Genomic DNA, 115343 nt, shown 5'->3' with positions numbered 1-115343 from the left:
TCCAAATCGAGAAGAAATTCAATTTTCTTCTGTCTTATATGCACTTAGCGATCAAATTCGTTTACAAATTGTAAATATGTTACTAGAGAAAAACGAACAATCTTGTGGCGCTTTAAACATTCCTATTGCGAAATCAACTTTATCTCACCATTTCAAAGTTTTACGTGAGTCAGGTGTTATGTACACGCGCCTTGAAGGAACACAACGTTTCATTTCAATTCGTGTAGAAGATTTAAATGCTAGATTCCCAGGTTTGTTACAAGTTGTATTACATGCGACAGAGCCATATTAAAAAACATCTCATATGAATATGAGATGTTTTTTAATATGGCTATTCTTTTAATAAATCTATTAATCCATTTCCTTCAGATGTACGTTCGTACCCTAAAGGTACAGTTCTTTTAATGAGTTGTGCATATATTTCCGGCTCCGATAACTTTCGACCATATTCTTTCTCACACTGTTTAATGAGCAAGGCGAGCGCTCCAGCAACATGCGGCGTCGCCATGGAAGTTCCACTTAACACAGCATATTTCCCATCTGGATACGTAGATAATATTTCATCACCTGGCGCTACTAGATCAATTTCTTGATTTGAATTACTAAAACATGTAATCTTCCGCTCTAAATTAACAGCACCAACTTCAATTACCTCAGAATAAGCACCTGGGAAATCTAATTCCTCTGTTTCATCATCGCAATCTCCATTATTTCCAGCAGCACATACAACGAGAACATCCTGATTTACCGCATTTTGAATTGCTTCATGTAATTCTGGAACATCTTGCGGACCACCAAGTGACATTGAAATAATTCTCACTTTCTCTTGATTCGGCCCTCTCCAATTTACAGCATAATGAATTGCCTCAATAATTTGCTCATAACTTCCAGAACCATCTCCCGCTAAAACTTTTAATACTAACATTTTAGCAAGTGGTGCAACTCCCAATACACCGACACCATTTTCAGTCGCGGCAATCGTGCCCGCTACATGAGTACCATGTCCGTTATTATCAAGATACACATTTGGATCAGCTTCATAATCTTTTGTGAAATTTCTTCCGCCGATAATACGATCCTTTAAATCTATATGATTGGTATCACACCCTGTATCTAATACGGCAACGACTACATCTTGCCCCTTCACACTCTTTTCCCATACTTGTGGAGCGTGAATCAGTTGTACACCTGGTGGAATTTCATTTACTTGCTCTACCACCTTATTTACGGTAAACGGAATCAATTGTATACCTTTTTGCTTATTCACTGTACTACTCATCGTAATCCCTCCTGAAAATGTATTATTTTCATTTCAGACCACTTTTGAATACTTGTAAATGTAACATTCGTTTTATTCTTTTTGTTTTCCTTCTTTTCAAATATTTCTCAACATCATTAACTAACTCTATACTACTTTTTTATTTCCCCTATGATTTGTAGGAAGTAACAGCCCGTGTCGTTCAACTAATAACCAAAATAAGAGGACCAATTAATGGTCCTCTTACAGTCTTTTAAAAAAATGATATGTAATTTGAAAAATAATATAAATTAAGACTAAACCTCACTCTTGTTTAAAAACTTTTCTATTTCTTTTACTAAATATTCCGCTCCCTCTATCCCAACAGTAATATTTCCATTTGCTAATGATATGTTCTGTTCTGAAACATCACCTGTGATTTGGCAAGCATTGTAAGGTTGATATTTTTGCAAAATGATTTTATCTGCTTCTACAAAAATTTCAAGCGGTGATTTGATTTGTATTCCCAATACATCGCGTAATTCTTTAGGGATAACAATTCGTCCTAATTCGTCTACTTTTCGAATAACTCCTGTTGCTTTCATAGTTCTCCCCCCTTACTCTCTATTAATTTTTCCACCTCGCTTTTTCCATTTTATCACTTTTTGACAATACTTGCCTCTTTTTAGAAAATTTTGTACTCGAGTTAAAAAAACACATTTAATGCATACGTAATCTCTCTTTCAATTGTTTTACATAACGGGATCTTATAAGTAAGAAGTATACAACTTGAATACCTATGAAAATACTTAATACAACTGTATTTTCTTTAAACAATGAGTACTCAAACATTTGCCCTAACGCCGTTAAGGCTACTGCCCCATGTAATGTTGCAACACCAATTGGAACGAAGAATAAAAGCGCCAATCGAATTGTAACTACCTTCGATAATTCCCCACTCGTCAATCCAACTTTTCGAATCATTTCGAACAAGCGAACATCATCCTCCAAATCGGAGAATAAACGGAAGTAAAGGAAACTTCCTGCGCAAACGAAAAATACTATACCAATAAAGAAACCTACAAATAAAATCGGTCCTGCAATTTGTAAACTTTGGTTTTGTTCGTACTCTTCCGCACTAAACGTTGAATGTTCTTGATGCGGTTTAATTTGATGCGTAAGCTCTTTACCAATTTCAATCTCATCTTTCATTCTTTCAGTTTTATACATATAATCTTTTGTCTCTATAAATCCATCTTGTAATGAATCATATTGATTATTAGAGATTACATAAACATTTCCTCTTAATATTTTCCCCAATGAAGATGAAGTAACTTTTTTCACCTTTAAATGTTCATTCATATTGGGTAAAGTAATTTCTTTTCTTTCTTTCATCGCCGGCCCTGGTATATTAGCTGACAAAAATACAACCTCTTTATTTGCTACAGTATTAAATGGTTCTCCTGTTAACTTTGCATATTCCTTATAGTCTGATTCTTTTATAAAAGTGGCGCTTCTTAACGACTGTTCCTCCGTTTTCTTTGTCGAAATATTAGTTTTTGAAGCTGCTATATTATGTTTCTTTAATCCTTTGTCAATCATTTGTATATGTTGTGATTCGTTACTATTCCCTTGCTTAGAATGGTAATGAAACGCAATTGGTCTCTCCATTATCCCTTTCGTCATGGATGCGAAGCCAACTAATGTCCCTATTGCTGAAAATGCTACAGTAGAAATAATGGTTACAATAAAGAACATTCTTGCGTTATCTCTCATGCGATACGCTAAATCTGATAACGTAATAATATTAGTCTGTGTCCAATAGAAACGTTTACTTTTTTTACATAATCGAATAATAAAGACACTCAGCTGCTTGTACAACAAATACGTCCCAATAGTAACTACCGTTGTAACAGGAATCATCATAATAAATACCATTGCGCCATGCGATAGAAGAGCTCCTACATAGCCAGCACTAAGCAACACTACTGCTAATATTGAAGAAATGATTGATGCTTTCGGTTCCGGTTTTGCCTCTGCTGATCCTCTAAACAACTTCATAATTTTATTTTTACGAATCATTCCTGCACTAAACAATGATATGATCATAAATAATATGAAAAACATAATACTCGTTACAACAATTGCTTTCATCGGTATGTAATAGGATAAGGAGATATCTAGTTTTAATATCATCGGGGCGGCAAATATTAATACCCCTGAAAATAACATACCTGAAAGAATACCAAAAATAATTGCCCCTATTCCAATCATAATATTTTCAAAAAAGATAAGACGCTTTAATTGATATTTCGTCATACCTAGCATCATTAAAATTCCTAGCTCACGCTTTCTCGTTTTTAAAAACATTCCCATCGAATATAAAATAAAGAAGAATGTAAATAAGTAAATAATAGACTGTGCAAAAGACATACTTACGAATACGTACTGCCCCAATTCTCCTGCACTTAATGCCGGATGAAACGCAAAAAATGAATACACAAAAAAGGCCATAATTGCAAATGCACTACTTAAAAAATAGGCTGAGTATGTCCGTCTATTTCGCGTTACATTCCGATATGCGAGTTCTCTAATGTTCATATTACTTCTCCGCCCTTCTTTCTACTAACTATGTTTTTATATTAGTAAAGTACGGAAATACCTTCCATCGATTCAAATGACAAAAACCTTACAGTTTTGAAAGGTTTAAAAAAATTGATTATGCGTAGTACTTTATTTATAATGACTACATTCATATTCATACACACATCCTATTGTATATTCGTTAGTTTTGCGAAATAATAAAGGATAGAAGTATGTACCAATATAATACATAATTTTTTTACCGCTTTAATATGAATAGGAGGAAAACATAATGACATTACAAGAACAGATTATGAAAGCATTACATGTTCAGCCTGTAATTGATCCAAAAGTTGAAATTCGTAAACGAGTTGATTTCTTAAAAGATTATGTAAAAAAAACAGGTGCAAAAGGATTTGTACTTGGGATTAGCGGCGGCCAAGACTCTACATTAGCAGGACGCTTAGCACAACTTGCAGTTGAAGAAATTCGTAACGAAGGTGGTAACGCAACGTTTATCGCTGTACGTCTTCCTTATAAAGTACAAAAGGATGAAGATGACGCACAATTAGCGTTACAATTTATTCAAGCTGATCAATCAACTGCATTTGATATCGCTTCAACCGTTGATGCTTTTTCAAATCAATACGAGAACTTATTAGGTGAATCATTAACTGATTTCAATAAAGGTAACGTGAAAGCTCGTATCCGTATGGTTACACAATATGCAATTGGTGGACAAAAAGGGCTACTTGTTATCGGAACAGATCACGCTGCAGAAGCTGTAACAGGGTTCTTTACAAAATTCGGAGATGGTGGTGCAGATTTATTACCATTAACGGGATTAACGAAGCGCCAGGGACGTGCATTATTACAAGAGTTAGGTGCAGACGAGCGACTGTACTTAAAAATGCCAACAGCTGATTTATTAGATGAAAAACCGGGTCAAGCTGATGAAACAGAGTTAGGTATTACTTATGATCAATTAGATGATTATTTAGAAGGTAAAGCAGTTCCAGCTGACGTTGCAGAGAAAATTGAAAAACGTTACACAGTAAGTGAGCATAAAAGACAAGTACCAGCGTCAATGTTTGATGATTGGTGGAAATAGAACATAAAAAAGAAGCTAATCTTTTAGCTTCTTTTTTTATGTTAGCGATATACCCCTACTCTTTTCTCCAATAAATCTTGCAAGCAATCTTCATGTTGTTTACAAAATAACGGTGGCATGTCGTCTAACGGGAAAAACTTCAAATCTAACGTTTCATCACCATCTACTTTTTTGTCGCCTCCAACTATTGAGCATGAAAAACACATCACAATTGACTGTGCCTTATCTCCATTTGGATATGATTGAAAATATTTTGTATACACTCCAATAAGCTCATTTATTTCTACATCATACCCGGTTTCTTCTTTTATTTCTCGAATCGCAGTTTCCGCAGCCGATTCTCCTATCTCCATTGCGCCACCTGGAAATCCCCAAGCGTTAAAGTCTCCTCTTTTTTGCAATAATACTTCTCCCTCTTTATTAAATACACAACCACCGGCAAAATTTAAGAAAACATAATCATGCCCTACTTTTTCACGTAATTCTTTTATATAGTTGGCCATTCTCTTTCCCCTTTTCATACTTCTATCGCTATTTCTTATCTTTTTCAAGCAACTCAATAATTCGATCTAGCTTCTGGTTCATATTAATTACATAGTGTTTCTTTGCAGCGCTGCTTTGTAATACTCTTCTAATAAACAAAGTAAATGATATGAAAAACAAAACGATAAGTCTGATTACTAAACAAGTATATATCAATGTAAATATATTACTTTCGAACAAGTTCATTCAGCATTCACATCTTCTCCTTTTTATTTTATCACATAATTAACAATTTTTTAAATTAAACAACAAATATAAAAAGAGCATCTTTTACAGATGCTCTTTCTCATTACTTAATACGTAAATGTAATTGTCGCTAATGAATAACCGGCCATTGCACTATATGGTGCTACTTGATAAGACACACGCTTTGCACCTTTTGGCCAATTTATTTCATTTAATACTTTCTTTATATCTTGCATCGCTCCATCCATGGACTGCTTATATCGTACTTCTACTTTTTCTGGTTTGGCTGCAAACTGTTGCTGTAACTTTTTCTTAAATTCATTATAATTTTCTGCTCCGTATTCCGCAGATAAGTATTGTAAATTTGTTTCTTTTAACATTTGCTCATATACGACAGTTTTTGAGCTACCAGCTTTTATTTTATTTGTTAATTCACCAAAATAACTTGTAGTTGCTGCTGGGTATTTACTACGATCCCAGTCGTGATCTTTACTTAACTGTTCGTCAGACATATTAAAATATGAGTAAGTTACACGCCCTGCTTTATCTGGTACTGGATCATCAAATGTAGTATCTAGGTGATACCATTTGTTTTCAATGTTTACTAAATTCCACGCGTGAGCTTGTCCGTTTCCTGTGCCTGTTACAATATGATTTTGAATACCTGCCTCTTTTAACAACTCATACGTTAATAGTGTATATCCTTGGCAAACGGCAGAACGATTCGCTAATGCTTCATATGCCGTATACGCTTGATAAGACGTATCATAAGACACATGCTTAACAACGTAATCGTGAATAGCTTTTACTTTCTCATGCTCATCCATCCCTGGTTTTACAATTGATCCAACAATTGCTTTCGCCTGAGCTTTTACATATTGAGTTTGTTCTTTTGATTCACGGTATTTTACTTGCAGTGTAAACGTATAGTCCCCTGGCATTCCTTTAATAGAATATCTAGTAGACGCTACATTATATTTTACATACTCATCAGCATCTACAATTTTATTAAACTCACCATACAATTGATCCATAATATTTCTAGCATTTCTATCTTTTGTTTTATATGTGATTGTAATATTTTCTTCTCGATTATCAATCTGTTTTTTTAATTCTTTTCTGAAATCATCTAATAACTTTACATCTGATTGTGCTGTCACTGTAGTCGGATTTGTAGCTGCATAAGATACAGATGACGCTTGTAAGCCTCCCATTACTATAGTTGAACAAAGTGCGGCAGCTGTCACATACTTACTTGTCTTTCCCATCTTGTCACTCCTTATATTCTATAACTATACGAAAAAGTATCGTATAGTTTCAGAGTATACAATACTTTTTCGTATAGGTCATATGAGATTATGCATATTAACTAATTCACATAAAAAGGTTGTTCTTTTAAAAAGAACAACCTTTTTTCATTAGCAAGTTTGTAATACGCAGCATGTATTTTCAAAACGTCGATTTTTCAAATCTTCATTACTAATGCAGAAATATAGCATTCCTAGTTCTCCCCAAACCATATTACAATTTTTATGATCTGAATCAATTTGGAATAAAAGAGTCATTTGCTGCGGGTCTACTCCCATATATTCTCCTGTCTCATATAACACTTCTTCTTGTACAGAGAATGGCTCACCAAACATTTGATGGTTATCGTAGTTATCCGGAATTAGCTCTTCAAGTAATTGCAAGAAATGATCTGAATCAGCCTCATCTTCAATGAAAAGTTCTGGTAATTTGTATGTCAGTTCAAAAGTAATTGCACACTGGTTATATTTCGCTTGTATTTGATTTTCTCTTCGTAATTGCTCTACAGGAATATCATAATAAAGTACATGCCCAGCTTCTGTTAGGTTCACATTTTCTTCAAAATAATTTTCAATGCAAAAGAAATACAGCATCCCCGTTTTAGGAAGATTGTGATCCATACCAACATTTTGTATATCACTTAAGTTAAATTGCGCGATAAATTGTAGTGGATTTCCTTTATGCTTTGGATATTCAAATAAAGCTGGTAAATCTGGAAATCCCCCCATTTTCGAACTACCTATCGCAACAGTTTCCTGCTGCTTTGGCACAACTTTTATACAAGGAAATATAGTATTAATAAGTTCCTCTTTCAAGTGTGTTAGTTCATATTTATCAATTAATACTTCAATTTTTTTATTCATAAATTCTCCTTACATTTACATACTTATTTGTATCTTAGTACAAAGATTATACTTCATTCTTTACAAAATCAACAAGCCTCCAAAAAACGGGCTTATCCTTCGTACGCGAACAAGTTTAAATAAGCATACTATACATTGTTCCTACAAACACGATAATTCTTTAGTTCTTCCAGTACATTTTCCCCTCGTTCATTTTTAAATATAAGGAGGAATTCCACATGGGTTACGGATATAGTTGCTGTGGTTACGGATACGGTGGTGGCGGCGGTTGTGGTTACGGAGGTTTCGCTTTATTAATCGTTTTATTTATCCTTCTAATCATCATCGGAGCTAGTTGTTGGGGCGGCTTTGTAGGCTGCTAGTAAACTTAAAAACTATTGCAAAAAAAGCACGTACAATACGTGCTTTTTTGCCATTTCCAAATCTTTTATTCGAAAGGAAGTATGTTTAATGAAGATTGATGGTGTTTTTGAAGGAGGCGGTGTGCGCGGTATTGCGCATGTTGGGGCAATTTGCGCGTTAGCCGAAAAAGGTTATGAATGGGAACGTGTAGCTGGTACATCGGCTGGTTCGATTATTGCAGCGCTCCTAGCGGCAGGATATTCTTGTTCAGAGTTAAAAACGATTATAACTGATATTGATTATAATAAATTTATGAAAAGAACTTTTATTGATAGAATTCCTTTTATCGGTAAGGGACTAAGTGCATGGACTACTCTAGGTATATACTCTAATGTATTTATAGAAGAATGGATTGAAGAATTACTTCGGAAAAAAGGTGTTCATTTATTTACTGATTTACCAGATCTAAACAAACTCAAAATCATCGCCTCTGATATTAGTAATGGTAAAATGGTTGTCTTTCCTGACGACTTACCAAACTACGGATTTTTAAATTATCGCTTCTCTATTGCTAAAGCGGTAAGAATGAGTAGTACAATCCCCTTCTTCTTTGAACCCGTAAAATGGAGAACTCCAAAATGGAAGCAGCCTTGTTATATGGTTGATGGAGGAATTCTAAGTAATTATCCAATTTGGATCTTCGATTCACCTACCGCTCCTCGCTGGCCGACTTTCGGATTTCATTTTGTAAAGGATGAAATTCAAGCTGACCCTGCTCGCTATAACGAGCCTATTTCCATGTTCAAAGGACTATTTAAAACAATGATGCAAGCCCATGATTTACGTCATTTAGATAAGGAATCAAAAGCAAGAACCATTACAATTCCAACAGGAACGATTACAAGTACTAATTTTGAACTGACAAAGGAAGAAAAAGAATGGCTTTACAATTCTGGTTATAACTCTGCTAATAAATTTTTACAAGCTTGGAACTTTAGGCAATATATTGATGAATATAGAAAAGGGAATCAAGACCGAAAGACAAATCGATTTTTCCGTCAACTTGACTCATAATATTATTACTTTGCATATAAATACGAGAACGTTTAACAACCTAATAGTAAATAAGCCTAGTAATTTCTTATATTACTAGGCTTATTTACTTCCTATATAATCTCGTACATTGTTTAAGGATACGTTAACCCTTCGGCTTCTTCTGCAGTAATAACTATGTAACGATTTCCCGTTCTTAATCCTAACAGTTCTGCTTTTTCAATCGCCTCTTGCTTCGTCTCCGCATAAGCAGCTAAGTATTTATGTCCACCAATCATTTGGCAAATTACATATTGTTTCATGACTTTCTCCTCTTACTTTTTCATTAGTTGTGCAAGTTTTTTTATACCTATTTCAATTTCTTCTAACGTTGCATATGAATATGATAGGCGCAAAAATTGATTTGCACTTCTATCATACAAAGTACCTGGGTTTAATAAAACCTTTTCTCGCAGAGCTTTATCAAATAAACTACGATATGAAATGGGTACTTTTATATGTACCCATATATAAAACCCACCTGTTGGTTCATGCCAAGTTGCTATTTCACGAAGATATTTATCTAACATTAGTAACATAAAATCTCTTCGTTTTTTCAATTCACTTCTTACAAATCGTAAATGCTCATCATATAGACCATTTGTAAACCACTCTGCTGCAATTTGCTGGGATATAGAGCTTGAACCATAATCTGTTTGCATTTTTATGTCTGACAATCTTTGAATTACTGGCTCGGGTCCAACAATCCATCCAATTCTTAAACCTGGACTAATTACTTTGGACATGCTTCCAATATGTAATACGATTCCATTTTTATCATAGGCTTTTAAAGGTTTTGAACAAGGTGCATCAAACCATAAGTCTTGATACACTGCGTCCTCTATAATAGGTAATCCAATTTCATTACATACTTCCATTATTTCTTTTCGCCTCTTAGTATCCATACTAAAATTCGTCGGATTATGAAAAGACGGAATTGTATATAAAATAGAGGCATTAAATTGCTTCTTATATTTCTCAATAAATAATGGATGTAAGCCACTCTCATCCATTGGGATTCCAATTAAACGTATTCCTGCTGATTGAAAAACATTAAGTGAATATAAATAAGATGGTTTCTCTAATAAGATTGATGCCCCTTTCGAAAGAAGCCCCATAGAAATAAGTTGCAGCGCTTGAATTGCTCCCGAAACAATTAATATAGAGTCAGGAGATACATATACACCATGCCCCTTTAAGTATTCGGAAATCTTTTCCCTTAAATAAAGATTTCCTTTCGGCTCTTCATACCCAAGCGTCACATTTGACTTTAAAAGCTTATTCATAATTTCTTTCATCTTTGTCTCAGGTAAGAGACTCGGCGCGAGCTCACCTGTTCCTAACCGAATTACATGTGGATAAAATTCAGCTTGATTAATCTCTTGAATAGCTGGGAGATTCGGATAATGAACTCCTGTTTCTACATAAGACTGCCAATTAGGCGGGGGTGCGTAAGTTGAAGCATTCTCATTATTATTTACAACAATTGTTCCTTTCCTGCCATTCCCTTCAATATATCCCTTCGCAACTAGTTCATCGAAAGCCATTACAATTGTGCTTCGATTCACACCAAATGTATGGGCCAAATCTCTTTGTGAAGGTAATTTTGTTCCAACGGTCCATTCTCCATTAACGATCCTTTCTTTTATATACGTTTCTATTTGTTTATACAGCGGCGTCGCTAGAGACATATTCGGTTTCCAAACGAATCTTTCCATCATATCACCTTATATTCTTTTTGGTTGGTAACCTCCCCAACCATATGGATGGATACAAATTTTCATTTCTTCTATACAATATACACTATCATAATGAATTAAAATAGGAGGTAATATGATGAGTGAAGCAATTATTCATGGTATCATTCTTGCATTTGGACTTATCATTCCATTAGGTGTACAAAATGTTTTTGTCTTTAACCAAGGTGCAAGCCAACCAAACATTTGGAGGGCAGCCCCTGTAGTATTAACTGCCTCTATATGTGATACGTTACTCATATTGATTGCGGTGCAAGGTGTCTCCCTTGTACTCCTTACTTTTTCTTGGCTAACTAACTCGTTATATATAATTGGATTTTTCTTTCTCCTATATATGGGCTTTGTTATTTGGAGAAGTAACCCTTCCAACGATGTAAAACAAGAAAAAAGTATGCCCTTAAAAAAGCAAATCCTTTTCGCAGCATCAGTCTCATTATTAAATCCACATGCAATTTTAGACACAATCGGTGTAATTGGAACAAATTCTATTCAATACATAGGAAGTGAAAAATGGGCTTTCACACTTGCAACTATTATCGTTTCTTGGATTTGGTTTATAAGCTTAGCTTTAGCGGGGAAATTTCTAAAAAGACTAGACTCAACCGGAAAGGCAATCTTATTATTAAATAAATTTTCTGGTCTCATCATATGGGGTGTCGCGCTTTATATGTTAAAACAAGTTATTTATTCTTAATGAACGTAAGAGAATTGCATGTTACTGAAAACATCATGCAATTCTCTTATAAATTATGAAGTAGGTTCCGGTTTCTGTTTTACCGTCTTTTCATCTTTTGCTGGTTTAATCCAAATGATTGCTATAACAGCACCAATGGCAGCAAAAATACTTGTCAAATAAAACACTTCATGGTCCGCCCCTTTCATAAAAAAAGAATATAAAGGTGGTCCAGCTGCTACACCGATAAATCGCATTGAACTATAAAATGACGTAACCGTTCCCCTTTGCTCCTTTTCAATTCCTTGTGTAATGAGGGCATCTAAACATGGGAGTGCCATACCAATTCCTATCCCCATAATAACAAGACAAAGAAGTAGTAAATAAATCCCTTTTATAAATAAAGGAATGATGACTGATGCAGCTGCCATTAAAAAACCAATATAAATACACTTCTTCATAACATTTTGATTATCTCCAATTTTTTTACCGGCCATATATGAACTAAGTGACAGTACAAGTAACGGGATAGCAAGCACACACCCTTTCCATATACCATGAATGTCATACTTTGATTCCAGTATAGTCGACAAATAAAAGAGAATTCCGAATAAAATAAGCATAATAATTGCACCTAATGCAAAAATGGCAATTAACCATCTTCCCTTTTCTCGAAACGTAGAGATAATAGATTGAATAAACTCTTTTAGTGGTGGTACTTCCCCTTCTTGTTTTTTTGCCTTTACTAATACCAGCAATAAAACAATTGATACGACACATAAAACTGGAATCGCCCAAAATGGTAAGAACCATACAATGGCAGCAAGAGCAGATCCTAAAATAGGGCTCAGCACTTTTCCAAATGTATTGGATGTCTCAATGATTCCCAAACCTGTACTAACTTGTTTTTCATCTTTGTATAAATCACCAACACACGGTATAACAACCGGCATTGCACCAGCAGCACCAATACCTTGAATCGCTCTACCCATTAGTATCCAAATGTAGGGATTATCAACTTTCCAAGATACCCAACCAGTTATCGCTCCTCCTATAGCCGCAATCAGCAAACTCGGAACCATTACCATCTTTCGTCCCCATCTATCTGATAAATAACCAGCAATCGGTATAAGTAAAATGGCTACGATAGAGTAAATTGTAATAATCATGGATACTTGAAACGATGAAATATGTAATTTCTTTTCAATTGTCGGCAAGATTGGAATAAGCATTGAATTCCCTAATGTCATGACAAGTGGAACTGATGCAAGCGCAATTAAACAACAGTTTTCTTTTTTTAACATGTTGATTTCGGAACCTTTCATCATATATTTCTTACCATATAATAGCCCTGCTGGAACATAATTTTCATTCCACCAGGGCTATTACATCTTTAATACTTCCCATTCACAACAAAAGAAATTGGGTAAAATATAGTATTACTTCTATTCTTTGAATTCTGTTCGCTATATATCCATACCAATTAATTGAAAAAAAAAGAAAGGAAGAATCCTTCCTTTCTCCTATAACCTTCTACATTTAGCGAGTATATCCGCCACCAAGCTGTTGTTCTGCCATCGCTACTAGGCGTTTTGTGATTTCACCGCCTACAGAACCGTTTGCACGTGAAGAAGTATCAGCTCCCAGTTGTACACCGAACTCTTGTGCAATTTCATACTTCATTTGATCTAAAGCCGCTTGTGCTCCATGTGATGCTAATTGATTAGAATTACGATTTCTAGCCATTACCAATCACCTCCTTATTTATATATAAATTGTGTAAAATTCAAATTAAAATACATGGAAATTTTTGGTTATTATTTCACGATAAAAAAAGAGCCTCTAAACGAGACTCTCACATCATTTCACATTATGAAGTTACTACTTCTAAATTTCTACTTATTAATACTTTCATTTCTTCTTTTAATATCTCCTTTGAGTTATGTCCAAACCATTCTAAGGAAGCAAAAAGATTCGTATCCCTCACTTCCTGAATAATCTCATCATAATTTACAATACCTTCAAATAACGGAACCATACCAATACGACTTCCTGCTGCAGCATATACATTATTAGGTTCAAACACATGCAAATAATTCGCTGAAGATATATTCTTAAAATGGTAATGTAATGTCCACGGCTTTAATTGATGGAAACTGTCTATTGGATCTGCGCCAGACTCCCATATATGAAGAAAATCAAGATTTATTTTTAAATTCGGATGATTTACTTCTTCTAATAGTTCTATAGTAGCAGGCAATGTGTCCGTTAGTGTATTGGGATGTGTTTCTAACAGCACATACATATTGTGCTGAGCAAACACATCACAAATCTTATGTATTCGCTTCACATACTCTTTTCTCTCTTGTTCCGAGAAGTCCTCGCTCCCTTTTTGCCCAGCAAACGTGCGAATTTTATTCGTATTAAACCAATTAGCTAGTACTACAAGTTGTTCACTTTTCTCTATCGTTTTTTCAAAATCTGCTGATAATGATATATCTAAGTAATCACTTATCATCGTAATTTCTAAGTTTTTATCCTTTAGAAAATTCAATTCTCGTTCTGTCGTTTCACGTTCTTGCATGTACAAATTTTGTGCATGCGTCCCCCATAATTCAATTCCTTCAAAACCGTTTTCATATGCAAATTGAACAATGTCAGTAAATGAAATTAATTGATGACGAAATGAAATGGTACATAGCGAATATTTCATAGCATTAAACTCCCCTATCTTAAATTCAGTTAGCTTATTAAAGAGTTACGACAGACTGATTTGTTTTCATACCTTTCCATGATAGAAACTGTCTCTCTAATTCCTTCTTAATTTGCAGTTCAATTGCATTCATTTCATCCAGTTTTTCAATAATCGATACTAGCATACCTTTATTATTCGTCATTGCCATTTTAATTGCACGATACTGTACATTTGTAAATCCTTGTACAATATCCTCTACCCGATCACACCAATAATCAAATTCTTGCTCCGAATATTGCAACGTTTCACGGAAGTATGCAAAGGCATGCTCATAACTATATTTACGAATTGCAAGTACTGGTATTTGTTTTACTGCTGCTACAAGTCCAGAAAGCGTATACCCTTCTTCCTCATTTGCCATTTTTACAATTACATTTTTTAGTTCCATAGTCAGTTCATTGTCGTTCTTTTTGAATGTTTCTGTGAAATAACTAGCTACTGTTTCTTGCGTTGGCTCCCCAATTCTTTCTATATCAATGAAATACCCTCCACCAAATGGGTTATCTTGAACAGAGTGAAGTACTTTTTCTCTTTCCATATTCCCTTCCCAACGAAAATCAGGATCTAGCATGAACCACTCTTCTTCTTTCTCTGTTTTTGATATCATTAAATAATGCGGAAACGGTTTTTGATGAAATTTATTTTCCCTCTCTGGCAATAAAGACATATCAACCATTACAATGATATAACGATTTTCCGGCTTGTTTTCTACTAATTCTAAAAACATTTCTACATTGCTATCTTTATCTTTTGCATGATCATACCATTCGTTTACTTTAATACCGTACAATTTTTCAAACCAAAGTAAATAATGATCATGGTTAATGTTTTCAGAGTGATATGAAATAATTCCGCCTTCTGTTATATCAAAATCTCCATCCCATAGTCCAAAATAAAATGGACGAAAATCAATGTCGCTACGCCTTTTTATAATTTCACAAAAACAACTCACTAAACAGTGCACTTTAATTGAAGTCATACTCTCATCCACTTTCCTAAAGGTTAGTTATTCACATTTACTTCCTGTAACGGCTGTAACTCCTCCATAAAATCAAGCAAAGATCCTACAGTAAGAAATGCTTTTGGATCTACCTCATCCTCTGGAACGCATAGCTTTAAATCCATTTCTATGTATACAATAAGCTGTAACATCATTACCGAATCTATATATAAATCTTGATTTAAGCGCATCGTTTCTTCTAAATGCGTTACATTTTTCAGTTCCATTTTTTCTATCATAATTTTTAACACGGCATTCTTTAACGCTTCCCGTCTCATGTTGTAACCTCTCCCATCTCTAGTAACTTTCTACTTACTTTTCCCGTTTTATTTTTAGGAATTTCATTTACACTTTCAATTTCATGCGGAACTTTATAAGAAGGTAAGTGCTGAATACACCATTCTCTTATTTGCACTGGATCAACATGAGAGATCACTTTCGCTTTAACTATTTCGCCCATCACAGGATGTTTCCCTCGATATACAATTGCCTCTTGAACACCTTCCAATCGAAGCATTGTTTCTTCTACCTCTATAGGAAAGACTTTTAATCCTGAAACGTTAATTACATCATCCATACGCCCCATAAAATGAATGCCACGCTCAGATTTATACCCTAAATCTTTCGTGAAAATTTCCTTATCGTTCATTTTCACGACGATTTCTTCCGGTGCATTTTCATCTGAACCTATGCTTATACTCGCATGAGGTAGAGGGTTCCCTAAATCTAAATGGCTTGTCATATCATGACATATACTAATACAACCTGCTTCAGAACAACCATATTGCTGCATCATAAATGTTGTCATTTCTTTTAGTTTATAAAATAGTGCTTCTGGCAAAGGCGATCCGGATGTCATAATTTTATGAAACCGAAACGTTCCTAATGGAAAACTCCCCATAATGTGTAACATAAGTGGCACTGCATATATGATATGTTTTTCTGTATTACGAACTATATTTAATGCGAATTTAGGATTTTTGTTCGTAATGATTACAGGCTTGCTCCCCCTCTTAATTGCTGATAACGTACCACATATTAGTCCGTATGAATGTGAAACAGGAGCCATAACGATTGGCACTTCATCTACTCCACAGTTTAAAGCTTCATTATAAGCGGTAATTTCCGTATCAACTTCTGTCCATGCTCTACGAATCAATTTCGGTTCCCCTGTAGTTCCAGAACTATATTGCAATAAAGAAGGCTCTTCTAGTAAAAAGTTCCCTACTTCTAATTTTGTAAAATCCCCATATTCTCCATATAAAATTCCTACACAATTTGCACGCTTTGCCATTTCAATAGCTGTTTCTTTTGGCGTATCTTCATGTATAAGTAATACTGATGATTTCTTTTCTTTTAAGAAAAACACAAGCGTAATAATATCGAATGGATCTTTCAGACAAAGTGCAAATCTATTTCCTTCTGCTTTTTGAAATTGTTCCATTTCCGCATAAACTTGTAATCTCAATTCAAAATCACTTTTGCTATACTCTTGTTTATTAACGATTAGCATAATTTCCCCCTGTAACAACTGATTTTTGTTTCATAAGTTGTCTTACTCTATACAATGGATTTGGAACTTCATGAACAAGCGATTCCACATCCATATATAATCGACGTTTCGTTAATTGTTCAGCATAGAATGTAGGTGCATATAATTGAATATTTTCAAATCTACCTTTCAAATGTGGATATATTCTTAAATGATTTTCAATTTCTTCAACAACCATTATCCAAAAACGTTCTTCTTTCAATCCATATTCATCCGCAAGTACGAACGCTAATTCTCCTAAATTAAACAGGAAAAGTGCATCTAATACCATCTCTTGCAAACATTCGATGCGATCCATTTCAAAGAAATCATTCATTTTTCCATTCGCATATGTTCTATGCATTTTAGTAAAGTCGGGACATTTATCAACTTCTTTCAAATATGGACGATAAAACTCAAGCCCTTCATGAAAATCCTTTAACGCAATACGAACAGGCACCCCTTCTTTATGGACTAGAATCATATTTTGTCCATGTGATTCCAGTGCGATGCCATGCTCTACAACAAGATGTATAACTGGTATTATCGCTTTTTGAATAAGTAATTGTAGCCAATCCTTCATTCCATATTTGTTCAACCATGCATCAATAATTGGTGTACCATCTTTCTCTTTAGCGTATAAACCATTAAAAGGAATTGCGTCCTCTTGTGCATCTAAATACTTGTGAACGCTTTCGCGCCAAATACATCCTAATGAACCATATATAGCTTTCTTATTCGTGTCATACGTTACACTGGAAAACTCCTTTAACAAGATTAAACGTGCTTCATCGCTTAAATAGGCGTCATTACTTACAACATCACTTAACCAATTTGATATTGCTGGTGCACTCACAACAGAATACGGTTTCAACGTACGGAGTGTTGAAGTGTTGAGTAAATTCATCGATAATTTAACGTACGGTTTCTTTGGATTCGTAATATTTCTTACCGTTCTCATTGACTGTTGTGCGCAATACTCATCCTCTGATGTTCCTAAATAAATAATAAATTTACCCTGTATATGATCCGCATAATTTGAAATGATGAAATTCTCCCACTGCCAAGGATGAACAGGTATAAACACGTACTGTTTTGGATTACATCCCCGATTACAAATTCGCTCCATAAACTCTTCTAATTTACGCTCACCAATCTCCTCTATTAAAATTTCGTCATAAATTACTTCATTCTCATACCCTACACTGGAGTATTTTTTATGCGCTGCAATCCATATGAGTTTTATTGGCTGCATAAATTCATATCCATATTGAAAATTGTCACGATATTGAAATCCAATACGAGCTTTATAACTAGGGTGATATGGATGGCCGTCTATTAAATGGCTTTCAAACTCATCGTAAGATTTTTGATTGTATTCTTTCTTATTATTTCTTTCATATTGTGCAATCGTGTCTTTAAATATTGTTTGTTCTAATTCGTGCATAAAAGAATCTAATTTGGCTTGTTCTACACTAGCAACTCGAAAAACTTCTTCTAGAAATTGCGAGACAGATTGTATTTCTTGCTGTTCATCTTGGACTCTTACTATTAATGAGTCTAAAGAAATACGTCCAAATGTCATCCGTTCCCTGCCATAGCATTTGTACGTGACACTTTTGTCTTCTTCATCAAGTCCTTGTATTATAAAAAGAATTTGTTCTTCTTTTTCTATGCGAACCGGTGTAATAATCCCCTCATAAATTAACGATTCTACTAATTGACGTAGCACTCTTCTTCGTACTGAAATGTAATCTTCTGATTCGAGCGCCTTCAATACTTTCGTATGATACATGTCCACTCTCATAAAACCCTCCACCTCATGACAAAATACCATTATTTGTATTACGTGAAATTTTAACGCTATTTATGAACGAACAGCCACTTCTCTAACGAGCGGATTATGTACTTGCACATAAATTGCTTGCTCTAATGGATTACTTAACTCATCGACATCGAAAAATCTCGTTAGTAAATTTGCTTTACACGCTAACTTATCTTCGTCCAATAATTCTCTTAAAAATGTTGAAGGTTCCCGGTTATACGGAAGGAATGATTCAAGTACAGACCTTAATTCCGAGAGAAGAATTTCCTCCTTAATTAATCCTGCTGTGCCAAAACCATTAATGAGGCCAAACATATGATTGAAAATTAAGTAGTAACGAAATCTCTCATCCACAATATAGTCGTCATATAAATTTCCAGTACGTTCTCCAATACCAGCTAATTCATTATTAAGCATCTCTTTCATTGAATTACAGAAATAAAATCCTTGATTATCACGGAAATAATATTTGACCGGATAACCATCTTTTAGCTGAACAACGCTATTTTGCTGATGAGCTTCTAATGCAACACCATACTGTAAATACATCCATACCATTGGCTTTAAAGAAATATTCATATATCTTCTAAACCACTCTAAGCTTACTTCTTCACAGCTTTTACTTTCTAAATCTGCTAGGCGGTGAATAATATTCGATAACCGCGTACGCTCCCCAGGTATAGCATCTTGAACTAGCCCAGCAATTAATGTTGCGTCGTTTGCATGTTCACTATAAAAAGGGTTCTCGCGAATAATGACTTCAAATCCAGATTCTTGTGTTCCATAATTTAATGTAATATAAGCTGGATCACAAATAAAATCAAAGCCTGGAAATCTTTCTCGTACTTCACCAATAGCCGTATTTAACATTTCCTTCCCTTCAAGACCACTCTCAAGTTCTTTCAGTTTATTAATACGCATTGAATTCGTTACTTTCACCGGAAATGAAAACTTAAGCATATACTTCGAATCGGGATGATACAGCGTCCTTAGTGATGATGTTGCCATAAAATACTTACCTACAGGTCCAATATACTCAAGCAATTCTTGAACTATCCAATCCTGTACGTAAGCTTGATGCAAGAGCCATTCTGCCTGAAGCGGATGAATTGGAATTAATGCATATTGATCTTCCTTACAGTACTTCGCTATAAATTCCTTACTAACCATCTCATCATTACTTAATTCTTCTTTTATAATCGTTGTTGTAGAAGCTGATAATAATGATTTTTCATTTACTATACTTTTATGTGCCCGAAAATAATGAAGCTGACATTCTCCTTTTAATTCTGGAGAATACATTTCACTTTTCCAATCCAATATCCCCTGTCTACTCTTTGGTGTAGGATGAGTTAAATGCCCAAATAATAAAGACTGCTCCGCTTCTATAAAAGTTGTATTGAAACCGTATAATGCGGATGTATCTTCTATTCTCTCTTTTATAAATTCCTCAATATTTTGACAACTACGAATGACTCGAAGCATAAGTTCCGCAGGATTCGTTCCTTCTCCGTAGTTGATAGACATCTCTTTTATTAAAAATGTAATAACTGTAACGTAATCTGCTTTAATAACAGAATTACTATCTCCAATTTGATAATAAAATTTTTCTCCAAACAAATGGCGATCTGTTGATGATTTATATATAACTTCTCCATACAAAGTAACGTTCTGTGCCGATAGCCGACAACATAAATATGTGGGGACTGTATCTCTATTCAACGTATTACTGAAGATACTCTTCATTCTTTCATCCTCTGTAATCCATTCTCCACTCCCTGTTTCTCTTAAATAACAGTTTAAAAAGCTTTGTAATGTTGCATGTTCTGCGATTTGTTTCGCATGCTGCATGTTGGTCCTCCTCTTTATATTAAAGCTATCGAAATTTTATATAATAAACGATAATTGAATGTCGTTATCAATTATGATTCTAATTGATAATGATATTCAATTCAAGAGTATATTTCAGAATTTTTTTATCAAATAAAATTTTTCTTTTTTTCTTTCTTTTCTTTAATCTAGTTAAAAGTACACTAGAAAAATTCTTGTTTTCAAACTAATTACCTACTTTTATTAATCCATTTTTTGATGGATTAATAAAAAGGTACACCAAATGAGGTATACCTTTCCCTATGATATGTTTACATAATACTATTATATGCATCAATCTATATAGCTGTTTGTTTTTGTAACAAATTCAAATCTCTCCAACAATACGCTGTTTCTTCTACCTTTACTCTCTCTAAAAATTTCGTATCAATTTTTTCAGGGTTGAATTTTTCATAAAACTTTTTAGAAGGATTATTCGTAACGACCCAAACTAAAAGAGATTGCATATCATTCTTTACACATTCTGATAGTAACGCTTGAAATAACTTTTGGCCTATTTTCAATCCTTGATACTGTTGTAAAAGATAGATTGCATATAATTCCCCATCACAATTATATGCACCGCTTCTTTCAACTCCCCCATCAATAAATCCGACTATCGTTCCATTTAACGTCTCTGCTACAAATCTATATTGGCATGTATCTTCTTGTTGAAAAATGTTTTCCCATTGTTTTTCTCGTTGCTCATATGTTATATTTTCTAAAAATTCGTCAGCAAATATACCTTTATACGTTGTTTTCCAGCTATCAACATGCACCTTTGCTATACCTCGTATATCATCTTTTATAGCTCTTCTAATATGTATTTCCATCATTTCTCCCCCTTGTTATTCATCATTATATCAATTTATTTCCTTAAAAATCCAAATAAAAAAGAGTGAATTCACTTCACTCTTTTTTATCACAATTATCTACTTTCCACTTCAACTGAAACTACTCGATCAATCTCTTTCAGGGAACTATATAACTCTGTTGTATATAAATCTTCTGGAGCTAAAATAACCATTTCCAATTGCTGAAATGCTCCACTATCTATATCTTTAATTTTCACGCGTTTCACATGCATGCCTAAATTTTTAATTTGCTTAAATATACCATCTAACTCATGATGCTCTTTAACAGTAATTTTTATAGATAAATCCTTTTGTCTTAATGAATACGGTCCTGCAATTTTCACAAGTTGCGGAAGTACATTAATCGCTAAAATAATTAAAACCATAGCAACTGTCGCTTGTAAATAAAATCCCGCACCAATTGCGATCCCTAAAGCTGAAGCAGCCCACACCATAGAAGCTGTTGTTAATCCAGAAATAACATCATTACTTCTTCGTAAAATGACACCTGCGCCAAGAAAACCAATTCCACTAACAATTTGAGCGGCCAGTCGCATCGGATCCATATTTGTATGTCCTGGAACAGAATATACATGCACAGATTCAATTGAAACCATCGTAATTAAACAACTTGCTACAGAAATAACCATACTTGTTTTCACACCAAGTGGTTTATTCTTTAGCTGCCTATCTATCCCGATGAATAATCCTAAAAAGAGTGCTAAACCTAATTTGAGTAAAAATTCATATGACATATTTCCATTCTCCTTACTTTACAATGTTTCCCTTAGAATAACTCACTATAACTCTTTTATGATATCAATTCCAGTCTTTTCTATTCATTTAACGTAAAAAACCGAAAAAACATTTATAACGATGTTTCTCCGGCTTTTTATTACACTTTAGATTCTTCTTTATTTCTGATCTTTAATCTTAATTTCTGCATCTTTGTAGAATGCTAATTTACTGTCATTATACTCTTTTGTAAATTTGTTAAACTGCTCTTTCGACTTTTGTGCTTCCACATTTAATTCATTAACAGTTTTAACTTTTTCACCGATTTCTTTTAATTTCGTTTCTTTTACTTTTAATTTTTCATACAGTTCTTTTTCAGTCGCTAACACTTTCGTGTAATTTTCATTCATCTTTTTGAATGCATCATAACGGTTTTTATACGACTCTTCTACTGCTTTTGCTTGTTTTTGTAACTTCTTATCTTCAATCTTCTCTATATTACTTTGAACAGATTTTGTTTCCTTCTGTGCTTTTTCTAACATTTCTTTTTCACTTTTCAATACTTTTTCACGATCATCTACATTTGCAGTAGCTTGCTCTATTTTCTTTACAACTGCTTCATTATGATCTTTACCTTCTTGCAAAATTTGAGCATATAATTCTTGCCCTTGTTTCTCTAACTGCTCTAATTTTTTTGCTTCATCCACTAAAGATTTTTCTTGTGTTGCTGCTGTTTCAAAAGCTGTATATAGATTTTCTTCTGGCTTTTCACCGAAACAACCTGTTAAAAGTCCTACTGATAATACTCCTACTACTGCTACTTTTCCATACTTCAACGTTCATTCCTCCATTACATACGGTTATCATGCCAGAGGTTCACTGGGAAGTGATTCTCTTCATGATAAGCTTCAAACTCATAACCCTTTTCTTTTAGCCCCTTTAAAATTGCTGGCACAGCAGCAACTGATTGCGGGTGAATATCATGCATTAAAATTACTTCTTGTGGTTTTGTTGCGTTTGTTAATACATTTTGAGCAATTTGTGCTGCAGCTGCATCAATTGGCATTTTATTGTATTTCCAATCTGATGAATCAATTGTCCAATCCCATACTTTAAATCCGCTTTCTACCACTTTATTTCGAAGACCTTCATTCAATCCAGGCATCGAACCATATGGAGGACGTGTTAATTTAGGTGATTTCCCAATAATATTAGCGATTAAACCTTGATCTTCTTTCATCTCATTTACATACTCGCCATTTTTATATAACTTTGCGAAATTATGTGTCATACTATGCATGCCTACATAATGACCCTCAGCATTTTCACGTTTCACTAAATCAGGAAATTCTTTGACATTCGCTCCAATTAAAAAGAACGTCGCCTTCGCATCATGTTGTTTTAGCGTATTTAATAATTCAGCCGTATATTTCCCTGGCCCATCGTCAAATGTAAGATAAGCAACTTTTCTTTCTTTTCCATTAAAACGACTTGGTGCCGTTTTATTCATTTCAACTTTCGGCTGTTCACTTGCAAGCTGCACTACATTTTCTTGTTTCGCAACAGCTTTTGCTGGTGAAGTAATTGATTGGAACATGTAATACCCAATAGCTACTGCGGCAATCGCTATTAAAACGACTACTATTTGTTTAATTTTTAAAGCTTTTTCCATTCTATCGAATTCCTCTCCCTATTAATCTTATATATAAATCGCCCAATATAATTATACATCTATTTATTTTTATTTCACCATGTAAACAGATTTTTTTGTATTATACTGGGAGTTTTATCAAAAGTATTGTTCCATGTGCTTATAAGACTCAACGTATCTCCATGAAGATCCACCATTTTTTGACGATAGCTAAACCATATTTTCACCTATTACATAATTATTAATCTGGCAAAATAGCTGGTCAATATATGATAAATGATCTTTCGCAATTACTATCTCTTCATCTTTCACCTTAATCGCTTCAATGTGTATGAATATGTAATTGCATTTTGAACAGTCTTTCTTTAACCTGTTTCAATTTCCACCAATTCAATTGTTCTATAAATAGTGATAAATTGAATTTCCTTTCCTTCAACTTTAGGAGCTAATTTCCAAATAGTCCCCTCTAGTATATCGTATAATTACACCTTTTGTTTATATAAATTAAAATGATTTTAGTATAATTTTTCTAGAACAAAAAAACGTTATTAAAAAGTTGCTAATCCACTTCAAAAAAAAGATTGGCAAAAGCCAATCTTTTTTTTATTATTCGTTTCGAACTGATTTTGGCGTTACACCTAAATGATCATTTAATTTTTTTGAAATATCTTTTATATTTTTTTCATTTGGAATGTAATAATAAATACCACCGATACGTTTATCTGTACCTTCTATTTGCATTTTTTCCATTTCCAAATTAGTTCCTGCCATATTTTTTGTAATGGCAAGCATATCGTCAAATGTTAAGTTCGTTTTCATGTTTTTATCAACCGCATCTAGTAAAGAGCCCATTTTGCTAATTGATTGAACAGACATCGCTTTTTTGGCAATTGCTTCTATTACAAGTTGCTGTCTCTGTCCACGCATTGCGTCACTATCAATTTTACGCGTTCTTGCAAGTGCAAGTGCTTGTTCTCCATTTAAATGTTGGTAACCTTTTTCTAAATGGATCATACCAGCTTGGTCTTTACTATCTTGTTCAGTGAAAGTAACTGGTACATCAATATCAATACCACCAATTGAATCGACAATTTGTACGAATGATTCAAAGTTAAACTTCACATAATAATCAACAGGGACATTTAAAAATCTTTCCACTGTATCGCGTGTGCTTTCTACGCCACCAAATACGTGAGCATGAGTAATTTTATCTAATTTTTTTCTAGTTGGAATATAAACACGTGAATCACGTGGAATACTTACTAGCTTAACAGACTTATCATCTTTATTAATTGTTGCTAATAAAAGTGCATCTGTTCGAACTGCTTCGCCATATTGGCTTTTTCTCATTTCACTTCCATCTACACCCATGATTAATATTGAAATATTATCCTTTAAAGGTTCAACTTCTTTATCACGCTTTGATGACTTTTCAATTTTTGCATATGCATCATTTACAACTGCTTTTGCTTTATTATATATAAACGAACCATATCCTACTCCTCCAAAAATAAGTAGGAAAAATGGAATTAATATGAACCATTTTATTGACTTTCTTTTAGAACGCTTTTTATTACTTCTCGTATTTTGTTCTAATTCAGAGCTCATACCCATTCGCCTCTCTTTCTCTTTACCAAGTATAATGTAAGTCTATTTATCTTCATATTGAATTTCCTTTCATTAACCTTACAATTTTGTAAGGTTACTACTTAAACCCAATATGTATTCCATTTCACATTATACTCTCGTACTTATTTTTGGCAAGTCACTATTTACCAATTTCAAAAATTTAGCACTTCGCAACATGCAAATTTATAAATTCATTAACTCTTTCATTTTAAATTAGGATATCTTTTTCCAGATAAACGATATGAATAAAGAGTCCAGCTAATAATAAAACCTCTATGAATACAGTATATTTCACGTTATTATTTCTCAAACGGCGTATACATGCTTTTCTTCCCCTGATTATCAATAAAAGCCGACTTTGCTTTTATTTTCGTTTTTTCTACTTCCATGTCTTCATTTGAGAAGTTCACAATGATTTTAATATCTTTTCCATAAGAAACAGATTGTACTAGCTTATCTTCTGACAAATACGCAAAATTCGTCATCTCTTCTTTTACTGCTTTTTCATGAACTTCATTCCAAACTTTTAGATGCTCTGTAATTTCTTTTTTATGTTTATTCCACTCTACTTCATCTAAATGGTACAACGGAGGAACATTATACAATAATTCAGACAGCATTCGATTTCCAACTTCATCTTTTACCTTTAAACTTCCCCATTCCCAATGATGCGTTGTAATAACGGAATCATTGTATACTAATTTATATAATGGTACCGAATATACTGGATTTAAATATACTTGTTTATATTCTTCTTTCAATGGTACTTGTTTTGCATATTTTTCGGGAACATTTTGATTTGGTGACCAATATCCACCGACATAATACGGACTTGTTTTATTTTTCCGCATATCTTCATCGTCCCATTTAATAACAGGTGTTTCAATTCCGTGTGCAAATGCAATCGTACTACTAGCAAAATCATTTCCACCTTCAGAACCAACGACCATACCCTTTTCTTGTGCAATGTAGTCCATTCGTTTTAAACGTGCTTTTAAATCTTGCTCTTGTGTCGTTATATGTTTCGCTGAATAGTCATCGTAAATTTCACCTGTCGCATCACAATCAATAAACCATGAATTATATTTAGGACCATTTTGTAATATATCATTCATGCGTTCCTTTACACTAGGCAGCGATAAAGTCGGGTTTAACTTGCGACCTCTGCCTAAAAAGCCTTGCACCTTTTCTCCGTTTTTCTTCGTTACAGTAGCCTCTTCGTATAATGATGGGTCATTAAAGGATGCTGTGTTCCAATTTTTATCACTTTTTTCGTGAATGGAATGATATGAATCATACGGACCAACTAAATACCCCATTTCCTTCGCTTTTGCCACGAAATTCGGTTGCATAAATCCTTGTTCCCAGTTCGGCAGACCAATCCACGCTTTTTCTATTCCGGCCTCTGTCATTTCCTTTAGTATGTCCGTTCCATCTGCATTACCCCATTTACTTACCTCTTCAACCGCATCGCCAAGTAGCGACTTTAATAAATGCTTATTTAAGCTATACAATTCTGTATTCGTTAAGTGACCTACACCTTTCTTTAATAGCACACTAGCTTCCTGGTCAACGTTTTGAAAAATATCCTCTTTATAAAATTCCTTCATGGATAATACTTCGTTTATATAACGTAAAATAACATTTTTTTGATACTTATCAATGAAATCTTGTTTACTTACTTGATCTAATACATTCAGTTCCCCAGGCTCTGAACTATTCTTTTGAATAAGTTCTTTTATATGACTAAACAGCGGGCTATTTATTTGCTCCCTTAGTTTTGGCCAATTTATATTATTTTCTGATAAACCATTTTGATTCCAAAAATAAAAATGCGCCGCTCCATATAACTTTTCGATTTCTTTATTTTTTCTAGCCTTTTCTTGTAATGTTTTAAATTCACCTTTTCGAACAATATCATCCTTATACAGTTTAGCAATGCTTACCGCATCATTATTTGTCACATATAATTGAAATCCATATGTTTTATTTTTATTTATGCTCGGAAATTCATGTGTAAAATCAAATCCTATTTTCGGATCCGAATGAAATTTCAATTCATTATTAAACATATTGTTTGCAATATATACAATTGAATATTTCGAACCATTTAATGCGAAAAACTTCATAGAAAATGATTCAGCAAATGAATATGCATCATCCTTTAAAAACTTCTTCCAATTCTCATCATTGCTCGGAATTTGCTTACCCTCCCATAACGGAAGTGTATAATTTTCAGCTTCTACTTTCGGCCATGTAAAACTTTCTGCACCAGTCGATTCCACTTCAATGTTTAAGTGGTCTTTTTTCTTTTCTAATTTTATTTTTACTTTTTGATCTGGATATTCCCACGATGTACGATCCTTTTCTTTTTTTACATTCGATACCTTCATTTTCGGTAGGGGTTGTGATGCCTGTTCCTTTACACCGTCATGTTCTACAGTTACTGTGAATGTTTCTGGATTTACATCATAAGTAAAATCTTTATACGTCGCTTTCTTTATTTTAGACTCTTGTACAGCATTACTACCTTTTACGTCACAACCGACTAAAGTCGAAAATGGCATAGTTGTTAGAAGACATATCGCTATCATTTTTTTCATCCTCTGCACCTCCACCAATGAATATACAGGTGGTTTGTTACAGAAATGTGGCAAAAAATAATAGAGCTAGCATTTTGCTAGCTCTATTTGGAGTATTAAAAGTTGATATGAACAACTATAATTCGCTTAGAAGATATGTAATATAGTAACTGCATTTTTTCTCAACAATTATGAAACTAAACAAATCAAAATTTTAACAAGCATTCTTTAACTGAAAAAATAAGTGTATACAATGTATCCTAAAAGTAGTACTAAAATGATTATCCCTGTACCTTTCCAATTCATACCGCCGGCTATATCAACTAGACTACCTGCTTCCGCTCTATTGAGTCCGTCATGTAAAGAACCCGTAGGATTACTTTTTAATTCACTTTGTCTCATACGCTCTCTTTTTTCTTCTGGTGACTCTTTATTCATTTAATCACCTCCAAAATGAATGCACTCTTTACTTACATTATTCAAAATCAACATTTGTTTTATATTTTTTTCCGAAAAAACCCAATTTAAAATAGGTTTGCAACGTAAAGAAAGCTAGCCATGCCAGCTTTCTTTATAATCCAATATGCTCTTCCTTATTTACAATAATACCTTTATGGTCGATTTCAAGCTCACATACTTTCATATCTGTAAATACTCTCGCTAATTGCTCAGCGATTTCTTGACGTTTCTCATATGGCGTTAATATAAAAATAGATGGTCCCGCACCGCTAAGTGCTGTGCCGTACGCACCAAATTCTTTTGCGCATTTACGAATAGATGGTAATAACGGTACGAGTTCTAAACGATATGGCTCGTGAAAATGGTCTCTCTCCATCATTTCACCTACAACTTCCCACCGCTTTTGACATAATGCAGCTACTAATACGTTACTTATCGCACTAGCTTTAACTGCCTCATGAAACGGAAACATCTTTGGTAATACAGATCGACTTTCATCTGTATTTAATTCTTCATTCGGAATAAGAGAAATTACCCCTAATTCCTTGCTCTCAATTCTTACGACGGAAATATCCTTTCCATCAAGTGCTCCGATTACAGTTCCACCTAATATAGAAGCAGCAACATTATCAGGATGTCCTTCAAAATTTGTAGCAATTTGAACTTTTTGATCAGCAGTTAAGTTCAAATCACCTAGTTGATTCGCAACCTCTATCCCAGCTACAATCGCTGATGCACTACTTCCTAGCCCTCTCGTTAATGGGATATTGCTAGTAACTTCTATTATATGGGGTGATATAGAAGGACATACTTTACATGCCGTGCTAACGATTAAATTTTTATCGTCTGTCGGAATTGATTCTTCAAAGGAATGGATTACTTGCCACTTATCAGCTTTTTCTTTAACCACCACATCTAAATACAATGACAAAGCTATTCCAACTGAATCAAATCCAGGACCAACATTCGCCGTACTAGCAGGGACACGAACGCTTAATGGTATCACGACATAATCACCCCTTTAATATGATCTTTAATTTGTTCTATATTATTTGACAAACTTGCGATGTCTAGTTGATTTGAAGAAATAGCGATATCAGGATCCTTCAAACCATTTCCAGTTAATACTGCAACAACTGTTTCTCCCTCTTTGATTTTTCCAGATTGAACATGTTTAATTACGCCGGCTAATGAAGCATTTGATCCTGGTTCAGCGAAAACTCCTTCAGTTTTTGCTAATAACCTATACGCATATAAAATTTCTTCATCTGATACCATATCTATTTCACCACAAGACTGCTCGGCAGCCTCTACTGCATACGACCAACTTGCTGGGTTACCAATGCGAATTGCTGTTGCAATTGTTTCAGGCTCTTCAATTACATGCCCTTTTACAATTGCAGCTGCTCCTTCTGCTTCAAAGCCATGAATTCTTGGCTTCTTATAACCTTTTTCTTTCTCATATTCACAGAAACCTTTCCAATATGCTGTAATATTTCCTGCGTTCCCAACAGGGATAGCTAGAACATCTGGTGCATTTTGCAATTGGTCACAAATTTCAAATGCTGCCGTTTTTTGCCCCTCAATTCGATAAGGATTTACTGAGTTTACTAACGTAATCGGCTCTTCTGCAGCAATATTTCTTACAGCCTTAAGTGCATCATCGAAATTCCCTTCTATTGAAATAATTTCAGCTCCATAAGCGACCGCTTGCGCTAATTTCCCATGTGCAATCTTTCCTTCAGGTATGACGATTATACATTTCATCCCAAGACGTGCCGCATATGCTGCAGCTGATGCTGATGTATTACCTGTTGATGCACAAATGATTGCTTCTGAACCTTCTTCTTTCGCCTTAGCAACTGCCATCACCATACCACGATCTTTAAAAGAACCTGTCGGATTCGCTCCTTCGTACTTACCATATAGCTGAACCCCTAATTGCTTTGATATATTTAATAACGGAATAAGAGGTGTGTTTCCTTCCATTAAGCTCACATCAGGTGTTTTTTCATTCACCGGTAAATAAGAAGCATACTGTTTTAATAGTCCTTTATACATATTGTTTTTCCTCCTCAATAATGTAGTAACTGTTTATTTCACTTGCGACAGCTTCTATCGCTCCTAAAACTCGTTCGAATTGATACTTGGAAGTTCGATGTGTCACAACAACAACTTCTGCCAGTTCACGGTTTAAAGGTAATTGAATAACTTCTTTTAAACTTACAGAATAATTAACGAAACATTCTGTTATTTTTTGCAACATCCCAGGCTCATCTCGTAATGAAATACGCAAGAAATATTTCGAAACTACTTCTTCATCACCTTGTAATTCATAAGGAACTGGTTCTTTTAACGCACTTTTATTTTTCGGCACTTGATTCATATTTTTAACGATGGAAATAATATCACTTACTACAGCAGAACCAGTTGGCAACTTTCCAGCTCCAGGTCCGTAAAACATTACTTCTCCTACCGCTTGACCGTGAACATATACTGCATTAAATTCATTATTTACATTCGATAATGGATGACGACTTGGTAAAAGTGTCGGTTCTACACTTAAATGAATGGCTGATCCTTGTTTTTCTGCTTTCCCAATTAACTTCATAGTAAATCCTAACTTTTCAGCCATTTGTAAATCTTCTTTTTCGACCTTTCGAATCCCTCTTACTTGCACATCATCTAATGAAACATTCATCGAAAAACCTAAGTTTGCAAGAATTGCTACCTTTCTCGCCGCATCTAGTCCATCTACATCTGCTGTCGGATCCGATTCTGCAAAACCTAATTTTTGCGCTTCCTGTAAAGCCTCTTCATAAGACCACCCATTTTGACTCATTTTTGTTAACATATAATTTGTTGTACCATTTACAATTCCCATTATTTTTTCAATTTGATCTGATGCTAGCCCGTCAGTTAGTCCTCTTAACACTGGAATACCGCCTGCTACGCTCGCTTCATAACATAAATCACAATCATTATCATTTGCCAGTTGAAGAAGCTCTGCACCATATACAGCCATTAAATCTTTATTTGCTGTTACGACATGTTTTTTATTTTCTAAAGCCTTAACAATATGCTGTTTTGCTTCTTCAATTCCGCCCATTACCTCTACTACAATATCAATATTTGAATCATTTAGAACTTCATCTGCATGACTTGTGACTGCAATTCCGTCAATACAAACATCGCGTTCTTTTTCCAAATCACGTACAACGACTGTTTTCACTTTCACTTCGTATCCTGTATCAAGAGCGATTTTTTTATAATGTTCTTTCAAAATATGAACAACACCACTTCCGACCGTACCTAAACCTAATACCCCAACATTTATAACGTTATTCATCTTCTAATCTCCTCCTAAAAGTTTAATTGTTACACCTATAAATCACCTTATTCTGCTCTTTGGCCATGCAGGTGGTGGTTATTTCCGTACGTACAAATTGTTTCATGTTACAAGCACCTCCTTTCAAAGTAATAAAAAAACACACTCATCCCTAGGAAAGGGACGAATGTGTTTTCGTGGTTCCACCCTTGTTCCAATCTAGACGTATCTCCTTCTAGATTGCTCAAGTTCAGATAACGGCTGATACCGTCAATAATTACTAGATTACTCGTTCACTATTGAAGTTCAAAGGTGGTAAAATCATTTCTCGTGTTAGGAAGCTCACACCCTTGGCTTCCCTCTCTGTAAACCGTAAAAATGATTTCTTGTCCTTATCGTTACTTTTTCGTTCATGTTTATTTGTTAACTCATTATACTCGCATAAAAAACAAAATCAACAATATTTTTCAATTATTTTAAATTTTCGGTCTCAAAAACTATAAAAAAACACACTCATCCCTAGGAAAGGGACGAATGTGTTTTCGTGGTTCCACCCTTGTTCCAATCTAGACATATCTCCTTCTAGATTGCTCAAGTTCAGATAACGGCTGATACCGTCAATAATTACTAGATTACTCGTTCACTATTGAAGTTCAAAGGTGGTAAAATCATTTCTCGTGTTAGGAAGCTCACACCCTTGGCTTCCCTCTCTGTAAACCGTAAAAATGATTTCTTGTCCTTATCGTTACTTTTTCGTTCATGTCTATTTGTTAACTTATTATAGTTATCAACTTTTTAAAAAGCAAGCCTATTTTTACTAACTATTTTCAAGAACTTTTTTTATTATATTTTACAATAGCATTATGCAACCGCCACTCAATTTACCTATTTTGTTATTTCTCCAGTTTATAAATCAACGGTTCATATATAAAGTGAAACTTTAATCAGTGGGGATTTTGTTCATCCCCACTGATTATTAGTTGAACCAATCGGGCTTTTACGGGCAGTTGATACCCACCTAACTTCTTTACTTACGCTGAATTTTAAGGTAGGGGTCTTACTGCCCGTTAATGCGGGATAAGTTCCCCATTCTAAAACCCGTACATATCCACCTTACAAAACTATATCAATAAAATTTTCAATACAATCTTTTTGTATAACTTTCTTCTAAAGAACGTGCAACATCTTCTTCTGAAGTATTCACTTTCGCATGCTCCAGCAACATTTTTGCTGCTGAAGGTAACTCTTTTTTATTTAACCAAGATTCTGGATCCCACATCTTAGAACGAATAAAAGCTTTTGCACAATGAATATAACACTCTTCTATTTCAACAACAATTCCAAGCAACGGATTACGTCCATTCGCCTGCATTTCTTTCAAAACTTCTTCGTCGTTTGTAATATACGCTCGGCCATTTATCCGGAGTGTCTCCCCAAGACCTGGAATAAAAAAGATTAGTCCTACACGTGGATTTGAAATAATATTCAAAATGGAGTCTATACGACGATTGCCCGGTCTTTCTGGAATGATAATTTTATTATTATTTAATACGTATACAAATCCAGGTGCATCTCCTCTCGGCGAAGCATCACACTCTCCTAATTTATTTGCAGTAGATAATACTAGAAAAGGAGATTTAGACAGAAAATCTACGCAATGGTGGTCTAATGATGAAATAACTTTCTTTAACGCTCGCTCACTTGGTTGCCCCAATATTTTCCGTAACTCTTCCTCTGTTGAAATAATCGATTTTATTTCCATACGCTCTATCTCCACTTATAACTACTCCTTTTTCTTTATTTTCCCAAAATTCAATACAAATATTGTATAATAAAATTTGAGGAAAGGGGAATTAAAATGACAGAGTGGTTAACAATATTTGATCCTGAAAGAAATACACTTGGGAAGAAATTACGTGACGAAGTGCATCGTGACGGTGATTGGCACGAAACATTTCATTGTTGGTTTGTAGAAAAAGATGCTGAAGATATGTTCTTATATTTCCAATTACGCTCTAAAAATAAAAAAGAAGCTCCATGTATATGGGATATTACTTCAGCTGGACATATTATGCATGATGAAGATGTACAAATTGGTGGCCTTCGTGAAATCGAAGAAGAATTGGGGCTTTCCTTTCAAACTACTGATTTAATATACAAAGGCATCTTTAAAATAGATTATGAAATTTCAAATCTTACTGATCGTGAATTTTGTCATATGTATTTTCACAATGTCAACAATCCACTTCCATTCGCACCAGGTGAAGAAGTAGACGATGTGATGAAAGTACATACAACTCCTTTTCTACAACTATTAAAAGGAGAGATTTCATCTTTAACGACGATTTCAGTCCTAAACAATAAACCGATTACGATAACATTTGAAGATATTTATCCGTATGATCTTGCATACTATGAATTTGTTGTTGAACAAGGAAAAGAACTACTAAAAAATAATAGTTTGTAAATATAATAGGACTCCTATCTATCGTTGACTGAGAGTCCTATTTTCCTTATCATCATTGTTCAATTGTCTTTAATCTCTTCTCTACTCGCCTAAATAAGTGAATGATTAACAATACCATGACCGCCATAATCACTGCTGTTGTATGTGGATATCTAAACAGTATACTAATAATACTTCCAATTAACATCATGATGAATCCGTTTTGCTTCATCACTTCTGCACTATACCTATTACCCGCATCCCATAATTCCTTATTTTTCATGGATCGTTTCGTACGATAACCATATGCTGCGTTAATATCCGTTGGTGGATTTTTTTGAAGGATAATTGCAGCAAGTATAAATATAACACCGATCAATATGCTTATTCCTACGTTTACTATTGCATAGATCAATTATACCCCCCCTAACTTACACCCTCATTATACGACACGACCCCTTTTTTTCCAATTTATAACGCATTCAATTTCTTTCTTTTGATGTCTGGAACATACTCGGAAGTGTTACAAAACGTGCCCCTTTCGTTTTTAACTGCGGAATGATTTTGTCTAGTGCATCTACAGATCCTTGTAGATGCCCACCCGGTGTTGAATGCTGAAGGATGACACTTCCTGGAAATGAATTCCCTAATACATTATTTGTAATCGTATCAGCGCTTACACCTTTCCAATCAACTGTATCAACACTCCACTGTACAATCATAAAATTTTGCTCTGTCGCCCACTTCAATTGATTTTCAAGTATTTCACCGTATGGCGGACGTATAAACTTTGGTGCATAACCAGCTAAACGATTTAATATTTCTTCTGTTTTTATAATTTGATTACGGTACTCATCCTCATTTACTTTCGCTAAATTTGGATGACTATACGTATGATTACCAATTACATGCCCTTCATTTGCAATACGCTTTACTACGTTCGGAAATTTTTCTGCGTTTTCACCAAGTAAGAAAAAAGTAGCTTTTACATTATGTTGTTTTAACTTATCTAATATTTTTGGCGTGAATTCTGAATCTGGTCCATCATCAAATGTAAGAGCTACTTCCGCTTTATTATACGGTCCTGAAAATGCGTACGCATATTTTTCAACCCATGAAAATGGTGTCCACGATCCACGATCATCTACTTTCATTTGTACTTCATAGCTTTGAGGGATATATGCGTATGGCAATGCGCTTATATATTCTCCATAATAAAGTGAGTTATATGGCATATAAGCATACGAAACATCTCGTTCTAGTCCCCATTGATATGGAGCAAACATTTCTGGCGAATAAAAATAATACATGATAAAAAACCTCCCTAAATTTTCATATGTGATTCATCTGCACTTTGTTAGAGAAATTGTTATTCATAAACAAAAATAAGACTGTCCTTAATTAGGACAGTCTTACTGCTTTATATTATTAATAAATTGATGTACTATCTTTTGGCAAAGCTTTCACATGTTTTAAATAGTTCGTCACTTTATCATCATCTTGCGGATATTGATATTCATATGTGTTAGCAATTTCGTTCGCCACTTCTCTAAATAAATCACCCATAACAAAGAATGACTCCCACATATTTTCATATTCTGCATTAGAAAATGTCCTTTTAAATTGCTCCCACATATCTTCTTCAATATATTGCTCGAAATGCTTTCCAAACTTCCCTGTATTAACTGTAAAGTCTGTTTTCATACCAATATACCATTCTAGCATTACGATGAACATATCTCGCACTGGTCCTTCAAGCATTCCTTTTGCATAAGAAAGTTCCTCTCGCCATAACCCTTTTGCGATATTCGTACTACACCACCAAAATTCATTACAACAATCTAAAAACTCTTTTTCTGTAGGCTTTTTTACTAAGTAATCTTTATCACTTGCTGGTGGGAATTCTTCCAGACAATTATCTTTATCAAGAAGCATTTTACTTAAACTATCTTGTCCAACGAACTTTTTTATTAACTCAACTGGAACTAGCGTTAAATCAATCCGATTCCCATCCATGAACTGCATTAAATACGGAAACTTTCCATCTTCATCTGGTTGAACTAACGACATTTCTTCTGGCATTTGTACTATCATTATTTCTCCAAATCTATGAACCCAATTATGATTAGACGTAAAAGATTGTATATCATTTACAACATACATAATATCATAGTCTTGAAAACAATCTCTTTTCACATTTGGATTTACACGCGATCCATTCATGATAACTGCTCGAATTCTTTCATCCTCTATTGCTGTATTTATAATTACGTCTAACATTTCTTTTTCAGTTCTCATCTACTCACAACCTCCAATTTTTTAATATATAATATAGTGCTATACTGGAGGGCCACGAGCTAATCTCGTTATACACGATACATGTTATAATTTTTCAAACATCTTTTTCATTCCACCTGTCTCCTTACATCATTCTTTTACGATTGCAAATCCATCGTATCCCTTACTTCCGACAGTTTGAAGCGCTGTAGCACTAACACGTGGCTCTGCAGCTATTAATTCATAGAAACGACGTATCCCTTGTACACGAGGATCGTTACTAGTATCATTAATAACTTCTCCTTCACGTACTACATTATCTCCAATAATTACGGTACCAGGGCGTGATAGTTTCAGTGCCCATTCAAAAATAAGTCGGATTATTTTGTTTATCAGCATCTATGAAAATAAAGTGAAACTTTAATCAGTGGGGGGTTCATCCCCACTGATTATTAGTTGAACCAATCGGGCATTAACGGGCAGTTGATCTCCCACCTAACTTCTTTGCTCCAGCCGACCTTTGAGGTGGGAGTCTTACTGCCCGTTAATGCGGGATAAAATCAAAAGGTTCATGCTTCTCATTTTCTATTTGTTGTAAAGAATCTAACGCTAATCCTGTTCGTATTTCAATTTTATCATTCAAATTAGCACGTTCAATATTGCTACGTGCAATTTCTGCATGTTTTTCATTTGCTTCCAATGTAACAACTTGGCCTCCAGATGGTAAGCCCCTTGCAATCCATATCGTGCTATATCCGCCTGGAGTACCAATTTCCAAAATGTTTCGAGCTCCTTGAATTTGTACTAATAGTTGTAAAAACTTCCCTTGCGTTGGCGATACATCATGTGCCGGTAAATTAGCTGCAGCATTCGCTTGAAGGACCCTTTCTAATGTAGAATCTTTCGGTATTAATACATCACTCATATATTGATCAACAGCCGTCCATTTCTCAATTGTACTCATGTAAATACCATCCCTTTCAATTTCCCAACGCTTTCTACCATTCACTTTTAATTATACCGAAAATTCTGTCTCAAATACAAAAAATAAAGAAGGGACATCTCCCCCTTACAGAATAGATATCCCTTCTTTTAAAGTTAAATTTAATTCCTATGGATTAGTAGACCAAAGCCCAGCAGATTTAATAAATGTACGTTTATTTAATTTTAGCTGCGCTACGATAAATTCTGCAATATCTTCTGCTTGCATTACTTTATCAGGGTTTCCATCAGTTAATCCTAAATCTACAGCCATATCAGTTGCTACTGTACTTGGTGTTAAAGCTGTTACACGAATGTTATGCTTACGAACTTCCATCGCTAACGATTCAGTTAAACCAAGAACACCAAATTTAGAAGCACTATATGCACTTGTTACAGGTGCACCTTTTTGTCCTGCTGTAGATGAAATGTTAATGATATCACCAGATTGTTGTTCAATCATGCTCGGTAAAGCAGCACGAGTTGCATAGTATACACCCATTAAGTTTACTTGAATGATTTTTTCCCAATCAGCAACGTCTAGTTCTAAAAACTTACCAAACTTAGAAATACCAGCGTTATTAATTAAAATATCGATAGATCCTAAACCATTTTTTAACGTTTCAATCGCAGTAGTCACTTCTTCGTATGAAGAAACATCAGCAGTTGCAATAACAGCTTTTACGCCTTCTGCTTCTACTTCTTTCGCTACAGCTTTTAAGTTTTCTTCTGAACGAGCTAATAGGCCTACATTTACGCCTTCTTTCGCTAATGCAATTGCGACAGCGCGACCAATCCCTCTACCTGCTCCTGTAATTAAAGCATTTTTGCCTTGTAATAATTCTGCCAAGTATAACACTCCTTAATCATCTCAGTTATGTATTATATTAAAATTGTATCTATGTTTATGTAAAAAGGCAATGATGCACTTTCATGTGCGTAGGTTACTTGTAGGTAACTATAGAAAATTACTATGCATTCATTGCACGTATTTATCATTATTCATGCAAAATAAAGACACCCTCCTCATAAAAGAGTGTCTGCGTATGAAATAAAAAATGGTTCTTTATCACTACACTATTTTTCTTCATAATTAGGAATACGCACAATAAATTCAGTACCTTTTCCTTCCTCACTCTCCACTTTTATCTCTCCTTGATGAAGATCGAGTACTTTCTTTACAATAGCTAAACCTAAGCCACTTCCTCCAGAGGCACGATTTCGTGAAGAATCCGCTTTATAAAAACGCTCAAAAATATGTTGTTTCTGTTCTTCTGATATACCAATTCCTGAATCACAGATACGCACTTCCACTACTGTCTCATGTTCCTTTAACTGAATAGTAATTGTACCACCGCTTGGAGTAAATTTAATGCTATTATGAATTAAATTAATCCACACTTGACTCATACTTTCTTGGTCTGCAGTTACATGGACTTTCTCTAAATCAAGATCTAATTCAATTTCTTTTTCAGCCCAGAGTGGTTCACTATTTAACACAATTTGCTTTAACTGTTGATCTAATCGATAGCTCACTCTCTCTGGTGTATACTCTTCGGATTCTAAAAGAGTTAGCTTTAGTAAATTTTGACTTAGTTTAGATAATCTCGTTGTTTCAGTTTCAATAATTGTAAGATAATGCTTTCTTTTTTCCTCAGAAAGATTATCGTCTTGTAGTGCTCTAGCAAATCCTTTTATAGAAGTTAATGGTGACTGTATTTCATGAGAAACATTTGATACAAATTCTTGTCTCATTTTCTCCATCGTATTCAGTTCATCTGTCATATCATTTATACTTTTTACGAGCACGCCAATTTCTCCATCATACTTTTCTTCATTTCGTATTTTTACGGAGAAGTCTCCTTTTGCAATTTTTTGTATCGGTTCAATAATAGTCCAAATCATTGCCTCTCGTTTTGGCCTCATTAATATTCCAATTAATGTCCAAATAAGAATAATAAATACAAAACCGACCATATCACTAATTAGAAAGGCAACAAATGGCGATACGTTTACGTCAAAAGCATTCAATATACTAGTTGCTACATAAAATGCGATAGACCAAATGATAGTAAGAAAAGAAAAGAGCGCTAATACCGCTCCAAATACTTTCAGCATCTTCAACTTACTCATTCGTTTTCTTTTTCTCATTTACTTACCTCTAAGCGATACCCTAATCCTCTTATCGTTTTAATACTAAATTTCGACTGCTCTTCTTGAAACTTCTCACGTAACCGATTAATATGAACGTCTAGTGTACGTTCATTCCCTTCAAAATCATATCCCCATATTTCTTCAATTAATTGCTCTCTCGAACAAGTTCTTCCCGATTTAGACCCTAAAGTAAAGAGCAGCTCAAATTCTTTTAACGGTAACGTAACCGTTTGTTCTCCAGATGTAACTTCGAATGTTTTACGATTTAATAATACATTTCCAACTTGAATCGATTGTGAAACTGTAATTTGGTAACGTTTCAATAATGCCTTTACTCTCACTACTAGTTCTATAGGGTCAAATGGCTTTACAAGATAATCATCTGTCCCAAGGTGAAATCCTTTTACTTTTTGTGATGTTTCCCCTTTGGCAGTTAGCATCAGAACCGGGATATCATAGTATTTTCTTAATTCAAAACATACATCAAATCCATCCATATTTGGCATCATGATATCAAGAATAACCATATCGACTTTTACGTCATCCATTTTCCGAAGTGCATCTACTCCATCAATTGCCTCATATGTTTGAAAACCTTCTCGTTCTAAAAATACAGAAACGAGTTCCCTAATGTGTGGATCGTCGTCTACTATTAAAATTTTAGGTATCAAAGGAACCATTTCCTTTCTACTTAGCATCTAATATATTTTTTTAAAATGCACCCTCTTTAATTTTCAATTGTTGCGTTGCAAACTCACGATACATATCATGCGTCTGTAATAATTCATCATGCGTACCACTACCTGTAAGATTCCCTTTCTCAATAAAGATAATTTTATCTGCATCTACAACAGTAGAAAGTCTATGCGCAATCACTAACGTTGTTCTGCCTTTCATTAAGTTATTTAACGCTTTTTGAACGACAGACTCAGATTTACTATCTAAGCTTGAAGTTGCCTCATCTAGCATAAGAATTTGCGGATTTCGAAGTAACGCTCGGGCAATGGCAATTCGCTGTCTTTGTCCACCAGAAAGCTTCACACCGCGTTCTCCAACTTCTGTTGCATAACCGTTTGGTAAGTCATGAATAAATGCATCAACATATGCCATTGCTGCTACTTTTTCAATTTCTTCATCCGTTACTTCGCCTTCAACACCGTAACAAATATTATCACGAATCGTTCCATCGATTAACGGACTATCTTGTGATACGTAACCGATTTGACGTCGCCATGACTGTAATGAATAACTCGTAATTGATTCTTTTCCTAATTTAATGGCACCACTAGTTGGCTCATAAAAACGTTCCAGTAATGAGAATAACGTTGTTTTCCCACTACCACTTGGTCCTACAATCGCTGTCACTTTTCCAGATTCAATTATGAAATCAATATTTTTCAAAACTTGCTCTTCTTCGTTATACTCAAAATGTACATTTTCAAGAACGATCGGCTGCTTAGCATTTGCCACTTTCACACCAGTTTCATGATCTTCTACTTCATATTCTAAAATCGTACTAATTCTTTCCGTTGCACCGATTGCCTTTTGAAATTGTGTAAAGAACATAGATAATTGACTCATCGGCATTATAATTTGAACTAAATACAAAATAAACGCTACAAGTTCACCAGTTGTTAATGCACCGCTAGAAACTCGCATCCCGCCATATCCTACGATAATAACAAGTAGTGCCATTAAAACAAACGACATAACTGGCGAAATTAATGATTGCACTTTTCCTTCTTTCAAACCAAATTGTAATAACTTTTGTATACCTGTATTACCCGTTTCATATTCTCTTTTTTCTGTATTTGAAGATTTCACTAAACGAATTTCCGATAACACTTGCGTTAACACACTTGTAAAAGATGCCGTTTCATCTTGAAGCGCTTTTGAAATCTTATACATTTTTCGTCCAAGTGGAACTAAAATTAATACAGACAACGGAATAACCGTTAAAAGTAACGCAGTCATTTTCCAATCTAAAACAAATAATACAATTAACGATCCAACAATTGAAATACCACCTGTTAATAAGTTTGACAAATGCTCAGAAATTAACGTTTTCACAACACCTGTATCATTCGTCATACGGCTAATCGTATCACCTGTTCTATTTTGATCGTAATAAGATACCGGCAAGATAAGTACCTTTTTCCACAAACGTTCTCTTAGTCCCGCTACAATCTTCTGCCCAATATAATTTAGTAAATATATAGATAACCCTGCCGCAATAGTTTGCATTACAAAGAAAGCAACTAACCCAACAATTTGTCCTGCACTAATTGAAGAAAGCGAAAAATTATCTACTAATCCTTTTGTTAGCATGGGAATAAATAAACTCGCTCCCGTAGAAAGCAAACTCATTAATAATGCAAAAACTAAAATTCCTTTCGGAGGATTTGTATCTTGAATAAGGCGTAAAAACTGCCTCCAACTCCCTTTTTTCTTCATTTCATTTCTAACTTCCATTCCTGTTCATCTCCTCGTGTTAAACAAATCTGTTCTTTCTAAAATTAGAATACGATACAAATGTAAACTGAATGTAAACACACTTTTTCTATTTTTACAAAATATACATAAAAACTCATCTTTACAACAGATATAAACATCTGATATTATTACCTGGTACTTAATATTATTCTATGTAAATTATAAATAATTTACAACACGATATAAATCTCCAGTTAGTGAAAGGAGTATCCTTTTTGCAAACAAATATACATTCTGAAAAGGAAACAATTATTTTTATTCATGGGTTAGTTGGTAATCGTCGCGCCTTCAAAAAGGAGCAAAAACGATTTTCTGCCTCCTACAACATTATAACTTATGACTTATTAGGTCACGGTGATGATAAAGGAGAAGCAATCGACTTTTCATTACAGCGCCTCGTAGATCAATTATTAAACTTATATGAACAAGAAAATATTAAAAAAGCTCATATTTGTGCACTAAGTTACGGCTGTTACATCTCTACAATTTTTGCACAAATGCATCCAGAAAAAGTATTAAGTATTTGTCATATTGGAGGACATTACAATAACCCTTCTCGTTTATATAATGTATTTCAAAATTTTTGGGAGAAGCGAGGAGATGAATACTCTAAATGGCTCTCTCAATACGCAAATACTATTTTTCCAAGTGGTATACTAAAAGCAAATCCATTCGCAGTCATTTCAAGAAATATTTACTACCGTTTCGGATTACAATTACATTCATCCATAATTGCCCAGTCATTACGACATCGGTTAGAATTCGATTTAAAATCTAAATTAAAATCACTCCCTCACCCTATACTATGGGTAATGGGAGAGCATGATCATCTCTATAAATCTTGTCTATTTGATTTGAAATCTATTTTACCTAACGTTCTATACAAGGAAATACCTTTAGCAGGACATGCAGCGAACTTATTTCGTCCTAACTATTTCCACGACTTATATGATCGATTTTTAAATGGAAAGTTAAAATAAAAACTATTAAACTTCCAATTTATTCAACTATAAAAAGGCTTCCCAAGTTTCCTTGGAAAGCCTTTTCTCTATACGAAAAGTATATAAAACTACTTTTTCTTAGTATGCTTTTGTGTAACCTAAAATGTGCTTGCTCCAGTAAGAGTTACTTACAGAACTAATACGTACACCAGTTGCATCTGTTTCTGCACTAATGAACTGACCGTTTCCTAAGTAAACACCCATGTGAGAAGGACCTGATTTATAAGTATTTTGGAAGTATACTAAATCACCTGGTTGTGGATTGCTAGTTTTTGTTTTAGAGCTCCAGTATCCAGCAACTGTTTGACGAGCGCCTTTATGACCAGTTTGATTTAATACGTAGTGAATGAATCCACTGCAGTCAAAACCAGCAGGTGTTGTACCAGCAGTTCTGTATGGTGAACCATTTAAAGATCTAGCGAATCCAGCGATTGAAGATGTATCTCCACTTGTTGTTGGTTTTTGTACGTCTTTACCTGGTTGTTGAACGTTATTTGTAACGTTATTGTTATTGTTATTTGTAACGTTATTTACTCCGCCTTTTACAAACTTAACGAAGTCTGCACTTACGTAACCTGTGCGGCCGTTATGGTTAATTTTGTACCAACCATTTTCAGCGCCAGTAACGTTTAATACTTTACCATTTGTTACTCCACCGATTACAGCGTTGTATGTAGCTGGGCCTGTACGTACTTTTAAAGCACCAGTGTTAACAACATAAGAACCACCAGTTTGAACTGTTGTAGTATTGTTGTTTGTAGTTGGTTGTTGTGTTTCGTTAGATACAGCAGAACCACCTTTTGTTACGAAGTCTTTGCTTACGTATCCAGTTCCACCATTGAAGTTGATTTTAAACCAATCTTGTACTTCACCTACAACTTGTACTGTTTTACCTTTGTTTACAGAACCTAATACTGTATGAGATGTACTTGGGCCTGTACGTACGTTAAGTGAAGAAACGTTTACTGTGTAAGTACCTGTTCCTTGTTGAACAGTCGTTCCTGTTTTGCCACCAGTCGTTACGAAGTCACCACTTACATAACCTGTTTGACCATTTACGTTTACTTTGAACCAACCATTTTCTTGTCCAACTACTTGTAGCACTTGGCCTGATTTTACTTTAGAAATAACGTTATGTCCTGTACCAGCACCTGAACGAACATTTAATACATCAGCAGTTACTGTGTATTTTAATTCAGAAGTTGTTTCTACAGTTTTTGTTTCAGTTACAGTCGTTTGAGTTTGAGTTTGTCCATTAATTTCTTTTAGCGCTTCATTTGAAACTTGTGCATGAGCAGAATCCATTCCTGGAACTGCAACGCCAGCTACAGAAGCTGCTGCTAAACCTGCAATTACTTTTTTCATAAGTTGTCTTTACTTCCTTTCCCTACTATCCTCTTAAAAAAACTTAAAACTTTAATACTTTACAATATTATCAAAGTAAAATATTCATCCAGTTCCATTTTTTAGCAAGAGTTTTATTTTTCACACAGAGTTCATTTTAAATGAACAAAGTGAAATCCGTGTGAACTTCATGTGAACTTTATCATTAAACATAGTGTTTTTGCAATGATTTTTTCAAATTTCTTATATATCGCATAAAAATTCGACATTTCATTTAATATCTCAATATAAAATATCCCTTTTCTATCTTCTATAAAAAATTCTATTAACCTAATACAAACTACATTATGTATTTCCTTATAAAGCTCCTTACATAAAGTATACTTTCATCATGACAAAAATCACTCTATTAATCAATAGTATAATATTTTTAGAAAACTAATTTTCTATACTATCTACAATTTTGAAATAATTTGACGAATTGTAAGATTTATTTTATAAAAACCATTTCTCCTTTAAAGAAAGCACACACTATACCAATTGTTCTCTTTTTCTAATTATAGAATTTATAGGATAACCATAGTATTATATACATATCCTAATAAAAAGAGGAGGCATATTTGTGAGACATATAATAGATGATTCTATACAAAAAAATATAGAGATGTACTATGCTTTTATTCAATTCGTTTCAATGATAACATTACAAAAAGTATCAGTTGTTGAAACACGTAAAGATGAATTGAAAAATCAGATAAAAAATGAAGGACAAAAAAACCCTTATTACTTATAAAAAAAGGCGAACAGGTTATATTCCTGTTCACCTTTTATCAAATTATTTATAAATTTTCACACGGTTTTCTAACGGTTGGAATTCTTTTTCACCAGCTTGTACTACCGGTTTACCAAATGGCATTTGCGCAGTGAGTTTCCAATTTTCTGGAACATCCCACTCTTTTCTCACTTCTTCATCAATTAGCGGATTGTAATGCTGTAACGTAGCACCAAACCCTTCAATTTCTAAAGCTGTCCAAATTGCAAATTGTAACATTCCTGATGATTGCTGAGACCAAGTTGGGAAATTATCTTTATATAATGCAAAGTTTGCTTGAAGGCCTTCCACTACTTCACTGTCTTCAAAATATAAAACCGTTCCATAACCACTTTTAAATGCATTCATTTTTTCTTCAGTAGGTGCAAAGTTATTTTCAGGTACAATTTTTCTTAACGTTTCTTTCGTAATATCCCATAATTTATCATGTTGTTCTCCTAATAAAACAACAACACGAGCACTTTGAGAATTAAAAGCTGAAGGTGTATGTTTTACAGCATGATAAATCACTTCTTGAATTTTCTCATCAGAAACTACTTGCTCTTTACTAATTGCATAAATAGATCTTCTGTCTTCAATTGCTGAGTAAAAATCTTTTGCCATCATAATTCCCTCCAATTTTCAATTGAGGCTATTTCATATGTATACATCATATTACGCCCCTCAAGCTTATTATTAATAAGCTTATAACTTTATAATATCACAGCAATAAATAAACTCAAATGATAACACTTGTATTTAGAATCTTTTCCCTTTTTAAAGTTAAAATAAAAAGACTGTTTGTTGTTATCTAAAATTAGTAACAACAAACAGTCTTACTTATGTAGCGATCTAGATTGGTATTTTACTTACTTAATTAACTAATCCAAATGCATACGACATTAACTTATTCGTCTCTGTAAAACGTTTTGTTTTACTTGATGTCCCCATGACCACTGTAATAATTCGATTATCACCTTGCTTGGCAGTCCCAGTAAAACAGTATCCTGCACTATCTGTAAATCCAGTCTTTAGTCCGTCCATTCCTTCTATATATAAACTTTTATTATTTTTGTTTAACATGTCGTTTGTGCTTATAACATTAATATTATTAAATGCTAGCTGACTTTGGCGTAAGTGAGTCACTTCTAATATTTCCGGGTAATCTTTTATAAGATGATACGCCAATTGTGCTACATCAGCAGCCGTCATTTTTGTTTCACTTCCATCTGGCTCTTGTAATCCAGAAGCATTTGCAAATTTAGCATGTTCCGACATTTTTAACTGTTTCGCTTTTGCATCCATAAGCTGAACGAAATCTTTCTCCGATTTTGCCATATGTTCTGCTAAAGCCACAGCTGAATTATTAGCTGACTCAATCATTAATGCATGATATAAATCTTTAACAGTTAATGTGTCATTAACTTGTACTGGGATTCTCGCTCCCTCTGTTTGTGCCGCCTTCGCACTCATTTTAACTGGATCTTCCCAGCGAACTTTCCCGTTATGTATACTCTCTAGTAGGAGATACGCTGTCATCATCTTAGACATACTAGCCGGTGCAAAAGCTTCATTTTCATTATATTGATAAATAATATCTCCATCACTCGCATCGATAATCATAGCTGCTTTTGCATTAATTTCTGGTGGGATGTACTTTGGCGGGACTACTTTTTCAGAAAATCCTGCTTTAGGTAGTTCTGCCACTTGCAAAGGTTGTCCCTCTACATTTGCTACGCTCTTTTGATTTCCTTGGAATAAGAACCAACATACCCCTAAAATAATGACTAATAGGACTGTCATCCTTCCCCATTTTAACCGATTCATTTCAAAACTCCTTTAGCAAACCTTTTATACACTCACATTTAACCTTAACAACAATTCCTTTATACAGTCAAGGCAAAAAGGTATGTTTATTCATATACAGCAATGATTATTTTAATTTATTTATGGTAAACTTACAATATTGAAACGTAAGAATATTCAATAATAAATTCTCGTAAATAAAGGAAACTTTAATCAGCCCCACCAATCGGGCTTTTACGGGCAGCCCGCCCCCCACCTAACTTCTTCGCTTTCACTGAATTTTGAGGTGGGGATCTTACTGCACAGCAAATAGCGGGATAAACTATTTAATAGAAGGGATTCATTCAAATGCTACTTCCAAAATCATTGCAATACGGAGACACAATTGGGATCTATTCCCCTTCTTCACCAGTAACTTACACTTCTCTAAAAAGATTTGAACGAGCAAAATCTTACTTACAACAGAAAGGGTTTCATATATTAGAAGGTTCATTAACAGGTCGATATGATTTTTATCGTTCTGGTAGTATACAAGAGCGCGCTGAGGAACTAAATGCCTTGATAAGAAATCCTAATATTTCTTGTATTATGTCAACAATTGGTGGGATGAATTCAAATTCACTATTACCTTATATTGATTATGATGCTTTTCTAAATAACCCTAAAATAATGATTGGATATTCAGATGCAACTGCTTTATTACTAGGAATTTATGTTAAAACAGGAATTCCTACATTTTATGGGCCAGCTCTCGTCCCTTCCTTTGGCGAATTTGAACCTTTTGTTAATTGCACATACAAATATTTTGCAGAAACTTTACTACATGATCAATCTCTTCCTTATCATATAAAACAACCATTATTTTGGTCAGATGAATTTATTAATTGGGAAAAAAAGACGAAGGAGAAAGAACTTCGACCAAACAATTGGATTTCAGTAATTGATGGAAAAGCTACTGGGCGTATTATTGGCGGGAATTTAAACACGATACAAGGAATTTTTGGTAGCCCCTATATGCCACATATTCAAGAGGGCGATATTCTCTTTATTGAGGACAGTTCAAAAGATGCAGCTACTATCGAAAGAAGCTTTTCATTCCTTAAAATTAACGGTGTATTCGATAAAATTTCAGGTATCATTCTTGGAAAACATGAGCAATTTGATGATTGTGGTACAAATCGAAAACCTTTTGAAATACTATTAGAAGTACTTCAAAATCAAAGAATTCCTTTTCTAGCCGACTTCGATTGTTGTCATACACATCCAATGATTACCATGCCTATCGGTGTTCAAGTAGAGTTAGATGCAACAAATAAAACGATACATATTGTAGAACCTTGGAAAAAATGAATGCATGGCTTCTATTGTTTTACAATAAAAGCCATGATACTATATACTTTGGAATGTGAAAGATTAAACAAAATACGTTCCAATATCTATCATTAGAAAAATTAGGTATAAATATATATTTATATGCAAAAGAGAGTGAATAAATGAAACCAACTATTAAAAATTATGTATTTTTACATGTAGCTTTTTTGATATATTCTATCATTATGGTTTACATGAAATGGGCAGCTCAATTTCCAATTGCTTCAATCTCATTTTTTATTGCTTATTTCGGACTAGTTGTACTTTTATTCGGATATGCAATTTTATGGCAACAAGTAATTAAACATTTCGAAATTTCAAAAGCATATTCACATCGCGGGATTATTATACTATGGTCAATGCTTTGGTCAGTATTTCTATTTGGAGATACGATTCAGTGGAATCATTTACTTGGTGCAGCTATTATTATCGTCGGAATTGTGGTGGTGACAAAAGATGAATAGTTATATGTTATTATTTATTTTCGGGATAATTTTAGCTAATTACTCACAAATATTATTAAAAAAAGCTACTTTACAACAATACGATTCTAGAATAAAAGAATATGTGAATCCTTATGTTATTATCGGCTACTCTTTATTTGTACTTAACGCTGGATTAAATGTAATCGCCATGAAGGGCATGGAATTAAAACAAGCATCAGCATTAGAATCCTTAAGTTATATCATCATATTAATTTTCGGTTGGTATTTCCTAGGGGAAAAAATAACGAAACGTAAACTCATCGGTAACATGATTATTATCTTTGGTGTAATCGTTTATTGTATCCAATAGTAAAAAGCTCCGTTTATCACAAACGGAGCTTTTTACTATTGACCTAAATTTTGCACCTTATCTTTCAAATCTCGAACTTGATCTACCGTCTGCATAAGCTCTGAGTTTTTAAATTGCTCTACATCCACTTTCCCTTCTTCTATCTTTGTCATCGCCGTATCAATTAACGTATTTAACTTTTCGTTATATCCGACGATTTGTTGATGAAGATCCTTTGCTACATCAGGTGGCGTTAATTCATTGAATGCGGGTATATCTTGTTTAATTTCACTAAGCTTCGTTTCTAATTCTTTTCGAGCCTCACTATCATTAACGGCCTTTTCTGCTAATGCTGGTGCATCATTTGCAAATGCACTTATTTCATTTACATAGTCTGTCGCCTTTTGAGCATAATCTATCGAGTTCTTTCCTTCCTCCACTATTGAACATCCCATTAAACCAATTGAAACTATAAATACTAATAAAATTGATTTTATTTTCATTTTAGACTCCCTTCGTCTTTATAATTGTCTGTAGTTTTCTCTATACATAACTTCTAGCTAAATTGTTTATAACCTTTTTCAAATAGCTATTTATCCTCTTACATGCCCTATTATCGTTACAACATCTATTTCTATATGTACGCTTATAATATCTTCAATTATATCCATATATCCTTGTCCTATAGCTGTTCCATAGTGTAATGTAAGCCCCTTCTTTTCATACACTGACTTTGGCACTGAAAAAATAAATCTCCTCAAGTTTCTTTCATCAGCTGGTTCCATAATTAATACAATCCCATCCTCATCAAACATATACGCTCGCCCTCCAACTTTACATTCACTATGGCTCAGTATTGCCTTGGTCAGCAAAATTTAAAACATAATAAGTTAAGATACACTCTGCTCTATCATAAAGTGAAACTTTAATTAGCCCTCACCAGTCGAATCTTTACCGGCAAATAGCGGGATAAAAATAAAAAGCATTCATTCTTTTTTGTTAAGAATGAATGCTTTTTAAAAAATCAATTTCTAACTCTAGCATCTTTTTTTGACGAGGTTTTACTTTCCTTACGGGAACTCCAGCGTAAATATACCAATCATCTAAACTCTCTTTTACCATACTCATCGCGCCGACTGCCGTACCTTCTCCTACAGTTACATTTGGAAAAACAATAGAATTAGCACCAATAATCACATGTTTTTTTAAAATAACTTTTTCTGCTTTCACATCCCTATATTGATTCGGGACGGTTGGCCCCATTAATGTATTTCCACTGAAATCATCAAGTACTGCATATACAATTGTTTTAGCTGAGATGTTTGCAAAATCATGCATTTCAATCCCAACTTCCCCTCCATATAACGCTGTATACGCTGATATGTGCGAATAACTTCCAATTGTGATTTTGCCACTTAAAATGCAAAAATCATCAATTCTTACATGATTACCAATTGATATAGCACCCGGATTATATATACTTGCTTTTTTACTAATCAATACATTTTTCCCAACAGATAAAAACCCAATTTTCTTTAGTTCTTCTTGACTATAAAAACTATTCATCTACCAACACCACCTTCTGCTCTAAACAGATTACAATTTGCTCTACTAGTTCTTTCGTCATTCCTTCCCATAAAGGTAAACTTACGATTCGTTTAGCTATTTTATTCGTTTTTGTTAAATCTGTAGACTTATAGTTTTTAAAAAGAACTTGTTGGTGGCAAGATGGTGAAAAGTATAATCTAGCTTCTATTTTCTGTTTTTTCAGTTCTTCTATTACTTGTATGTTGCGAACTTCTTCTGGACAAATGATAGGCATAAATTGGTGAATAACTGCTTCTGTCTTTTGGACTTTCCACCCTTTTTTCATTAACCCAGTATTTTGTAACAACTGTTTATACCATTCAGAAATACGGGTGCGTTCTTTTAATTTTTGATCCCACTTTTTTATAGTCGCAATCCCAATAGCTGCTGCGTATTCAGACATTTTACAATTAAACCCCATCATCGTGCATTCACGATTTTTATCAAATCCGAAATTCCCCATTCTTTTAATACGTTGTATATCTTCTTCGTTTTTACTATATATGAGCCCTCCTTCACCAATTCCGAACGGCTTTGTTGCATGAAAGCTATATACGATCATTCCACTAAAATCTTGACCGTAATGCATCCCTCTATTCATTAATCCAAATCCCGGTGCCGCATCTACGACAACCGGAATCCCCTTCTTCTCTAATTCTTCATATTCTTCTAAGTTCATCCATGATCCAAAAGTGGCGTACGGGACAACAATCGCAACCTCTTCTTTTAATTCTTCTATCTTATCCAAAAGTACCGTTTTATCCATATACCAATCATCTATTGAAATATCAATAAAGTAAGGTTCCAATCCACACCAAATAGCGGCTAAGGCAGTCGCAGGGAATGTAAAGCTAGGCATGAGAGCATACTTTCCCTTTCTTCTTTTCTTTAGTTGAATAGCCGCCATTAACCCTAACGTTGCGTTTGCTACTGTTGTAACAGCTCCCCTGTTTTGAAAAAATACCGACATAATTGTTTCCTCAAAACGTTGATTTATAGGTCCATAATTCGTATATATGTGAGATGTATCAATTTCCTTCAATTCGTCCAAATACTCAATTACAGGTACAGTTGAAGCACGTAAAAAAGGAATATTCTCCATATCTATCTATTCCTTCCTATCATTTTCGGACAATATAGAGCATATCTGTTTCAGATAATCCAAATTTCCTAGCACTTTTCATTCCTTGTTTTTCCGCTATGTTATATAATTCCACCTTAAATCCTGCATTCATTAATCGTTGAATAAATCCCGATTGATTATAAATTCTCACATGATCTTCTTGACCAAAAGCTAATTTCCTCAATTGTGGTGTTACAATTAATTCATTCTCTACAATAAAATCTACATTCATTACGATTGGTACTTGAATAATTCCCCATCCATTTGGCTTTAACACTCTATATAACTCTCGCATTGCTTTGTCATCATCAGGAACGTGTTCTAACACATGGCTACATAATATTACATCAAAGGTATTACTATCATATGTAATCCTTGTAACATCAATTTCCTTCATTAATGGATCCTTTGGTTCTAAGTCACCACATACGTACGTAATATTTTTATACTCGTTAAACCAATCTCTTAACTTCGCTTCAGGTGCAATATGAAGCATAGTATAGTTTCTATTTAACAAGTCTGTTTCCGTTTCAATGTATGTACGATACAATCTTTCACGATCCATCGAATTACAAACTGGACATATCCCTGTATCTTTATTCCACATCTCAAATTTATATTTCGGAAAATCATAATGTGCTGGCCAAGGTGAAAATTTTTCAAATTGTTGATTGCAATATTGACAATAACAGAATTCTTTCTCAAACATGTGAGCAACTAATTTGTGTAACCCTTTTTTTATCTTTTCATTATAAATTTGATCTATTTCGCCGTTTCTTACTGCATCCTTAACTATAAATCCCGCATTTTCTAAACAATAAGATAAACTCTCTTTATACTCACTTTCAGAACTTAAAAATCCACTATTATATGCATCTATAATTAATTCAATCCACTCTTCAATTGTCATTAACATAAAATGCATTTGTTTTTGATTTTGTCCACTATGTTGTCTAAAATAACTAAGAGGTTCTTGTATATAAACTACTTTTCCTTTTCTCATCATATCTATCCAAGTTGCAATATCATTAATAGCAGAATAAGCCTTTCCTTTAAAATACCCAAACTTACCTTCAAACAAATCCCGATTAAACAAAACAGTTGTCGGCTCACCAACTATATTTTTTAAGTTTTTTAACATATAATTCCCTAATTCTTTTCCTTCAAAAAGTGTTGTTTCTTTCGCGATTTTCATATTCAATGTTGAAGGTGGTAATATCTCTCCATTCTCATCAATCAGTTCACGATATGACGTCACAAATGAAATGTTTTCTAATGCCAAAAAGTATTTCATCATTCTCTCGATCTTTTCATGATGAAATAAGTCATCATCTAATAAAAAGTTTATATAATCCCCATTCGCAAGTTCTATACACTTATTAAAGTTTTCAGCAACTAATGGCGTTTCATTTTTAACATATGTAATACACTCATATTCACGTAAGTACGGTTGAATCATAACATTGACTTCATTATTTGTACTGTCGTCAGAAATAATAATTTCTATATTTTCATATGTTTGATTCAGAGCACTGTTGAGCGCTAATTCCAAGTAATAAGGTCTATTGTATGCAGGAATAAGTATACTTACTTTCGGTAAAGAAGAATTATTATTTATATGCTGTTTTTTCTTTTCTATATTTATTTTCTTTCCTCTAATTTTTTGGTAATAGTCTAATGTATATAATATCGATGATGGAACTATCCTTCTTGCATAATCTAGAAAATTAGTTATCGCTTTGTCTAAATCTTTTTCGTTGGATAAGAAACCATATTTTTCTCCCGCTATAATACTGTGTGAAAAATCTTCTAACCCATCCATCATTTTATTAGATTCATTTAACTGTTGATCTGGATGTAATCGAAAGTAACTAAGTGTCTCTGCTATATATACTGCTTTTCCTTCACTTAATAAAGATAACCATGAAGCTATATCTACATTACATAAATACCGCCTCTTATCAAAAATCCCATACGGTTCTTGTAACTCATTTTTACGAAATAAAACTGTTGTTGGTTCTCCAATATAATTTTTTTGATCCACAATTACCTTATTTCCTAATTCTATTCCCTCTATAATCGTATCCTCTTCAAATAAACGGACAGTTGAATAAATATGTCGTAGTTCTTTCCCTTTATCATCAATTACTTGACGATGAGATGTTACTAGCTTAATTTCATTATCTAGATCATTGAAAAAATACTTCATCATCTTTTCAATTTTATTCACATGAAATATATCATCATCCATTAAAAAATTTATATACTCACCGTTCGCTTCATGAAATAACATTAGCGCATTTTCAAATTGTCCGAGAGTTGATCTGTTTTTTATATAAATAATATTTAAATGATCACATAAATATTTTTGTAACACCTTTTCTGTTTCGTCATTCGTGCTGTCATCTCCAACTATAATTTCTATATTAGGGTACGTTTGTTCTAACACACTACATAACGCCTTTTCAAAGTAGCGAGGACGATTATACGTAGGAATTAACACACTTACCAACGGAAGTTGCTCTACGACCTCTTCAATTCTTTCAATACGATTTCTCATTTTAACTCTCTCACCTCTTCGCATATTATTTATATACGCGACACAAAAATCACATTACTTTAACTGTATGGAGCCTATATACTTTTATGCAAACATGAAACAAAATATCATACTTTTCGTTCCTGAATAAACATATTTAATAACGCGGACATTTTATTTGCACCTTTTTTATTCATATGATCACTATCATAAAAATCATCCTCACAAAATAATGGCGAATCAAATAGATCTATGATTTGAAAAGAATATTGAGTTTGAAACTCATTTATAACTTTATAAAAATCTTCTTTTAATTTCTTACTACTACAATTGAAATAATGTGAAGTAACAGGGAATACAACAATTAATGGCTTTATATCGTTTTTTAATAGTAATTCTAAATATTTCTTAAAAATCATTTTATTTTCAACTAAAGTATGAGGATACGCCAATTTAGCGTGTGAAGCTGCTCTTATTTTCCCGTGTTCTTCAAAAGGAATGTGAAGAGGAGTGGTATTCCACTCAGCATTTATCCAAGGCAGTATCAATGATTCATCTTTTAGTTCGTCTAATAAAATATATTCAAAATGCAAATTAAAAATAGAAAAAAGTGGTTTCGGAGTATTTAGATGTAAGAATCCATCCGTGGGTAAAGGAGAATAAACTACAGTATGATGACCATCTTGAAACAATGGATAATATACTTTGTGAATTCTATATGATTCAGATGATAACGACATATCAAAGTAAAACGAGAAATAAGCTATTCCTATTAAACAATATTGAAATGAATGAGTGTTTGATAGAAGTTGTGACGCTATTAAATAATCATAGTATAGATCTTGAGATGGAAGTGTTAATTTTATTGACTTTTTTGAGAGGAGCTCCGTACTTATGCCACAATGTGGATAAGACAAACCGGTAGCAAACAATTCATACGTCGGATCACTCTTTGCTTTTTTTATAGAAATGTATAAAGACATAAGATCCGGATTTATTTGATAGATAGAAATTAATTTATCCTTCCATTCATACATGTATTTTGTTAAATTAATAATTTTTGAACTTTGTACGCCCCTATTTATCAAGTCATTTGTAAGTTTTTCTGCGTCCCCTCTCCAAATGACTATATATTGAAAAGAACTTTCTATACGAACAACATTTGAAACGTCTACAACATGAACTATTGTTTTACATTTATTTTTGTCTAACGTATTTCGAATCCTATCCCCTGATAATTCATCACTTAAAACAATGATTTTAAATTGCTCCTTCATGTACATCCCCTCCATTATATGTATAATATGAAATTCATTTTTAATTCGTAACAATCATATACACCTGCAATCTAACAAAAAAATAGCTCCACCATTAGGCGTAGCTATTTTTACAATTATTGCTTATTCAAATCATATTCCTTTATCTAACTCATAAAGTTTACGATACTTTTCATTTTCTTTCAGAAGTTGTTTATGGCTACCTTGCATGACAATTTGGCCACGATCAAGGAATATTACTTCGTCTACATGTTCTATTCCTACAAGATGGTGCGTAATCCAAATAACCGTCTTTTCTTCCGTTGCAGAAAACATTGTTTCAATTAAAGACAATTCTGTTTTTGGATCTAAACCGATAGTCGGTTCATCAAGTACAATAATTGGTGTTTCTTGCATAAGAGTTCTAGCAAAAGCAACCCTTTGTCTTTCACCACCAGAAAACCGCTTTCCCATTTCATGCATTTTTGTTTGTAATCCGTCCGGAAGAGAAGTAATATGTGAAGCTAATTGTGCTTTCTCTAAAGCTTTCCATATCTCTTCATCCGTCGCCTCTGGTTTGCCAATTCGTACATTATTTCCAATTGTCGTATCAAACAAATGGGGCTTTTGATTTAATACAGAAATATATTTAGATAAAAGATTCGTATGAGCTCGTTCACCATTCAATACAACTTGGCCGTTTACTGGGCTTAACGCCCCTGTTAACAATTTTAGTAAAGTAGATTTCCCTGTCCCACTTCTGCCTAAAATAGCAATTTTCTTCCCTGCTTTTATTTGTAATGATACGTCTTTTAATACAATCTCATTACTATCTGGATAACTATACGATACGTGATTCAGTTCAATATCTACATGTCTTGGTTCAACGTAATCATTATCTCCATACAAATCCATTTTATCATGTAAAACAATATCACTTTCTACGCCATTAAGACGATGGGTAGATTCTACATACGACGGGATTCGATCGATGGCATCTGCAATAGGAATAAGCGCATTCGTTACAGATAAAGTCATTAATACGAAAGCTGCGATAACTGTAGGAGCAATTTGCTCACTTGCCGCTTCATTTCCAGTCCATATAATCATCGAAATAACTACAATACCTACTACTGATTGAATGATACTGTCCCGAATATGATACCAGCGTTTCACTCTCTTTTCGATTTTTAACAACTGATCATTTTGTTTTACATACTCATTAATAAATTCACCTTTACGACCACTTGCCTGCCAATCAGATAATCCAAAAACAGCATCCGTCAGTTGTTGATACAAACGGCTTCTGCCTTGCTTTAAAGTAACATGGTGTTTCTTCATCAAAAGTAATGATACAAATGGAAGAAGAAACACGATAATAGCTAACATACAACCTACAATAAGTGCAAACACAAGGTCAAATGCACCGATAACAAGTACGAAGATACTATAAACAACTAGCGCTAATATACTAGGAAATATTGTACGTAAATATAGGTTTTGCAAATGCTCTATATCTTCGGATAACACTCCTAACATATCACCCGTTTGAAATCGAGAACGGAAAAATAACGCCTGTGGTTCTACTATTCTATATAGCTTCGTTCTCATTTTTTCTAATATACGTAGTACGACATCATGTCCGACTAAGCGCTCTATATAATGAAACACAGCTTGCCCTATACTAAACGCTCTTGTTGCAACAATAGGAACATATACAGCCATTACATTTTCTGGTCTAAGGGCAGATTTTGAGATTAAATAACCTGAAATAAAAAGTAACATCGCTCCTGAACTAACTCCAAGAAGACCAAGGAAAATAGTTAAAGTCATTCTACCTTTATTTTGTTTTATATAAGGTTTAACCCAGTTACTCATTTCTCTCCCCTCTCTTCCCTATGAAAATGTAATGTCTCACTCTCTAAAAGTTCTTCATACGTCCCACTTTCTTTCATTTCCCCTTTATTTAAAATAAGGATATGGTCCATTTGTTTCATCCAATGTAGACGGTGAGTTGCTAAAAATACTAACTTTCCATTAAATAGACGTAACATCGCTTGCTTTATTTCAAATTCGGTTTCAATATCAAGATGTGCCGTAGGCTCATCTAATAAAATGATTGGTTTTTTACTTAAAAGTGCACGCGCCATAGCAACACGCTGTTCTTGTCCGCCACTTAGCATACGTCCACCTTCCCCAATTCTTTCGTGCATCCCATTTGGAAGTGATGTAACGAGTGAACGAAGGCCGACTTCATTAATAACTCTTTCAACTTCTTCATCTGTTGCTTTTGTTTCATAAAAACGAATGTTATCCTTTAATGAAAGCGGAAAAATATAAGGTTGCTGCGGAATGTAAGCAATATTTTTTTGCCAATCTTCACGAGTAGATCCATCAACTTCTAGACCATTTACTAACATCTTTCCACTCGAAGGAGATAAAAACCCGGCTAATACGTCGATTAACGTCGATTTCCCCGCACCACTTTCACCAATAACACCAATAGCACCGTTACCTTCCCAAGTAAAATTAATCCTTTCTAATATAGCCTTCTCAGATTCAGTATTATTAACTTTGATATCTTGTAATTTCAAGCTACTAGAGGCATTCCATACTATATCTTCATTTAAATCTTTCTTTTCTATTCCTTTTTGTTGTTGCAAAATCTCTTCTATTTGCTCCATCGCAATTTGTCCATCTAATGTCGCATGATAATTTGCTCCCACTTGTTTAATCGGCAGAAAATATTCCGGAGCTAAAATCAAAATTGTAAGGGCTGGTAATAGTATAATCGTTCCATCTATTAAGCGTATCCCTAATCCAACTGCCACAAACGCGATTGATAAACTCGTAAAGAAATCTAATGCAAAAGAAGAAAGAAAAGCAACTCGCAAAGTACGCATCGTTGCTTTTCTATATCTTTTACTTACTTTTTCAATCTTTCCTTCGTGCTGTTCACTTTTCCCTAAATACTTTAATGTTTCTAAACCTTTTAACGTATCTACAAAATGGTTCGAAAGTACACGATATATCTCATACTGACTATCTGCCATTTTTTGCGCTGCTAATCCGAGAAGAATCATAAATATGATCACGATAGGAATCGTTACAACTAAAATGATTCCAGACTCAATATCTAGCGTAAAAACATATAGTACAATTAGACCTGGAACGATACTGCTTCTAATCATTTTAGGAATCGTTAATTCAATATATGTTTTAAATTTCTCAATCCCCTCAATTGATAAGGTAACCAGATGACCAGTTCCAACCGTTTGAACATACCTTGGACCTAATGTGAAATATGCCTCTATCAATTGTTTTCTTAGTAACGACCCTGTTTTTTCGGCAAAACGTTCCACTAATATTTGTGATGTTCGAACTACTATGTGACGCGCTGCAAACGCGATACCAAAATAAACAATTTCACTTAATATTGTTTGTACTGTCTCTCCATGAAATAAAAACGTAATAGCTCGTGCTAAAAAGATTGTTTGCGCAATAATACTAAAAGCTTCTAAAATACTAATAATCGTTAACGCTACATATAAAATACGGCTACCGGGATAAGACGGAAGTCCTCTTTTTCTTTTCATTAGTACTCCAAATCGTTGTCTGACTTAACAGGTTGTCTAAATACATAATAACTCCATATTTGACTTCCGATAACGAAAGGCAAAATAGCAATCGCAAAGTAAGTCATAAGTTTTAATGCATAAGCTCCTGATGCTGCGTTGTAAATTGTCAAATCATTCATTGCTCCTAAAGAGCTAATCATAACACGTGGGAACATACCGATAAATACACTCGCACTTAGTAAAATGATTGTTAAACTCGTCATAAAGAAAGCCCAACCATCTCTTCTTCTTTTATTTAATAAAGTGGACACTAATAGTGCTACAAAAGCTCCGATTGGTACCATAATCCATTCTGTTCCATGAGCAGTGAAAATGTCGGTTTTCCATAACCCCACACCAGCAAAAACAAGAAGTGTAATTAATGAAAATGGTGCAATTTTTATTGCAGCAATTCGTGCACGTTCTCTCAATTTACCAGTTGTACGTATCGTAAGAAATTGTAATCCGTGAACAATACATAGTAGGAGAAACATTACTCCCCCAAGTAACGCAAATGGATGAAGTAATTGCAGGAATCCACCTACAACATTTTTACTCTCATCAATAGGTACACCTACCATAAAGTTTGCAATCGCAACTCCCCAAAGGATAGGAGGTAACATACTTCCAATAAACATCCCCCAATCCCACGCACTCTTCCATTTATGATTATCTATTTTCGCACGAAATTTAAAGGAAACACCTCTTAAAATTAAAGCAAGAAGCATAAATACAAACGGAATATAAAAACCACTAAATAAAGTTGCATACCAGTGCGGAAATGCCGCAAACATGGCTCCACCAGCACAAACAAGCCATACTTCATTCGCGTGCCAGAACGGTCCTATTGTATTTAAGTAAACTCGTTTTTCAAAATCATTCTTTCCTAAAAACCTCGAAACCATTCCTACCCCAAAGTCGAAACCTTCCAGTACGAAGAATCCAACAAATAAGATTGCAATAACTAAAAACCATAACTCATTAAGAGATAACATACTCTTCCTCCTTATCAAATGGATCATGGCTTTGATAATCCTTTTTCGTTTTCTTATTCGTGTGGCCCTTAATGGTACGAACAAATAAGTACACACAAATTCCACCCATAATTAAATACATTGATGTGAATGAAATAAGTGAGAATAATACTTCACCGAATGTTACATTTGGTGATACAGCATCTTCTGTTTTCATTACACCAAATACAACCCAAGGTTGACGACCCATTTCAGTCATAATCCACCCTACTGTATTACCGATGAATGGAAGAGAAATTGCATACACCATTAATTTTAAATACCACGTTTTTTCAGCTAAACGATCTTTTCTTGATAAGAACCATCCGTAAGCTCCTAGAAGAAGCATGAATGTTCCACTCATTACCATCGCTCTAAAACTCCAAAACATTGTATGCACTGGAGGAATATAATCCCCAGATCCATATTTTTCTTCATATTGTTTTTGAATTTGATTCATCCCTTCAACTTGACCGCTAAACTTATCATACGATAATAGACTTAGCATATAAGGGATTTGAATTTCAAACGAATTTTCTTTCTTCTCTGTATCAATTTTCGAAAATACTGTAAATGGCGCTGGATCCTCACTTGTATTCCATAGTGCTTCAGCTGCTGCCATCTTCATTGGATGTGTCTTAATTAATTGTTGCGCTTGTGCATGACCGAAGAATAATACAAGCGCCGTTGTAATTGTTCCAACAATGATAGAAATGCGGAAAGATTTTTTAAATACTACAGTTTCTTGTCCTTTTGTAATTTTCCATGCACTTACACCCGCAATAAAGAATGCACCTGTTGCAATTGCTGCTGTAATTGTATGCGGGAATTGTACCCATAGTTGTGGGTTTTGAATAATGGCTAAGAAATCATTCATTTGTGCACGACCATCAGCTGCCATTTCATACCCGACAGGTGACTGCATAAATGCACTTGCAGTTAAAATCCAGAATGCTGATAACATCGTTCCAATTGAAAGGAGCCAAATACACATTAAGTGAATTCGCTTCGGTAATTTATCCTCACCGAATACCCATAAACCTAGGAATGTAGACTCAATGAAAAATGCCAGTAATCCTTCAATTGCAAGCGAGGGACCAAATACATCACCTACAAAACGTGAATACGTTGACCAGTTCATACCAAACTGAAATTCTTGTAAAATACCTGTTACTACACCTACTGCAAAGTTAATAAGGAATAATTGCGTCCAAAACTTTGCCATCTTCTTATATACTTCTTGCCCTTTTACCACATACAACGTTTGCATGATCGCAATAATAAAAGCTAAACCAATTGACAGCGGAACAAAAAAGTAATGGAAAATCGTTGTTGATGCGAACTGTATTCGTGCCAATTCGAGCGTTTCCATACTAAAATCACTTCCTTCATAGTTTTTATAATAAAAGTTAATTGAGCAATCTTATCAAACTCAATTATTAAGAAATACGAAAAGACAAAAACATTTTGTATGTATTGTCGAAAAATATGAAGTTTCAGTTTTTCAAACTATTGCAATGCTAATTTTTACCTTTTCACTATTTCTGTAGTGTTTTATTCGTTAATCGAATTGTATAATATACCTGCATAGTAAATTCAGGTTATTTTTGACGTATTATTGACATCATTTTGTCTGAAATATGTCTTTTGTCATTTTTTTGAATCAGATTTTTTTCATTAGCAAAATGTGTTTTTTCAATATACTTCTTACTTTTATATCTATAAAACAATCGTTTTTTCTTCATACACTTGACTTTCAACCGAAAAAATGTCCTCGAAACTACCCTCGATAAATGCTTATTTTTTGTCAAGAGAAAAATGTATTTTCAAAATTCAAACTCGAAATAATGTTATTCAAAAATAGAAAACAACTTCCCTCTCCCTCGACTAAAAGTTCATTTTTTTGTCATTTTTCCATAACAAATAAAAAACTGAGAGTCAATTAGACTCCCAGTTTTTTTATTTATTTTGCTGTATGTTTTCTAACGGCTGGTAATATTTCAGTAGCAATTAATTCAATATTTTTCTCAATTTTATCAAATGGTACACCGCCAAAATCAATTTGTGCCATAAAGCGTTGTTGGCCAAACAATTCATATTGGTAAAGCATTTTCTCAATGATTTGTTGTGGGCTACCAACCATTAAAGCATCACGGTAATCTATTGCATTTGTAAATTGCTGTTTCGGATACCCACCACCGCGCAGTGTAAGCATACCAGCATTAATGTGAGGATAATATTCACTAAGTGCATCTTGTGAATTTTTTGCCGTATAAAATAAACTCGTTGTCGCAACTGGTAAACTAGCTGGATCAAATCCACTTTGCTGAGCAGCCTCGCGGTAAGCATCTACTGACACTTTAAAGTTAATTGCTGGACCACCAAGTGTTGTTATCATCATTGGCACACCTGCACGTCCTGCTTTAATTGCACTAGCTGGTGGACCTCCAACTGCACGCCAAATTGGTAAGTTATTATTTTTCGCTCTTGGAATAACCGATGCATGTGCGAGCGGTGCTCTGAACTGTCCATTCCATGTTACATGTTCCTCGTTATTAATTTTTAATAAAAGATCCATCTTCTCTTCAAATAATTCTTCATAATCATTCACGTCATAACCAAGTAAACTATATCCTCCAATACGAGATCCACGACCAGCTACGATTTCAGCACGACCATTAGAAATCAAGTCAATGGTAGCGAAATCCTCATATACTCGAACTGGGTCAGATGTACTTAATATCGTTGCGGAACTTGCAATTTTTATATTTTTCGTAGCTTGCGCGACCGCACCTAAAATAACTGTATGAGCTTGCGTTGTAAAATGCGTTTGATGACTTTCACCTACAGCAAACACATCAAGCCCTGCCTCATCTGCTAACTTAGCTGTTTCAATTAGTTCGTGAATTCTTTTTTCTGGCGTAACTTTCTCCCCATTATGTGGATTTAATACATGATCGCCAATTGAATATAACCCAAACTCAATTCCTTTTCTTGTATCTATACGGTATTTTTCCATAGTTACTCTCCCCTTTAATAAAGTAGTATTAGTTTTTCTTCTAAAAACGTTGGTAAGTCAAGTATATCTCCGTATTACCTATCCCATCACTTGATTAGTCAATTGATGATGTAAAAAAAATTACTCTTGCGGTAATTCTTTTTTTTCGCTATGCTTATGAACTTTCGTCATCAGCTCGTATAATATTTTCTGCTCTTCTTCATTTAATACATCATCAAAAAACGAAGATTGAAATGCAAGTTGCTCTGGCAATGCTCTCTCTAAAGCTGCTTCTCCTTGCTCTGTAAGACTAATTGTTTTCGTTTTCCAATCTTGTTTTCGTACAATATATCCTTCTTTTTCAAGACGAGTTAACATTCGAGAAATGCCACCTTGTGTAACAGTTACCTTTTCAGCTAACTCCATTTGTGTTAGTGATTGATACGTACGTATTTGCAAAAGCACATCAAATTGAGCTGTCGTTAAATCAAAACGTTTTAAAAACTCATTTGACATTTGATTACTTTGGTTCGTAAATCGTATTAAACGTAACCATATTAATGATCCTATCGTATTATCACGCATGTTTCATCACTTCCTAGCGTTCATCTTACTATCAATTTACTACGCAAGTGATAAAAAAGCAAGATAAAATGTAATAAATATAGCGATAGAGTATTGCATAAATAATGATAAGTAAGAATTCATATAAACATGAATTCTTACTTATCATTATTCTTAACTTTTCATTTCATTCATTACTATATTTAAAGCTGTTACTGCTTTGGGCCAGCCAACATAAAAAGCCATATGCGTTATTAATGCAATCATTTCATTTTCTGCAATTCCATTTTGTTTGGCCAACTGCAAATGAAATAATAATTGTTCTGTATGACCAAGACTGATTAATGCCGACACTGTACATAAACTTCTTTCTCTTAATGTTAAAGTATCATCCCGCCACACTTCCTCAAACAATATCTCTTCACTATAATGAGCAAATGCAGGTGCCTTTTCTCTCATTTTCTCTTGAATACAATATTCAATTGATTCATTCATCATTTCACTCACCCTTCACTTTTACCAATTGTGCCAATCCTTGACCAAATGACCAATTTTCAGCAGATGTCTCATTTAGCGTAATAAAAATATCTGCACTTTTTATCCTCGAACATTTAGAAACCTTCAAGGATATCGACTGATATAAATTCCTTTTTTGTTTTATCGTTCTTTCCGGTCCACATGTAATAGAAACATAAATCATATTCTCCGTTCTCTTTTCTCCTCTTTCTAATAAATAATATGGATTATATAAAAAGTGATTTTGTTGATAAGGTAAAAACATTTGAAAAAAATCATTTTCAGGGATGTTAAAATGTTCAATTAATGACAGATGAATACATTCACCTATCTTTTTCAACTCTTCTTTATTTAATATATTTTCATGATAATAAACGTTCACAAAAGGCATACATTTTCATTCCTTTTTCTTAATTTAATTTCAACAAGTTTTCATCGTGAAATGTGCAAAATCTCATATACTGTAACACCTTTATTTGTTACCATTTCAGGCTTCTCTTCATAAAACTCAAACCTACTGTATCCCCATTTATCCGGATTATAAACGATTACATTCCCTAAACACTTTTCATTGTTTTGTACATTTTCATTTATCGTGTTTAATTGAGTCCCAATCAACGTTTTACTTTGAGAAATACTTCCTGCATATTCAACAACATATCTACTTTTCTTAAATCCATCACTTAGATTAACAACTAACGGAACACCTATATGTATTTGTTGCCACCCAAACGATTGTAAAATATTATCGTAATACCCTTCAAAGGTAAATTTATTCATCCCTTCATGACCATTCCAAATATATAAAGGTGCATAGCAGTTATAAAAATTCCCGTCTTTCTCCGTTTCCGTAATTAAATAAGCTTTAAAATTTAGTTCTTAGAAACCATCAGTTTTATAGCCATTATCCTTTACCCTTTTCTTAATAATTTCCATGTCATAATCCTTTGGAAGAATGACCTTATATTGCATTCCAATCATGTTTATCACTCGCTTTCAATCTTATATACATTATGATAAATCGATAAGCGGCTAACGTAAAATAGGTATAAATTATGTTTGGTATCATTTATAATGATAGTGCATAAGGGGCTGAGATACATGGAAATAAATGATCTTATTATATTCAAAACTGTGGCCAGTGAGGGTTCTATTAGTAAAGCTGCTAAAGAGTTAGGATATGTTCAACCGAACGTAACTGAGCGAATCAAAAAATTAGAACAAGAATTAGAAACGCCTTTACTACATAGAGATAACAAAGGTGTTTCCTTGTTACCTGCTGGTGACATTTTATTAGATTACACGAATAAAATATTAACTCTATTAGAAGAAGTAAAAGATGAAATTAAAACGAGTGGTTCTTCTTATATAATAGCGACGTCACAATCTATTTTGACAAATTATTTAAGTAAGCGTATTAAAGTAAATTTCAGAAATTATCAAATATATGTAGAAAGTAGTAGTCATTTGCAAAAATTACTGCAGCAACAAAAAGTTGATATGGTCATAACTTATGAGGATTATCCTGACGCATCGTTTAAAAAAGTGTTCACAACCTCAATTTCTGTAGGCTTATTAAAAGCGAAAGAAAAATGTACCATTGATTATTTAAAAGAAATTTTCTTCGTTAGCAATGACAAAAAGTGCCCTTTTAGGAATAAGACAATACAATTTCTAAAAGAAAACAATCTATCTCAGCGACAACTTCAACAGTTGGATTCTTATTCGCTTATGGAAGAGTTTATTGCTGATGGAAAAGGAATAGCTTTTTTACCGATTAAAAATGATACATTAGTAATAATTGAAGATGTTCCCCTTGAGAATTTAGCTGTTCATTTTTTTACGAATCAAACCTTTATAAAGCATATCCCTGATGAACTATTTGATTAATAAAATGACTTTGATTACAAACTTTTTTCAAAATAAAAATCCCTCTTTAACGAATATAAAAGAGGGATTTTTATTTTGTATACAATTGATTTTTCACACGTTTTGCTCCACTTCTGTACTTTTCTCCTTTTTATTCCTTTTAAAACTCTTCAATTTCTTAACCGTCCCAACAAATCCTTTCGGAAAAACGAGTAGCACGATAATATACAATAAACCTAGAATAATCGTCCATCTTTCAAAAATCGGATATTCCTTCGCTAGTTCTGATAAATAATATTTTAGGGATTCAATAATCCCAGATCCAGCAATAGCTCCAATTAATGTTCCGACTCCTCCAATCATTGTCATCAAGAGTGCATTTAGTGTCATTTCAATTGAAAATACAGTCGTATTGACAAAGCGTAATGTAATAACAAATAAACCACCACTAATCGAAGCTACTACTCCTGCCACAATACTAGCAATAATTTTATACTGAAGAACTTTATATCCTAGCGCTTCAACACGTTGCTCATTTTGTGAAATTGCCTTTAATACTTTTCCAATAGAAGATTTAGTGAAAAGACGTAACAGAATAAAAATGACAATTAAACATATAAGTGTTACATAATAAAAGGTAAAACGATCACGGAATATTTCTGGTACCCCAAATGTAAAACCATCTCCTCCGTGAGTAAGCCCACGCCATTTTTCAGCAAGTACGAAAAACAACTGTGAAATAGCAAGTGTTAACATTGCATAAAAATGACTTTTCAATCGTAAAGAAAGCAAACCAATTATATAACTAACGATTGCTGAAACGATAATTGCAGCTACTATTCCAATTAAAAAGTTCGTTATTGATACGCCTTGTCGATCAAATAAAAGCGCTACCCCATATGCTCCTATCCCAAAGAACATACAATGACCGAACGATACAATTCCTGTATACCCAAGCAATACATCAAAACTCATTGCAAAAATAGCAAAGATGAAGATTTGAGTGAACAAAATTAACAGGCTCCGTGAATCATTTACGAACGGAAATACACTTAAACAAATGAGCATACATACTCCGGAGTATACTTTAATTCGGTCCGATGTGTTGTTCACCATTTCACCCCTTTTCACCAACAAGTCCAGTTGGCTTCATTATTAAGAAAAATAGTAACATTAACATATTAATTGCAAGTGATAAATCTGGTATAAAATACGCTGTAAAAGCACCAGCTAATCCGACAATTAAAGAAGCCATAGCTGAACCTTGTACGCTTCCTAATCCACCGATAATTACTACTATAAATGCTAAAATTGCATACTGCATGCCCATCTCGGCGAAAATAACGCCCGAATACGGTGCTAATAAGAATCCTCCCAAAGCTGCCATCCCTGCCCCTAATAAAAAGACGAAAGAAAATATCGCTTTTACATTAATACCAAGCGCTTGAACCATTTCTTTATCCATTACACCTGCACGGATCATAAGACCTATCTTCGTCTTTTTGAGTAATAGTAGTAGTGCAATGTAAATAATTATCCCAATCAAAATAACAAATAGACGATATTTAATTAATATAATACCTCCGAATGTAAAACTTCCTTGTAACCATAACGGTAATTTTGCACTAATAGGGTTTGGCCCCCAAAATATTTTAATACACTCACTAAGAACGAGCATTCCTCCAAGCGTAACGAGCAGCTGTCGAACATGATTTCCATATACCGGTCTAATAAGAAACCTTTCTAAAATAAATCCTAGGAACATTCCCATGGCTACTGCTCCAACTAAAGCTAATATATAACTTCCTGTCATATTAAATAACCAAACACCTGTAAATGCTCCCCATGCAAATAAACCACCGTGTGCAAAGTTTAAAACGCTCATTAGACCGAAAATAAGTGAAAGACCTGATGCTAACAAAAAAATGAGCATCCCTGTTGAAATCCCATTTACAAATAAATTTATTAACACATCCATCCTTTTCACCTCGGATTCATGTTAAGAGATTCCTAAATATTTATGACACATTTCCTTATCCTTTTTTAATTCATTCATAAAACCGTTATGAACAATTCGTCCGTTATCCATAATGTAAAAATAATCGCCAATTTGACTAGCCATCATAAAATTTTGCTCAACAAGTAAAACTGTTGTTTTCTCTTTCATCTTCAAAATAGCTACCATTAATTTCTCCACCATTATCGGGGATAGCCCTTTGCTCGGTTCATCAATAAGTAATAATCCATCACTATTAATAAACGCTCTTGAAATAGCCAACATTTGCTTTTGCCCTCCGCTCAAGAGCCCACTTTTCTTATTCCAAAACTGCTTTAAATCCGGAAATAGTTCCAGCATCCACTCTATTTTCCCTTCTACTTCTTCACCTTTTCCCCTAGCAAGAGCGAATGTTTCTTCTACTGTCAAATCATGAAAAATACCTTGATTTTCTGGTACATACCCTATTCCTTTCCTTGAAATTAAATGTGTAGGTAATCCACTTACTTTTGCACTATCATAATAAATTTGACCATCTGTAATCCGGTGAAACCCCATAACTGAACGTAATGTCGTTGTTTTCCCTGCCCCGTTTCTACCAAACAGTACAGTAATCGTCCCTTTCTCAACAGTAAGAGATACTCCTTGCAAAATATGAAACTGATCTAAATACGTTTCTATATTATTCACTTGTAATAGTGCCACTATATAATCCCCCTAAATAAGCACTTTGTACACGCTCATCTTTCATAATTTCTTCTGGCAATCCTTCAGCCAATAACTCTCCATGAAATAAAACGATAAGATGATCTGACAAACCTAGTATCATATCCATTTTGTGTTCGATAAGTACAATTGTGCTCTCTGGATGTTTCTTAATATTTTCAATCACTTGTAATATAGCAGGGACTTCCTCAACCGAAATACCTGCCGTCGGCTCATCAAGTAATAACACATCCGTTTTTAAAGCTAATAACATCGCAAGTTCTAGCTTTCTTTTCTCTCCATGTGCCAAATCTTTCGCTAATACGTTCTCTTTCTCGTGAAGTAATACTGTTTTTAAGAAACGTCTCGCCTCTCCAACTTGTTGCTTTAATTTTGCTGGATTCGGGAAAAAGCTATAGTAATCTTGTACGAATGATTGAACACTTAAACGGACATTTTCAAGTACCGTTAATTCTGGGAATATGTTTGTAAGCTGAAAAGAGCGACCGATTCCTAAGCGTGTTCGATCTGAAATCGATAGTTTTGTAATATCTTGCCCTTTAAAATACACTTCACCTGTTGTGGGTGAAATCTGTCCACTTAGTAAATTAAATAATGTTGTCTTCCCCGCACCATTTGGCCCGATAATAGAAATGAGTTTTCCTTTTTGGACAGTTAAATTTACATCTTTAATAACATGATCTTCACCAAAAGATACGCTAAGATTTTTCGTCTCTAACAAATGTGTCACGAAATCCCCTCCCTTTAAAGCCGTGAGTATGAAAGAAATATGTATAAAGAGGGTCCCCCCTCTTTATACAAAAAACAACAGAAAATTCAGTCTATTTATTTTGAACTGGTGGTTCTGTTTCTTTCATCGTTAATTCTCGCTCTAACACTGGCACCGGATAATCAACACCGTCTTGCTTTTTCAATGTGATAGAATACAGTGTCTGCATCGCTTGGTGATCCTTCTCTCTAAACTTCATCTTTCCTTTTGGTGTATCAAATTCCATTCCTTCCATTTTCTTAATCAAGGTATCTACATCTGTATCACCTTTTGTTTTCTTTAAGGCTTCTACAATAGAAATTGCTGCTGACATTCCTCCCGCTGTAAACAAATCTGGCACTGCACCATTAAAACGTTTTTTATGCTCTTCAACTAGCCAATCATTCACTTTATTTTTTGGAAGTGTGTGATAATATACAGAAAAACCTTGCATACCTACTAATGCATCCATTGTTTTTAATGCTGGTATATCTGGCGCACCTGTAGAAATTTTAATACCTTGCGCTTCCACATTCATATCTTTCAACTGTTTCCAAGGTGAATTTGCCCCTGCCCAAACGATAAATAAATAATCTGGTTTTGAACTAATGATATTTTGAATATTCGCTGTAAAATCTGTTGAATTTGTATCCGCGTATTGCTCATTCACAATGTTCGCACCTAATTTTTTCGCACCCGCTTTAAATGCAGCAATCCCTTCACGACCAAAAGCGTTATCTGGGGCAAATGTCGCAATCTTTACATCTTTTTTCGCAATTGCTGCTCCTGCAATCGCATCTTGTGAGGAACTTCTTCCAGTTCTAAAAATATATTTATTCCAGTTCTTCCCGGTAATACTATCCGCAACTGCCGGTTCTACAACCATAATCTTTTCATATTCTTCTGCCAGTGGTAAAACCGCTAACGTATCACTTGAACTAGACGATCCAACTAAAAAATCAACTTTCTCTTCTTCTAATAACTTCGTAGCTTTCTTCACTGCTACATCCGCTTTCGTTTCTGTATCTTCTACAACAAACTTAATCTTTTTCCCATCTACTTTCCCAGTCCCACCAGTTGCATAGTCTAACCCTAATTCAAATCCGTTCACTGTTTGTTTTCCATACGATTCTAGCGGTCCTGTTAAAGAAGCAAGGACTCCTACCTTAATCGTTTTTTCATCTTCTGTACTTGTTTTCTTTCCTGAACAAGCTGCCGTTATTAATAACGAACCTAAAACACAACCAGTAAACATTGTCTTTAGCCACTTACGTTTTTTCATCGACATTGTGATCCTCCCCATACTTTACTTTCTGATAGAATCAAACACGCCAAAATCCCCTGTCCGTAATCATGACTAACTAATACGATAGATAATGGAAAACTCTTGTAGTACCCTCTACATTCGGCACAAATATATAATCACCTTCCTATGTAATGGAAACGGACATACAATCAATATATATTCTGCAATCCAATTGAAAATACTGTTTCATTTTAGTAATGGCCATACAAAAAGACTAACTTATTTTTTAAGTTAGTCTTTTCACCTTAATTAGAGTTAAGTTCTACTTTCTCTAACCCTTCAGCCAATCGTTTCTTATCTATTCCTTCTCCAATTACTACTAAGTTTGTTGGGAAACCGAAATCTTGTTCCAGTAAAGTCGGTACTCCGAACGAATATTGGAATAGGTGAGGGTATTTATCTCCATGGAATTTCACAAAGCCTTTCACTCGATAAATACTATCTGGTAAATTCGAAAGCCATTCATATAATTTGTCTTGATCAATCGGTTTCGTAAATTGATACGTCATCGTTTGTATATGTAAATGCTGTTTAACGTGTAGTGTCTCATGTTCCTCATCATTTGGAAATTCTGCTTCTTCTATATCTTTTAAAGATATATTACAATACTTTGTCTCATACATTTTCGCATGATCATTTATTGTCTTTACTTCTTCAAGTACTATGTTCTTATCTTCATCTGTTAGTAAATCTGCTTTATTAACAAGAATGTGACTACCAAATTTCAGTTGCTCATGCAATAGCTGTTGTACATTTGCACTTAATATACTTTTGTTTAACCACCTTACTGCATCTAAAACGACTACAATTGATTTCACTTCCAGGAAAGGAGCTAAAATTGGCGAGACACACGCGTCTAACACTTCAATTGGATGCGCAACACCTGTCGTTTCTATATAAATGACATCTGGTCTTTCTTGTTGGTATAACGAATGTAATTGTATTTCAAGCTCTTCTTTTAACGTACAACAAATACAGCCTTTAAGAAGTTCTCTTAAAACATTCTCTTTTCCAATAATATCTGTATCTACCGAGTATTCACCAATTTCATTCATTAATACTGCAACTTTTCTATTCTTCTTTTTCTCTGCTAACAATAAATTTTGTAATAATGTTGATTTTCCACTACCTAAAAAACCACCTAATATATGAATCTCCACTTTATTCATTCAACCGACCATCCATTTCTTTACTTCAAATGTATTCAAAGCGTAATAATTACGATTTATATTTATCATTTTATTAAAAGAATGACCATTTGTAAATATAAGAGATTCACTGTTCATTTACTTCATATGCAACTCTTACTCCAGACTCAATTGCCCCTTGCATCCATCCATGTGTTAATGTCGTATGCTCTCCTGCAAAATGTACTTTTCCAGATGGTGGTGTAATATACGGAAATAACTCGAGCTCTTGGCCTGGTTCGAAAGCTGTAAATGCACCGCAAGAATACGGATTTTTACTCCAGCTAAAAGATGTTCCAGTGACAAACTCACTATAGACGATGTCACCATATATTTCCGCTAAATTTTTTAATGCGTAACGAATACGATCTCTTTGCGGGAGACTATCCCATGTTAACGCCTCATCTGCCCACGTATAACTTGCTATTACGATAGCTGGTCCTGGAGTATGAATGCCATAACTCGGATAGTATGTAAACCGTATCGGTAAATCAGTAATAGATTTACCGCCACACTGTCCCGCTTTCTCCCAAAATCTACTTTTAAACTCTATTGCAATTTTAGTTGCAGCAATATAATTTAATTCACGAATTGCTCTTTTTTTAAAATAAGAGAATAAATAGTATGGCTGAACTTCTACAAATCTTAACGCTGAAAATGGAATTGTAATAATAGCAAAATCACTTGTTATTGTAAATTGCTCTAACGTTTGTTCATGATTTCCTTGTAACATTACTTTATTATCTTCTTGTATAATTTTATCAACCTTATATGGCATTAAAATATGTTCTCTTAATTGTGGTAAGAATGCATTCGATAACTTATCCATTCCACCAGTTATTTCATAATATTTTGTCGTTGAAGTAAAGAAAATCATTTCACGTAATACTTCAATTAAGGACATTCCCATATAAGCTTCCATATCAAGAAGTACCCCAATCATATCTATTGCACCATCTGAATAATACTCCATTAAAAATAAACCAAGCGAATACGTTTTATACTTTTTTTCAACGATAAGCCAGTTTTTATCAGGATCCTTCTTAATATAATTTAGTATTGGTTCTAATACCTCAATCATTAGCTCTTCTGCCGTTTTTCCTCTTTCTTTATCCAAAACCGGATATTCAAGTACACTTGGATCATTTTCAAACACATTCAATCTCGTTTGAATGTTATTCGTATAAATGATATCTGCAAAAGTTTTATTTATAAAAAGGTTTAAAGGTAGTTTAAATTTATGAATATACGCTAAGGTTAACTTATGGGTGTCAGGGATTCTCATCGGTCCCGCATTAAAATATAAACCCACACTAAATGGTTCCCGAATCGTATACACCCTGCCACCTATTCTGTTATTTGCTTCTATAATCGTTACTTCGTGCCCAGCCTCTTTTAATAAAGAACCTGCAACTAATCCAGAAATCCCTGCACCTGCAATCGTAATCCGTTTTGGGTTATTCTTTTTGACAAGCCCTGCATGAATAATATGAAGCATTTCTTCCATTGCTAATGGGTTCCCCATGCCATTTCCCCTTTTACAAAGGATTTTACTGAATTATATTCGGTTCACTGAATTCCTATGTTTTGTTCGCGGATTTGCACGGATACATTTTCAAATACTTGAATATCTTTTATAAAATGTAATAAACTAGATATGACTCTATAGAAGTAAGACGTATTATCTTACATAATAAAATCAATGAAATTGCGAGGAATTTTGAAATGAAAAAAGGTATTAACCGTGTTGTATTAGTAGGAACAGGAGCAGTTGGATGTAGTTATGCTTACTGCATGATTAACCAAGCCGTAGCTGAAGAATTTGTTTTAGTCGATGTAAATGAGGCAAAAGCTGAAGGGGAGGCAATGGATTTAAGTCATGCTGTTCCATTCGCACCAGCTCCAACTAGAGTATGGAAAGGCAGCTACGAAGATTGTAAAGATGCTGACCTTGTAGTTATTACAGCTGGATTACCACAAAAACCAGGCGAAACACGTTTAGATTTAGTTGAGAAAAACGCTAAAATCTTTAAACAAATCGTTCGCAGTATTATGGATAGCGGATTTGATGGCATCTTCTTAATCGCAACAAACCCTGTAGATATTTTAACTTACGTAACTTGGAAAGAATCTGGTTTACCGAAAGAACGTGTAATCGGTTCTGGTACAACGCTTGATTCTGCTCGTTTCCGCTATATGTTAGGTGAGTACTTCGATATTGGTCCACACAACATTCACGCTTATATTATCGGAGAACACGGCGATACTGAACTTCCTGTTTGGAGTCATGTTTCCGTTGGTATCCAAAAACTACAAACACTGCTTGAAAAAGACAACACGTATAATCAAGAAGATTTAGACAAAATTTTCATAAACGTCCGTGATGCAGCTTACCATATTATTGAGCGTAAAGGCGCAACTTATTATGGTATCGGTATGTCACTTCTACGTGTTACAAAAGCAATTTTAAACGACGAAAATAGTGTATTAACTGTATCAGCTTACTTAGAAGGTCAATATGGTCAAAAAGATGTTTATATCGGGGTGCCTGCTGTTTTAAATCGCGGCGGTGTTCGTGAAATTTTAGAGGTTGAATTAAGTGAAGAAGAAGAATTAAAATTCGATCACTCTGTTCAAGTATTAAAAGAAACAATGGCTCCGGTTCTTTAATTAAGATAAAAAAGCAATCCAATTTATTTTGGATTGCTTTTTTATCTTAATTATCCCCTATGACCTTTTAATGATTTTCTATCATTTCTTATTTTTTAGTCGCATCCTCATTATTTATATCAAGTACATCTAATAAAAAGATAAAGATTGGTATCCCGATAATAAGCCCCCATATTCCGAGGAAATGCTCTGAGAAGATGAGAATCATAAATGTATAAAAGATTGGTAAATTTGTTTTTGCAGACATAAACTTCGGATTTAAAAAATAACTTTCAAGAGCGTGGATTACTGTTATGAACACGAGTATGTATACTACGTACATAACTCCGCCTACGTTGTAAGCAATGATACAAAGTGGAAACAAAGAAATAATCACACCTGCAACAGGAATCAACCCTAGTAAGAAAACCATAACAGCTAATACAAGTAGCTGTGGAAATCCTAAAACAATTAATGCAATGACAGTAAGAATACAATTTACAACGGCAATTAAAAACTGAGCTTCAATTACTTTTCCGAACGATCTTGCAAATCTTTCACCAAAATATGCAATTTCCTCATAAAAGATTTTTAACTTACTATCTTTAAACTTAGATGTAAATGTAATAATACGCTCTTTTTCTAATAAGAAAAATAAGCTTAAAATTAGAGATAATAATATTTGTAAACTTACCTTCCCTATATTTGCTATTGATTGATATATAACATCTACACCTTGTTCTATATATTTTGATACTTCCATCCCATTAATTGTCGAAAGTACATATTTAACGATTTCATTATCAGGTGGATTTTGAAAAAACAGTTTAAATTGATAAATTAATTGTGAAATTTGTATCGTCAGCACAGGTAAATATTTATATAACGTTGTGCCTATAAAGGAAACTAGTATTATATACAAACATGCAATAACAATTTTCCGGTTTACTTTCAATTTTCTTGAAATAAAACGTTGAAATCGATCCATTAAAAACGTCAGTATAAACGTAATTAATATTAAATTGATCATACTTTTTAATGCATATAATACAAGCGCTACTATTATTAAAACGAGAAACCGTTGAAACCCTCTACTTCGAAAAAAACTCTTTACTTCATTCATTAAAAATTAACCTCCCCCTTCAATGGATGGAAATTGAATATATTACATTTTATGAACTCCTATAGACAATCTTTCTTACTAATTAAGAAGAATCCTTTTTTTCTTTTCATATTGTTAGATTCGTTTAACTGGAATCCACCAACATATTTCGGTGGACTCCAGTTATTTTTCATATAATCTTTTTATAAACTAGGTGATTTTCTATTTTTAGACTGCTGTTCATACGCATATCCCATATTGAAAAGCTCTCTTTCACCAAACTGTTTCCCTACAAACACTACACCGATTGGTTCTCCATTTTTATCATATCCAGCAGGAACCGCTAATTCCGGATAACCAGCTACAGCTGATAGAAGAACTTCATCGTTATTAATCATAACTAGAGCATCCAAACCTTGTTCTACTAAATACCTATCTAGCTCTTTTTTTGCATTTGCTTGACTCGTTTGTACTACGTTTTCGAACTCTTCTTTCGTTATAGCAGATTTTTCAGACCCCTCAATTAATGTTTGTCCGTACTTTATTCGTCTTTTACTATCCTTTTTATTAAACGCTAAAATCTCTTCTAACGATTTTACCGGTACATTCTTTTGCTGTGAAAGATAGTCGTTTACATTATGCTTGAACTCATATTCTAAAGTTTGCAAATTATCTACACCCCCATTGTTTAACTGAATATAATCAGTCAATATTGCACCTGCATCTTGAAGGTCTTTTTTTATTTTTTCTGCTACTGTTTTTCTATTTTCATCTTGTTGGTCTACAGAAAAAAGAAGCCCTATCTTTTTCCTTTTTAATCCATCTATTGATAAATCCTTTGTATAATTAATTCTTTCTATATCTTTCATTTTTTCTGTCATAACATCTTTTTCGTCATAACCTATCATTGCATTAAATAACGTTGCTGCATCTTTTACTGTTCTTGCCATAGGTCCTGCTGTATCAAGAGTTTCAGCTAATGGAATAATTCCTGTTCTACTTACCATACCTAAAGATGGACGTAACCCAACTACTGATTGCTGCGCCGCTGGTGCAACAATCGATCCCGTCGTTTCTGTTCCAATTGCAAGCGGCGCAAAATCCGCCGCAACTACTGTAGCAGATCCTGAACTTGATCCTGAAGTATCGAATGTAATCGGACCGTACGGGTTTAAATTTTGTCCTTTTTTCCCGCTATACCCGCTTGGCATTGTAAAAGATAAATAGTTCGCCCACTCAGACATATTCGCTTTTCCTAAAACAAATGCTCCTTCTTCTTTCAACTGCTTCACAATTGTTGCGTCTTGATCTGCAATCCAATCTTTTAATACATAAGTTCCTGCACTAGTCGGCATCACTTTTTCCGTCTGTACATTATCTTTTACAACGACAGGAATACCATATAAATTCGAATTTTTGTTTCTACCCCGCTCTTGATCTAACTTTCTTGCTTCTTCCATCGCATTAGGATTTATCTCTGTAACAGAATTTAATGTTATTCCATTTTGATCATGTTCTTGTATTCTAAAGAGATAAATACTCGTTAATTCTTCATATGACAACTTTCCATCATCAATCATTTTTTGAAGCTCATCTACAGTCGCATTTACGACTTCTTTTTCTTTTATCTTTACATTTTCTATATTGATTCCTTTAAGCTGATTATGTATCGGTTGTAGCACTCTTTCTTTATCATATACAATACGCTCAGGTTCCTTTGGAAAATAATTTTTATACACGTAATATCCGCCGGCACACGCTAATAAGACAATGCCTCCAGTGATAGACAGCGTTACCTTTACCCATTTCTTCATGTTGCTTCCTCCACTCTATAAGATGCTTAGCTATACAAAAAAGAGAGTTACCTTTTACTTAACTCTCTCCAATCAAAATGCTAAATGAAAAAATGAAAGATTTCAATCTAATTACTTCTTTTTTTGCATTTGCTTTGCTAACATTTCTTTCACTTGATTATACGTTAATCCTGAATTTTTATTTAAACGCTTTACTTCCTCAACATCAGTACCTACCACTGTATACTTTTTCTCATCATTCATTTTTCTAATTCCCTTCTCACCGGATTATTTCTTATATTTCTTCCCTAAATGCACATAAATTAACACCACTACAAAAAAGGAAGCTGTTTTTCAGCACAGCTTCCTTCTCGTTACATATTGTATTTCTTAATAAAATTTCACTACATCTTCAGTAGGCAAGAACGTTCTTTCTGCTGGTTGTTCGTTTGGTTCACCAAATGGCATTTGACCTACTAAGCTCCACTCTGCTGGAATGTTCCAAGTTTCTTTCACTTCAGCATCTACGATTGGGTTGTAATGTTGTAATGACGCTCCAATTCCTTCAGCAGATAATAGCATCCACACAGTATGTTGTAACATCGCATTTCCTTGATGAGACCAGAATGGGAACTGATCTTTATATAATGGCGCATTTTCTTGCATTTTTTGTACAGTTGCTTGATCTTCAAAGAATAGAACTGTTCCTACACCTGCATGGAAGCCTTTTAGTCTTTCTACAGTCGCTTCAAAGTTTTCTGCTGGTACGCGAGCTCTTAGTGTTTCTTTAACAATATCCCAAAACTTTTCATGCTCTCCATCCATTAATACAACCATACGACCACTTTGCATATTGAAAGATGTTGGTGCGTGTAAAGCTGTTTTTAACACTTCTTCAATTCTTTCTTTCGTAATTGCATCGTTTTTTGCTACTTTACGAATTGAACGGCGATTCACAATTGCTTCTTTTAAGTTTGTTGTAGTTGCTGACATTTTAATTCCTCCAAATGTTTGTTTTATAATTTATTTTGTTATTTCATAACAAGCGAATTAGCAATATCCATCGGTATTACATTGCATACCTTCAAATGAATTTGTTTTATCCTTTTCAATTTCTTTATCAATGACCCTTTCTAGTGTTTCTTTACTAGCAAGCCCTTGAATGACTTCATCTCCAATCATGACAGTTGGAACAGCCATAATATTCGCTTCATCATATGCGTGTTGAATTGCTTCTTGATGCTTTTCTTTATATTTACGAATTACTAAAGCATCTTTAAATTCCGCCTCAGGAAGTCCTACTTCTACCGCTAATTTTGTTAACACATCAATATCTTCAATGTTTTGCTCTTCTTGGAAAAATGCTGTGAATACGCGGTGATGATACTCATTACCTAGTCCACGTTCTTTCGCAAATTGACATCCTTCGAAAGCTAAATGTGTATATGGATGTGGTGAAACACGTGGCAAGCGCATATCAATTCCTAACTTCTTCGCTGTCGGAAGAATGAAAGCATCCCATGAACCTAATTTTTCTGGTTCATTCCATGGATCTATTTTTGAATATGGACTTGGACGTAATTCAAATGGCATCCATTCAATCTCTACATCTTTCTCTTTCGCTACCTCATCTAATGGACCTTTTGCTAAAAAACAAAACGGACATATAAAATCTGAGTATACTTTCATTTTTACAGTCATAACTTTTACACCTTACCTTTATTGTTGTAATCAAATCAGTTACATTAATGACAAAAAAATATAAATAGGATTTAAGCATTCATTTTTTCTTGCAAAGTTTCAAACAACTGCCCCATTGTAATATTTCTCAAAACTTCTTCCATCGCGGATTGTGCTTGAATTAAAATAATTTCTAACACCGCTTGAATATTCGCCCCAATTGGACAATCTGGATTCGGTTGCTCGTGAATATGAAATAGCTTGTCTTCTTCGACTACGTTCACTGCATGATACACATCTAACAATGTGATTTCATATAAATCCTTTAGTAATCCCGCGCCACCCGGTCCACGATTTACGTAAACAAAGCCAGCTTGTTTCAAGTACGACATGATTTTACGAATGACTACTGGATTTGTATTGACACTCTCAGCCATATAGTCTGAAGTACAAAGTGAAGATGGATTGTTTTTCAAAATAGATAAAATATGAACAGCTATGGAAAAGCGGCTACTAATTTTCATCGTAATCACCACCTCGATGTAATCATTATAGTTACAACTAAAAAATAAGTCAATCCTTTTCATAGATTTTTTATAAGTAAATTAAAAAGTGTCCCATTATGATATATGAGACACCTCTTTTTATTCTGCAAATAGCGATTGAAATTCTTCAATAAATAGCTGCACAGCGATTGAAGAATCCTTTAATGAAGGAACAGCTAAAGCAATTTCTCTCCATACTTGTGGTTCCAATTCTCTCGTTTGCACATTTTTTGGTAAATTCGTTAAAGATAATTCAGCTAATATTGCAATGCCCAATCCTTCTTGAATCATATTTAAAGCTGTAGTAACTGTCGAAATTACATATTCAGCCCGAAGTGGTACGTTTGCTTGTTTAAACATATCAATAATGGGTGGTTCGTATCCACCCTTACATAATATGATCGGTTCATTCTCTAAATCACAAATTGTAAGAGCGTCCTTCTTACAGAGAGGATGATCCTCTCTTAAGATAGCAACCATTTTCCCCTTCGTTAATGGAACAATCTCCATATCTTTATTAGGCAAAATAACAATTCCTATATCAATAACCCTCGATACTAACCAATCTTCAACTTCTTTAATCGTTCCTTCAGAAAGAACGACTTCTAAGTTCGGATACTTCTCCTTAAAAAGGTTTATCATTTTGGGTAAGAAATGTGCAGAAGCGCTCGGAAAACTCCCAATTCGAATCGTCCCAACTTCGTGCCCTTTCTCCATCGCAACTTCTTGTTCAATCTTCTCTACACCGTTCAAAATCTCTCTAATATGTACAAGAATTCTGTTTCCTACATCCGTAACAATTAATCCTTTTCGTTTATCACGTATAAGAATCGTAACTCCTATCTCTGACTCAATACTTGAAATCGCATGACTAACAGCTGGCTGCGTCATATTTAACACCCGAGCTGCCTTCGTAAAACTACCTAACTCAACGGTTTTTATTAATACTTGCAGTTGTGTAATGGTCATAACTAATCACTTATACTCCCCATAAAAAAGATTCATTTTATTTATTACAGTCGATATCATATCATAGTGAAATGAATAACAACAAGGAGGTCTTACCGTGACACAGCTTTCTCGAACTAAGACGGCCATAATCCTTACCTTTCTCGTTTTCATGTGGGGAATCAATTGGCCTTTATCTAAGTTTGCCCTGCATTATACACCACCCGTTTTATTTGCAGGCGTTCGAACTTTAATTGGAGGATTCATTTTACTCCTTTTCGCATTACCGAAATACAAAGAGTTACACTTAAAAGAAACTTGGCATTTATACGTTATTTCTTCTTTACTTAACATCATTATATTTTACGGATTACAAACTGTAGGCCTTCAATATATGCCAGCTGGGTTATTTTCCGCCATTGTATTTCTACAACCTGTTTTACTCGGCATTTTCTCATGGATTTGGCTTGAAGAATCTATGTACGGCTTAAAAATTTTTGGGCTTGTTCTTGGATTTATTGGCGTGGGTGTCATTAGCTCTAGTAGTTTAACTGGACATATCTCTATTATCGGAATCCTTCTCGCGATAGGATGCGCTATTGGCTGGGCACTTGGAACAGTATTTATTAAGAAGACTGGGCACCGCGTTAATTCCATTTGGATGGTAACACTTCAGCTCATTATTGGCGGGCTTTGCTTAATTGGATTTGGTTCAGAGTTTGAAAGCTGGTCTAGTATCGCTTGGAGTATACCATTTGTTAGCGTACTTCTCTTTATTTCGTTCTTCGTTATTGCAATGGGGTGGCTTGCATACTTCACACTTGTTGGAGCTGGTGAAGCAAGTAAAGTTGGGGCTTATACATTCCTCATTCCACTAATCGCTATTATTGTAAGTTCAATTTTCTTACATGAGGCCATTACAATGAGCTTATTTATTGGGCTATTATTTATTGTTGTGAGCATTTGTTTTGTAAATATAAAACCAAAAGCACTTGCTATAAGGCAGCAAGTTGAATTGAAATAAACGTAAGAAAGAGCCTACTGTTTGTAGGCTCTTTCTTACGTCTTACTTTTTACGACGTACTACAAAAACACACGCACCAACCGACGATACAATCGCCAAAATAGATAAGACAATCGCTATTACTTGCATATTACTAGTGCCTTCATTCTTTTCTACACTAGACACTTCACCATGTTCTCCTGTTAATGACGTACCTTTTGCAATTGTAGTAAGTGAATGTGGTTTTTCAGCTTTTTCATCGCCTGTCCATTCAACAATTTCTCCATCTTTATATTGTTGATATGCGTCCCAAGCTATTTTTTGCTCTTTATCCGGATTTTTAGCGACGAAAGTAAATCGTTGGAATTGACCGGTTAAAATCCCTTCTCCTGTCGCTTCCCATACTACAGTTTTCACTTTTCCAGCACTATCTTTTTGCGCTTCCACTTTCCACCCTGGCACTGGCTCATACTGTTGAAACTCAACGCCAGACGGTATTTTTAGTGTGACTTTTGTTGTTGCTATATTTTTTTCAACTGGTACCTTTATTGTGTAAGTCTCCCATGAATTAACATCAGAAGTTTCTGGCTTTACCGTCACATGAGCACTAACAGGTAACGAAAAGATTCCCATTGCAATTATTGTTGCGATCATTGTTGTTCCTAATTTTTTTATACGTTTCATTTTCTATTAACTCCCTTTCATCTATAACGCCTCTTTATCTGCCACCTACAATAAATTTATAATCTGTATCGAAGCTATCCAGAGATTTTGTTAATCCATGAACATGTATATTCCAGTTTCCTGTCATGTTAATATACATACCTTCTGCTTCATATTCTCCCGGTGAAACTGCTGAAACTTTAAATGAACCTTTTCCCATATTCATATCTAATGATTGAGTAGTTAAAATAATTTGCTCCATATCAGTAACAGGTTGTCCGTTTTCATCCTTTAAAGTAATATGAAATGTATTTTGTCCTACTTTATTAGGACTTACATGTAAAGTAAGTTCATACCCATTATCCAGTTGCTTACTTTCTGTAAAAGGTCCAGTAGGAGGCATCGGTGGTGTTTGTACGTTTGTCATAAAAGCTACGATGACAAAAATGATAATTCCGATGATAAACTCTACTTTCACCGTAGCGCCTAATCCCTTCTGCGCTCTCATTTTCCCTTTCACATAATGTACAATTCCCAATATCCCCATGAAAATGAATAAAAGTATTTTTGCTAATAAAGCTAATCCATACTTCGTATCAAATAAAGAGTGGATTGTTGGAATAAAAAATGTACTGTTAAAAAGACCTGTTATTAAAATCACGATGACAGCACCTGTTGCCCACGGTGAAAAACGCTTAATCATATCCCAATACATACTCCACTTGTCATCCTCTTTACGTAAAAGAAGAATAATGGATGATAGACCGCCAATCCATAATGAAGCTGCAAATAAATGCAGAAAATCCATAACGACAGCAATCTCTTTAAACTTCAAACCATATGCATGACTATTAAAGGCTTTCATAACAAGTATCCCGATAAACAATACTATTGGAATACTCCATACTTTAAACGACGATAGCTTCCCACACTTCATCGCAAAATACGTAACAATTATAAGTGAACTAATAAGAACCATTTGAGTAATCCATACATATCCAAAAACAGAAAGCTGTAACGTTTCTTTTAAGAGTAAAGGATTGAATGCTTCTAGCCATGAAACATCTGCATTTATTTTTGCTTGTAGTGGTAGATTGAATAACAAGCTAATAAATATCCCAAATAAGGAAATCCATATTATGTTCTTACTCCTTGATCGAACCGAGGTTGCATTCCCTTTATACATAATAAGATTAAAGAATAGCACTCCTATAAATAGTGAGAAACTTGTATATAGAACCCCACGTTCCATAATCATATCTATTTGCGGGACATACCCCATCTCTTCTACTTGTACATCATCTGCTCCCGCTTCCGCTGACCCAATTCGGAACGGAATAACTCCTTGAATTGGATGTCCATCAGCTGAAATCACTTTCCACTGAATAGAGTAGAGTCCGTTTTTCAGATTTTCTTTTAACCCTGCTTCTAATAGTTTTTTGTTTTTTTTATCAATATGAGCATCTTTCAAATCGACCCTTTTACCTGATGTATCCCTCACGTACAATGTATTAAAACTTGAAACTTGTATGTCCTCATCGAATTCGATTTTCACAACAGATGGTGCCTTCTTCAAAGTTTCATTTTCAACAGGGTTTGATTTCACAACGTACGCATGAGCAGATGTACTTTTCGGTATCGATATGATAAGCACACATGCAATTAATAACCATGTCCCTAACTTTCTCATTACTTTCACAATCACTTCACTTCTTTCTTACTCATCGCTATACTTCCATTCCTTTAACTTTCCAAGTTTGATTATCGGGCGAAATATTAACCTTATTAAATATAATCTTCTATACAGTATAACTATTTATTTCTCTCTCACCTCTAAACTTCCAATATAATAGTAACTACCTTCATAGATACTACTTACATTTTTAAAGTCGATTGTTATTATATCATAAAATATATTTACGTAAGTTCCTGAAGAAGAAAAGTTATCGTGAATCATTTGTGAAGAAAGTGTGAAATACATAAATAAAAAGGTATTACGTTATTACGTAACACCTTTTAAAAAATATCCCTCTTCTATTTCTCTTCCGGATAATCACAATACTCTATGATTGTTCCCTCTGTATCCGCTGGGTTAAGATAGATTAATCTTCTGCCGTGTTTATTAATTCGAAGTGTATGCTTTAACGTTCGAATACCTTGTTCTTTCAATTCCTCTAAAGCCACATCTAAATCATCTACTCGATACGCAACGTGATGAACACCTTTACCTTTTTGTTTAATAAAACGGGCAATTGGAGATGTCGTATTATTCGTCGGTGCAAGTAATTCAATTCTATCTCCATCCACTTCAAGAATGGCTACTTCGCTTTCCACACCAGGAGCTTCACTTACGTAACGATCTATTAAAGTTCCTAGTAACACATTTTCATAAAAACGTATCGTACTATCTATATCACGAACTGCGATTCCGATATGATCAATTGTTTTTTTCATTTTATTTCCCCTACTACTTTATTTTTTCTCATTATTAATAGTAACAAAAAAAGCTATAGAAACAAGTCTATAACTTTTTTTATTTAACCTATTTTCTTATCTGCTCTAGTTGCTGGTTGAACTTGGTTTTTCACTTTTAAAATGCTAATGCCATATCCGATAAATCCACCGATAATCGCTGGGAAGATCCAGCCTAGTCCTACTTCCTGCATCGGAAGGAATTTAGTGAACACTTGGCTTACTACTTCAATGTTAACTCCAGCTGCACTTAATCCATCGAATAAGCTGATGATAAATGTTACGATCAAGCTTACTTGATAAACTTCCGCTCTTCCTTTAAATAATGAATGGAAGAATGTTAAGAAAATCAATACGATTGCTAGTGGATAAATTGCTGTTAATACTGGAACAGAAACTGCGATTAATTGTGTTAATCCTACGTTTGCAACAATGGCACTAAATACACAGAGCGTGATTGCAATTGCTTTGTAAGGAACATTTGGGAATAACTTATGGAAGAATGAAGAACATGCTGATACAAGTCCCACACTAGTTGTTAAACACGCTACTGTAATCATTAATCCTAATAATACTCCGCCGTATGATCCAAAATAGTAGTTAGAAACTTTCGCTAATACTTCTCCACCGTTCTCTAAATGTCCAAGCTTTGCAACACTTGAAGCACCCATATAAGAAAGAGCTGTATAGATAATTGCTAAAATAGATGCTGCAATTATGGTCGCTTTTGCACAAACGACCATAATTTGTGTTTTCGTTTTTGCACCTTTTTCTTTAATTGCATTAATGATAATAATCCCGAATACGAATGATGCGAGCGTATCCATCGTTAAGTATCCTTCTTGGAATCCTTTAAAGAATGCATGTGATGTATAAGCTTCCACTGGTGCTTGCATATCTCCAATCGGATGTATAAAAGCAACGATTACTAAAATACCGATGAAAGTCAACTTAATTGGCGTTAAAATTTTTCCAACAATATCGACAATTTTCGCGGGATTTAGCGAAAAAAAACAAGTGATGCTAAAGAATATAATTGTGAAAAGAATTAAAGGTGTAGAACCTACTCCCTCTGGCATAAACGGCTTAAGACCAATTTCATAAGATACATTTCCTGTTCTCGGTATTGCAAATAACGGACCGATCGCTAAGTATAAAACTGTTGTAAACACAATCCCGAACACTGGGTGAGCGCGACTTGCTAATGACTGCAAATCATCTTTACCTGAAAAACCAAATGCTAGTACACCTAGTAATGGTAGTCCAACACCAGTTACTAAAAATCCAGCGTTAGCAATCCATACATTCTCTCCTGCTGATTGACCAAGCATCGCTGGGAAAATTAAATTTCCCGCTCCAAAAAATAGTGCAAATAACATTAATCCAATAACTACTATGAACGAAAACGGTACTTTATTCGCCATAATATAACCCCCATTCAAATTTCCTTATCTCATTTTCCAATTTTAACTAATTGAATTTTCTGAATATTTAATTTAAGTATCAACTATTCTTGAACTCATTATAGTTTGCTATATAATATTTTGCAATACTATTTTCGAACTTTTCTTTTATTTTATAAATATACATTTTTTAACATGAAAAATAGACTAAAAAACCAACATGGTCATCCATGTTGGTTTTTCCATTTACTATCATGAATTAAAATTTCGCTGCTACTTTTTTAACGTTTTCTAGACCTTCTTCAACAATTTGTTGTGAACGATCTGGATATTGATTGTGCCCTTCAATTACAACTGTCTCTGGATTTGTAATTCCCCAGAATCCAAGTACAGTTGTTACGTAATTAACTGCCATTTCCATAGGAGCCATTTGTTCTGAAGAGTAATCTGAACCACGAGCACCTAACACAACTACTTTTTTACCACCAACTAAACCTTCTGGGCCATTTGCTGTATATTTAAACGTTTTTCCAGCTTGAGATAAGTATGAAATATATGTGATTAATGGTGCTGGTACTGTAAAGTTCCATAATGGGAATGCAAATACAACCTTATCAGCTTCTAAAAACTGATTTAAATATTGATCTACTGTAGCAACTGCCTTCTCTTCTTCAGCTGTTAACTCCATGCCTTGGCTACGTTTATATCCACCTGAAATCGCGATATTTCCGTAATAAGGAAGATCTAATGCAAATAAATCTAATTCCGTAATTTCTGTATTTGGATTTGCTTCTTTATAAGTACTTACAAATGTTTCATACATTTTTGAACTAACTGCTTGCTCCGCTGGACGATCGTTTGCTTTTACAAATAATACTTTTGACATTTTTTTATTCCCCTCTACATTCTTATTTTCTTCTTTTTTACCAAATAACGAGCTAAATAATCCCATTTTCTTCACCTAAACTTTCTTATCATATTCATTATTCATCATCATAAAAATTCTTATTCTAATAAAAAGTTCCAATTGATACCTTAAGTAAAGCCAATCAAAACTTTTTGTTATTTAATTACCTTATGTAAGTGATTGTAATATATCAACTTACTTTAGTCAAGTAACTTTTAATAAAAAACAAAATCTCAATTTAAAAATATTAACTAAAATACAATTGAACACCAAATACATCTTTATTACTTGTATAATAAACTTAGAGAGGAAAATTCATATATAGAAAGGATTTATTCATGAGCACTATAGAAAAGATTCAAACTTTTATTATTCTTTTTGCTGTTACATGCGGCATCGTACTCGGACAATTTAATATGATACATACGTATTCAGACAAGTTTATTGTTCCCTTCTTATTTTTTATGCTATATGGATTATTCCTCAGCATCCCATTAAAAGAAATAAAAAACGGATTTCGCAATTTAAAATTTGCTGGAACAAGTCTTACTATTAACTTCTTATGGACACCTTTACTCGCTTGGGGGTTAGGGGCACTATTTCTTTCAGATCATCCAGCACTTTGGGTTGGATTTATAATGTTAATGGTTACTCCATGCACAGATTGGTACTTAATCTTTACTGAAATAGCGAAAGGAAATGTAGCACTTTCTACTGCAATTTTACCTGTAAATTTAATTTTGCAAGTTCTACTCCTTCCAATTTATTTATTTTTATTTGCTGGTGTCATGAAAACTGTAGCGGTTTTTGTTTTAGTAGAAAGTATTGTTATCGTAATCGTCTTACCATTTATACTTGCACACGCTACAAAATTCATTATGAATAAAATGAAAAAAGCTGAAACTCTCGAGAATAAACTCATTCCGTTTTTCAGCTCTGCTCAAATTGTATTTTTAAGTTTAGCAATAGTAGCGATGTTTGCATCACAAGGTAAATATTTACTGCAAAATATGAATGTCGTTTTATTATTACTCGTTCCTGTTCTATTGTTCTTCATCATTAATTTTTTACTAGGACAATTTATCGGGCGCATGATGCATTTATCTTACAAAGATACAGTAAGTCTAAGCTTAACAACGTTAGCAAGAAACTCACCTGTTGCACTCGCTATCGCTGTGACCGCTTTTCCAGATGAGCCTCTTATCGCACTTGCACTCGTTATTGGACCATTGATTGAGTTACCAGTACTAGCTGGTGTGTCACAAGTTTTGTTGCTTATTAAGAAAAAACGGCAATACGCATAATAAAAAACGTCCCATTTTGGGACGTTTTTTATTATGGAAAGATTACATACAACACTTATTTCTTATTTATCATTACAAATGAAATTACCGAAACTACAAACATAATAATACCAATTATAATAAAGTGAAACTTTAATCATTGGGGGTTTTGTTCATCCCCCAATGATTATTAGCCCTCACCACTCCCGCATTAACAGATCCTTTCTAATTAAAAATGATAGGAAACGTAAATATGACGAAAGCTGCCCAAAGTCCGTATATTGGCAAATACTTCGTAACGGCATCTTGGATAGCTTTTGGTCCTGATTTATTTTGCAAGAAACGCATATAGGAAAACATAATCCAAATTAGATTTGCCCAGATCAGTATGTTTACACCTAAAACAGCTAGTCTATTAGGTGTAATCCCGTAAGAAGAAAGTCTAAATACGATGGCTGACAATGCAACAGTATCAATAATAAGTGCCAGAACAATTAAGGCAAAATTTATATAATCTGAAATACTCTTTTTCTCGTCTGAGTCACTCTCAACGATAGAAAATATAGTAACAGCCAATACACCAAGCAGTATTCCGTTGAAGGCCATTAGGAAATTGCGATCCAAGAATGGATTTTTCCCGACCAAAATTACCGTTATAAGATAGATAAGCAAGGTAATCAGGACGAGAGGACTAAAAATTTTAGATATGTATGGTGTAATATTTTTAGCAAGCTTAAGATTCATTGATACTAAGTATGCAGTCACAATAGCGAGAGCCGCTGCTCCAAATAAAACAACATTACTAAAATAGAATTCTCCTATATCTAAGTCAACAAAGCTAAATAAACGCATGGTGAATATTGCTAGTATCATTCCGCTCACTGCCATGCTCCCGTAGAGAAGACAATATTCTAAATTAAATTTAATATAGGCTAATCTTGTACTGCCTTTTGAATATTCATTTCCTGTAAATGCAAGCCCTACTAAGACCCATAAAAATATAGGAAGATGTAAATACGCAAGGATGGTACTGTCTTTATAATTTATTGGCAACGTATTAAGATACACCCCGGAAACTAGGAATAACGCTATAAGGGAATAAATAATACTTTTTTTCGGCTTATTATTGTAAACAAAATAAGCAGCAATAAAGGGAATTACACCAAAAGCCAAATTAATTGGAGCAATTGCTTCCTGCTCAACAAAGTGGAAAATGATTCTAGTGCTTATGCCGGCCAGAATAGCTAAAAGGCCCATGAATAAGAAACCTTTTTGAAACAAAGATGTTTTTTCTTTATTTACTTTCTCCTTAAAATGCAACCTTTCATACCAAGCACCTAGAATTTGAGAATCAGGGTTTTGGTCCCATGCTTGTGAGAATGCTTTTTTAAAAGCTTTCGGATCTTTTCTATACATCTTCTCCAACTCATGGGGGTTATCCATATGTTTAACAATCAAATTGTTAATGTTCATAGTTATACCTCCTCTAATTTTAAAAATAAGGTTGTTACCTTTTAACAAAAGCACCTCACTCATTTATTATGATTTTGATTTTAATACAAAATTTATCGTTTTACAATAAAAAATTATTATTTAAAGGGTTTTTTTTATCGTTAAATTTTATATAAAAGAAAAAACAAAAGAGCATGACATAAAACTGTCATGCTCTTTTAACAAATTAATTCTCAAATACAAAATTAATCTTATTATCTTTCCACTCTAATTTCGCATCAAACGTTTTCTCGCCCTTTTTAAAGCCTTTAATTAAATCAGTCTTTTCACCTTTTAAGAGCTTTGTCATATTCTTTTGCGAAATTGTTTTACTTAATATCTTCTTTGAAATGGTGAAATCACATTGCGTTGTATTATAGTTAGAACAACCGTAAAACGTTGACTTATCAATTACATCGCCATCACATTTTTTACAGCTACCAACCTTTTTACCCGTTGTAAATTTCGATCCTTTTCGTTCAATCGATTCAACATGTAGTCCCGTGAAATCCCACTTCTCAGACATTTCCACTGCGTCTTCAATAATTTTAGCTGATAGCTTTTTCGTCTGTTCCATAAATGTAGCTGGTGAAGCTGTACCTTCACCAATTTCCGCAAGACGTTGTTCCCATTTCGCAGTCATTTCCGGTGAAGCTAGTATTTTGTCACCAATTGCGGTAATTAATACTTTTCCTTTATCAGTCGCATACACTTGGTTTTTCTTTACATCTATATATTTACGGTCTTTCAGCATCGTAATAATACCCGCGCGGGTCGCTTCCGTACCTAAACCTTCTGTTTTCTTCAATACCTTCTCTAGCTCTTCATTCTCTAAATACTTACCGGCTGTTTTCATTAACGTAATAAGTTGTCCTTCTGTATAACGCTTCGGTGGCTGTGTTTTTCCTTCTTTCACTTTCACCTTTACAACTTTTCCTTCTTCACCTTCAGCTACAATTGGAAGAATGGTTTCGTCATCTTTATCGTCTTGGAAAATAACTTTACGCCAACCTTCTTGAATTTGCTGTTTTCCTTTCGAAATGAACGCAGCACGTTCGTCTACAAGAGTTGTAATCGTTGTATAGTCAAAAATCGCTACTTCATAATGCGCCGCAATTAGTCTTCTTACGATCATATCGTAAATTTTCTTTTCATCACCTGATAGTTTGCTTGGATTTGTAACTTGCTCTGTCGGTATGATCGCGTAGTGATCTGTTACTTTCTTTTCATTTACATAACGCTTATTGTTCATAATGGATTCAACCGGAGCCGGTAATAAACCTTTATATTCATCAAACTGACTTAACTTCTGTAAAATATCAGGGAAAGTCGCTGCTTCTCCTTGAGTAACATAGTTAGAATCTGAACGTGGATAAGAAACAATCCCTTTTTGATAGAGTGCTTGCGTTATATCAAGCGTCTTTTTCGGTGAAAACTTAAAGGCTTTATTTGCCGTTGCTTGCAGTGATGATAAGTTGAATAAAAGCGGCGGCTGAAACTCTTTACGCTCCGTTTTCATTTCCTTCACAACAGCCGGTTTCCCTTGGCAAAATGCCGCAATTTTATTCGCCATATCAGGGTCTTTTAAGCGGGATTCATTATCCTTCTCCCATTTCCCGTCATATTTCTTTCCTTCTATATTAAAGGTTGCAAACACTTCCCAGAAAGGCTCTGACTTAAAGTTTTCAATTTCTTTCTCACGCTTTACAATCAATGCTAACGTTGGTGTTTGGACACGACCAGCAGAAAATACATCATTCATTCCTTTTTTCTTTAACAAAATACTAAACACACGTGATGCATTCATGCCAACAACCCAGTCAGCACAAGATCTTGTGTATGCTTCGTAATACGTATTAATTGTATCTGATTCATCAAGTAAATTTTTAAACCCTTGATAAATTGCTTGCTTCGTTAAAGACGAAATCCATAGACGCTTCATCGGCTTTTGCACGTTACAAAGATTAATAATATTTCGTACGATCAGTTCCCCTTCACGCCCAGCATCGCCTGCGTGAATAATTTCTGTTACCTGTGGATTATGTAACAGCTGTTTCACAACGTTAAATTGCTTATACTTTGACTTTGTAACTTCAAATTGAAAACGCTCTGGAATCATCGGTAACGTATTAAGTGACCATTTTTTCCACTCTGCGTGATAATGCTCTGGATTACATAACTGCGTCAAATGACCAATTGCCCATGTACAGTACGCTCCATTTGGAAATAACTCATTCGCTTCTACTTCTAAATATCCATCTTTCCGGCGATATTTAAACTGTGAAACAAGAGCCAACCCTTGATCTGGTTTCTCGGCAATAATTAATTTCATTTTATAACTCCCTATCTGTATTCCAGTGTTACTTTCATTGTATATATGTTTAGAAGCGATGATAAAACAACAATCTTATTTATCATTCGCGGTTTGTCTCGCAAATGTGAGACCTATAATATTATACGCTTATTCTTTATGGCTTCACAATAGAAACTCATAATATAACAATTTCTTTGATATCCTTAAACAAAAAAAGACACCATAAAATTTGGTGTCTTTTTCTCTATTTTTTAACCACTATCTTTTCATTTACATTGTTTTTTATACTCTCTTCATTGCAATTAATTTTATCGATACTATCTACCTTCAATTTACCATCATTTTTCTAAAAAAGATGGTACTGTAAGGAAATGCCACAATAATTTATGTATTAAACTTTAAAAAATTAGAATTTTTTATAATTTTATCCATAGAATACTTTAACTATCTCGTTGTAGTAGACAAATCATAATTTGCTCTTTAACAGCGAGCTTTCTCTACATGATTATTAACTCTCTTTAAAATCTATCAATCAAGTTGTATCCATTTCACTATACTCGCTCTAGAACTTTAAGGTTAGATTTTGTACTTTTTTCCAAATTCAATATATTTCCCGTCTTTATATTTAGCCCTAAACTTTTATCATTATCAAACCAATCAACTTCTAATTTTGTAAATTTAAGATTTTCCTCACTCCTTATTTCATAAGTGTAGAGTTTATCCCATAATCCCCATAAATGAGGATATAATCTCACTTTCAAATTAAAGGGTTCTAATATACATGTAAATAATTTTTGTTTTTTATTCTGACCTACATGTATTGATTTAAATAAATTATAGGCTACCAAACGTGATTCTCCATTTCTATTCTTATCAGCAATCAATAAACATAACGGTTTTTTTAATGAACATAATAAATTAATTGCTTCTGATTTAAATGTTAGGTTTAAAAAAGTTGTATTATTATCTTCTGTACTAATCCACTTACACAAAAAGTTATCTAAAAATAACAAACCAGGATAAATCTCATCTTCCTTAATCTTTTTTAAATCGGAAATATTCAAATATTTACTTCGAGTTAAAAAAACATTTGTTTTAAATATTTTACATAATTGATAATCAATGAGATTAAAATCACCAAATTGAAAAGTACAAAAAAATCCCTGAGCTTTTTTACACAAATAAATGTTATCTAATCCTACTATTTCTTTAAATCCTTTGTAATAATGAGGGGTTAATCTATATTTTCTTTGTATATATTTATTAATCCGATAATTCCGCCAAAGGTCTATTACTTCTACATTTGTAAATCTATTAAAAGATGCTAGTTCTTTTGATAGGTTAGCAAGGGCTATAAAATCACTATATTCTGACCCAATTATTTTCTCAGTAGCTATTTGGCAATCTATAAAGGATTCAGCCAGATAATTTAATTCCTCATTCACGTAATTCCTCCTAATTTCTAGATACTTTATCTTCATTTTGATTTTATTAAAATGAAGCTTTTTAATATACCTCTACAAATATTAAAAGATGTTTATGTTATATATATTTGCACGACACCTAACTATTACAATGATCTTATATCCTCACTTATTACATCATGAAGCACACAATTGTATGTATCCTTAAATCTTTATATTTTGTCCGCACTCAACTTGCATAATATTAAGTACGATTGATAGGCAGTAAACCATACATATTTCCCCTTTTTTCACACCCGATAATTAAAATTATGGAATACTAATTGTTTTCAATTAACAAAAATCCCCCACCTTCATAATCCTCGTTAGTAATTTTTTAATTATATTTGTATTTATAATTTCTTGTGCTATAAATTCTCCATTATAACAAATACTAAAAACCGCAAAAAAACACTGTATTTTCTTTTGTTATTAATCTATGAGTATTAAAAGAAACTTCTTTATCACTCTTCTAGGTCCCCACAAACCCCCAACAGCAATTTTGTTTTAGTATAAGCCGTTATTTTAGTTAAGCATTCTCTTTCATTAAAGAGATAATCTCTTTAATCTTTTTAAATACAATTTCATTAGATATTTGTGGATGCATAGTACAGATAGATAATTTATGATTTTCATCTATGAATAATTTTTTAAAATAATAATATCGATTATCCAATAAACTTTTCATTTTAATTATTTCTAAATAATTTCTTAAATCAATTGAAAATGACTCCAAAGGTATCGATAACCCTCTCCCAATCGCTTTAATATAACTCTCTTTTAAAGTCCATAAATCGTAAAATCTATTAATTTGTTCGTTTTGTGATTTAATGGAAAATACATATTCCGCTTCTTCAGTGGAAAAAAAAGATAGCACTAGACTTAAATCTATCAATTTAATAATTTCTACATCAATTCCCACTGGTGATGAATCAAATGCACAAACCACCCAATCTCCTGAATGTGATAGATTGAAATAATTTCCCTCTCTCTTTATATAAGGCTTACCATAGGCATTGTAATATATATTAATATCTTTGTTCTTTAATGATAACTGTTTACCTAGTATAGATCTAACTAATATTTCTCCAACTAATGTTCGTTTTGCATCTTTAAAATGCAAAAAACTCTTTATTTTTTTTTGTTTTTCTAATGGAACATAGCTAAGAAGTTCTTCAAAATCATTGACAGAAAGCTCCTCTGATATATTTACGGCGATTATTTGCATCTGCTCCTACCTCACATTAAATTTCATAAAATCTGTACTACACAAACTGCTTATGATTTTAAATAATATACAGATTCCTGTCTTTTTGCTGTATTAAATACCGAAAAAATAATTCCTAAAATCAAAATAATACAACTATATCTATACGTATTATTAAAACTATTAGTAATCGCTTTTTTATATTGCTTCTTTGCATCCTGATATATATCCGAGATTGTTTTTTCTTGTAATTCAAAATCTTGATTTACTTTTTCTGCAAGCTCTTCAGGAGTATTATGTATAGCAACTTTTTTTCTTTCTTCTATTTGATAAATAAATTTCTCTAAAGAATCTTTAGAAGATGTGTCTTTCATATGTTTTCTATCTATTTGTTGAACATTTATAATTAATTTCTCTTTTATTTCTTTTGGCATATTTGTATGTTCAACTTTGTTTACCATTTCTTTTTTGACCAGATTTAGTTGTGATTCCAATTGATTATTTAGTAATGCTACTAAAACTGCTACACCTAATATACTACCAATAGTACGAGATATATTTGTTATGCTAGAAGCCATACCCGACTTATTAACAGGAACACTTAAAATTGCAGTAGTAGATATTGGAGCAAGTGTACATCCTGTTCCTACCCCACCTACTGCTACTCGCCAAATATAATCTAAACTTGTAAAATCTGTAGACATTGTAGTAAAAGAGTAAGTAGTAACAGCTAATAACAACATTCCTGCCATTCCTATCCATCTACTACCTTTTTTAGTGGCTATAGGTGTCATTATAGTTGTCACAATCATAGAAAATATGGCCAATACACTAATTATCAGACCTGCTTTCAATTCACTTATTCCTTGAACCTGTGTTAAAAAAAATGATAATAAAAAAATGATATTCATCATACCCATTCCTACTATAAATAGCAATAGATTTCCGACTGAAAATTGACGATTATTAAATAGCCAAAGTGGTAATATTGGATACTTTGATTTTTTTTCAATATTAATAAAACTTATAAAACTAATAATAGATATTACAAATAATAAAATTATATACTCTTTGTTCCAACTATCGTCATTCACTTTTAATAAAGCTAAAACTAAAGTAAATAAAAATAGAGAAGATAACAATACCCCTAACCAATCTATTTTCTTCTCTGATAATTCATCATAAGATTCTTTAAATAAAATCAATACTAATACACAGGCAATCAATCCTATAGGAATATTTATGAAAAAAATCCACTTCCAGCTTAATTGATCACTTAGTATTCCCCCCAAAGCCGGTCCTATAGCTGCAGCAAGTCCTCCAAAGGCCCCCATTATTCCTCCTATAATCCCTTGCTTTTCTTTTGGTACTAATTCTAAACCTAAAGGCATTGCCACCGGAACAATTATAGCTGCTGAAATTCCTTGAATTACTCTAAATAGGACTATTGTTTCCAATGAAATAGATAGTCCACATAATAAAGAACTAATTATAAATACAAATAAACCTATTACATAAAACTTTTTACGTCCAAATCGATCAGCTAATTTTGCCATAGGTAACAAACAAACAGCAAATGCTAAATTATAACTATTTATAACCCAAGAAATATGTTCTACCGAAGTGTTAAAACTGATTGTCATTTCAGGTAAGACAATATTAACTATGTTTGAATCTAAAATTGCCATAAAAAAACCTGAGATTAAAGCAAATAAAGCAAAGCTATGAGTTAATTTATTATTCATTCTTATCTCCCCAATCTTTAAATTTTTTTACCTTACAGTGCCTTGATAGTAGATTTATATTAGTAAGTACTTACTAACATTTTATCACTTTTTTTACCTAAAACAAATAAATTCTTTGTGCATCAATATAATATACTTCAAAACTCTCATCGTTAAAGTTAAATATAGGTTGTTGATAATTCTCACCAACAACCTATATTTATTTTATTTAATCTAATTGATTATAAAATTTTTCTATATATTCATTATGATTTGATAACCATTTAAACCCTAAACGCTCTAACATTAAATTTGTTCTGTCACACACTCTTAGAAAATTTGATTCCTTAGTATTTCTAAATAAAAATGAATTTAATAAAACTTGAATTACAGATTGTCTTTTCATTGGGTCTTCAAGGTGATTAGATAAATATTGAACAAAATCATCAAAATTAACAACATCAACCGCTATACCCAAAGATTGAGCAACAATCCCCATATCATTCCAACTAATCTTATTAGGGTTAAAAACATGAAAAATCTCATTTTGAAGACACTCTTTATTAAAAAGGGTTACTATGGCTTCTGCTACCTGATTTACCCCTGATAAATCTAGTACTGGATTTATTAAAAAAGGATAGATTCCTAAATTATTCATTGCCTTTATTACCATATAGAAGCCTTCTTCTTTAAAATTATAAGGCATTTTTTTGGAGCAATAATTCATAAATAAAGAATTTAAACGATATATATTACAATTCAGTCCAGAATCCCTTGCAACTAGTACAGCTTCTTCTGCTAGTACTTTACTTCTTAAATAGTAGTTTTCAATCATATGATTTCCCTTTTTGTCATATTCACTAAATATGACATAATCACCACCACTTGCTATACTAAGTGTAGATATATAGTTGAAATCTTTTTTTAAACCTGTCTTTGCAAACTTCAATACATTTTTTGTTCCTTCGATATTAACATTATGGAAATCTTCCCAGTTCCCATAATGTTTTATTTTTGCCGCACTATGAAGAACACAATCTATTTTATAAGACAGTTTCTCATATTCCTTACATTCCATACCAAATTTATTTTGGGTAATATCTCCTAAGATAATATTGATTCTGGATTGATATTTCTTTAATAGATTTTCTTCATTAAAGTAATAAAGAAATCTTTTATTTAATTTTTCTTTAGCAGCTTCTACTGAAATTGAATTGACTAATAGATATATAGTTGATTCTGTTCTGTTTAATATTTCATTAACTAAATGAATTCCTAGGTACCCTGTTCCTCCTGTTAAAAATATATTGTTATAATTCTTTTGTGACAAAAGAACTTCATTAGAATAGCGCTTAACATCATTAGTATAGATATCTTTATATTCCTCTAATGCTTCAATATCGTTATGATTTATTAAACCTATGTCTTGTGTTATTTTATCTAGTTTGTTTTTTAAATAATTTTGCTTATAAGTCATATTCTTTGCAAACTCAAAAATTGTAGGAAATGCATATACGTCATTAATAGATACCTCGAATAAATCTACCAACTCAGAAATTATCTCTATCGCTTTTATAGAATTACCACCAAGTTCGAAGAAATTGTCATATATACTAATAAACTCAGTATTTAATACTTTCCCCCATAAGTCTGCAAGTAGTTTTTCTCTTTCACTACTTGGTTCAACTCTTTTATTCTTTTCTCTTTTTTGAAGTATTTGTAATAATGCATTTCGATTAGTTTTCCCATTTGCATTTAATGGTATTTTATCTATACATATAAAGTTTGATGGGACCATATATTTCGGTAATATTCCTAACAAATACTTACGTAATTCTGAACCACTAAACTCTTTTTTCTCTTTTATAACCAAAAAGGCATATAAAGTCGCTTTTTCATCTTGTTTCACTATCACTTTAGCTTCTTCGATACAATAATAATTTTTTAATATAGATTCAATTTCTTCTAGCTCTATTCTATATCCATTTAACTTAACTTGATTATCTTTTCTTCCTAGAAATTGAATGTCTCCTGTTGGAAGATAGCGAGCTAAATCTCCAGTTTTATACATTAAGGATTCTTCACTAAAAGGATTATTAACAAATTGTTCTTTGTTTAATTTATGATTGTTTAGATACCCTTTTGACAAGCCTTTACCAGCTATAACTAATTCTCCAACCCCACCAATAGGTTGTAACTTTAAGTAATCATTTGGATTAACAATAAAGCACTGATAATTCATAAGAGGGGTTCCGATCGTTATTTCAGTATCTTTAGTAACTTTTTTATATGTAGCCCACACTGTAGCTTCTGTAGGACCGTATGCATTATAAATATCAGCTGTTGTATGCTGCTGAACCTGTTTTAGTAATTCTTTTGGAAAAGATTCTCCGCCTACTATAATTACTTTTAATTTTTCAAGACCGCTTGCATCCTCAATTAATAATTTTAATCTTGAAGGTGTCAATTGTATTATATCAACTTGATTATCCATAATTAATTTATTTATTTCTTTAATATTCATATGTTGCTTCTCATTTGCAATTATAACTTTTAATCCTACCGCTAATGAATATAAAGATTCTAAAATAAATATATCAAATGATATACCTGTTAATGCTAACATTACAGTAGTTTGTTTTTCATTTAATATATTCCTCATAGCTTCTACAAAGTTAGTAAGTGCCTGATGTTGTATTTGTACTCCTTTAGGCTTTCCAGTTGATCCCGATGTGAAAATAACATACGCTATTTGATTCTCTTGTATCTGTAAATCCAGATTTTCAGAACTATACTCTAACAACTTCTTATAATCATGCTGTTTTTTCAACAGATTAGATTCATTAGACTCTTTTACTATGAGTTTATTTACTTCTAAAATCACATCATAGCGATACTTTGTCAGCTCATTTTCAATTTTGCAATTTTTTCCCGATATATTTAATGAATGAATTATATGGCTTTTTATTTGCAAATCATTAAACCAAGATTTTGCTAGAAATAACTCTGATGAAAAATCAACTTTGGTTCTATAATTTGGGTTACTTTTAGAAAAATGAACAAGTGATTCAATCATTTCAGATTTTTTATCCTGATCCATTATATCACCAAGAAATATAACACCTTTCTGATCCAACATATCTGTGGCAATATTTATAACCTTTTTCAAGTAATTATGACCTGGAAAATATTGAACTGTACTATTAATGATAATCACATCAAATTTCTGCTTAATTTGCCCAATTTCATGAGCTGCTAAACATTCTAATTTAATATTTTCAATACCCTGTTTTTTAATGTAGTTTTTATTTTTTTCAATAGTCACATTTGACATATCAGTACCATAATATAATTTACAATATGGCGCTATCTTGTACATTGTAATACCAGATGCACAACCTATTTCCAATACACGAATATTTTCATGTAAATAAGGAGTCAATTTTCTCAAAACGTTATTTGAATACTCTTCCATCTCCTCCCTACTAAATTCTTCTCCTGTATAACTATTTATCCAACCACCCATACCTATTCTATTATTTGTACTAGCTCCAATATGATTCCATAATTTCGGATCCATTAATTCATTATTATGTGTATCTTCCATTTCTTCAATGTTATTACTATCCAAACATACATAAGCTTTAAATTCGAAACATTCCCACTGAAGTTTATTTAGCATCTGAACATAATTAGATTTCGAAATAATAACTTTTATTGCAGTATTATCTATAATATTTTTAATTCTATTTGTAGGTAAAGTCGGATCAATAGGTACATAAGAAGCGCCTGCTTTTAAAACCCCTAACATTGCTACAATGGTATAATGTGATCTCTCAAGTAAGATACCTACACACTCATTTGAATCTATGGTATACTCGCTAATTAAATACTGAGCTAAACGATTAGCACATTTATTAAGCTCCTCAAAAGTTAGTACTGTTTCTTCAAACTTTAAAGCTATTTTATTCGGTGTTAATTTTGCTTGTTTTTCTATTAAGACATGAATTGGTTCATTAAATTCTTGATTAATCGCCTCTATATTGGAATTAAATTCAAATAAAATTTTGTTAGAATCATATTCAGATGTAGCATTTATATTTTTTAGTAGAACATCTGGATTTGTTGTTGTCTCCTCATAATACAATATTAGTGTACGTAGCATCGCCTCTATTGTTTCTCTAAAATATACGTTTTCATTAAATTCAACTTTTATTTCAATGCCGTCGTTTAAATTAAATATAAATGCAATATCCGCAAATATCGGCTTTATGTAATTTATATCTTGTATTTCTTCTAGTAATGTAACTATTGGGAACAAGGGCATTTTTTCATCTTCTAATAAGATTTTATTCTCTTGTAAAATCGTTTGGTAAGGAATTTCTTGATTTTGTAATGCTTCCACTACAACTCCTTTAACTTCATTTATCCAATCTCGAAAGCTTATTTGACTATTAATTTTCTTTCTTAAAGTAAGTAACTGATTTATTGTCTCCTCATCCCCTCCCATATTAATTATAGGAGTTCCAATAACAACATCTTCATTATCAGTATATTTATATACTAAATATATGATTCCTGATAGTAATAAAATATAGGTTCCTAACTCAGAATTTTTACTTATCCGAAAAACATCTCTTACCAATTCATCAGGAAATTTTAATTTTACAATTTCTTTTTTATATTCTTTTAATAAAACACGTGACTTATCTGTTGGGAAGCTGCTCATAGCAACTTCTCCTTTTAGTTTTTCTTTCCAATAACCTTTTTGATTCTCAAAAATTTGATTTGTTACATACGGATCATTCGTTGCTTTACCCATTTTCATTCACCTTTCTAATGAATTCAAAATTGAAACTCTATATTTTCTACATTTAAATTAATTTGCGTAGGCTTTTCTCTCAAAATATCATTAATCTGTATTTCAGGGTTTGAAGTAATATCATCTAAGATCTTCAAATAATGTTCACTCATCATTTTAATTGTTTCTCTTTTAAACAGTTGAGTACTAAATTCAAATGAAAATTCTATACCCTGAGCTTGTTCAGAAGCAAACAACGTAATATCAAACATAGAAGTATTATTTTCAAATGGATACTTTTCCAAAGAAACACCCTCAAGATCAAAATTAGGTTTCTCCATATTTTGAAGTACAAACATTGTATCAAATAAAGGATTTCTTGCTGCTTCACGTTTTACTTTTATATTTTCAACTATTTTTTCGAATGGATAATTCGAATTATCAAAGAACTCCATAACATTTTTCTTTGTGTTTCTCATAAAGTCAAAAAAGCTTTGATTTGTTTGTATGCTAGTTCTTATAGGAATTGTGTCAACAAACATCCCTATAACATTTTCTAAATAATAATGTGGGCGACCATTTATTAACGTGCCAACTACAATATCCTTTTGAAGAGTATATTTATACATTAAAAGATAATAAGCTGATAACAAAACAGTAAATAAAGTTGTTTCGGCTGTTAATGCTAACTTTCTCAACTTACTTTCTAATTCTTTTGAAGAATAGCAAATAAATTTTTCTCCACTATATGTTAGCCTATCAGACCGTGAAAAATCAGTCGGTAAATTTAGAATTGGTATCTCTCCTGAGAAAATTCTTTTATAAAATTCCTCTTGTTTTTGATATTCATGACTATTTACCATATTTTCTTTCCAATTTGTAAAGTCCTTATATTGTCTATTTGGTTTATAAATCTCTTGTCCCGAATATGCTTTTATAAATTCATTTGTAAAAATCGCCATAGAAGTTCCATCTGCAATGATATGATGAATGTCTAGTAATAATAAATATTTATTTTCTTCTATTTCACCAATACCTACTCGAAATAATGGTGGTTCTTGTAAATTAAATGGTCTAATAAAATTCCGAATAGTTGTATTTATATTTTCTTTAATTTTTATTTCTTCAACTTCAAATGGCAGTGAAGCATGGATTTTTTGTACAGGTTGGCCATTAATTAACTGAAATGAAGTTCTTAATGACTCTTGTTTTTCCATTAGATCGAGAAAGGATTGTTTTACTTTTTCTAAATTTAAATTCCCCTCTAGTATAAAAGCTTGTGGCATATTATACGTTGTTGTTCCACTTGTAAATTGTTCCATTATATATATTCTTTTTTGGGCAGATGAAATGGGGTAGTAATCCATTACTTTACTTAACTCAATGTCATTTTTTAATTTAGTAACTTTTTCACTAGCGTCTTTATCTATATGCCTTATTAAATCTTTAAAAATTGGGTATTTTAATAAATCAGTGACTTTCCACTCTAAAGATAAATATCTATTCAATTTATTGATAACTTTTAAAGCTATTATTGAATCGCCACCTAGTTCAAAGAAGTTATCAATTATATGAATAGTCTTTAATCCTAATTCTTCTGCCCATACCTTTGCTACAAGTAATTCATTTTTAGAATAATTTTGTTTATCTTTTCCAACTATTTTTATTTCACTTAATATATCCTCAACACTGTTATTAATTGATATATAACTATCCCATTTCATTGTTAAATTTTCTATTTCTTTTTTTAAATCAGCAGGCACCTTAGAGTCTTTTAGTAAATGAGAAATATTCAAACTAAACTCTTTACTGTCATTTTTTTCTGGGATACTTAACCAGCATGGGTATTTGTCAAATACATATATAGGTAAAATTACTTTTTTCCGCAATTCACCTTTATACAGAAAACCCCAATCAATATCTGCTCCTTCAATGTAGTATTCACATATATTTTGCAATTCATTTCCTTTTACGTAATAAGGATTTTCTATTTGATTTATATATCTTAACGCTTCTTGGCTTGACTTTTTTATGTTTAACTCACTTAAAACTTTTATGTTTTCATCTGTCCTTCTATTTATTAGTGAGTATTCCCCCCAAAAAACCCCTTGTTTTTTTTGATTTTTTAAATTTTCTTCAGTAACTAGCAAATTTAATTTTGTCTTAAGTTCTTCCTCACTTTGGAATATGATAGCAAGGCGGTAATTATAATGCCCTCTTCCAGTATTTGCTGTATAACATAAATCTCTAAGGTCATACTGGTTTTCATTTAATAATTTTTGGTATTTTTTTATTAATTCTTTCACTGCTTTTTCACTTTTTGCTGAGATAGTTAATAAATGAAACATGTTATTATATTGATGGTTATTTACAGAATTCTCATTATTCCATTCTGACAAGACAATATGGCAATTAGTTCCACTCATTCCAAATGAACTTACACCACAAACCCTAGCTTTCCCTCCATTTTCCCAGGGTAGTAACAAATCATTCACAAATACAGGAGATGACTCAAATTCTATTTTACGATTAGGACGGTAAAAATGGATTGAAGGTGGCAACTCCTTCATTTTCATGGCCATGACACTCTTTACAACTCCAGCCAATCCAGCCGCTGCCTCTAAATGTCCTAAATTAGACTTTACAGAACCGATTGCACAAAATTGCTTTCGCTCAGTAAACCTTTCAAACGCTTTTTCTAAACCAGCTATTTCAATTGGATCACCTAGAGACGTCCCTGTAGCATGTGCTTCTATATACGTAATGTCTTCGGGAGATACTCCAGCATTTTCCCACGCTTGACAAATTACCTTTTCTTGAGCTTCTACATTTGGTGCTGTCAATGCAATTGAATTTCCATCTTGGTTAATTGCCCCCCCTTTTATAACAGCTTCTATATGATCCCCATCTTCTATCGCACAATTTAAAGGCTTTATTAGAATAGCTATAACTCCCTCTCCAGATCCAGTCCCTTCCGCACCATCATCAAATGATCTTGTTCTATAATCCGAAGCTTCAATGCCTAACTTTTGTTCTATTTCAAACGGTAATAAATTAATATGCGCGGTACCAACAATGGCTTGTTTACAATCGCCATTTTTAATAGCCTGACATGCTAAATATAAAGAGGTAAGCGATGATGAACAGGACGTATCAATTAACATGCTTGGCCCATTTAAGTCTAAAAGATAAGATATTCTACTTGGAATAACTGATGGTAAATTCCCAATAAATCCTGTCATATATGAATCTGGTTCAATATTTTGAATCATTTCTCTATAGCTTATTCCGCCTAATTCACTATGGCCTACAAATACTCCTGTCTCTGTGCCATTTAATCTCTTTCCTCCATAACCAGCATGCTCAATAGCTTGATAAGCAACTTGAAGAAACAATCTTTGTTTCGGGTCCATTAAACTTGCTTCTTTAGGTGATAAATTAAAAAATTTGTAATCAAAATTATCTATCTGATCAATATAACCCATTTTTTTATATCTATATTCATTTGTATTCAATATATTTACATGATGTAAATATTTATCCGCTTGCTCTTTTCTCAAATTTGGAATAGCATGAACACAATCTGTACCTAAACGTATATTCTCCCAAAAACTTTGAACATTATCAGCTAATGGAAATACACCTGCCATACCAATTATCGCAATATCATCATCACTTTTATCTAAATCTTTATTTTTCAAACTATTGTCCATGAAATCTTCCAATTTTATATCGTTAAAATTTAACATGATTCTCCTCCATCCTTAAAAACTTCAATGAAAATTCAAATTAAAAAGAGTATTTCACTCCTGTTTCTTCATATAATTTTTCAAAACGTTTTTGTTGTTCTTGAAAAGGGACTCTTTTTGTATCAAATACTGTTTTTAGAAGTTTTAATGCATAATGCATTTGTTCTATAGATGGTTTTTTATCATTTAATTCAAGATTTTCTTGAATCTTTCTTAACATTCTGATCGACTCAATAACTCCTGATGCATATTCGGAAGTATTGGTATTATAATTTTTCGTCGCTACCATCATTCCTAAACATCTAGTTATCAAAGAATATTTAGGCCTTGGAGCAACATTCAATCTGTCAAATAATAGCTTTTTATCCGTCCCATTATCATAAGAAAAAAATTCCATTTCTTGAACATTTCCTTTAGACAAATTAGTTAATACACCTTTAGGACCCATTTCAATCGCAATTGTTACTCCTTGATTTTTTAGATAGTCTATTGTTTGACTCCATTTAACTGGTTTAGTGATTTGAAGTGTTAGGTTCCTCTTCATTTCTTCTATGCTAACATAGGGCAAAGCTGTAGTATTTGAAATAATTTTCCCTTTAAATGAATGATATTTATTATTATCTAAATGTCTTGTAAAACTTTCGGCTACTGATTCCATTAAACTTGAATGAAAAGGAGCACTAACATTCAATAAGTTTGTACTAACCTTTTTTTGTTTCAAATAACTCTCTACTTGCTGAATGGCCTGTGCATTACCTGAGATAACTGTTTGAGTCGGGGAATTATAACAAGCAACACTTACTAAATTACCTTGTCCATTTACCTTTTCTAAAACTTCTTTTAAAATATTCTTATCAAAGTTATTTACCGCTAACATCATACCGGTATGCATATCACTTGCCGTTTTCATTAACTGTCCCCTTGTTCTAACTAATTTTAGAGCATCAGAAAATGAAATGGCTTGCATACAAGTTAATGCTGAAAACTCGCCTAAGCTATGGCCAGCGACATAATCAGGAAAAACACCAAACTCCTGTAAATATACACGAAACATAGCCACACTTGTTGCTAGAATAGCTGGTTGTGCATTCTCAGTACTTGTTAATACCTTAGAATCTCCTGAAAAACATATTTTCTTCAAGTCCATGTGCAAAACGTCTGACGCTTCTTCAAATACCATTTTTGCAAGGGAAAACTCTTTACAAAGAGCTTTCCCCATTCCAACATATTGAGAACCCTGTCCCGGAAATACCATTGCAATCTTTTCCATAAAACCTACCCCTTAATGGAATATTTACTTATTATCATTTCTATTAGCTTGATAAACATATTAGATAGTTCCTGTAATGTGTGCATCGCTATTCTTTCCTTATTAGATTTAATTGTAAAATGAACTATATTATTTAATTCCTTAACTTCTATACTAGTATTAGACAGTGCTAAAGGATCAATTTTTCCCTTCAAGAATGTTTGATTATACATAAGGTAATCAAAATTGTTACTTTCCAAATGTTTATTATTGGTTGTCTTTATGTTTATACTTTGCTTACGCTGCTTATAAATTTCTTTAAACATAGTATTGAAATCATGTAAATTATTCATATCCAAAGTGATAGTTTTTACATTTTCACTATCCAATAACGTTTGAACTTTCATATTCATCTTATTTGTTATTTTTGTAAACAAATATGTTGAGAAAGCTATTAATAAATCTTCTAACTGTACTTTTTCTTTATGAGCAATGCTTCTAATTTTTTGTGTTAATAATGCTGTAATTTTCCCTTCAGCAGTATAAATATTCTGAGCTTTCGATATCTCAATATCATTTTTATCAATAAACTTTGCTAGTTTTGATACGGTGTTATAAATAAACATATCTGTTATTTTACATTTCCCAGGATATAATTGTTCTAGCTTCCTATGCATTTGAATTAAATGTATAGATGATCCTCCCAGTTCAAAAAAACTTTCATTTAAGCTAATATCCCCAACATGTAATACCTCACCGATTAACTGTTTAATTATATTTTCTGTTCGTGTTAACAACTTAGGGGCTTTTTCTTCCAATTTATTTTTTCTTATTTCCAAAGCAAGCAACACTTTACGATCGATTTTTCCATTTGGAGTCAGTGGCAATTGCTCTAATTTCACAAAATATTGCGGAATCATATATTCTGGCAACTTTTGTGCTAGATATTCTCGAATACTTCCCATGACTTTTTCATCATCTACAACAATATACGCACATAGGAATTTTTTCCCGTTTGAATCTACTTGATCTATTACTACTGCTTGTTGAACATTCTTATGCTCTAATAGTTGATTAGACACTTCACCTAATTCTACTCGGTATCCTCTTATCTTAATTTGTTGATCTTTTCGACCTAAAAATTCAATATATCCTTCTTTTCTTAACACTCCATGGTCCCCTGTTTTATACAAACGGCCCAATGTAGGATGTTCTATAAATGCATTTTTTGTTTTTGTATCATCATTTTTATATCCTTGTGCTAGGCCTATTCCTCCAATATAGAGTTCTCCTTCTACCTCTACTGGACAAACCTGTCCTGCATAATTTAAAACATAAAATTTTTGATTCGCTAATGGCATTCCGTATGGAATGCTCTTCCACTCAGGGTTTATTTCATTAATTGGATAATAAATAGACCATATTGAAGCTTCAGTGGCTCCTCCTAATGAATTAATTTGTGCTTTTCCAAAATATTTCCTAATTTTCTCTGGTAATATCAATGGAATCCAATCCCCACTTAACAATACAAGACGTAATTCGTTATCTTGATATTCTTTCATAGATTCTATAAATTCAATTGTTAAATCCATAATAGCCGGAACCGAATTCCAAATGGTAATACCATACTTGTCGATTGTTTCTATGACTTCTTGAATATCCCTTTGATCCTTAATCTGAACAATTGAAGCTCCACTACTCAAAGCACCAAAAATGTCATATACGGATAAATCAAAACAAATAGATGAGAGACCAATAAAACGATCATCTTCATTTACTTGGAATTTTTGATTTATATCTAAAATGGTATTAACTGCTGATTCATGAGTAATTATTACCCCTTTAGGCTTCCCTGTGCTTCCAGAAGTGTAAATAATGTAAGCTATATCATCTGGACTACTTTCATTTTCCACATCTTCTATAGAACAAGAATGTAGATCCTCTTTTGAATACACATCCGGTGTCAATAATAAATCACATTGGCTATTATTTAAGATGTAGTCAATACGTTCTTGTGGATATTCTGGATCTACTGGCACATATGCCGCTCCTGTTTTTAAAATCCCTAAAATATTTACAATCGTATCTGGGCAACGTTGTGCAAGCACCCCAACTAGTGAACCTTTTCCTACTCCTTTTTCTTGTAAATACCTTGCGACTTGATTAGATTTTCCATGTAATTCTTGGTATGTCAAGCTCTCTTCTTCCATAATAACTGCTGTATAATCTGGTGTTTTCTGTACTTGTCTAACAAATAAATTGTGTAATGTTGTTTTTTCAATTTCTTTCTCGGTTTGGTTGTACTGTTTAATAACTATATTTTCATCAACCTTAGGGAGAGTTAATTGAATTAAATCTTTCGATTCCACTAAATGATGTAACATGTCGATGTATTGAGAAAACATCAATCCAATAACCTGTTCATCAAATAAGTCCTCCACATAATCCCATGTAATCTGTAAATCTCCCTTTATCTCCATAACTTGATAATCCAAATATACTTGAGAAGTTTGACTGACTCCCAATTTAACTTCTCCTAAGTCTGTCCAATCTACCTCTTCTTTTTCTGGAAATAGCATACTAGTAAATACAATTGGCATCACTGCTTTTCCATTTAAGTTATGAAAATTTGAGAACTCCCTTACAAAGTCTATGCCATCATACGATTTATGCTCTAAAGCTTCTATTAATACCTCTTGCAACTGTTGTGCACGATTAGCAAAAGAAAGTTCTCCCTGACTAAAATCAACATCTAGTAAGGAAATCATTGTGAAATCACCTATAATTCTATTAACATGTTCATGAAAAGGCTCCCTGTTAAATAATGTTGTATTAATAGCTAATTTAGGTTGATTACTCCATTTTGCAAGTATTTCTGCATAAGACGTACACAATAAAACTGAAGGCGTTATACTATAACTTTGTGCAATCTTTTTGAGTTTACTCCAAATATTTCGAGATATTTTATATTCCAATCTTTTAAACTTTGGATTTTTTATTACATTTGGTTCCTGCTTCATTGGTAGTTCCGGTGCAAAAGGAAAACCCTTCAATTTAGACAACCAATAGGCTTTATCCGTACTATATTTTTTTGTATTTTTAAACTTTATATGTTCTGTAATGTAGTCTCTAAACGTAAATTCTAATTTAGGAAGCTTCTTATTTGGATTCAAATACAGTTCTAACAATTCTTTGGAAAAGATATGAATCATACTAGCTCCATCCATTATCAATAAATCAAAGCTAACACAAAGAATATGTAGATTCTCTGCTATTTTTAATGCACGGAATTCAAATAAAGGCCATTGACTACTATCAAAAACATGATGTGACATTTTATTTCGTTCCTTAATAATTTCCTCTTGTCTTGATTTATCGTCAAGATAAGATAAATCAACTACCTTTATGAGATAATCTGGAACAGTTTCTAGTATTTTTTGTTCTCCAGATGGTAAAATTATACCTCTTAACATTGGATGTCGTTGAATCATTTCTTGTAAAGCTTTATTCAACCTTTCTATATTAACTGGTGTCTCTATTTCTACATAACTATGTGTAGACACCCCTCCCATTTCAAACGTATTCTCTCTTCCTAGCCAATAGGCTGTTTGTACTTCTGTTAATGGAAAAGGATTATATAAATTTTCCCAGTCTGCTGTCTTACTATCATGTTCTTCATGTATTATTTCTTCTTGTTTGCAGGATTCAATTTCTTTTGACAGTTTAAAAATCGTTCTCAATTCAATAAACTTTTTAATTCCCACGTTTATTTTAAATTCTTTATTTATGGAATTCACCACTTGTATCATAGCAATAGAATTACCGCCTAATTTTAGAAAATCACTGTGTATATCAATAGGGGATATACCTAATACACCTTCCCATATTCTACCGATTTTTTTCTCTATCTCTGTATTTGGATACTCGATATTTAAACTCTTATCATCTTCTATCAACTTAGGTTCTGGCAACACTTTACGATCGATCTTTCCATTCGGAGTCAGTGGCAATTTCTCTAATTTTACAAAATATTGCGGAATCATATATTCTGGCAACTTTTGTGCTAGATACTCTCGAATAGTTTCCATGACTTTCTCATCATCTACAACAATATACGCACATAAAAATTTTTTCCCGTTTGAATCTACTTGATCTATTACTACTGCTTGTTGAACATTCTTATGCTCTAATAGTTGATTAGACACTTCACCTAATTCCACTCGGTATCCTCTAATCTTAATTTGTTGATCTTTTCGACCTAAAAATTCAATATATCCTTCTTTTCTTAACACTCCATGGTCCCCTGTTTTATACAAGCGCCCAAATGTAGGATGTTCTATAAATGCATTTTTTGTTTTTGTATCATCATTTTTATATCCTTGTGCTAGGCCTATTCCTCCAATATAGAGTTCTCCTTCTACCTCTACTGGACAAACCTGTCCTGCATAATTTAAAACATAAAATTTTTGATTCGCTAATGGCATTCCGTATGGAATGCTCTTCCACTCAGGGTTTATTTCATTAATCGGATAATAAATAGACCATATTGAAGCTTCTGTGGCTCCTCCTAATGAATTAATTTGTGCTTCCCCAAAATATTTCCAAATTTTCTCTGGTAATGTCAACGGAATCCAATCCCCACTTAACAATACAAGACGTAATTCGTTATCTTGATATTCTTTCATAGATTCTATAAATTCAATTGTTAAATCCATAATAGCCGGAACCGAATTCCAGATTGTAATATCATACTTGTTGATTGTTTCTATGACTTCTTGAATATCCCTTTGATCCTTAATCTGAACAATTGAAGCTCCACTACTCAAAGCACCAAAAATGTCATATACGGATAAATCAAAACAAATAGATGAGAGACCAATAAAACGATCATCTTCATTTACTTGGAATTTTTGATTCATATCTAAAATGGTATTAACTGCTGATTCATGAGTAATTATTACCCCTTTAGGCTTCCCTGTGCTTCCAGAAGTGTAAATAATGTAAGCTATATCATCTGGACTACTTTCATTTTCCACATCTTCTATAGAACAAGAATGTAGATCCTCTTTTGAATACACATCCGGTGTCAATAATAAATCACATTGGCTATTATTTAAGATGTAGTCAATACGTTCTTGTGGATATTCTGGATCTACTGGCACATATGCCGCTCCTGTTTTTAAAATCCCTAAAATATTTACAATCGTATCTGGGCAACGTTGTGCAAGCACCCCAACTAGTGAACCCTTTCCTACTCTTTTTTCTTGTAAATACCTTGCGACTTGATTAGATTTTTCATTTAATTCTTGGTATGTCAAGCTCTCTTCTTCCATGATAACCGCTGTATAATCTGGTGTTTTCTGTGCTTGTCTAGCAAATAAATTGTGTAATGTTGTTTTTTCAGTTTCTTTCTCGGTTTGGTTATACTGCTTAACTATATTTTCATCAATCCTAGGAAGAGTTAATTGAGCTAAATCTTTCGATTCCACTAAATGATGTAACATTTCGATGTATTGAGAAAACATCGATCCAATCACGTGTTCATCAAATAAGTCCTCCACATAATCCCATGTAATCTGTAAATCTCCCTTTATCTCCATAACTTGATAATCCAAATATACTTGAGAAGTTTGAAAAGAACTTATTTTTACCTCTCCAAAATTTTCCCAACTAAATTTATTATTTTCTGTTAACATACTAGTAAATACAATTGGCATAGCCACTTCTGTACCTAATTCATGCAATTTGCTATATTCCCTAATAAATTCCACACCATCATAGTTTTTATGATCTAACGCTTGAATTAAAGATCTTTGAATGCGTTGAGCACTTTCACTAAATGTTTCCTCCCCTTGCAATTCAATATCCATTAATAATAGCGAAGTAAAGTCCCCCACAACATGTTCTATCATTGGATGCACTGGAAGACGATTAAATACTGTTAAATTCAATGCAAATCTCTCCACATTACTCCAGATACTCAATACTTTTGCATACGTTGTACACAATAATACTGACGGAGTAATATTCATGGATTTCGCAATACTCTTTAAGGAGTGCCATTCCTTTTTATTCAAATTAAATTGTAATCTATTAAAACGTGGCTTTGTTAACAATTTTGGATTTTGTAACAAAGGTAAAGATGGAGCTGGTGGGAAATCCTTTAATTTTTGTAACCAATATTCCCTATCGTTCATATATTCATCTGTATTCTTTTGTTTTTGATAACTTAACATATAATCTCTAAAAGAAATCTCTACTTGTGGCAATCGTATATTAGGGTTTTTATAAAATTCCATTATTTCAGATCCTACAATTTGCATACTGATACCATCTGCTATTATTGCGTCAAAACTAATACAAAGTATATGTCTATTACCTGATATTTTGAATGCCTTATATTCAAATAGAGGCCATGTGTCCGATTTAAAAATAAAGTGAGACATTCGTTCCCGTTCTTCTTTAATTATCAATTCTTGTTCTACTGCATCTAAATGTTGGATATTTTCTATTTCTATTTTGTACTTAGGAACATCCGTTAATATTTGTTGTTCTCCAGTAGGCAAAATGATTGCTCTTAACATCGGATGGCGTTCAATTACTTTTTGCAAACTATCATTAAACTTTGTTATATCTAAAGTTGTTTCTATCTCATAGTAACCATGCGTAGAAACGCCGCCTAACTCAAATTGATCATCTCTTCCTAAAAGGTATGCTGATTGTACATCAGTTAATGGAAAGGGTTTATGTAAATTTAAAGGGTCTGGATAGGCAGATATTAATTCATTATTATTCTTTTTCTCTTGAATTGATTCAGCTAATCGAGAAATTGTTCTATTTTCAAACAAAGTACTTACTGTAGTACCTAAGGAGTACTCATTCTCTAAACAGTTTACAATTTGAATAGCTTTTAAAGAGTTTCCACCGAGCATAAAGAAATCTTCTTCAATACCTATTTTTTCAAAACCCAAAACTTTTTCCCATATTTTTGCTATTATTCTTTCTTTAGCATCTCTTGGTTCTATATACTCTTTTTGTTTTTGTACAACTAAGGCAGGATTAGGTAGTGCCTTCTTATCCAATTTCCCATTAATAGTAAGTGGCATTTGATCTAATTGTATTACCGCCTTAGGTACCATATAACTTGGTAAATTTCTTGATATATAACCTTGCAACTGTTCAATTAGAATTTTTTCTTTTCCTTGAATATATGCACAAAGATAACTTGAACCATCTTTATTTCCCCATTTCAGTACAACTACATCTGTTACATCTTCAAATTTTAAATATTCTTTCTCTATTTCCTCCAGCTCTAAGCGATACCCATTAATCTTCACTTGAGAATCATTTCGACCAATATATTCTATTTCACCATTTGGAAGCCATCTAGCTAAATCTCCCGTTTTGTACATCCGTTCTTCTAAAACAAAAGGATTTGAAATGAACTTTTCTTTTGTCATTTCAGGAAGATTTATATACTCTTTAGCTAAACATTCCCCAGAAATATATAATTCTCCAATTTCTCCTACTGGTTGTACATTTTTCTCTTTATTTAATATATAACATTTATAATGTGGAAGCGGCTTTCCTATAGTTACGTTTGTTTCATTAGTAAGTTCTTTAATTGTGGACCAGATTGTTGTTTCAGTAGGACCGTATAAATTAAAAATTCTTGAATCTGTTATAGTTTTAACCTCATTTAATAATTTTGAAGAAAATACTTCTCCTCCTACAAGAAGAATAGAAACCCTTTTTAGACACTTGGAATATTCCTCATTATCAAGTAACAACCTTAATCTAGAAGGTGTCATCTGTAAGATATCTATCTTGTGATTCAAGATTAATTCTTTTATAGCTAATGGATTGCTACATTGTTTTTCCTTTGCTATAACAACTCTGATTCCATTTACTAGAGCAAATATTGTTTCGACAAAGAATATATCAAAAGAAATACTTGTTAACGCTAAAATTGACATATTCTCTCTCAAGGGTATATTCCTTGCCATCCCATCAATGAAGTTACATACTGCTTTATGTTCGACGCTTACTCCTTTAGGTTTTCCAGTTGAACCTGATGTGTAAATAATGTAAGCTGGCCCTTGTCCTAGATCCTCTGCATGTTTATTTGTAAAATTTGTAGATTCAGAACCCCATTTTTCTCGATCTAAAACAATGGTATTTGTACTAAGCTTTATACCTTTTAGTGCAAATTTGCTAGTAATTACAAAAGACGCATCACTATCTTCTAACATATAGTTTATTCTGTTAACCGGATTTATTAAATCAATTGGCAAATACGTAGACCCCAATTTTAAAACTGCTAAAATTGTGGCTACTAGATCTAACGATCGCTCTAACATGATTCCTACAACCATATCCTTTTTCAAGCCTTGCTTATGTAAGTAATTTGCTAACTGATTTACTTTATCATTCAATTCTTGATATGTGAGCTTTTCACCATTAAACTGAATAGCAACCATA

General features: G+C 33.3%; 96 protein-coding genes, 3 pseudogenes and 2 other annotated features (2 of these 101 cut by a window edge). Of the genes and pseudogenes, 15 read left to right on the top strand and 84 right to left on the bottom strand.

Annotated elements, in window-relative coordinates; genetic code table 11:
• Positions 1 to 292, top strand: partial view of an ArsR/SmtB family transcription factor gene (locus NZ044_RS09955; RefSeq protein ID WP_001259904.1) — the 3' portion only. 17 nt of this gene lie to the left of the window's left edge; the window shows 292 of its 309 coding nt (coding positions 18–309); its start codon lies off the left edge, out of view; the stop codon is at positions 290 to 292.
• Positions 293 to 331: 39 nt separating this feature from the next.
• On the opposite strand, the gene NZ044_RS09950 is transcribed toward NZ044_RS09955, so the two are convergent.
• From NZ044_RS09950 to NZ044_RS09940, 3 genes are all read right to left on the bottom strand, one after another.
• Positions 332 to 1279 (bottom strand): serine protease, encoded by a 948-nt coding sequence (locus NZ044_RS09950; protein ID WP_000099758.1) that lies wholly within the window; start codon positions 1277 to 1279, stop codon positions 332 to 334.
• A gap of 275 nt (positions 1280 to 1554) precedes the next feature.
• Positions 1555 to 1842 (bottom strand): AbrB/MazE/SpoVT family DNA-binding domain-containing protein, encoded by a 288-nt coding sequence (locus NZ044_RS09945; RefSeq protein ID WP_000648324.1) that lies wholly within the window; start codon positions 1840 to 1842, stop codon positions 1555 to 1557.
• Positions 1843 to 1957: 115 nt separating this feature from the next.
• Positions 1958 to 3838 (bottom strand): ABC transporter permease, encoded by a 1881-nt coding sequence (locus tag NZ044_RS09940; protein WP_001025981.1) that lies wholly within the window; start codon positions 3836 to 3838, stop codon positions 1958 to 1960.
• 274 nt (positions 3839 to 4112) lie between these two features.
• On the opposite strand from NZ044_RS09940, the gene nadE reads away from it, so the two are divergent.
• Positions 4113 to 4931, top strand: a complete 819-nt coding sequence (nadE, locus tag NZ044_RS09935) for an ammonia-dependent NAD(+) synthetase (protein WP_000174897.1) — start codon at positions 4113 to 4115, stop codon at positions 4929 to 4931.
• A gap of 41 nt (positions 4932 to 4972) precedes the next feature.
• Here the strand turns inward: nadE and NZ044_RS09930 are convergent, their stop codons facing one another.
• The 4 genes from NZ044_RS09930 to NZ044_RS09915 all read right to left on the bottom strand — a co-directional run bounded on the left by NZ044_RS09930 (position 4973) and on the right by NZ044_RS09915 (position 7831).
• Entirely contained in the window at positions 4973 to 5434 is a 462-nt protein-coding gene (locus NZ044_RS09930) for an NUDIX hydrolase (protein ID WP_000024996.1), read from the bottom strand.
• A 28-nt stretch (positions 5435 to 5462) separates the two neighbouring features.
• Positions 5463 to 5660, bottom strand: coding sequence for a DUF4083 domain-containing protein (locus NZ044_RS09925; RefSeq protein ID WP_014894789.1), 198 nt, complete (start codon positions 5658 to 5660; stop codon positions 5463 to 5465).
• A 107-nt stretch (positions 5661 to 5767) separates the two neighbouring features.
• Positions 5768 to 6928: a transglutaminase domain-containing protein gene (locus tag NZ044_RS09920; protein ID WP_000520849.1), complete on the bottom strand. Its 1161-nt coding sequence runs from the start codon at positions 6926 to 6928 to the stop codon at positions 5768 to 5770.
• Positions 6929 to 7078: 150 nt separating this feature from the next.
• Positions 7079 to 7831 (bottom strand): YwqG family protein, encoded by a 753-nt coding sequence (locus NZ044_RS09915; protein ID WP_001034828.1) that lies wholly within the window; start codon positions 7829 to 7831, stop codon positions 7079 to 7081.
• Positions 7832 to 8049: 218 nt separating this feature from the next.
• Here NZ044_RS09915 and NZ044_RS09910 point away from each other — a divergent pair, with 218 nt between their 5' ends.
• Both NZ044_RS09910 and NZ044_RS09905 read left to right on the top strand, forming a co-directional pair.
• Positions 8050 to 8193 carry a YjcZ family sporulation protein gene (locus NZ044_RS09910; protein WP_000540420.1) on the top strand — a complete coding sequence of 48 codons (144 nt, stop codon included), beginning with the start codon at positions 8050 to 8052 and terminating at the stop codon, positions 8191 to 8193.
• Between the two features lie 88 nt (positions 8194 to 8281).
• Positions 8282 to 9247: a patatin-like phospholipase family protein gene (locus NZ044_RS09905; protein ID WP_000686798.1), complete on the top strand. Its 966-nt coding sequence runs from the start codon at positions 8282 to 8284 to the stop codon at positions 9245 to 9247.
• Positions 9248 to 9360: 113 nt separating this feature from the next.
• On the opposite strand, the gene NZ044_RS09900 is transcribed toward NZ044_RS09905, so the two are convergent.
• On the bottom strand, positions 9361 to 9528 hold the full coding sequence (locus NZ044_RS09900) for a DUF3933 family protein (protein WP_000816388.1): 168 nt from the start codon (positions 9526 to 9528) through the stop codon (positions 9361 to 9363).
• A 12-nt stretch (positions 9529 to 9540) separates the two neighbouring features.
• On the bottom strand, positions 9541 to 10983 hold the full coding sequence (locus NZ044_RS09895; RefSeq protein ID WP_002083275.1) for an aminotransferase-like domain-containing protein: 1443 nt from the start codon (positions 10981 to 10983) through the stop codon (positions 9541 to 9543).
• A gap of 118 nt (positions 10984 to 11101) precedes the next feature.
• On the opposite strand from NZ044_RS09895, the gene NZ044_RS09890 reads away from it, so the two are divergent.
• Positions 11102 to 11716, top strand: a complete 615-nt coding sequence (locus NZ044_RS09890; protein WP_001287302.1) for a LysE/ArgO family amino acid transporter — start codon at positions 11102 to 11104, stop codon at positions 11714 to 11716.
• 53 nt (positions 11717 to 11769) lie between these two features.
• Here NZ044_RS09890 and NZ044_RS09885 read toward each other — a convergent pair whose 3' ends face one another.
• The 19 genes from NZ044_RS09885 to NZ044_RS09795 all read right to left on the bottom strand — a co-directional run bounded on the left by NZ044_RS09885 (position 11770) and on the right by NZ044_RS09795 (position 33690).
• On the bottom strand, positions 11770 to 12999 hold the full coding sequence (locus NZ044_RS09885) for an MFS transporter (protein WP_002083274.1): 1230 nt from the start codon (positions 12997 to 12999) through the stop codon (positions 11770 to 11772).
• A gap of 235 nt (positions 13000 to 13234) precedes the next feature.
• Positions 13235 to 13441: an alpha/beta-type small acid-soluble spore protein gene (locus NZ044_RS09880; RefSeq protein WP_000113545.1), complete on the bottom strand. Its 207-nt coding sequence runs from the start codon at positions 13439 to 13441 to the stop codon at positions 13235 to 13237.
• A 124-nt stretch (positions 13442 to 13565) separates the two neighbouring features.
• Complete coding sequence (locus NZ044_RS09875) at positions 13566 to 14408, bottom strand: sugar phosphate isomerase/epimerase family protein (RefSeq protein WP_000877678.1); 843 nt, start codon at positions 14406 to 14408, stop codon at positions 13566 to 13568.
• A gap of 37 nt (positions 14409 to 14445) precedes the next feature.
• Positions 14446 to 15429, bottom strand: a complete 984-nt coding sequence (locus tag NZ044_RS09870) for a DUF6005 family protein (RefSeq protein WP_000200700.1) — start codon at positions 15427 to 15429, stop codon at positions 14446 to 14448.
• Positions 15430 to 15452: 23 nt separating this feature from the next.
• Entirely contained in the window at positions 15453 to 15728 is a 276-nt protein-coding gene (gene asbD, locus NZ044_RS09865; protein ID WP_001250559.1) for a petrobactin biosynthesis protein AsbD, read from the bottom strand.
• The gene (locus tag NZ044_RS09860; protein ID WP_000909565.1) at positions 15725 to 16963 is read right to left on the bottom strand and encodes an AMP-binding protein; all 1239 of its coding nucleotides are present in this window, start codon (positions 16961 to 16963) and stop codon (positions 15725 to 15727) included. The genes asbD and NZ044_RS09860 overlap by 4 nt, the downstream gene beginning before the upstream one ends.
• On the bottom strand, positions 16950 to 18788 hold the full coding sequence (locus NZ044_RS09855; protein ID WP_001261817.1) for an IucA/IucC family protein: 1839 nt from the start codon (positions 18786 to 18788) through the stop codon (positions 16950 to 16952). Before NZ044_RS09855 ends, NZ044_RS09860 begins: the two co-directional genes overlap by 14 nt.
• 60 nt (positions 18789 to 18848) lie before the next feature.
• Entirely contained in the window at positions 18849 to 20657 is a 1809-nt protein-coding gene (locus NZ044_RS09850; protein WP_074789653.1) for an IucA/IucC family protein, read from the bottom strand.
• 317 nt (positions 20658 to 20974) lie between these two features.
• Complete coding sequence (locus NZ044_RS09845) at positions 20975 to 21508, bottom strand: GNAT family N-acetyltransferase (RefSeq protein WP_000402427.1); 534 nt, start codon at positions 21506 to 21508, stop codon at positions 20975 to 20977.
• 95 nt (positions 21509 to 21603) lie between these two features.
• Positions 21604 to 22284 (bottom strand): MgtC/SapB family protein, encoded by a 681-nt coding sequence (locus NZ044_RS09840; protein ID WP_000119510.1) that lies wholly within the window; start codon positions 22282 to 22284, stop codon positions 21604 to 21606.
• A 159-nt stretch (positions 22285 to 22443) separates the two neighbouring features.
• Positions 22444 to 23100, bottom strand: a complete 657-nt coding sequence (locus tag NZ044_RS09835) for a YkyA family protein (protein ID WP_000873575.1) — start codon at positions 23098 to 23100, stop codon at positions 22444 to 22446.
• A gap of 14 nt (positions 23101 to 23114) precedes the next feature.
• Positions 23115 to 23936, bottom strand: a complete 822-nt coding sequence (locus NZ044_RS09830) for a peptidoglycan-N-acetylglucosamine deacetylase (RefSeq protein WP_000409486.1) — start codon at positions 23934 to 23936, stop codon at positions 23115 to 23117.
• Between the two features lie 585 nt (positions 23937 to 24521).
• Positions 24522 to 25523, bottom strand: a complete 1002-nt coding sequence (locus NZ044_RS09825; RefSeq protein ID WP_002083270.1) for an LCP family protein — start codon at positions 25521 to 25523, stop codon at positions 24522 to 24524.
• 320 nt (positions 25524 to 25843) lie between these two features.
• The gene (locus tag NZ044_RS09820) at positions 25844 to 28147 is read right to left on the bottom strand and encodes a glycoside hydrolase (protein WP_000738097.1); all 2304 of its coding nucleotides are present in this window, start codon (positions 28145 to 28147) and stop codon (positions 25844 to 25846) included.
• 207 nt (positions 28148 to 28354) lie between these two features.
• Positions 28355 to 28564 (bottom strand): DUF6366 family protein, encoded by a 210-nt coding sequence (locus NZ044_RS09815; RefSeq protein WP_001031477.1) that lies wholly within the window; start codon positions 28562 to 28564, stop codon positions 28355 to 28357.
• Between the two features lie 133 nt (positions 28565 to 28697).
• Entirely contained in the window at positions 28698 to 29591 is an 894-nt protein-coding gene (gene thrB / locus NZ044_RS09810) for a homoserine kinase (RefSeq protein WP_000612685.1), read from the bottom strand.
• Complete coding sequence (gene thrC / locus NZ044_RS09805; protein WP_000276426.1) at positions 29588 to 30646, bottom strand: threonine synthase; 1059 nt, start codon at positions 30644 to 30646, stop codon at positions 29588 to 29590. Before thrC ends, thrB begins: the two co-directional genes overlap by 4 nt.
• Complete coding sequence (locus NZ044_RS09800; protein ID WP_001066894.1) at positions 30639 to 31934, bottom strand: homoserine dehydrogenase; 1296 nt, start codon at positions 31932 to 31934, stop codon at positions 30639 to 30641. The genes thrC and NZ044_RS09800 overlap by 8 nt, the downstream gene beginning before the upstream one ends.
• A gap of 155 nt (positions 31935 to 32089) precedes the next feature.
• Positions 32090 to 32321 (bottom strand) — a binding site (T-box leader).
• Between the two features lie 115 nt (positions 32322 to 32436).
• Positions 32437 to 32668 (bottom strand) — a binding site (T-box leader).
• Between the two features lie 383 nt (positions 32669 to 33051).
• The gene (locus NZ044_RS09795) at positions 33052 to 33690 is read right to left on the bottom strand and encodes a pyridoxamine 5'-phosphate oxidase family protein (RefSeq protein WP_000402143.1); all 639 of its coding nucleotides are present in this window, start codon (positions 33688 to 33690) and stop codon (positions 33052 to 33054) included.
• Positions 33691 to 33771: 81 nt separating this feature from the next.
• Between NZ044_RS09795 and NZ044_RS09790 the strand changes: the two genes are divergently transcribed.
• Positions 33772 to 34380 (top strand): NUDIX hydrolase, encoded by a 609-nt coding sequence (locus tag NZ044_RS09790; protein WP_000141348.1) that lies wholly within the window; start codon positions 33772 to 33774, stop codon positions 34378 to 34380.
• Positions 34381 to 34432: 52 nt separating this feature from the next.
• On the opposite strand, the gene NZ044_RS09785 is transcribed toward NZ044_RS09790, so the two are convergent.
• From NZ044_RS09785 to NZ044_RS09745, 9 genes and pseudogenes are all read right to left on the bottom strand, one after another.
• On the bottom strand, positions 34433 to 34771 hold the full coding sequence (locus tag NZ044_RS09785; protein WP_340950055.1) for an SdpI family protein: 339 nt from the start codon (positions 34769 to 34771) through the stop codon (positions 34433 to 34435).
• Between the two features lie 70 nt (positions 34772 to 34841).
• The gene (locus NZ044_RS09780) at positions 34842 to 35669 is read right to left on the bottom strand and encodes a peptidoglycan-N-acetylglucosamine deacetylase (RefSeq protein WP_000291206.1); all 828 of its coding nucleotides are present in this window, start codon (positions 35667 to 35669) and stop codon (positions 34842 to 34844) included.
• 118 nt (positions 35670 to 35787) lie between these two features.
• Positions 35788 to 36657, bottom strand: coding sequence for an aminoglycoside 6-adenylyltransferase (locus NZ044_RS09775; protein ID WP_098506294.1), 870 nt, complete (start codon positions 36655 to 36657; stop codon positions 35788 to 35790).
• A 129-nt stretch (positions 36658 to 36786) separates the two neighbouring features.
• A pseudogene (locus NZ044_RS09770) lies at positions 36787 to 37048 on the bottom strand (O-methyltransferase); the annotation flags it as partial.
• Positions 37049 to 37195: 147 nt separating this feature from the next.
• Positions 37196 to 37600, bottom strand: a pseudogene (locus NZ044_RS09765) (O-methyltransferase); the annotation flags it as partial.
• Between the two features lie 147 nt (positions 37601 to 37747).
• Complete coding sequence (locus tag NZ044_RS09760) at positions 37748 to 38467, bottom strand: 3-ketoacyl-ACP reductase (protein WP_000818985.1); 720 nt, start codon at positions 38465 to 38467, stop codon at positions 37748 to 37750.
• Positions 38468 to 38694: 227 nt separating this feature from the next.
• The gene (hitS, locus tag NZ044_RS09755; protein ID WP_016077844.1) at positions 38695 to 39768 is read right to left on the bottom strand and encodes an envelope stress sensor histidine kinase HitS; all 1074 of its coding nucleotides are present in this window, start codon (positions 39766 to 39768) and stop codon (positions 38695 to 38697) included.
• Entirely contained in the window at positions 39765 to 40442 is a 678-nt protein-coding gene (gene hitR, locus NZ044_RS09750; RefSeq protein ID WP_000612415.1) for an envelope stress response regulator transcription factor HitR, read from the bottom strand. The genes hitS and hitR overlap by 4 nt, the downstream gene beginning before the upstream one ends.
• 40 nt (positions 40443 to 40482) lie before the next feature.
• Positions 40483 to 42243, bottom strand: coding sequence for an ABC transporter ATP-binding protein (locus NZ044_RS09745; RefSeq protein ID WP_016077845.1), 1761 nt, complete (start codon positions 42241 to 42243; stop codon positions 40483 to 40485).
• 236 nt (positions 42244 to 42479) lie between these two features.
• On the opposite strand from NZ044_RS09745, the gene NZ044_RS09740 reads away from it, so the two are divergent.
• Positions 42480 to 43244: an alpha/beta fold hydrolase gene (locus NZ044_RS09740; RefSeq protein WP_001194308.1), complete on the top strand. Its 765-nt coding sequence runs from the start codon at positions 42480 to 42482 to the stop codon at positions 43242 to 43244.
• Between the two features lie 99 nt (positions 43245 to 43343).
• On the opposite strand, the gene entFM is transcribed toward NZ044_RS09740, so the two are convergent.
• Positions 43344 to 44630: an enterotoxin EntFM gene (gene entFM, locus NZ044_RS09735; protein WP_142761563.1), complete on the bottom strand. Its 1287-nt coding sequence runs from the start codon at positions 44628 to 44630 to the stop codon at positions 43344 to 43346.
• A gap of 601 nt (positions 44631 to 45231) precedes the next feature.
• Between entFM and NZ044_RS09730 the strand changes: the two genes are divergently transcribed.
• Positions 45232 to 45402: a hypothetical protein gene (locus NZ044_RS09730; RefSeq protein WP_001215914.1), complete on the top strand. Its 171-nt coding sequence runs from the start codon at positions 45232 to 45234 to the stop codon at positions 45400 to 45402.
• Between the two features lie 42 nt (positions 45403 to 45444).
• On the opposite strand, the gene NZ044_RS09725 is transcribed toward NZ044_RS09730, so the two are convergent.
• Positions 45445 to 46047, bottom strand: a complete 603-nt coding sequence (locus NZ044_RS09725) for a nitroreductase family protein (protein ID WP_016077846.1) — start codon at positions 46045 to 46047, stop codon at positions 45445 to 45447.
• Between the two features lie 246 nt (positions 46048 to 46293).
• Positions 46294 to 47247, bottom strand: a complete 954-nt coding sequence (locus tag NZ044_RS09720; protein ID WP_001080883.1) for a D-alanyl-D-alanine carboxypeptidase family protein — start codon at positions 47245 to 47247, stop codon at positions 46294 to 46296.
• Between the two features lie 327 nt (positions 47248 to 47574).
• Between NZ044_RS09720 and NZ044_RS09715 the strand changes: the two genes are divergently transcribed.
• The 3 genes from NZ044_RS09715 (at position 47575) to NZ044_RS09705 (ending at position 49392) form a co-directional block, all read left to right on the top strand.
• Positions 47575 to 48576, top strand: a complete 1002-nt coding sequence (locus tag NZ044_RS09715; RefSeq protein ID WP_000926336.1) for a S66 family peptidase — start codon at positions 47575 to 47577, stop codon at positions 48574 to 48576.
• Positions 48577 to 48719: 143 nt separating this feature from the next.
• On the top strand, positions 48720 to 49061 hold the full coding sequence (locus tag NZ044_RS09710; protein WP_000805128.1) for an EamA family transporter: 342 nt from the start codon (positions 48720 to 48722) through the stop codon (positions 49059 to 49061).
• Positions 49054 to 49392: an EamA family transporter gene (locus tag NZ044_RS09705; protein ID WP_001089871.1), complete on the top strand. Its 339-nt coding sequence runs from the start codon at positions 49054 to 49056 to the stop codon at positions 49390 to 49392. Before NZ044_RS09710 ends, NZ044_RS09705 begins: the two co-directional genes overlap by 8 nt.
• Before the next feature lie 35 nt (positions 49393 to 49427).
• On the opposite strand, the gene NZ044_RS09700 is transcribed toward NZ044_RS09705, so the two are convergent.
• The 15 genes and pseudogenes from NZ044_RS09700 to NZ044_RS09630 form a co-directional block, all read right to left on the bottom strand.
• Positions 49428 to 49874, bottom strand: coding sequence for a DUF6376 family protein (locus tag NZ044_RS09700; RefSeq protein WP_000695203.1), 447 nt, complete (start codon positions 49872 to 49874; stop codon positions 49428 to 49430).
• Between the two features lie 90 nt (positions 49875 to 49964).
• On the bottom strand, positions 49965 to 50186 hold the full coding sequence (locus tag NZ044_RS09695; RefSeq protein WP_000459099.1) for a hypothetical protein: 222 nt from the start codon (positions 50184 to 50186) through the stop codon (positions 49965 to 49967).
• 184 nt (positions 50187 to 50370) lie between these two features.
• Complete coding sequence (locus tag NZ044_RS09690) at positions 50371 to 50937, bottom strand: acyltransferase (protein WP_001084172.1); 567 nt, start codon at positions 50935 to 50937, stop codon at positions 50371 to 50373.
• Complete coding sequence (locus tag NZ044_RS09685; RefSeq protein WP_000427951.1) at positions 50930 to 52060, bottom strand: DegT/DnrJ/EryC1/StrS aminotransferase family protein; 1131 nt, start codon at positions 52058 to 52060, stop codon at positions 50930 to 50932. Before NZ044_RS09685 ends, NZ044_RS09690 begins: the two co-directional genes overlap by 8 nt.
• 19 nt (positions 52061 to 52079) lie before the next feature.
• Positions 52080 to 54641 (bottom strand): glycosyltransferase, encoded by a 2562-nt coding sequence (locus tag NZ044_RS09680; protein WP_001245915.1) that lies wholly within the window; start codon positions 54639 to 54641, stop codon positions 52080 to 52082.
• A gap of 107 nt (positions 54642 to 54748) precedes the next feature.
• Complete coding sequence (locus tag NZ044_RS09675; protein ID WP_000662898.1) at positions 54749 to 55897, bottom strand: hypothetical protein; 1149 nt, start codon at positions 55895 to 55897, stop codon at positions 54749 to 54751.
• Between the two features lie 132 nt (positions 55898 to 56029).
• Positions 56030 to 57754, bottom strand: a complete 1725-nt coding sequence (gene cydC / locus NZ044_RS09670) for a thiol reductant ABC exporter subunit CydC (RefSeq protein ID WP_000073640.1) — start codon at positions 57752 to 57754, stop codon at positions 56030 to 56032.
• Positions 57751 to 59472, bottom strand: a complete 1722-nt coding sequence (gene cydD, locus NZ044_RS09665) for a thiol reductant ABC exporter subunit CydD (RefSeq protein ID WP_000824019.1) — start codon at positions 59470 to 59472, stop codon at positions 57751 to 57753. The genes cydC and cydD overlap by 4 nt, the downstream gene beginning before the upstream one ends.
• On the bottom strand, positions 59472 to 60488 hold the full coding sequence (gene cydB, locus NZ044_RS09660; protein WP_000950083.1) for a cytochrome d ubiquinol oxidase subunit II: 1017 nt from the start codon (positions 60486 to 60488) through the stop codon (positions 59472 to 59474). The genes cydD and cydB overlap by 1 nt, the downstream gene beginning before the upstream one ends.
• Positions 60475 to 61878: a cytochrome ubiquinol oxidase subunit I gene (gene cydA, locus NZ044_RS09655; RefSeq protein ID WP_098506297.1), complete on the bottom strand. Its 1404-nt coding sequence runs from the start codon at positions 61876 to 61878 to the stop codon at positions 60475 to 60477. Before cydA ends, cydB begins: the two co-directional genes overlap by 14 nt.
• Before the next feature lie 591 nt (positions 61879 to 62469).
• Positions 62470 to 63525: an LLM class flavin-dependent oxidoreductase gene (locus NZ044_RS09650; protein ID WP_000417553.1), complete on the bottom strand. Its 1056-nt coding sequence runs from the start codon at positions 63523 to 63525 to the stop codon at positions 62470 to 62472.
• 120 nt (positions 63526 to 63645) lie between these two features.
• Entirely contained in the window at positions 63646 to 64089 is a 444-nt protein-coding gene (locus NZ044_RS09645; protein WP_340949700.1) for a MarR family winged helix-turn-helix transcriptional regulator, read from the bottom strand.
• Positions 64090 to 64242: 153 nt separating this feature from the next.
• Positions 64243 to 64566 carry a carboxymuconolactone decarboxylase family protein gene (locus NZ044_RS09640; protein ID WP_000980843.1) on the bottom strand — a complete coding sequence of 108 codons (324 nt, stop codon included), beginning with the start codon at positions 64564 to 64566 and terminating at the stop codon, positions 64243 to 64245.
• 1 nt (position 64567) lies between these two features.
• Positions 64568 to 64975 (bottom strand): tautomerase family protein, encoded by a 408-nt coding sequence (locus NZ044_RS09635; RefSeq protein ID WP_042597851.1) that lies wholly within the window; start codon positions 64973 to 64975, stop codon positions 64568 to 64570.
• Between the two features lie 41 nt (positions 64976 to 65016).
• Positions 65017 to 65565, bottom strand: a pseudogene (locus NZ044_RS09630) (DUF4865 family protein).
• A 120-nt stretch (positions 65566 to 65685) separates the two neighbouring features.
• Between NZ044_RS09630 and NZ044_RS09625 the strand changes: the two are divergent.
• A complete protein-coding gene (locus NZ044_RS09625) occupies positions 65686 to 66474 on the top strand; it encodes a LysR family transcriptional regulator (RefSeq protein WP_000404993.1) in 789 nt (262 codons plus the stop codon).
• Positions 66475 to 66567: 93 nt separating this feature from the next.
• Here the strand turns inward: NZ044_RS09625 and NZ044_RS09620 are convergent, their stop codons facing one another.
• The 8 genes from NZ044_RS09620 to NZ044_RS09585 form a co-directional block, all read right to left on the bottom strand.
• Positions 66568 to 67521, bottom strand: coding sequence for a branched-chain amino acid ABC transporter permease (locus NZ044_RS09620; RefSeq protein WP_118961893.1), 954 nt, complete (start codon positions 67519 to 67521; stop codon positions 66568 to 66570).
• A gap of 49 nt (positions 67522 to 67570) precedes the next feature.
• Positions 67571 to 68431, bottom strand: a complete 861-nt coding sequence (locus NZ044_RS09615; RefSeq protein WP_086389927.1) for a branched-chain amino acid ABC transporter permease — start codon at positions 68429 to 68431, stop codon at positions 67571 to 67573.
• Between the two features lie 21 nt (positions 68432 to 68452).
• Positions 68453 to 69154, bottom strand: coding sequence for an ABC transporter ATP-binding protein (locus tag NZ044_RS09610; protein ID WP_001196715.1), 702 nt, complete (start codon positions 69152 to 69154; stop codon positions 68453 to 68455).
• Positions 69132 to 69905: an ABC transporter ATP-binding protein gene (locus tag NZ044_RS09605; protein ID WP_000149309.1), complete on the bottom strand. Its 774-nt coding sequence runs from the start codon at positions 69903 to 69905 to the stop codon at positions 69132 to 69134. Before NZ044_RS09605 ends, NZ044_RS09610 begins: the two co-directional genes overlap by 23 nt.
• Before the next feature lie 91 nt (positions 69906 to 69996).
• Positions 69997 to 71211 carry a substrate-binding domain-containing protein gene (locus NZ044_RS09600; RefSeq protein WP_253621451.1) on the bottom strand — a complete coding sequence of 405 codons (1215 nt, stop codon included), beginning with the start codon at positions 71209 to 71211 and terminating at the stop codon, positions 69997 to 69999.
• A gap of 263 nt (positions 71212 to 71474) precedes the next feature.
• Entirely contained in the window at positions 71475 to 72398 is a 924-nt protein-coding gene (locus tag NZ044_RS09595; protein WP_001044926.1) for a CobW family GTP-binding protein, read from the bottom strand.
• Positions 72399 to 72515 (bottom strand): hypothetical protein, encoded by a 117-nt coding sequence (locus NZ044_RS09590; protein WP_001987043.1) that lies wholly within the window; start codon positions 72513 to 72515, stop codon positions 72399 to 72401. It lies immediately after the preceding gene.
• Positions 72505 to 73941 carry a flavin monoamine oxidase family protein gene (locus tag NZ044_RS09585; protein WP_000527999.1) on the bottom strand — a complete coding sequence of 479 codons (1437 nt, stop codon included), beginning with the start codon at positions 73939 to 73941 and terminating at the stop codon, positions 72505 to 72507. The genes NZ044_RS09590 and NZ044_RS09585 overlap by 11 nt, the downstream gene beginning before the upstream one ends.
• Positions 73942 to 74141: 200 nt before the next feature.
• On the opposite strand from NZ044_RS09585, the gene NZ044_RS09580 reads away from it, so the two are divergent.
• The gene (locus NZ044_RS09580; RefSeq protein WP_000715322.1) at positions 74142 to 75086 is read left to right on the top strand and encodes an L-lactate dehydrogenase; all 945 of its coding nucleotides are present in this window, start codon (positions 74142 to 74144) and stop codon (positions 75084 to 75086) included.
• Between the two features lie 88 nt (positions 75087 to 75174).
• Here the strand turns inward: NZ044_RS09580 and NZ044_RS09575 are convergent, their stop codons facing one another.
• From NZ044_RS09575 to NZ044_RS09545, 7 genes are all read right to left on the bottom strand, one after another.
• Positions 75175 to 76188 carry an AI-2E family transporter gene (locus NZ044_RS09575; protein WP_001006602.1) on the bottom strand — a complete coding sequence of 338 codons (1014 nt, stop codon included), beginning with the start codon at positions 76186 to 76188 and terminating at the stop codon, positions 75175 to 75177.
• A gap of 182 nt (positions 76189 to 76370) precedes the next feature.
• On the bottom strand, positions 76371 to 77981 hold the full coding sequence (locus tag NZ044_RS09570; protein WP_098506300.1) for an amidase family protein: 1611 nt from the start codon (positions 77979 to 77981) through the stop codon (positions 76371 to 76373).
• A gap of 111 nt (positions 77982 to 78092) precedes the next feature.
• The gene (locus tag NZ044_RS09565; RefSeq protein WP_000997344.1) at positions 78093 to 78224 is read right to left on the bottom strand and encodes a hypothetical protein; all 132 of its coding nucleotides are present in this window, start codon (positions 78222 to 78224) and stop codon (positions 78093 to 78095) included.
• 126 nt (positions 78225 to 78350) lie between these two features.
• Positions 78351 to 78953 (bottom strand): nitroreductase family protein, encoded by a 603-nt coding sequence (locus NZ044_RS09560; protein ID WP_001277013.1) that lies wholly within the window; start codon positions 78951 to 78953, stop codon positions 78351 to 78353.
• 57 nt (positions 78954 to 79010) lie between these two features.
• Positions 79011 to 79661 (bottom strand): DsbA family oxidoreductase, encoded by a 651-nt coding sequence (locus tag NZ044_RS09555; protein WP_000216666.1) that lies wholly within the window; start codon positions 79659 to 79661, stop codon positions 79011 to 79013.
• A gap of 71 nt (positions 79662 to 79732) precedes the next feature.
• Complete coding sequence (locus tag NZ044_RS09550; RefSeq protein WP_000704085.1) at positions 79733 to 80164, bottom strand: Rrf2 family transcriptional regulator; 432 nt, start codon at positions 80162 to 80164, stop codon at positions 79733 to 79735.
• 120 nt (positions 80165 to 80284) lie between these two features.
• Entirely contained in the window at positions 80285 to 81154 is an 870-nt protein-coding gene (locus NZ044_RS09545; protein ID WP_118961891.1) for a LysR family transcriptional regulator, read from the bottom strand.
• 97 nt (positions 81155 to 81251) lie between these two features.
• Here NZ044_RS09545 and NZ044_RS09540 point away from each other — a divergent pair, with 97 nt between their 5' ends.
• The gene (locus NZ044_RS09540; RefSeq protein WP_000192804.1) at positions 81252 to 82157 is read left to right on the top strand and encodes a DMT family transporter; all 906 of its coding nucleotides are present in this window, start codon (positions 81252 to 81254) and stop codon (positions 82155 to 82157) included.
• Positions 82158 to 82199: 42 nt separating this feature from the next.
• Here the strand turns inward: NZ044_RS09540 and NZ044_RS09535 are convergent, their stop codons facing one another.
• The 5 genes from NZ044_RS09535 to NZ044_RS09515 all read right to left on the bottom strand — a co-directional run bounded on the left by NZ044_RS09535 (position 82200) and on the right by NZ044_RS09515 (position 87626).
• Positions 82200 to 82820 (bottom strand): YcnI family copper-binding membrane protein, encoded by a 621-nt coding sequence (locus tag NZ044_RS09535; protein ID WP_000821388.1) that lies wholly within the window; start codon positions 82818 to 82820, stop codon positions 82200 to 82202.
• Between the two features lie 34 nt (positions 82821 to 82854).
• Positions 82855 to 84504, bottom strand: coding sequence for a copper resistance CopC/CopD family protein (locus NZ044_RS09530; protein ID WP_002083252.1), 1650 nt, complete (start codon positions 84502 to 84504; stop codon positions 82855 to 82857).
• Between the two features lie 329 nt (positions 84505 to 84833).
• Positions 84834 to 85253: a VOC family protein gene (locus tag NZ044_RS09525; protein ID WP_000750851.1), complete on the bottom strand. Its 420-nt coding sequence runs from the start codon at positions 85251 to 85253 to the stop codon at positions 84834 to 84836.
• 83 nt (positions 85254 to 85336) lie between these two features.
• Positions 85337 to 86695 carry a branched-chain amino acid transport system II carrier protein gene (gene brnQ / locus NZ044_RS09520; protein WP_001284783.1) on the bottom strand — a complete coding sequence of 453 codons (1359 nt, stop codon included), beginning with the start codon at positions 86693 to 86695 and terminating at the stop codon, positions 85337 to 85339.
• Between the two features lie 238 nt (positions 86696 to 86933).
• Positions 86934 to 87626: an FMN-dependent NADH-azoreductase gene (locus NZ044_RS09515; protein ID WP_000522502.1), complete on the bottom strand. Its 693-nt coding sequence runs from the start codon at positions 87624 to 87626 to the stop codon at positions 86934 to 86936.
• 293 nt (positions 87627 to 87919) lie between these two features.
• On the opposite strand from NZ044_RS09515, the gene NZ044_RS09510 reads away from it, so the two are divergent.
• On the top strand, positions 87920 to 88885 hold the full coding sequence (locus NZ044_RS09510) for an arsenic resistance protein (protein WP_000103813.1): 966 nt from the start codon (positions 87920 to 87922) through the stop codon (positions 88883 to 88885).
• Between the two features lie 204 nt (positions 88886 to 89089).
• Here the strand turns inward: NZ044_RS09510 and NZ044_RS09505 are convergent, their stop codons facing one another.
• The 9 genes from NZ044_RS09505 to NZ044_RS09465 form a co-directional block, all read right to left on the bottom strand.
• Entirely contained in the window at positions 89090 to 90337 is a 1248-nt protein-coding gene (locus NZ044_RS09505; protein WP_001024710.1) for a DUF4153 domain-containing protein, read from the bottom strand.
• A 205-nt stretch (positions 90338 to 90542) separates the two neighbouring features.
• A complete protein-coding gene (topB, locus tag NZ044_RS09500) occupies positions 90543 to 92687 on the bottom strand; it encodes a DNA topoisomerase III (RefSeq protein ID WP_098506303.1) in 2145 nt (714 codons plus the stop codon).
• A 533-nt stretch (positions 92688 to 93220) separates the two neighbouring features.
• Positions 93221 to 94114 carry a hypothetical protein gene (locus NZ044_RS09495; RefSeq protein WP_098506306.1) on the bottom strand — a complete coding sequence of 298 codons (894 nt, stop codon included), beginning with the start codon at positions 94112 to 94114 and terminating at the stop codon, positions 93221 to 93223.
• Positions 94115 to 94661: 547 nt separating this feature from the next.
• The gene (locus tag NZ044_RS09490) at positions 94662 to 95360 is read right to left on the bottom strand and encodes a 4'-phosphopantetheinyl transferase family protein (RefSeq protein ID WP_098506309.1); all 699 of its coding nucleotides are present in this window, start codon (positions 95358 to 95360) and stop codon (positions 94662 to 94664) included.
• 50 nt (positions 95361 to 95410) lie between these two features.
• Positions 95411 to 97084: an MFS transporter gene (locus NZ044_RS09485; protein ID WP_340949694.1), complete on the bottom strand. Its 1674-nt coding sequence runs from the start codon at positions 97082 to 97084 to the stop codon at positions 95411 to 95413.
• A 208-nt stretch (positions 97085 to 97292) separates the two neighbouring features.
• Complete coding sequence (locus NZ044_RS09480; RefSeq protein WP_199664079.1) at positions 97293 to 101885, bottom strand: AMP-binding protein; 4593 nt, start codon at positions 101883 to 101885, stop codon at positions 97293 to 97295.
• Between the two features lie 23 nt (positions 101886 to 101908).
• Positions 101909 to 105613 carry a condensation domain-containing protein gene (locus tag NZ044_RS09475; RefSeq protein ID WP_098506315.1) on the bottom strand — a complete coding sequence of 1235 codons (3705 nt, stop codon included), beginning with the start codon at positions 105611 to 105613 and terminating at the stop codon, positions 101909 to 101911.
• 40 nt (positions 105614 to 105653) lie between these two features.
• On the bottom strand, positions 105654 to 106883 hold the full coding sequence (fabD, locus tag NZ044_RS09470; protein WP_061667412.1) for an ACP S-malonyltransferase: 1230 nt from the start codon (positions 106881 to 106883) through the stop codon (positions 105654 to 105656).
• A gap of 5 nt (positions 106884 to 106888) precedes the next feature.
• Positions 106889 to 115343: the 3' portion of a non-ribosomal peptide synthetase gene (locus NZ044_RS09465; protein ID WP_322216412.1), read on the bottom strand. The gene runs 839 nt beyond the window's last position; the window shows 8455 of its 9294 coding nt (coding positions 840–9294); the start codon falls outside the window, past its right edge — the gene reads right to left on this strand; the stop codon is at positions 106889 to 106891.

Origin of the sequence: Bacillus sp. FSL K6-1338 (assembly GCF_038006965.1) — a bacterium.
Classification (GTDB): domain Bacteria; phylum Bacillota; class Bacilli; order Bacillales; family Bacillaceae_G; genus Bacillus_A; species Bacillus_A thuringiensis_S.
This window is presented reverse-complemented; position numbering and strand designations above follow the sequence as displayed.

What these genes read in the sequence shown, in the direction of transcription:
- NZ044_RS09950 (WP_000099758.1), bottom strand. Translation starts at nt 1,279, where the DNA reads ATGAGTAGTACAGTGAATAAGCAAAAAGGTATACAATTGATTCCGTTT.
- NZ044_RS09945 (WP_000648324.1), bottom strand. Translation starts at nt 1,842, where the DNA reads ATGAAAGCAACAGGAGTTATTCGAAAAGTAGACGAATTAGGACGAATT.
- NZ044_RS09940 (WP_001025981.1), bottom strand. Translation starts at nt 3,838, where the DNA reads ATGAACATTAGAGAACTCGCATATCGGAATGTAACGCGAAATAGACGG.
- nadE (WP_000174897.1), top strand. Translation starts at nt 4,113, where the DNA reads ATGACATTACAAGAACAGATTATGAAAGCATTACATGTTCAGCCTGTA.
- NZ044_RS09930 (WP_000024996.1), bottom strand. Translation starts at nt 5,434, where the DNA reads ATGGCCAACTATATAAAAGAATTACGTGAAAAAGTAGGGCATGATTAT.
- NZ044_RS09925 (WP_014894789.1), bottom strand. Translation starts at nt 5,660, where the DNA reads ATGAACTTGTTCGAAAGTAATATATTTACATTGATATATACTTGTTTA.
- NZ044_RS09920 (WP_000520849.1), bottom strand. Translation starts at nt 6,928, where the DNA reads ATGGGAAAGACAAGTAAGTATGTGACAGCTGCCGCACTTTGTTCAACT.
- NZ044_RS09915 (WP_001034828.1), bottom strand. Translation starts at nt 7,831, where the DNA reads ATGAATAAAAAAATTGAAGTATTAATTGATAAATATGAACTAACACAC.
- NZ044_RS09910 (WP_000540420.1), top strand. Translation starts at nt 8,050, where the DNA reads ATGGGTTACGGATATAGTTGCTGTGGTTACGGATACGGTGGTGGCGGC.
- NZ044_RS09905 (WP_000686798.1), top strand. Translation starts at nt 8,282, where the DNA reads ATGAAGATTGATGGTGTTTTTGAAGGAGGCGGTGTGCGCGGTATTGCG.
- NZ044_RS09900 (WP_000816388.1), bottom strand. Translation starts at nt 9,528, where the DNA reads ATGAAACAATATGTAATTTGCCAAATGATTGGTGGACATAAATACTTA.
- NZ044_RS09895 (WP_002083275.1), bottom strand. Translation starts at nt 10,983, where the DNA reads ATGGAAAGATTCGTTTGGAAACCGAATATGTCTCTAGCGACGCCGCTG.
- NZ044_RS09890 (WP_001287302.1), top strand. Translation starts at nt 11,102, where the DNA reads ATGAGTGAAGCAATTATTCATGGTATCATTCTTGCATTTGGACTTATC.
- NZ044_RS09885 (WP_002083274.1), bottom strand. Translation starts at nt 12,999, where the DNA reads ATGTTAAAAAAAGAAAACTGTTGTTTAATTGCGCTTGCATCAGTTCCA.
- NZ044_RS09880 (WP_000113545.1), bottom strand. Translation starts at nt 13,441, where the DNA reads ATGGCTAGAAATCGTAATTCTAATCAATTAGCATCACATGGAGCACAA.
- NZ044_RS09875 (WP_000877678.1), bottom strand. Translation starts at nt 14,408, where the DNA reads ATGAAATATTCGCTATGTACCATTTCATTTCGTCATCAATTAATTTCA.
- NZ044_RS09870 (WP_000200700.1), bottom strand. Translation starts at nt 15,429, where the DNA reads ATGACTTCAATTAAAGTGCACTGTTTAGTGAGTTGTTTTTGTGAAATT.
- asbD (WP_001250559.1), bottom strand. Translation starts at nt 15,728, where the DNA reads ATGAGACGGGAAGCGTTAAAGAATGCCGTGTTAAAAATTATGATAGAA.
- NZ044_RS09860 (WP_000909565.1), bottom strand. Translation starts at nt 16,963, where the DNA reads ATGCTAATCGTTAATAAACAAGAGTATAGCAAAAGTGATTTTGAATTG.
- NZ044_RS09855 (WP_001261817.1), bottom strand. Translation starts at nt 18,788, where the DNA reads ATGAGAGTGGACATGTATCATACGAAAGTATTGAAGGCGCTCGAATCA.
- NZ044_RS09850 (WP_074789653.1), bottom strand. Translation starts at nt 20,657, where the DNA reads ATGCAGCATGCGAAACAAATCGCAGAACATGCAACATTACAAAGCTTT.
- NZ044_RS09845 (WP_000402427.1), bottom strand. Translation starts at nt 21,508, where the DNA reads ATGGAAATACATATTAGAAGAGCTATAAAAGATGATATACGAGGTATA.
- NZ044_RS09840 (WP_000119510.1), bottom strand. Translation starts at nt 22,284, where the DNA reads ATGTCATATGAATTTTTACTCAAATTAGGTTTAGCACTCTTTTTAGGA.
- NZ044_RS09830 (WP_000409486.1), bottom strand. Translation starts at nt 23,936, where the DNA reads ATGGAAAAAGCTTTAAAAATTAAACAAATAGTAGTCGTTTTAATAGCG.
- NZ044_RS09825 (WP_002083270.1), bottom strand. Translation starts at nt 25,523, where the DNA reads ATGAGCTCTGAATTAGAACAAAATACGAGAAGTAATAAAAAGCGTTCT.
- NZ044_RS09820 (WP_000738097.1), bottom strand. Translation starts at nt 28,147, where the DNA reads ATGAAAAAAATGATAGCGATATGTCTTCTAACAACTATGCCATTTTCG.
- NZ044_RS09815 (WP_001031477.1), bottom strand. Translation starts at nt 28,564, where the DNA reads ATGAATAAAGAGTCACCAGAAGAAAAAAGAGAGCGTATGAGACAAAGT.
- thrC (WP_000276426.1), bottom strand. Translation starts at nt 30,646, where the DNA reads ATGTATAAAGGACTATTAAAACAGTATGCTTCTTATTTACCGGTGAAT.
- NZ044_RS09800 (WP_001066894.1), bottom strand. Translation starts at nt 31,934, where the DNA reads ATGAATAACGTTATAAATGTTGGGGTATTAGGTTTAGGTACGGTCGGA.
- NZ044_RS09790 (WP_000141348.1), top strand. Translation starts at nt 33,772, where the DNA reads ATGACAGAGTGGTTAACAATATTTGATCCTGAAAGAAATACACTTGGG.
- NZ044_RS09780 (WP_000291206.1), bottom strand. Translation starts at nt 35,669, where the DNA reads ATGTATTATTTTTATTCGCCAGAAATGTTTGCTCCATATCAATGGGGA.
- NZ044_RS09775 (WP_098506294.1), bottom strand. Translation starts at nt 36,657, where the DNA reads ATGAGAACTGAAAAAGAAATGTTAGACGTAATTATAAATACAGCAATA.
- hitS (WP_016077844.1), bottom strand. Translation starts at nt 39,768, where the DNA reads ATGAGAAAAAGAAAACGAATGAGTAAGTTGAAGATGCTGAAAGTATTT.
- NZ044_RS09745 (WP_016077845.1), bottom strand. Translation starts at nt 42,243, where the DNA reads ATGGAAGTTAGAAATGAAATGAAGAAAAAAGGGAGTTGGAGGCAGTTT.
- entFM (WP_142761563.1), bottom strand. Translation starts at nt 44,630, where the DNA reads ATGAAAAAAGTAATTGCAGGTTTAGCAGCAGCTTCTGTAGCTGGCGTT.
- NZ044_RS09725 (WP_016077846.1), bottom strand. Translation starts at nt 46,047, where the DNA reads ATGATGGCAAAAGATTTTTACTCAGCAATTGAAGACAGAAGATCTATT.
- NZ044_RS09720 (WP_001080883.1), bottom strand. Translation starts at nt 47,247, where the DNA reads ATGAATCGGTTAAAATGGGGAAGGATGACAGTCCTATTAGTCATTATT.
- NZ044_RS09715 (WP_000926336.1), top strand. Translation starts at nt 47,575, where the DNA reads ATGCTACTTCCAAAATCATTGCAATACGGAGACACAATTGGGATCTAT.
- NZ044_RS09710 (WP_000805128.1), top strand. Translation starts at nt 48,720, where the DNA reads ATGAAACCAACTATTAAAAATTATGTATTTTTACATGTAGCTTTTTTG.
- NZ044_RS09705 (WP_001089871.1), top strand. Translation starts at nt 49,054, where the DNA reads ATGAATAGTTATATGTTATTATTTATTTTCGGGATAATTTTAGCTAAT.
- NZ044_RS09700 (WP_000695203.1), bottom strand. Translation starts at nt 49,874, where the DNA reads ATGAAAATAAAATCAATTTTATTAGTATTTATAGTTTCAATTGGTTTA.
- NZ044_RS09695 (WP_000459099.1), bottom strand. Translation starts at nt 50,186, where the DNA reads ATGTTTGATGAGGATGGGATTGTATTAATTATGGAACCAGCTGATGAA.
- NZ044_RS09690 (WP_001084172.1), bottom strand. Translation starts at nt 50,937, where the DNA reads ATGAATAGTTTTTATAGTCAAGAAGAACTAAAGAAAATTGGGTTTTTA.
- NZ044_RS09685 (WP_000427951.1), bottom strand. Translation starts at nt 52,060, where the DNA reads ATGGAGAATATTCCTTTTTTACGTGCTTCAACTGTACCTGTAATTGAG.
- NZ044_RS09680 (WP_001245915.1), bottom strand. Translation starts at nt 54,641, where the DNA reads ATGAGAAATCGTATTGAAAGAATTGAAGAGGTCGTAGAGCAACTTCCG.
- NZ044_RS09675 (WP_000662898.1), bottom strand. Translation starts at nt 55,897, where the DNA reads ATGAAGGAGCAATTTAAAATCATTGTTTTAAGTGATGAATTATCAGGG.
- cydC (WP_000073640.1), bottom strand. Translation starts at nt 57,754, where the DNA reads ATGAGTAACTGGGTTAAACCTTATATAAAACAAAATAAAGGTAGAATG.
- cydD (WP_000824019.1), bottom strand. Translation starts at nt 59,472, where the DNA reads ATGAAAAGAAAAAGAGGACTTCCGTCTTATCCCGGTAGCCGTATTTTA.
- cydB (WP_000950083.1), bottom strand. Translation starts at nt 60,488, where the DNA reads ATGTTATCTCTTAATGAGTTATGGTTTTTAGTTATTGCAATCTTATTT.
- cydA (WP_098506297.1), bottom strand. Translation starts at nt 61,878, where the DNA reads ATGGAAACGCTCGAATTGGCACGAATACAGTTCGCATCAACAACGATT.
- NZ044_RS09650 (WP_000417553.1), bottom strand. Translation starts at nt 63,525, where the DNA reads ATGGAAAAATACCGTATAGATACAAGAAAAGGAATTGAGTTTGGGTTA.
- NZ044_RS09645 (WP_340949700.1), bottom strand. Translation starts at nt 64,089, where the DNA reads ATGCGTGATAATACGATAGGATCATTAATATGGTTACGTTTAATACGA.
- NZ044_RS09640 (WP_000980843.1), bottom strand. Translation starts at nt 64,566, where the DNA reads ATGATGAATGAATCAATTGAATATTGTATTCAAGAGAAAATGAGAGAA.
- NZ044_RS09635 (WP_042597851.1), bottom strand. Translation starts at nt 64,975, where the DNA reads ATGCCTTTTGTGAACGTTTATTATCATGAAAATATATTAAATAAAGAA.
- NZ044_RS09625 (WP_000404993.1), top strand. Translation starts at nt 65,686, where the DNA reads ATGGAAATAAATGATCTTATTATATTCAAAACTGTGGCCAGTGAGGGT.
- NZ044_RS09620 (WP_118961893.1), bottom strand. Translation starts at nt 67,521, where the DNA reads ATGCTCATTTGTTTAAGTGTATTTCCGTTCGTAAATGATTCACGGAGC.
- NZ044_RS09615 (WP_086389927.1), bottom strand. Translation starts at nt 68,431, where the DNA reads ATGGATGTGTTAATAAATTTATTTGTAAATGGGATTTCAACAGGGATG.
- NZ044_RS09600 (WP_253621451.1), bottom strand. Translation starts at nt 71,211, where the DNA reads ATGTCGATGAAAAAACGTAAGTGGCTAAAGACAATGTTTACTGGTTGT.
- NZ044_RS09595 (WP_001044926.1), bottom strand. Translation starts at nt 72,398, where the DNA reads ATGAATAAAGTGGAGATTCATATATTAGGTGGTTTTTTAGGTAGTGGA.
- NZ044_RS09590 (WP_001987043.1), bottom strand. Translation starts at nt 72,515, where the DNA reads ATGAACAGTGAATCTCTTATATTTACAAATGGTCATTCTTTTAATAAA.
- NZ044_RS09585 (WP_000527999.1), bottom strand. Translation starts at nt 73,941, where the DNA reads ATGGGGAACCCATTAGCAATGGAAGAAATGCTTCATATTATTCATGCA.
- NZ044_RS09580 (WP_000715322.1), top strand. Translation starts at nt 74,142, where the DNA reads ATGAAAAAAGGTATTAACCGTGTTGTATTAGTAGGAACAGGAGCAGTT.
- NZ044_RS09575 (WP_001006602.1), bottom strand. Translation starts at nt 76,188, where the DNA reads ATGAATGAAGTAAAGAGTTTTTTTCGAAGTAGAGGGTTTCAACGGTTT.
- NZ044_RS09570 (WP_098506300.1), bottom strand. Translation starts at nt 77,981, where the DNA reads ATGAAGAAATGGGTAAAGGTAACGCTGTCTATCACTGGAGGCATTGTC.
- NZ044_RS09565 (WP_000997344.1), bottom strand. Translation starts at nt 78,224, where the DNA reads ATGAATGATGAGAAAAAGTATACAGTGGTAGGTACTGATGTTGAGGAA.
- NZ044_RS09560 (WP_001277013.1), bottom strand. Translation starts at nt 78,953, where the DNA reads ATGTCAGCAACTACAACAAACTTAAAAGAAGCAATTGTGAATCGCCGT.
- NZ044_RS09555 (WP_000216666.1), bottom strand. Translation starts at nt 79,661, where the DNA reads ATGACTGTAAAAATGAAAGTATACTCAGATTTTATATGTCCGTTTTGT.
- NZ044_RS09550 (WP_000704085.1), bottom strand. Translation starts at nt 80,164, where the DNA reads ATGAAAATTAGTAGCCGCTTTTCCATAGCTGTTCATATTTTATCTATT.
- NZ044_RS09545 (WP_118961891.1), bottom strand. Translation starts at nt 81,154, where the DNA reads ATGACCATTACACAACTGCAAGTATTAATAAAAACCGTTGAGTTAGGT.
- NZ044_RS09535 (WP_000821388.1), bottom strand. Translation starts at nt 82,820, where the DNA reads ATGAAACGTATAAAAAAATTAGGAACAACAATGATCGCAACAATAATT.
- NZ044_RS09525 (WP_000750851.1), bottom strand. Translation starts at nt 85,253, where the DNA reads ATGAAAAAAACAATTGATCATATCGGAATCGCAGTTCGTGATATAGAT.
- brnQ (WP_001284783.1), bottom strand. Translation starts at nt 86,695, where the DNA reads ATGGCGAATAAAGTACCGTTTTCGTTCATAGTAGTTATTGGATTAATG.
- NZ044_RS09515 (WP_000522502.1), bottom strand. Translation starts at nt 87,626, where the DNA reads ATGGGATTATTTAGCTCGTTATTTGGTAAAAAAGAAGAAAATAAGAAT.
- NZ044_RS09510 (WP_000103813.1), top strand. Translation starts at nt 87,920, where the DNA reads ATGAGCACTATAGAAAAGATTCAAACTTTTATTATTCTTTTTGCTGTT.
- NZ044_RS09505 (WP_001024710.1), bottom strand. Translation starts at nt 90,337, where the DNA reads ATGAACATTAACAATTTGATTGTTAAACATATGGATAACCCCCATGAG.
- topB (WP_098506303.1), bottom strand. Translation starts at nt 92,687, where the DNA reads ATGAAATTAATTATTGCCGAGAAACCAGATCAAGGGTTGGCTCTTGTT.
- NZ044_RS09490 (WP_098506309.1), bottom strand. Translation starts at nt 95,360, where the DNA reads ATGCAAATAATCGCCGTAAATATATCAGAGGAGCTTTCTGTCAATGAT.
- NZ044_RS09485 (WP_340949694.1), bottom strand. Translation starts at nt 97,084, where the DNA reads ATGAATAATAAATTAACTCATAGCTTTGCTTTATTTGCTTTAATCTCA.
- NZ044_RS09480 (WP_199664079.1), bottom strand. Translation starts at nt 101,885, where the DNA reads ATGGGTAAAGCAACGAATGATCCGTATGTAACAAATCAAATTTTTGAG.
- NZ044_RS09475 (WP_098506315.1), bottom strand. Translation starts at nt 105,613, where the DNA reads ATGTTAAATTTTAACGATATAAAATTGGAAGATTTCATGGACAATAGT.
- fabD (WP_061667412.1), bottom strand. Translation starts at nt 106,883, where the DNA reads ATGGAAAAGATTGCAATGGTATTTCCGGGACAGGGTTCTCAATATGTT.